Genomic DNA, 115,343 nt, shown 5'->3' on the forward strand with positions numbered 1-115,343 from the left:
TCGCTGTCCAGCCGGTTCGATGGCGCCAGGTAGTCGAAGTCCCGCAGCGCCACATTGTTCGACCTGATGCGCCGCGTGCGCTGCAAGCGCTGCACGCCTTCCCGGCCCCGGATCGCGCGCGACTCCTCGGCGTCCGGCAGGTAGGCGAGCGTGCCCTGCGGCACCGGCAGATCCTCGAAGCGCTGCGTGTCCGACATCACCACCACGTGAGACTCCTGGCCGTGTTCCACCCAGAAATAGATCCCCTCGCTCTCCAGCAGCCGCTTCACGAAGTTCAGGTCCGTCTCCTGGAACTGCACGCAGTAGTCGCGCGCCGCGTAGCTGCCCTCCAGCTCGAACCGGTAGCCGCTGCGCTGATGGCCGTCGAACACCTGGGCGACGATCTGCGGCACGCTCAGGTTCTGGAAAATCCGGCTGTTGCGGTTCTCCGCCAGAAACGACAGCCAGCTCGCCAGCTCCAGCGTGTACGTGTACTGCCCGCTCATCTGTCCGGTGTCGGCGCCGCCGAACACGAACGCGCTGAACGTGCGCACCGCGCCGTCATCCAGATCGATGTCCACCGACAGCGCCGAGCCCAGCAGCGCATCGAAATCCAGATCGGCGTCCCGGCTCAGCAGCTCCAGCCGATACGACGGCTCGCGCGACAGCGTCTCGTGCGCCACGAAGCTCAATGCCACCGCGTCCGGGTCCGGCAGCGAACCGCGCAATTCGATCAGGCGCATGACGGTTCTCGCGTTGTGCCGGCATCCGCCGAATGGATGTCGTCCGGCCGCCCAGCGGCCTGCTGCGCGTCGAGGGTCGGCGCGTCGGTTGCACTCAATTCCCACGCGTCCTCGTCGAACACGAGCGCCAGCTTGTCGCGCGCGGAGAGACGCACCGTCTTCAGCGCGCGTCCTTCCGCTCGCGCGGCGAGTACGCCGCGCGCGACGGCAGGCGTCACGTGCTGACGCAGCAGATCGCGCACCGCGCGACCATTCGCCGGATGCCGCGACAGCGCGCGGGCAATCCACGCGGCGACCTCGTCGTCGACGCGCCATTGCAGGTCGTTGTCCGCGAGGCGCTCGCCGAGCTCGTCGAGCGCCTGGGTCGCGATGCCGGTCAACGCGTCGACATCGAGCGGGCGGAACGCGACGAGCTGAATCCGCGCGAGCAGCGCCGGCGAGAAACGCCCTTGCAGCCGCTCGCCGACGAGCTTGTCGAGCTGCGCCTGCGAGCTCAGAGGATCGGTCTTGCACGCCGCTTCGATTTCGACGTCGCCAAGATTGCTCGTCAGCAGGATCAGGCAATGACGGAAGCTGATCCGGCGGCCCTCGCCGTCCTCCATCCAGCCCTGATCGAAGACCTGGTAGAACACTTCGTGGATGTCCGGATGCGCGCGGTCGAATTCATCGAGAAGCAGCACGCTGTACGGCTTCTTGCGCACCGCCTCGGTCAGGCGGCCACCCTTGCCGTAGCCGACGTAGCCGGGCGGCGCACCCTTCAGCGTCGACACCGTGTGCGCCTCCTGGAATTCGTTCATGTTGAACTGGATCAGATTGCGCTCGCCGCCGAAGAGGATCTCGGCGAGCTTTGCCGCGGCCTGACTCTTGCCGGTGCCGGTCGGGCCGGCGAGCAGCATCACGCCGAGCGGCCGGCGCGGATCGTTGAGCCCCGAATGCGACACCTGCAGCGCCTGCGCGATCGAGCGCATCGCGCCTACCTGCCCGTGGATCGCCGCATTCAGCGCACGCTCCAACTCGACGACGCGCTGCGCGTCGTCCTGCCCGAGCTGCGCCACGGGCACGCCCGTCCACTCGGCGAGCACTTCCGCCACGACGTGTTCGTCGACCCACGGACGCACCCAGCGATTTGCACCCATGCGCGCGGCGAGCGCGGCGCTGTCGTTGTCGTCGTTGTCGTCGTCGTTGTTGTCGCAGCCTCCATCGCCGTCGGCCGGCGCGGGGACTTCGTCGTTCAGATTCGCAAGCCATCCGCGCACCTCGTCCCGCTGCGCCGCGACGACCGTTTCGAGCGTCGCCGCCTGCTCGGCAAGGCTCGCCTTGCGCTCTGCGAGTTCGGCCTCGTCGCCCGGCGTGCGCACGCCCAGCCGGCGATCGCTGGCGCGCCAGTCGAGCGCCTGCCCCACCGCGAGCGCTTCGTGCCGCAGCCGTTCGAGCTCGGCGGGCGCACAGCTCTGGCTCATCGCGACGCGCGCGCACGCGGTGTCGAGCAGGCTGATCGCCTTGTCCGGCAACTGCCGCGCCGGCAGATAGCGCCGCGACAGTTCGACCGCGCCGCGCAGCGCCGAATCGACGATGCGTACCCGGTGATGCCGCGCGAAGCGCGGCGCGATCGTGCGCAGCATGTCCACGGCTGCGTCGTCGCCGGGCTCGTCAACGGGCACCGCCTGGAAGCGCCGCACCAGCGCCGCGTCCGGCTCGATGTACTGCTTGTATTCCGACCAGGTGGTCGCGGCGACCATCCGCAGTTGACCGCGCGCGAGCATCGGCTTGATCAGGTTCGCCGCGTCGCCGGTGCCAGCCGCGCCGCCCGCGCCGATCAGCGTGTGCGTCTCGTCGCAGAACAGAATGATCGGGTCTGGCGCGGCGATCACCGCATCGATCAGCGACTTGAGCCGTTGCTCGAATTCGCCGCGCACGCCCGCGCCGGCCTGCATCCGCGCAAGGTCGAGCGTCCACACCTGCGCGCCGATCAGTCCGGGTGGCACCGCGCCCGCATCGATCCGTTGCGCCAGCGCCTCGACCACGGCAGTCTTGCCGACGCCCGCCTCACCAACGAGAATCGGATTGTTCTGGCGCCGGCGCGACAGGATGTCGATCACCGTGCGCAGCTCGTCGTCGCGGCCGACGACCGGATCGAGCTCGCCGCGCGCGGCCTGCCCGGTCAGACACGTCGCCCACTTCGCGAGCGCGTCGAGCGTGGACCCCGCTTCGGCTTCGCCGAGCCCGTCACCGCCGCCCGCGGCGGCAGGCGCGTCGCCCGCTTCCGGCCATCCCGCCGCCAGTGCCTCGTAGCGCGTGACCACTTCGTCGAGCGCAACCGATGCAATGGCGTTCGGCGCGCGCTGCTGCAGCCAGCGGCGCGTCAGATCGTCATCGAGCCACGCGAGCAACAGGTGCCCGGAGCGAACCTTGCCCGCACTCGCCGCGATCTGACTCCACACGACGGCCGGCCCGACGCTGCGCTCCAGCGCGCCCGAGATGTCACGCAGCGAATCGCCACCGATGTCGAAACCGTCGAGCGCCTTCTCCATCCGGCGCTTGACTTCACCGACATCGGAGCCGAACTGCTCGAAGAGCCGCGCAACATCGCTCTGCTCGCGCTGCAACAGACACAGCGCCCAGTGATCGAGGTCGACGAAGGTGTGCCGGCACGATCGGCCAAGCGCCGTGGCGTCGACGAGGGCCGCATAGGTGGTGCGGCCGAGGCAGTTGAATATGCGTTCGCGATTCACGTCTAGTCCCGAAAAGATTCATAGACAGTCAGGGTGCGCAGCGCGCAATCCGGCCGCGACCACGCGTCGACCCCGACACGCATGCGCCCGATGCGGCCTGCGAGTTCAGGTCGTGTCCGCACCTGAACCTTGATGACCGGATCGATGCGTCCGTCGACGAAATCCGTCACCACGGCGGACATCGCCAGAACGGCCGCCGCGCGGCGTTGCCACCGCTGAAATCCGTCCGCCTCGAGCGGCCCGATCACGATCTCGGCCGAGTACTGCACATCCCAGATCCGCGCGCCGAGCCGCCATCCGCCGAGCCGCCGCGCCTCGCTCGCCGCGGCTGCCACTGGAATCCAGCGGCCATGCCGCGGCACGACCCGCAGCGGCACACCGAAGTACGCGGCGAGCATCCGCTGCAGATCGGCGAGCGAGCGGCGCGGCGCGCAATACAGGCCGGGAAACGCTCGCCGGCACGCGAGCGCGTGGTCCGCGAACGGCTCGGCGTCGGCCGTCGAAGCCCGGCGCGCGTCGGCAAGCGCGGTCACGCGCTCGACGAACGGATGGCGTACGCGCTCGTAGCCGAGCACCGGATGCATCGACGACCACGCCGTGTAGTGCAGCCACGCGAGTTCGCCGCACGCGACGTTGATGAAGCGCTCGAACGCCGCGTTGCGCTCGAAGCGCTTTTCCTGCATCGCGTGCTCGGTCACGTGCAAAGGCAGCGGCCCATACGGCGCGAACAGCCCGAAGTGGCGTTGAATCACCGTGACCTGCGCACCGTCGCCGTCTTCGGCGAACTGCGGCAGTTCGGCATGCACGCGCTCGACCTCGGTGCCTGCGAAATGCATTGCCGCCGGCTGCTCGATGCGCAGCCACTTCGGCACGCGTCGCTTGCGGGTCGCACGCGTGCCGTGGCGGCGCTGCAGCGCCTCGACACGCCGCATCAATTCGAAGAACGTGCAGCGCGCGCTCAACGTCCTCGTCACGAGTTCGAGCGTCTTCATTGCAGTCTCCCGTCGCTCGAGGCCGTGTTGACGTGCGTGCTGACGGCTTCGCCGTCGAGACGCACGACGATCTCAACGCCGTCGTTAAGCGTTGCCGACTCCGCCAATGCCTGCGCGAGCAGCCGCCCGAACAGCCAGCCGCCGCGATCCGCGTGCAGCGCTTGCGCAATGTCGATTTCGACGTGTGTCGCACGCACCAGCGCGGTCGGCACCGTACGTCCGGCGGCGACGAAGCCCGAGCGCAGCTCGACCGAGCGCAGGCTATCGAGCCGCTGGCGGTCGAGCGTTCCGTGCGCATCGCTCGCGAGCAGCAGCAGCTCGACGATGCGCGCCGTCACGTCCTGCCGCTGCGGGGCGCGCAGCGCGAGCGGATTGCGGCCGATATGCGACACCGCCTCCCAGCAGGCTTCGATGCCCGGCCGCGCGCGCGGCGCGCTCGCGGGCCACAGGCACTCCACGCGTCTCACGGCGGCCGGATCGAGCAGCTGAAGCTGCGCATCGAGCAGCGCGCCCGGACGCCAGTCGCGATCCGCGACGAGCGAGCGGCCTGTGATCGTCGCGATATCGTCCGGCTCCAGCGCGTCGTCGGCCATCGAGATCGCGATGAGATCGTGGCTCGCGAGCGGATCGGGGCGATCAGGGCGCGCACCGCCGCCGGATAGCGTTTCCTCGCGTCGCATCCCGTAGCGGATCGCGCTTGCCTGCCCGTCGCAGCCGGCCGTCTCCAGCACCGAGCGCGCGCGGTGCGCGCGGCCGCTGCGCTCGCACACCGAGACCTCGCTCAGCGCCCACAGATGGTGCGCGGCGGGCCGCATCCGGTCGACCGGAATCCATTGCTCAGGCTGATTCGCGTCGTAAGGCACGGGATCGAACCGTTTGGGATACAGATTGATCGCCGGTGTCGCGAACAACCTGAACTGGCTCGCGTCGACGTCGCCGATCAGATCGCCGGGCGCGCCACGCAACGCAAAAAACAGTTCGAACGCGCGCGCTGTGGGCGCCTTGGCCGCGATTGCCGCCAACGCATCGATGTAGACACCGAGCAGATGGGTCGGCTGCGCGAAATACTCGCGCAGCAGACGCAGGCCCGGCAGTCCACCGAATGTTTCGGGCAACAACGCGTCCGCGGCGTCGACGCCGGATAGCCGGATGCCAGACATCGGCAGCGTCAGCACTTCGTCGCCGCGATTCGTGGATACCAGCGCGAACCACGCGGTGGTGTCCGCAAGTAGTGCGCGATGCAGCGCATAGGCGCGCGGCAAGTCGCCCGCGAGACTCAGATGCAGCGGCGCGAATTCCTCGCCTTCACGCGACAGATCGGCCACCGATGTGCCGCCCTCGAGCTCGAACCTGAAACGCAACACCGCCGCCGACGACGCAAGCCGCTGCGACAGCAACAACGGCACGCCGGCGATGCCGCGGCTGCATTCGACCGAGCCGAGACGCAGTGGCAGCAGCGTGACGCTGCGTGCCGTCGAGAACATCACGGGCTGCTTGCGCCCCGGCAAATACGCGGCAACGAGCGAGCCGCGCGGCAGCGTGTTGCCGCGAAACGCGTCAGGCGAGCTCGCGTCCGGATGAAACGCGAACGTCGAAATCGCGGGTGTCGACGCCGTATAGAGCGGGCAGATCCGTTCCAGCGCCTGCTGGGCGAACTCGGCGCATTCGCGATCGAGGCGCCTATGCACGCGCGCCGACAGATACGCGACGCCTTCGAGCAGCCGCTCGACGAACGGATCGGTGACGGCGTCCGGGTGCAGCCCGAGCGCCGACGCAACCTGCGGGTGCTCCCTCGCGAAACGGGAACCCGAGTCGCGCAACTGGCGTAGCTCGTCGTTGTAGTGGTCGAGGAAGTTCATGGCCGTGCGCTGTTCATTGCTGGTCCGCGAGGCTGAAATAGCCGCTCAGATAGTCGAGCGCCAGGCTCGCGTTGAGCGCCGCACCGTCGGCTCGCGCCTTCATCGACACGTCGAAGCAGATCGTCTGCGGCAGCCGCCGACGATTCTCCGTTCGGGCGCTGACCGTCGTGCTGCCGGGCGCGACGCGTGGCTCGAAGCGGCGGATCACCTCGCAGATGTGGGCGGCCACATGGGATGGATCGATCTTCGTCACACCCGCCTCCCGCATCGGCGGACAGCCGAAGTTCAGCACCGAGTGCGCGGCCGGACTGTCGTGCGCGACGGGCATTCGCGCGCCGCGGATCGCATGATTCATCAGGTCGACGAGATGGTCGGCAACGACCTCCTCGAGCGAATGACGACGAATCCGTCTGGACAGCCGGTTATAGAGTTGAAGATCGCTCACGTGCGTATTCCCCGAGTGTTGTGGCGCGAGGCCACAACACTGTCCAAGTAGCCAGAAACTGGAACCTGCCGCCCGATCAGATCGGCGCGTTCAGCTTCAGGTCGTATCCAGCCTTGATCACCGCGCCCATCGCGCCGTCGTTGCGCTGCTCGCGGTACTCGAACTCGATCCGGGCGAAGTTAATCCGGATCTCGTCTGTCGGCAGCACGCCGTCAATTTCGCCGCTGCCATGACCGAGCTGCGAAATCGGCATGTTGCCGAGCGTGCGGAACGACGACACCAGACCGCTGCCGAACGAGATGGTCAGGAAATCCTGCTGACCCTTGCCGGACTTGCGGCAAATCAGCTTCGCGCTCGAAATGTGCTCGCCCGTCGCGCACATCAGGAACAGCTTCGGCGAGGCCTTGTTCGACACCATGCGAAACTCGAAGTCCTTCATCTCGACCTTGCCGGCGCCGCCACCGCTGCCGAAACCCCAGCGACCCGAGTTCTCTTCCGCCCACTGCCAGCTCTGGATCTGGATCAGACCCGGGTATTGCTGATCGGTCGACTCGCCCTCGACACCATCGATCTGCAAGAAGTAATCAACCAACGCATTTGCCATGACACGAACTCCTTACTCATAACAGGACCACATCTAAAAGACCGCTATGGATTCCGTCGCGGAACGGGTCGACTCCAACCCACGACGCTTCGAGCCCCCTACTTCAGGCGGCGCCGCAACCGGCCCGGCAGTCACGGCTCAGGTCGCCGCCTCTTGCCTCGTCGACGGAAGCTTCGAAACCAATCGGAGAGAAACGGTCAAACCCTCCAGTTGAAAGTGAGGGCGCAGGAAAAACTGCGCGCGGTAGTAGCCGGGGTTTTCCGCGATCTCGTCGACGACGACCTCCGCGGCCGACAGTGGACGCTGCGACTTCGTGACTTCGCTCGATATGCTCGGATCGCCGTCCACGTAATTCATCAGCCAGTCGTTGAGCCAGCGCTGCGTGTCTTCGGCCGACTTGAACGAACCGATCTTGTCGCGCACGATGCACTTCAGGTAATGCGCGAAACGACAGGTCGCGAAGATATAAGGCAGACGCGACGACAGATTTGCGTTCGCCGTTGCATCGTCGTCCTCGTAAACCGCTGGACGATGCACGGTCTTCGCGCCGATGAACGCCGCGGTATCAGAGTTCTTGCGGTACACGAGCGGCATCAGGCCGGATTCGGACAACTCGTGCTCGCGCCGGTCCGAGATGGCGATTTCCGTCGGGCAGTGCAAGTCGACCTCGCGGTCCTGCGACGGCAGCATGAACTTCGGCAGCACCTCGACCGCCCCCCCCGACTCGACACCGCGAATTTTGGTGCACCAGCCGTAGGTCTTGAACGCGCGGGTAATGTTGACGCCCATCGCATAGGCCGAATTGGCCCAACAAAAATCTTCCGATCGCGTCGAATCGACTTTTTCCTCGAAGCCGAATTCTTCAACCGGCTGGGTCGCGGCGCCGTACGGAACGCGTGCCAGAAAGCGCGGCAGCGTGAGCGCCAGATAGCGTGAGTCGTTGCTTTCGCGCAGACGCCGCCACGATGCATATTCCGTCGACGTGAAGATCTTCGACACATCGCGCGGATTCGACAGCTCGCTCCAGTCGTCCATCTGCAGCAGGCCCGGCGCGGCGGCCGCGATAAATGGCGCATGCGCGGCCGCGGCGATCTTCGATATCTCGGTCAGGATCGACACGTCCTGCATGCTGTGATCGAACTGGTAGTCGCCGATCAGGCAGGCGAACGGCTCGCCGCCGAACTGGCCGTACTCCTGTTCGTAGATCATTTTGAAAATGGGACTTTGATCCCACACGACGCCTTTGAAGCGCCGCAACGTCTTGCCGAGATCCGCTTTCGAAACGTTGAGGTAGCGAATTTTCAGGTTCTCGCTCGTGTCGGTATTCGACACGAGATAGTGCAACCCGCGCCACGCGCCTTCGAGACTCTGAAAACGCTTGTTGTGCAGCACCAGCGTCAGTTGGCCGGAAATTTTTCTGTCCAGCTCGGCGACGAGTTGCTCGATGGTCTGCGCGACGTCTTCATGAATGACGACCTTGTTGCGTCGCGCATGCGTCAGCAAGGTGCCGACGGCATTCTGCACGGCCTCGGCGGCTTCATTGGTCCGCGGTCGGAACGAACGGTGCAGGATTTCCTTCAGATCGTCGTCGACGTTTTGCCGTTCGACGACCGCTTTCGCGGCCGAAGCGTCAAACTGCTGCATGGTCATTTCGTCTCCGCGTCCGTTTGTTGTCCAAGACTCTCGCCTTGATCGCCGGACCGCGCCTCAGTGCCGGGGACGTCCGTCCATTGCGGATTCGTCAGCAGTTCATGAATGAGATCTTCCGCCGCGGCCTTGCCGTCCATGTAGGTGAGCAGTTCCTTGAGCCGGTTGCGTGCCTCCAGCAGCGTCGACAGTTCGGGGATACGCTTGACTACCGCCGCGGGCTCGAATGACTCCATCGACGCGAACGTGAGGTCGATCGGGATCAGCGTGCCGTCGTTGGTCAGCACGTTCTTGACGTGGTAGCTCAGGGACGGCGCGATCTGCGCCATGCGCTCGTCGAAATTCTCAACGCCGATTTCCTGGAAGCGCCGATCCTCGACAGCGCCGAGCGGCTCGACGTTATCGCCGGACAGATCCGCCATCACGCCAGCGACGAACGGCAGCTCGACCTTCTTCTGCGATCCGTAAACCTCGACGTCGTATTCGATCTGTACGCGGGGCGCGCGACTTTCCCCGATGAATTTCTGTCCATCCTTTTGCCGTACCATGATGAGCAAGCCCTCTATACGAAGTTGTTCACGTTATTTGATGGAACTCTGCGGCCGGTTCAACTGGGCCACGAGCGAGGCCGCCTCGGGATAGAGCTCCGCCATTACCTCCTCGAAACCCGAGCCCAGCATTCTCTGAATCCGCGACAGGAAGATCGGCGCCGGATGACTCGGCTCATGCACGCGAAAGTATTCGACGATCCGCTCGAGCGCCGCGCCGACCTCCCGGCGCGTTTTCAGCGCACCACCGGGGCAGGCCGGCTCCGGCTGCGGCGCATCGGCCCGCGGCTGCGCGATCGATTCGTGTGCCGGGTTCGCCGCCGGTGCGCCCGTCTGCGCAAGACGCGACGCGGCAACGTCCAGCAAATCGAGCGCACGGGACACGTCGAGGTCCTGGCCGATCGCGACAGCCGATTTCATGACGTCAGACAGCGACTCGTGGATGTCCTGCACAAGAGCCATGGTTTTCGCGTCGTCACGATCCTCCGCGCTCGACGCAGTTCGTCCACTGACGAGGTCGTTGAGCGTCTCTTCGCGGTTCGCGAGCCGGGCACTACCCAGTTGATGCAGGAACTGCGGGCCGGCGATCCAGCCGAGATGAATCAGCAGCGCTTGCCCGTGTGACTCGCCGGCCAGCGCGCGCGGGTGCAATTCATCGACGGGCGCGCGCATCAGATCCGCCAGCAACCTGACGCCGTCGGCCAAACCGGCCAGGCCACGCCGCGCGATGCATGCGCGTAGATACCAGATCGCAACCCGCACGTCTTTCGCTTTTTCCAGCAGCGCCGCGCAAGCGGTTTCGACGGAAGCCCATTGAAATGCGCTTTCACCTTTACGCTGAGGCACCAGACCGACGGCGTCGTATTCGCAAATGGCGGCGTCGATTTTTATAAAATCCTCGTCGAAATCGAGCGAATCCGGAAAATACTCCGATACCAATTGATGCTGCGTCATATTGCGGCTGCCGTCCATGTGGTATTCGAGTCCGTGACATCAGGCGAGCGTCGGTCCAATGCATTCGCCTCATAGCGCATGGCACCGCGGGGAATATCGTTCGGGAAGAGTCTGGAATCGAATCGAGAAAATCGAATTCGATTCGACTCTCCATTTGGATTCATTCCATTTATCTCGCGCATGTCTCCGTTGAATATGCTCGTTAGATGAAAGCAATTTATCAACGCGAAAAACGCGAGTTGTGAAGAATTGAAAAATTAACGATATTTGGCATTGCGCCGGCCGCGTACGCGACGGCCGAACCTGGTGCGCGCGCCGCGCGCTACGCCTCGTCGTCGGTGCTGCCCGTCAGCGCGCGCCGCGCGGCCTCGCCCTGCCCGTGCGACGCCGAGTAAAACACGCGCGCCCTGCCGATCACGATTTTCAGCGTCGCGATGACGGGCACCGCGAGAAAAATCCCCGCGACGCCGCCCAGCTGATCGCCCGCGAGCAGTCCGACGATCACCAGAAACGGACTGACCTCGACGCCTTCGCTCATCAGATACGGATTGAGCACGTAGTCCTGGAACAGCCGGTACAGCCCGATAAAAATCACGAGCCACAACAGGTGCGGATAGCCGCTGAACACGGCGACCACGAGCGTGATCGCGACCGCGGCAAGCGGCCCCGCGAACGGCACGAATTCGAGCAGCCCGGCGCTGACCGCGAGCAGAAACGCGTACGGCACGCCGAGCAGCGAGAACACGACGCCGTAGCTAAACAGCGTGGCGAGCGACAGAAACAGCAGCGCGCGCACGTACTTCGACAGCAGCACGTTCAGATCGTCGACGATCTCGTTCCACAGCACGCGATGCCGGCTGTTCAGCAACGCCAGAAACGCGTCGCGCATCCGTTCGCCGTCCTTGATCAGCAGGAAGCTCAGGATCGGAATCAGCACCAGGTAGATCAGGTTGCTCGCCGCGTGGACGACGCCGAGCCCGAGGCTGCGCGCCAACGGCACGGCGTTGTCCGAGCCGGTCTCGATCTGGCTGCGCACGAAATCGACGATCCGCTCGCGCAGCGGTTCGAGAAAATGCGGAAGCGGAAAACGGTTCGGCACATCGGTGCGCAGCAGCGCGGGCAGTTGCGTGAAGAGGCGCGTCGCCTGATCCTGCAATTCCACGCCGAACAGTGAGCCAACCACCGCGAGCAGCGCGACCACGACGATGAACACGACCGCGATCGACACGACGCGCGGCATGCGGCGCGGCCTCACGCGTTCGACCAGCACCACCATCGGGTAGATCAGATAGCTGAAAAACACCGCGAACACGACGACGAGCACCGTCGTCGACGCGATATAGATGAGGAAAAATAGCAGCGCGAGCAGAGACGCGGTCCAGACTTTCCTGGCCGCGCCGACGTCGAATCCCAGCATGAAGCGTCCTCGAATGGGCGATGCGGCGCCGGCGCGACGAGTGCGCCGGCTGACTCTGGACCGTAACAGAAATTTACACGTTCCGTGTGTCGAACGCCGCGCCGCGAGGGCGCGACGCGGCGAGCACCGGCAGCGTGCGAGGCGCTACGCACGCGGTGCGTCATTGCACGGCTTGCGTGCCTGACCTGATGCGCCCGAAACCGGGGGCGGGATAAATGAAGCTGCGGGTACGTGAAGTTTCGGCTCGCTAACTCTTCACACGCTCTGGTACCTGTTCGGTTTCTTCGCCGATTCTCGCCTGTATCCTGCCGGCTATTTTTTCGGCCGCTCCTTCGGCCTGTTTCGCGCGATTGCCGGTGACCTTGCCAATCGCTTCCTTGACCGAGCCCTTGAGCTCCTTCGCTGTACCTTCTACACGATTCCTGTCCATGGTGCCTTCCTGCTAGGTTTGACTGTGGAGTTGCCTGCTGGTGTTGCAACGAAACAGCCAACGTACGGCGCGACGCGCCTCGTTATGGCGCGGATCGCTTCGCCAGAGGCGATCCGCGTCGGAGCAACCATAAAATTCCTAGCATCCGGCGTTCCCGATACCCAGTGCGCCGCGCATCGTCACCTCACCGTGACGGTGTCCTTCGCGGCGTCGTTGGCGGCATCCTTGCCGTGAGCCGGATCAGGATGATCATCTTTCGCGCCATGAAAGATATGCTTGAAAAGTTCCTTGTTCTTTGCGCCATTCAAGAGGTTTCGCAGCGCGGCTTCGTCATCAGCCGGCTTGAACGAAAGCACTCTCTTGCGGTAGCGCTCCCTGCGTTCATCGAGCATGTAACTCGCTGGTAGCGGCAGTTCGCGGCTGCCCACGTCGAGATCGATGCCTTCGAAGGTCAGCAGCCCCGCATCGTGATTGATGAAGCACGCGGGAGGCTTGGTCCGGTCGATCACGTAGACGCACTGCTTCTGCAGATTGCCGGCGTCGGGCAGCTTGCCGCGGAAGATCTTGTCACGCAGGAACGTGCACATTTCTTCCCAGCACTCCTCGGTGGATTTTCCCGCCGCGCAGGACCGCAAAATTTCGGTCTTCAGAATGGCCTGTGGCACGGCATAGTAAATCGGATAACCGGCCCTCAGGTAAAGTTGCAGTTGCAACACTTCGTAACAGCGGCCCAACGCATGGATCGACGGCACGAGCAAAGACCGTTCATCCGACTCGTCGCCTTCGGTGGGTCCGGTCGCCGTCTGACTGCGGATCGACGGATGTTCTGGCAGCCCGGAATTCTCCGGTTCCGGCTGTCCGCCGCCCCACAGGATCAGATCGCGAAACAGGATCATCGGCAGGAACGAATGGACGATCAGATCCGTCGACGCCCTGCGTTTGGCACGCTCGTTCGCGTCGGCTTCCACCGGCAGCGTGGGATGCCACTTGCGCGACGAGCGCACGATATCGCCGATCGCCTTCGCCACGCAGATGCCGTTCGGTAGTCCGCCGCCCTCCTCGTCGGCCCAGGTCTGCACCAGGTCCCACGGCTCGCCAATCGGCACGCCGAGAAAGTAAAGACCGAGCGACACCGCCGTCAGCAACTCGACGTAGAACTGATTCGCCTGATATGGCGCCGCAGGAATGCCCCGCATCAACTGCGAATCGGCGAGCAGCTTCTTGCCCGATCCGACCTTGCACAGCGCGCCGGCGCAGTGCTTGAGCCGGTCGACGAGACCGCGCACGTCGCGACCGGCAAGCGGCGACTGCCCGCCGACCAGATGGTGTCTGACGATCAGCGAGATCGGTGTCGTGAAGTTCGACCGGTCCGTGTTTTTCGTCGGCACCACGATGGACATCACCAGGTCGCTGATGATCTCCAGGTCGGCCAGCATCGCATCGATGGAAGTAGTCATCACTCGACCTCCGCTGCTATCTCTTCGATCGACGGATCGTATTGGCCGTCGATGGTCGCCGTCTGCCTCGGCTCGGACGTGGCGATGATCGCCACGGCATCCCGGATCAATCCCTTGCAGCGCGCGGCCAACACTCGCTTGCGAATTCCCGATGGCGCGTCTCCTTCGTTCGCCCATTCCTTGAATCCGAGTCTTTCGAGTACGTGATCCTCGTTCTGTCCGAAGGTGGCCGCGCCGTCCGCGGGTATGGCCTGATGGGCATCGGTCAGGCAGGTGCAGATGTACTCCTCGACGGTCGGGCCACGCGCCGCCAGCGTTTGAATTTCACGCTTGGCCCAGCGGGCGAGCGATACCGAGATCTCATCCATGTCGTGCGTCAGGTTGCGCACCTTGACGTCCTTGCCGCGATCGTCGCCGAGAATCTGATAGACGGTCCGGTCGACCACATGCAGCCACAGCGAAGTCTGCGCAATGCGGATCTTGTGTTCGCACACGACGTCTTTCGAGTCGGCCTCGAGCGCGCGCCGTACGTGCCACAGCACGACGTAATGCCATACGAGTCCAATGAACTTGCCGAAGAAGAGTGCCTTGTCCTGCATCGAGCCGTCGTCGAACTCGGGATATTCGAGAGGCGTCACCAGCGTCATCTTCGTGCGCGCGCCTTCCTTCAAGGTCCGATAGAGCGTCGCCGCGGGGCTGCTGCGATAGCCGTCCCAGGACTCGCGCGCCCACCATTGCTTGTCGATATCGAAGAAACGATAGATCGAAAAAATGCCTTTTTCAGACTCCTGAACGTTCGCCGCGCCGCCGTGAGCCTGGTGCGCCGCGCCCGGCTGCAAGCGCTTCCTCTCCTCTGCGCGGGACTGGTCGTGGTTCGGGTCGCGATAGGCGTCGTAAATCACGCGAAGACCATAGCGGGTTCCCATCGCGTTATCGATGCTGGCCACCTTGTCGCTGAGCTCCTTGCGGATGGTCTCGAGCACCGCTTCCTGCTCGTCGACGAGCTTGCGTTGCTGCTCGAGCGCGCAATAGTGTTCCGCGGCCACGTAAATGGCGGCGAGCGCCAATGCGAGTACGACCGCATCGGTATAGCCCTCCCATATCTCTCCGCCGAACAGCAATACCGCGGGGACGTAGCAGAACACCGGAATGCACCAGCGCGACGCGAACCAGCTTCGCAGGATGCCGACTCCCCCCTTCGAGCGGGAGTCGACGTCGGGAGCGGCCTCGCCTTCCTCTTCCGCGATACGCTTCTTCTGCTCGAACTCGCGTTCCGCGATGGTCCGCGCCCGTTCTTCTTCTCCACGGCAAATGTGGACATAGAACACGAGGAACGTGAAGGCCGTGACCAGCAACGCAAGCAGCCAGCTCTCGCCCATGCTGGTTGCGCGATCCGCGTCGCTGACTTCCTTCATCACCGCGGCGATCTTTTTAACGCACTCGATGCCGGGAGGAAAGCAATCCGCATCCGGCACGCGATGCGAAAAGGTCACCACCCAGTAGATACCGCTGCCCACCAGAACCGCAATGCCGCCTAGCGCGGTGAGGGCGAGCTTTTTTGCATGAGGGCCCTGCTCGAGGTGGGAAGCGGGTTTGTCGCCGAAGGGTTTGGAGCGGCGATTCTCATCTGACGGCTTTTCCATACGCATTGCCTCCTGATCGATCAAGAGCACGGGAATGCGGGAAGCGGTGACGTATAAACGCACCGTAGGTCGGACGAGCGCCGTGATGAGGGCTGCGAGCAGGCTTTGCCGGTCGGGACGGGGCTGAACTATCTATCTAAGATCGGGCCCGGAAAGATGTCAATTGGCGCGCGTAGTCTGTGTCCGCCAGACCACAATTGGCACCGGCGGCTGATGGGCGGGACATGCCAAGCAGACCTAAGGGCGGGCGCGGGTGCGCCGGGCCGCGCGCCCCGCGCGGCATGCGATACGCCGCGCAAGTCAGTCGCCATGCTCCGCGCCCAGCGCCGCCAGTGGATGCGCGTCGCCATGCCACGGCGAACTCAGGAAATGCCGCACGCGCTCGGGTTGCACATCGGCGAGCGTCGCCGGTGACCAGCGCGGCCGACGGTCCTTGTCGATCAGTTGCGCACGCACGCCCTCGCGGAAATCGCCTTCCTCGATCGAGCGCTTCACGATGCCGAGCTCCATCCGGAAGCAATCGGCAAGCGTCATCTGCCGGCCGCGCAGCAGCGCTTCGCGCGTCACCTGCAGCATCGTCGGCGAATGGGCGGTCAGTGCGTCGTAGGTCGCTTGCAGCCATTGCCGCACCTCGCGCGGCGGTTCGCGTTCGAGATCCTGACGCAGTGTCGCGACGATGCGCTCGACGCCCGAACGCCGGTCGAAGTGGCGCAGGATCAGTTGCGTCAGCGCGCCGAGCGGTGCGTGCGGCACGATATTGCACGGCGGCTCGAACACGGCGCGCAGCGCGTCGATGCGCTCGCCGTCGTGCGACATGCGCTGCAAACGTTCCTCGAAGCTCGCGAGCCAGTCGGCCGGCACGCACAGGTCGGCCAGTTGCAGGCGCATCGCGTCGGCGCCCGCTAGCGTCGCGCCGGTCAGCCCGACATACAGCGCAAGCTCGGCCGGCATCACGCTCAGAAAACGGCTCGCGCCGACGTCGGGCACGAAGCCGATGCGAGTCTCCGGCATCGCGATGCGGCTGCGTTCGGTCACGATGCGCAGCCGCGCCGCCTGGCCGAGGCCCATGCCGCCGCCCATCGCGATGCCGTCGAGCAGCGCGACCACCGGCTTCGGAAACGTGTGCAACGCGTAATCGAGCCGGTATTCGTCGACGAAGAACGCGAGCCAGCGTGGGTCGCCCTGCGTCGCGAGCCGATGTACCTCGCGCACGTCGCCGCCCGCGCAAAAGCCCTTGTCGCCAGCGCCCTTCAGCACCAGCGCGACGATCCCGGCATCGGTGCGGCAATGCTCGACCAGCACCGCGAGTTCGCGCACCATCGCGTGCGACAGCGCGTTGAGCGCGGCAGGCCGGTTCAGCGTGATGATCGCCGCGCGGTTGACGACGCGAAACAGCACGTCGGGTTCGGCTTGCGGGTTCGTCGCGGCGCGCATTTCGACCGCAAAACCGCGCAAAGTGCTCATCGCTGCGTCTCCCGCGATGCACGGCTCGTCTGCCAGCGCGGCGCGCGTTTTTCGAGGAACGCGTTGACGCCCTCGCGCTGATCGGCGCCATCGAACAGATCGACGAAGCGCTCGCGTTCTAGCGCGAGCGCGGCGGCGCGCGGCACGCCATGCCGCGCCTGATGGATCAGCTCCTTGCTGAAGCTGACCGCCTGCGGGCTCAAACCGGTGACGCGCTGCGCCATGTTCAATGCGGCTTCACGCGCGGCGCCGCGCTCCACCACTTCTTCGACGAGACCGATGCCGAGCGCGGTCGCCGCATCGACGCGCTCGCCGGTCAGCATCATCCGCTTGGCCCAGCCTTCGCCGACGAGCCACGGCAGCGTCTGCGTGCCGCAGCCGCATGGCAGCAGACCGACCGCCGTCTCGGGGAGCGCCAGCACCGCATGCTGCTCGGCGATGCGGATATCGCAGGCGAGCGCGCATTCGAGACCGCCGCCCATCGCAAAGCCGTTGAGCGCCGCGACGACGACGGGCCGCGCGTTCTGCAGCGATTCGAAGGCTGCGCCGAAACGCGCGGCCGCGGTGCGCGCGACTTCGCGATCGCCGTCGGCGAACGTGTTCAGATCGGCGCCCGCGCTGAAAAACTTCGGACCGTCGCCGGTGATCACGAGCGCGCGCACGCGCGCATCGGCGTTCAACTGCTCGACGGTGCGTTGCAATTGCAGCAGACCGTCGGGCGTGAAAGCGTTCGCGGGCGGCCGTTTCAACGTGATCAAAGCAACGGCGCCGTCATGTGCGTAATCGAGCTCGATCATTGCGTGCCTCCCTGGCCGTTACCGCCGCGCTCACACGAGCGATACAGCTTGATCACCGCCGAAAAGTCCAGGCGCCCCGCGCCGTTCGCGCTCATCGTTTGATAAAGCTGCTGCGCGAGCGCGCCGAGATAGACCGGTTGACGCACGCCGCGCGCGGCATCGGTGGCGAGGCCGAGGTCTTTCAGCATCAGGTCGGTGCCGAAGCCGCCGGTATAGCCGCGCGAGGACGGCGCGGTCTCGATCACGCCCGGCATCGGGTTATACGTGTCCGAACTCCAGCAGCGCCCGGTCGACGTATTGATGATGCTACCGAGCACCTTCGTGTCGATACCGAGCGCCTCGCCGAGCGACATCGCCTCGGCGACGCCCGCCATCGAGATGCCGAGCACGAGGTTGTTGCAGATCTTCGCGACCTGGCCCGTGCCGGTGTCGCCGCAATGCACGATGTTTTTTCCCATCGCCGACAGCACCGGCTTGACCTGCTCGTACGCGCTCGCACTGCCGCCGACCATGAAGGTCAGCGTGCCCGCCGCCGCGCCGCCCGTGCCGCCCGAGACCGGTGCATCGACGAAGCTGTTGCCATGAGCCGCGGCGAGTTCGGCAAACGCTTTCACGCTGGCGGGATCGATCGTGCTCGAATCGATGATCGGCACGCCCGGCGCGATGCCGGCGAGGATGCCATCGTCCGCGACGAGCACGCCGCGCACGTGAGCCGCGGCGGGCAGCATCGTGATCACGCATTCGACGTCGCTCGCGGCGGCTTGCGGTGAGCGGGCCGGCTGCGCGCCCGCGTCGACGAGCGTGCGCAGAGCTTGCGCGCTGAGGTCGAACACGTTGAGCGCGTGGCCCGCCTTCAGCAGGTTCAGCGCCATCGGCGCGCCCATATTGCCGAGTCCGATAAAGCCGATCTTCATGATGTCGTCTCCGGGTGTGCCCTCAGTGCCTTCAACGCAGGCGGATCGTCGTGTTGACGCCATCGTTGACGGTGTCGTCGTCGAACCAGCGCGCGGTGACCGTCTTGGTCTGCGTGTAAAACTGCACGACCTGCTTGCCGTAGGGACCGAGATCGCCAAGCTTCGAGCCGCGCGAACCGGTGAAGCTGAAAAACGGCACCGGCACCGGGATCGGAATGTTGATGCCGACCTGGCCGATATCGATCTCGCTCTGGAACTTGCGCGCCGCCGCGCCGCTTTGCGTGAAGAGGCCGACGCCGTTGCCGAACGGGTTGGCATTGACGAGCGCGATCGCATCGTCGAGCGTCGCGACGTTCAGCACCGCGAGCACCGGCCCGAAGATTTCGGTGCGGTAGATTTCCATGTCGGCCGTCACGTCGGTGAACACCGTCGGGCCGATGAAGTTGCCCTGCTCGTAGCCGTGCACGTTCACATCGCGGCCGTCGAGCACGAGCGTCGCGCCCTCTTTCACGCCAGCGTCGATCAGACCGAGAATGCGCTGCTTCGCGGCGCGCGACACGACCGGCCCGACATCGGTGCCCGGCTCGTGACCCGCGTTGACCTTCAGCGTCTTCGCCTTCGCGACGAGATCGGGCAGCCACTCGCGCGCGGCACCGACCAGCACCGCCACCGAACTCGCCATGCAGCGCTGACCGGCCGCGCCGAACGCGGCGCCGGCGAGCGCGTTGAGGGTCTGTTCGCGATTCGCGTCGGGCAGCACGACCGCGTGGTTCTTCGCGCCCATCATCGACTGCACTCGCTTGCCGTGTTCGCTGCCGAGGCGATACACGTGCGTGCCGACCGCCGTCGAGCCGACGAACGAAATCGCCTTCACCAGTTCATGCGTGCACAGCGCATCGACGACTTCCTTGCCGCCGTGCACGACGTTCAGCACGCCCTTCGGCACGCCGGCTTCGAGCGCGAGTTCGACGAGCTGCATCGTCGACAGCGGGTCCTGCTCGGATGGCTTCAGCACGAAGGTATTGCCGCACACGAGCGCCATCGGGAACATCCACAGCGGGATCATCGCGGGGAAATTGAACGGCGTGATGCCGACGCATACGCCGAGCGGCTGGCGCAGCGTGTAAGTGTCCACACCACCGGCGACGTTCTCGGCGAACTCCCCCTGCTGCAACGTGCCGATCGAACACGCGTGCTCGACGACTTCCAGACCGCGGAAGATGTCGCCCTCGGCATCGGGAATCGTCTTGCCCTGCTCGGCCGACAGCGTCTTCGCGATGCGCGGCATATGCTCGCGAATCAGCGCCTGGTACTTCAGCATGATGCGCATGCGCGCGCCGATCGGCGTGTCCTTCCACGTTTTGAACGCGGCGTGCGCGCTGCGCACCGCCGCGTCGACTTCCGCGACGGTCGCGAACGGCACGCGCGCGAGGACCGCCTGCGTGGCCGGGTTCACGATGTCGCGCCACTCGGTCGTCTTCGATTCGACGAACTCGCCGTTGATCAGCAGTTTGACGGCGGCCACGGCGCCGGCAACGTCGCGGCCGGTCTCGTTCGAAGCAAGGGTGCTCATGCTGAAACTCCTGTGATTTAGAAAACAGTGCCCCGACGCGTCGAATCCGAAGCTCGAATTCAACGCGTGCGATTCAAACCGGGGCGGCAAACCAGCAATGGCGAGGAATAAAGACAGTCACCGCAAGTCGGGAAAATCCTCTTCCCAATACTCGTCCGGCAGACGCGCGGGCTCGGCCGCGCGCTCCATTTCGCGGCGCCGCAATTCGACGCGGCGAATCTTGCCGGAGATCGTCTTCGGCAGTTCGCTGAATTGCAGACGGCGAATCCGCTTGTACGGCGCTAGTTTTTCACGCGAGAACGCGAACACCGCGCGCGCGAGTTCGGGACCGGCTTCGTAGCCGTGACGCACGGTGACGAACGCCTTCGGCACCGCCAGACGCAACGCGTCCGCGCTCGGCACGACGGCCGCCTCGCCGATCGCCTCGTGTTCGATCAGCACGCTTTCGAGTTCGAACGGACTCAGGCGATAGTCGGACGACTTGAACACGTCGTCCGAGCGGCCGACGTACACGTAGTAGCCGTCGTCGCGACGCAGCGCGACATCCGAGGTGCGATAGAGGCCGTTGCGCATCGACTGCGCGGTCGCGTTGGCGTTGTTTGCGTAACCCGTCATCAGGCCGAGCGGCCGTTCTGCGAGCGGCAGCGCGATTTCGCCTTCGCCGACCGGTTGGTCGTCGGCGTCGAGCAGCTCGACCCGGTAGCCCGGCAGCGGACGCCCCATCGAGCCGGCCACGACCGGCTGGCCCGGCGAATTGCCGATCTGGCAGGTCGTTTCGGTCTGGCCGTAGCCATCGCGAATCGTAATGCCCCACGCGTGCCTGACGCGCTCGATGACCTCCGGATTCAGCGGCTCGCCGGCGCCGACGATTTCGCGCAGCTTCACCGGATAGTCGCCGAGCGGCTCCTGCACGAGCATGCGCCAGACGGTCGGCGGCGCGCACAGCGTGGTGACGTTGAAGCGCACGAGCGCGGCGAGTGTGTCTTTCGGCACGAAGCGCGGGACGTTGAACACGAACACGCAGGCCTGCGCGTTCCACGGCGCGAAGAAGCAGCTCCACGCATGCTTGGCCCAGCCCGGCGAGCTGATGTTCCAATGGATGTCGCCGGGTTGCAGGCCGATCCAGTACATCGTCGACAGATGCCCGACCGGATAGCTCTGGTGCGTATGCTCGACCAGCTTCGGCTTCGAGGTGGTGCCGGACGTGAAGTACAGCAACAGCGGATCGCTGGCGTGGGTGACACCGTCCGGCGTGAAATGCGGCGAAGCCTCGTACGCGGCGGCAACATCGATCCAGCCGTCGCGCGGCGCACCGACCGACAAGCGGGTGAGCGGCACGTCGAGCGCATCGAATTTGCCCAGCTCCGCGCTGTCGACCACGACGAACTTCGCGCCGCCAATCTGCACGCGCTCGCGCACGTCCTCGGCGGATAGCTGCGTGGTGGCGGGCAGCACGATCGCGCCGAGCTTCATCGCGGCGAGCATGACGTCCCATAGCTCGACGCGGTTCGGCAGCATCAGCAGCACACGGTCGCCGCGGCCGACGCCCGCGCCGCGCAGAAAGTTCGCCATCCGCGACGAGCGCTCCGACATCTGCGCGTACGACAGACGCAGGCCGTCGCTGGAAGGATCGTCGACGATCCACAGCGCGGGGTTGTCGTTGCCATGCGCGATCGCGTCGAAGTAGTCGAGCGCCCAGTTGAACTCGCCGAGCGCGGGCCACGCGAATTCGCGGTACGCGCGCTCGTAGTCGGTGCGATGGCGCACTAGCAGATCGCGCGCTTCGAGAAAGGCTTTCGCTGCTGTCATCGTCGTCTCCTGTCGACCAGAGTTAGCGCTTTAGCGCTTACTCCGGTCCCATGCAACGTAGTTGCGAGTGGCGCGGGGCGCGCTCGGTTTTTTTTCGCCGCGGTGATCCAGGCGAGCATCCACGGCCAGGCTATTGTGCGCTCAAACGCCGCCCTCAAACATGGCGCGCGATCACCATCCGCTGCACTTCGCTCGTCCCTTCGTAAATCTGCGTGATCCGTGCATCCCGGTAGTGGCGCTCGACCGCATAGTCCTCCAGATAGCCGTAGCCGCCATGAATCTGGATCGCGTTCGAACAGATCTCCTCCGCAAGCTCCGACGCAAAAAGCTTCGCCTGCGACGCCTCCGACAGACACGGCCGCCCCGCCGAGCGCAGCCGTGCCGCGTGATGCACGAGCAGGCGCGCGGCATTCAGGCGGGTCGCCATGTCGGCAAGCATGTTCGCGATCGTCTGGTGGTCTTTCAACGGCTTGCCGAACTGTTCGCGCTCGTTCGCGTAGCGGCGCGCGGCGTCGAACGCGGCGCGCGCAATGCCGACTGCCTGCGCGGCGATGCCGATGCGTCCGCCTTCGAGATTCGACAGCGCGATGCGCAGACCCTCGCCCGGCTCGCCGAGCAGATTGGCCTCGGGCACCGCGCACTGATCGAGCGAGATCGGACAGGTGTCGGACGCGCGAATGCCGAGCTTGTGCTCCGGCCGGCCGACGTCGAAACCCGGCGTCGAGGTCGGCACGATGAAGGCGGACAGGCCGCGCTTACCGCGCTCGGGATCGGTGACCGCGAATACGATCGCGAGACCGGCGCGCGCACCGTTGGTCACGAACTGCTTGCTGCCGTTCAGAATCCACTGCCCGTCGCGCCGCTGCGCGCGGGTGCGCAGATTGTTCGCCTCGGAGCCCGCCTGCGGCTCGGTCAGGCAGAACGCGCCGATCGTCCGACCGATGGCGAGTTCGCGCAGATAGCGGTCTTTCTGCGCGGCGCTGCCGAAGTTCAGGATCGGCGCGCAGCCGACCGAGTTGTGCACGCTCATCAGCGTCGCGCAGGCGGCGCAACCGGCCGCGATCTCTTCCAGCGCGAGCGCATAGGCGACGTAATCGGTGTAGGAGCCGCCCCACTCGGCCGGCACCATCATGCCCAGAAAGCCGAGTTCGCCCAGCTGCGCGACGACCCCGGCCGGCAGTTGCGCGTCGCGATCCCATTGCGCCGCGTGCGGCGCGAGACATTCGGTCGCGAAGTCGCGCGCGGCGTCGCGGATCATCCGTTGTTCGTCGGTGTAGAAGCTGTCCATGACTGCGTCCTCGTTGGTGCTGACGGCCGTGCTGGCGATCGCGGTGATGCGGCAAGTGTAGGCAAGCGGCCCGCGCCGTTCGATGCTCGCTCCGCTCATTCTTGCTGAGCGCTTTTGCCATACTGCTACCATTGCACGTGCATTGAGCCTCCGCCATTTCAGGGGCTTCATGAACCACGACCCAGCCCATGCTGAGCGCTTTTGCCAGAAAAGCCGAATCCCGATGAAAAGCGACAAAGGCACGATCTCCGTCAGTCTCGTCGAGGAAACGCTCGCGCTCGCGACGGCGCACGGCCTCGACGCGCGAGCGCTCGCCGAAGCGGCCGGCATTGCCAAGGCGATGCTCGCGTCGCCGAAAAGCCGCGTATCGTCGGCGCAATACGGCGCGCTGTGGGCCGGCATCGCACGCGCGCTCGACGACGAATTCTTCGGCCAGGACTCGCATCCGATGAAAAGCGGCAGCTTCATCGCGATGACGCAGACGGCGCTGGGCGCGCGCAACGGCGCGCAGGCGCTTGCGCGCGCGGTCGGCTTCATGCGGCTCGTGCTCGACGATCTCGGCGCGACGATCGACACCGACGCGCAGCGCGTGCGCCTGAAGTTCGTCGAGCGCGCGGGCACGCGCAAGCCGGCGATGTTCGCTTACGCGACGTATTTCATCCTCGTGTACGGGCTCGTGTGCTGGCTCGTCGGCCGGCGCATTCCGTTGCTCGAAGCGCGCTTTCGCTGCGCCGCGCCGCCGGCCGCGCACGAATACCGGCTGATGTTCTGCGAAGAGATGTATTTCGACGAGCCGGAGTCGTCCGTCGATCTCGACCCTGCGTTTCTGGAACTGCCGGTGATCCAGACTTCGCGCTCGGCGCGGCCGTTTCTGCGCGATGCGCCGGGCAGCTTCATCGTCAAGTACCGCAATCCGGGTTCGCTCGCCGCGCGCGTGCGCAAGACGCTGCGCGCGCTGCCGATGTCGGGCTGGCCCGCGGCCGATCAGATGGCCGCGCGCCTGCACGTCGCCGAGGCGACGATGCGGCGGCATCTGAAGCAGGAGGGCCACACGTATCAGTCGATCAAGGACGCGCTGCGGCGCGACATCGCGATCGCCGAACTGCAGCGCACGCAGCGCACCATCGCCGATATCGCCAACGCCGTCGGCTTCGCGGAGCCGAGCGCGTTTCATCGCGCGTTCCGCAAATGGACCGGCATGCGCCCGACCGACTACCGGCCGGCCCGGGCCGCGGGGCTCGATCTCACGCGACGCGCCGAATCGGACTAAGCTTTAAGCGGCAACAGGCCAGCCTTGATCGAGGGTAGGGGCCCGCGCCGCCGGTTCGCACCGGCTGGCGCGACGGCCGTCAGCGATGAACACGACTCCGCGTCTCCCGCTCCGGCAGTTCGGTCCGCGCAGGCCGCTTATCCGCGGCGGCATCGTGGGCCGTTTGATGCGCGGCATCGCCGTGCTCGGCGTGCTATGCGCGTTTGGCTTCGCGACGCGCGAAGCGCTGGCGCCGCTGCAAGCGGCCAATGCGGCGAGCGCGGCGAACGTCGCCACCGCGACCGCCAACAGCGTCGTCGTGATTCCGGTGAATGGCGCGATCGGACCTGCCACCGCCGATTTCATCGTGCGTGGTTTGCAGCGCGCGGCCAGCCAGCGCGCACAGCTCGCGGTCCTGCAACTCGATACGCCCGGCGGCCTCGATACGTCGATGCGGCAGATCATCAAGGCGATCCTCGCCTCGCCGGTGCCGGTCGCGACCTTCATCGCGCCGAGCGGCGCGCGCGCGGCCAGCGCCGGCACCTACATCGTCTATGCGAGCCACATCGCGGCGATGGCGCCGGGCACCAATCTCGGCGCCGCGACGCCGATCCAGATGGGCATCGGCGGCAACGAGCCGCCCGCCGGCGGACCGCCGGTAACGCCAGCCACCCCAGGCACGCCGGGGCTGCCGGACATGCGCACGCCGCCTGGCGGCGCGTCCGCGCCTGCGCCTGCGTCACCCGGCGCATCATCCGAAGCCGCCAACGCACTGCCGCTCGACACCCAATCGACCGAACTGCGCAAGCAGGTACACGATGCCGCCGCCTACATCCGCGGCCTCGCGCAGATGCGCGGCCGCAACGCCGAGTGGGCCGAGCGCGCCGTCCGCGAAGCGGTGAGCCTGTCCGATGAGGAAGCGCTCGCGCAGCACGTCGTCGATATCGTCGCGCGCGACGTGCCGGACCTGCTGCGCCAGCTGGACGGCCGCACGTACGTCACGAGCGCGGGCAGCGTCACGCTGCACACCGCGCATGCGCCGCTGATCACGCTCGAACCCGACTGGCGCAGCCGCTTTCTCGCCGTGATCACCGATCCGAGCGTCGCGCTGATTCTGCTGATGCTCGGCATGTATGGCCTGTTCTTCGAATTCGCCAATCCGGGCTTCGTGCTGCCCGGCGTAGTCGGCGCGATCAGCCTGCTGCTCGGCCTGTTCGCGATGCAGATGCTGCCCATCAGCTACGTCGGCCTCGGGCTGATCTTTCTCGGCATCGCCTTCCTGATCGGCGAAGCGTTCCTGCCGACCTTCGGCTCGCTCGGCTTCGGCGGCGTGGTCGCGTTCGTGGTCGGCGCAACGATGCTGATGGATACCGACGTGCCCGGCTACGGCATCCCGCTGCCGCTGATCGCCGCGGTCGTCGTGTTCAGCGTCGCGTTCGTGCTCGGCGTGTCGCGGCTCGCGCTGCGCGCGCGGCGGCGGCCGGTCGTGACGGGCTCGGAGGCGCTGATCGGCTGCGTCGGCGTGGTGCTGGACGGCGGCTTGCTGCCCGAACCCGAACACGCGGCGGGCGGCCCGCTGGCCGGCTGGGCGCGCGTGCACGGCGAGCGCTGGCGCGTCTCGAGCACCACGCCGGCCGCGCCTGGTCAGAGCGTGCGCGTGACGGCGCGCAACGGCCTCACACTGACCGTGGTGCCCGTTACGTCGGTCGACGCCTTACAAGGAGAACGCTCATGATCGGCTTCACATTCGGCTTCGGCAGCATCCTGATCCTGCTCGTGGTCGCGCTGATTGCGTCGTCGGTGCGGATTTTTCGCGAGTACGAACGCGGCGTCGTGTTCATGCTCGGCCGCTTCTGGAAGGTCAAGGGGCCAGGGCTCGTATTGATCATTCCGATCGTGCAGCAGGCGGTGCGCATGGATTTGCGCACCATCGTGTTCGACGTGCCGACGCAAGACGTGATCACGCGCGACAACGTGTCGGTCAAGGTCAACGCGGTCGTGTATTTCCGCGTCGTCGATCCGGAGAAGGCGGTGATCCAGGTCGCGCGCTACTTCGAGGCGACCAGCCAGCTGGCGCAGACGACGCTGCGCGCGGTGCTCGGCAAGCACGACCTCGACCAGCTGCTGTCGGAGCGCGAGCAGCTGAACACCGACATCCAGAAAGTGCTCGACTCGCAAACCGACGCGTGGGGCATCAAGGTATCGATCGTCGAGATCAAGCACGTCGATATCAATGAAACGATGATCCGCGCGATTGCGCGTCAGGCCGAAGCCGAGCGCGAACGGCGCGCGAAGGTGATTCACGCGGAAGGCGAGTTGCAGGCATCGAAGCAGTTGCTGGAGGCGGCCCAGACGCTCGCGCGGCAACCGCAGGCGATGCAGTTGCGCTATCTGCAGACGCTGGTGACGATCGCCGCCGACAAGAACTCGACGATCGTGTTTCCCCTGCCGATCGACCTCGTGAGTGCGGGGCTGGAACGCTTCAACAAGCCATCGGCGTGATAGGACGATATTTGTCAGGACATCCATTCGGCGCGGATTAGCGTCGACGTTTCGGCATACCCGCCCGCTTGCGCGTTGCTTGCGCTGAGGTGGCGAACGAGGCTCGCGGCGGGTTCGATTTGCCGGCAGAAGTGGTGCGTTGCTTGTACTGCCTTACCCGGCGCGCCGAAAAACCACCAGGTCCGGCTGTTTTTCCGCTCCGCAGGAGCCCGCCATGAAACTGTCTTCCCGCATTGGACTCGGCGCGCTGTTGGCCGCCGTGGGTATCAGCACCGTCTACGCGCAAGCGGTGACGCAGCCCGCCGACCCGTCGGCGCCGAAAACGCGCGCCCAGGTCCGCGCTGACCTCGCGGAATGGCTCGCCGCCGGCTACGACCCGTTGGACTGGATCGACTATCCGGAGAACGCGCAGCGCGCGGGCCGCATCGTCGCGCAACACCGCGAGCAGCAGCAAGGCAACGCCCCGACGGCCGTGCAGTAAGCGGTCGCGGCTTGCGTAATCGCAGCCTGCATGCCGCTCGCCGCGAGCGGCATGGCACGGCTTGCGTCGCGCCAAGGTATCATCCGGTCCCGCCATCCCCCACGCAGCAAACCAGCCGCACACAGCCGGAACCCGCACCATGCCAATCTGGGTCGATGCCGACGCCTGCCCGGCCGTCGTCAAGGACATGCTGTATCGCGCGGCGCGCCGGACCGGCATGCCGCTGACGCTGGTCGCCAATTCGTTCCTGCGCGTGCCGCCGTCGCCGCTGATCCGCGCGATTCAGGTGCCGGCCGGCTTCGACGCCGCCGATCAGTTGATCGTCGAGCGCGTCGTCGCGGGCGACCTCGTGATCACCGCCGACATCCCGCTCGCCGCCGCCGTGCTGGCAAAAAATGCCCACGCGCTCGATCCGCGCGGCAACTGGTACACGCCCGGCACGATCGAAGAACGGCTGCGCGTGCGCTCGATGCTCGACCAGTTGCGCTCGAGCGGCGTCGACACGGGCGGGCCGGCCGCCTTCAGCGCGCGCGATGGCAAGGCGTTTGCTGGCGAACTCGATCGCTGGCTCGCGCGTCAGGCGCCTCGCGGTGATGCGCAGGCGCCACAGTCGCACGGCAAACCGCCCGCCTGACGGGCCCGGGCGGCCTGCTGGCGCCGCCGCAGGCGCCGGGGCGCTGCCATTCGTGATTACAATTCCGCCGTAACGCCGCCGCGCGGCCTGCCTTGCCGCGCCGCGCTGTCACCGCCTCGATGACAAAAACACTGTCTGAACGACGAAAGAGAGGAAACCCGCCACATGGACTCGATCAAACGCTACTTCGGCTTCGACGCCGTCGACACCAACCTGCGCACCGAAGTGCTAGCCGGCGTGACCACTTTCCTGACGATGGCCTACATCATCTTCGTGAACCCGGCGATTCTCGGCGACGCCGGCATGCCGAAGAGCGCGGTGTTCGTCGCGACCTGCCTCGTGGCCGCGCTCGCGTCGCTGATCATGGGCCTGTACGCGAACTACCCGATCGCGCTCGCGCCCGGCATGGGCCTGAACGCGTACTTCGCATACACGGTCGTCAAGGGCATGGGCTACACGTGGCAGGCCGCGCTCGGCGCGGTGTTCATCTCCGGGTGCCTGTTCCTGATCGTCACGCTGTTCCGCGTGCGCGAGGTGATCGTCAAGGGCATTCCGCATTCGATCCGCATCGCGATCACCGGCGGCATCGGTCTCTTTCTCGCGATCATTTCGCTGAAGTCGGCCGGCGTGGTGGTCGGCAATCCGGCCACGCTCGTCACGCTCGGCAATCTGCATGACCCGCACGTCGTGCTCGCGGCGGTCGGCTTCTTCGGCATCGTCACGCTGGATCATATGCGTGTGCGCGGTTCGATCCTGATCGGTATCGTCGGCGTGACGATCCTGAGCTTTTTCTTTGGCGGCAACCAGTTTCACGGCATCGTGTCCGCGCCGCCCTCGATCGCGCCGACGCTGTTCCAGCTCGATATCCGCAGCGCGCTGTCGAGCGGCGTGCTGAACGTGGTGCTGGTGTTCTTCCTCGTCGAGCTGTTCGATGCGACCGGCACGCTGATGGGCGTCGCGAACCGCGCGGGGCTGCTGGTGGAAGGCAAGATGCATCGGCTGAACCGCGCGCTGCTCGCGGACAGCACCGCGATTCTCGCCGGCTCGATGCTCGGTACTTCGTCGACGACGGCGTATATCGAAAGCGCATCGGGCGTGCAGGCCGGCGGCCGTACCGGCATGACCGCGATCACGGTCGCCGTGCTGTTCGTCGCGGCGCTGTTTTTCGCGCCGCTCGCCGAAGTGGTGCCGCCGTATGCGACCGCGCCCGCGCTGCTGTACGTGTCGTGCCTGATGCTGCGCGAACTGGTCGACCTGCCGTGGGACGACGCGACCGAAGTCGTGCCGGCCGCGCTGACCGCGCTGCTGATGCCGTTCACCTACTCGATCGCGAACGGCGTCGCGTTCGGCTTCATCTCGTACGCGGGACTCAAGCTGCTGACGGGCCAGGCGCGCCAGGTGAAGCTGGTCGTGTGGATCATCGCGGCGATTTTCCTGTTCCGGTATTTCTATCTCGGCAGCGAATGAGGAGGTCGCGCTCGCGCGGCCGGGGGGTCGAATGTGTCGTCGGGTTCGGGGACCGTTTATCATCCGATGTTTCGAATGATGATCGACCCGGTCGCGATCGACCGGGTCGCGACCGACCGGGTCGCGACCGACCCGGTCGCAGCGGCACGGGTCGCCACCCCAGGAGCCTCGATGTCCTCATATAACCGCACGACGGACCGCTACACGAAACCCGCGATTTTCTTCCACTGGATGATTTTTCTGCTGGTCGCGCTGGCCTATCTGGCCATCGAAATCCGCGGTCCGCGCGGCTCCGACAGCCGCGCGTTCTGGACCGGCGTGCATTTTTGGGCCGGCACGCTGGTGCTCGGGCTGGCCGTGTTGCGGCTGCTGTGGAGATTGTGGGCCGGCGCGCCGGAGGAGCTCGAAAGCAATCGGCTGCTCGCTTTTCTCGGGCGCTCCGCGCACCTCGCGCTCTATGTGTTCATCTTCGCCCAGCCGCTGCTCGGCATGCTGATGGTCAATGCGGGCGGGCGGCCGGTGTCGCTCGCATGGACGGACATCAGCTTCACGCTGGTGCGTGCGGATGCGATCGCGCGGCCGCTGTTGAAGGACGCGCACGAGTGGCTCGGCAACGTGTTCTATTGGGTGATCGGACTGCACGCGCTTGCGGCGATCGCGCACCATGTGGTGTTCAAGGATCGGGCGCTGCGGCGGATCATTTGAAAGTAATGGAGTTGGCTGCGTGCCGCCGATGCATTGCACGCGGTCGCGGCTTGCGCGCAGGCCAGCCAGCGGCAGCGGCACGGGTGAATCCGAACTTCGCGCTTCGGCAGCAGTCGCGCTTGCCGAAGCTTCGGTACCGGTAGCCAGCCGATAGTTTCAGATCGGTCAGTTACGCCAGTTCGCCTCGTAAAACCGCACGTAACCGCTTCTGAGCACGAGACACTGCGCGCGCGTTTCCGACAACAGCCGGCGCGTGGCGGCCTCGATGCGCGGCCGGTGCGCGTCGAACGCGACGATCATGTCCTCCAGCCGGGGGGACGCGGCGCCGAAGTGATCTTCGAGCGCTTCCGCGGTGATCATGCACTCCACCCTCTGCCCATCGACCATTGCCGGAAACGCCAAAGTAAGTTCGCGACCTGAATATTCAGGGGCTTCGTTCGGGAATTGGATCTGCATGGGAGTCACCTGGAAGAGTGCGCGCACGATGCGCTCGGGTAATGCACGCGCTGATTGCTTGCTATCGCGTCCGCCGCTCGTTCCTCCTTGTCCCATGCAGCCGGCGCGGGCCGTCGCCTCGACGCGGCATCGTCAGTTCGCGCCACGCGGAGGTGAATTGATTCACTTTAGACGAGTTCGGGCCAGGTGCAAGATTTCCCCGATTTTTTCTTGAAGGCGCGGCTGACGCGCCGATGTTGCGGCGCGGCATAAAGCGCTGTCCGATCCCGTGTAAAGTGTCGCGCACCTAGTCTTTGACCTGCACGATGTCCGCCCCCACCCGCCCGCCTGTGGTTCGCGTCGAACCGCTCGGCCAGAGCTTCGAAGCGCCCGATTCGCTGACGATTCTCGAAGCCGCCGCTTTCGCCAATCTGCGTTTGCCGCGTTCGTGCCGCAACGGCACGTGCCGAACATGCTTGTGCCGGATGACGTCTGGGCGTGTGCGCTACTCGATTGACTGGCCCGGCGTGAGCCGCGAGGAAAAGGCGGACGGCTATATCCTGCCGTGCGTGGCGGTCGCGGAAACCGACTTGGTGATCGAAGTGCCGGATGCGGTCGCGATACCGGCACGGTGAGCGGGAGCGTAGGGGCCTGGCGCCCCGCTAGCCGACGCTTTCACGCGCTGTGTCTTACCGCCCGTTGCCCATTGCGCGGGCGATTTTCTTGTCCGTGTTGTACTGGCTCAGCGAATACACCGACCAGATGGCCGCCGGCACCCAGCCGATCAGCGTGATTTGCAGAATCAGGCAGATGATGCCCGCAAACGGACGGCCGATCGTGAAAAACTGCAGCCACGGCAGAATGATGGCAAGCAACAGACGCATTCGGTTTTCCTGTTCCTGTGATTACGGCAGCATGGGTGAGTCCGCGGGGGACGCATCTGCCTCGTTGTTGAACTCATCGAGCGGCGCAAAACGCGGCACCTCGACGCCTTCCTGCTCTACCAGCTCGAAAAACACCGTCGCTGGACGGGTCCAGATCGTACCATTGGCCGCCTTGTAGACGATCATCGTGACCGTCGGATCCGATTCGAGCGTGGCCTCGCAGACCAGCTCGTAAATGCCGCCTTTGTAGTGTCGGTAGCGCATGGTGTGTGACCTTATTTTGGGCGTCGTCGAAGCATTTTCGAGCACGGCGCGCCTGAGCTCAGCCGCCCTCTTTCATCTGCTTCAGGATCTTGTAGACGGTCGCGCGGCCCATCGTCAGCACCGCGGCCACGTAATTCGCCGAGCTGCGGCCGCGAAACGCGCCCTGCGCGTGCAGCGCCTCGACGATTTCACGCTTGTGCTCGCGCGTCAGCGCATTGATGCCGATTTGCCGGTCGCGCAGCCACGTGTGCAGATACGTGTTGATGCGGTCCTGCCAGTCGTCGCGGAACAGATCGTCGGCAGGCGCGTCCGTCATCGCGCCGCCCTTGATGAACAGATCGAGCGTCGAGCGCACATCCTCGAACACCGCGATGTTGAAGTTCACGCACAGGATGCCGGCGGGCTTGCCGTCGTCGTCGAACAGGATGTTGCTCACGCAGCGCATGCGGCGGCCGTCCCAGTTCAGTTTCTCGTAGGGGCCGATGGTCTGGCCGCGCGCCGCGAAGTGCGCGTCGTCGAGCACCGACGGCGCGCCCACCTCGAGCCGCGACAGATTGTTCACCAGATACGCGATGGTCTGATCGCGCAGATCGTGAATCACCACCTCGGCGCACGGATAGAGCAGCGCGGCGATGCCGTCGGCGATCGGCGCGTAGCGCTTCAGCAGCAGGTCTTTGACAGGAGACACGTTCGGGTTGCGCATGGAAAAAACGCGAGGTTCGAAGGAGGCGGCGCGCAATAGCGGATGAAGACGAAGCCAGACGCCCGCAGTGGACGCCGGCGCGCCCGCTCGGTCCGCAATTCAGGAAGTCGCCATTGTAGCGGCCTCGCGCTGGCGCCGCGACTCGACGCCGGACGGCAATTTTGTCCACCTCGCGAGCGCATTTTTTTCGTGCGATAAACACTGATCCGCCGACACCCAACCGAACGGAGCCAACCGATGGCCACACTCGAAGCGCTTCGCGCCGTGCTCGACGACAAGCGCACGCCGGAGATCATTCGCAACCACATCATCGATTCGCTGCAGTACGCGCTGCGCAACCATGGTCAGGTCTTCACAGCCAAGGAAGTCGAATGGTTGACCGGCTGGGACGATGCGCGCCTGCCGCTGGCGGCCGCGCGCGAATTGCAGAAGCGCGTCGCCGAGACGTCGCGCTGACGCACGCGTTCGAATAGGAGCCTCGCGCGCGCCACTCGCGCAATTCGCGCGTCCGTCGCCCGTCCCGCCTCCGACACGACTTCGCCAACCGCCCGCGAAGCCCTGCCAGTCGGGCGTTCCGGTCGTGCGCTGAAGTTTGCACTATCCAATCAGCCCTATTTCAGGCATCATGTTGCAATTGTTGTACCTCGCACCCATATAGCACTGGCAGCACCAGGCAGTCTCAACCCGGCATCTCCGCACCACCCCCGACTGTTCGACCGCCCTTATCTGCGATCCCGTCACTCCGGCAATGCGCCGCCCGCATTCGCCGTCGCGAGAAGTACACCGAGCGGTTCAGCATCATGCGTCCGGCGCCCGAATTGACGCGCCGCTTCAGCGTTTTTTCGGTCGAATCCGCGTTTTTGCGCGACCGCTCGGGCCATTGTCATTGAGCCCGCCGGGTCTAGCAGGTCTGTGCCAACCATTTTTATCGCCGGCGCGCCCATCGGTGCTGCGCCGCCGGTCCGCGCCGTGACGCGTCAAAGGAGCGTTGCCGGAAGCAGCGCCCCGCACGCGGCGCGTGGACCACGCAATACAGGACATGTTTCTCATGAATTCAGCTGTCAGGACCTACAAGGGTTACGAAATTCACCCGCTCGTTTATCCGCGCCGCCCCGCGGGCGCGCAAGCGACCCGCAATCCGGGCGCCGGTTACGACGCTTCGGTGCGCATCTGCCGCGTCGGCGCCAATGCGGCGGCCGACGGCCGGGTATTTCGCCTGCAGTATCTGTTTCCGTTCGACGGCATGGGCAAGGCGCGCATCGCGTGCATGGCGCATGCGGAACGGCTGATCGACGGCCAGGTGAGCGGTCAGTCGGTCACCGATCTTTGAGCGGCGTCATCGGCGCGTCACTCATGTCGCGCAGCGTGCTTTCGGGCGCCGCTGCTTTTCAAACGAATCCACAGTCGCGCCGCTCGCAATGCCTGCGGCCGGTTTCCCCTTTATCCCATCGACCAGGAGTTATGCATGGCGAAAGAAGAACTGCTTGAACTTGACGGTATCGTCGACGAAGTGCTTCCGGATAGCCGCTACCGCGTGACGCTCGACAACGGCGTCGTGGTCGGCGCCTACGCGTCCGGGCGCATGCGCAAGAACCATATCCGTATTCTCGCGGGCGATCGCGTAACGCTCGAATTGTCGGTCTACGACCTGACCAAGGGGCGGATCAATTTCCGCCACAAGGACGAGCGTGCGAGTGGCGGCGGTGCGCCACGGCACGCGGCGCGGCGGAGGTAAGCAGGGGTCACGGCGCCGCCCTGCGTACCTGTGATGTTGTGCAGGCGATGCGGGCAGCCCGCCCGAACCCATGCGAAAGCGCGAGGCCCGACAGACTCGCGCCATACCTTCCGACTCCGCGTTCTGCTTGAACGCGCTACGTCAGCCTCGCCGCCCAAGCGCGTGAAATAGACGTCTTCCCTGACATTCGGGATGCTCTCCAGCGCATGCGCGAACGTCGTACGCCGCAACACGCGCGGCGTCTTGATTGGAATCTGGCGGCACGCCGCTTCGGCGACCACGCACGTCGCAGCACGTCTCGCTAAACTCCAAACACCGCCCCCAAATCCTCCCCACCCGCGCTTTTGCGCACCTGCTCGACCACCCGCTCCTCTAGCTCCATCTGCGCCCGCTGCTGACCTCGATCAGCCCGTTGATGACGGCGATTCGCGACGCGACCGGCTTGAGCTTCTACGGCGCGTCATTGCTGACCAGTCTGCCGGTGGCCGCGACGAACGCGATGCGCCGCTTCGGTGCATCGGGCGTCCGCTGTCCTGCATGCCCCTCGCCGGTGCAGCGCGACCGGCGTGGCCGCGTCACCTCTTTCGCGGACGATTCGCAGCGATCGCCCGCAAAAAACCCAATCGATCCCCGCCATTCGCGCGAATGCGCTCACACACCTCGCCAAGTCCCGTCGCGCGAAGGCTGGCATATCCATTGCTTTACTGATAGTCAGATGTCTCTTCCCCCGACTCCATGCTGCGTGTTCTCCTTGTCACCGACACCGACAAACCCATCGGCGATCTGCGCGACGCGCTCGCCTGTCTCGGCTGCGAAATGCTCTCCGGCACCGCGACGCCGCAGGCGCTGCATCGCGCGGTTCAGGACGAGCGGCCCGACGTCATCATCATCGATACGGAGTCGCCGTCGCGCGATACGCTCGAACAGCTCGCCGTGATGCATGCGACCGCGCCGCGCCCCGTGCTGATGTTCAGCCACGACGCGAACCAGCAACTGATCCGCCAAGCAGTCAACGCGGGCGTCACCGCGTATCTGGTCGAAGGCCTCGCGACCGAGCGGCTCGCGCCGATTCTCGAAGTCGCGCTCGCGCGTTTCGCGCAGGAGTCGCAATTGCGCGAGCGGCTCGCGCAGGCCGAAAACGAACTGGCCGAGCGCAAGCTGATCGATCGCGCGAAACGCCTGCTCATGGATCAGCAGAAACTCACCGAACCGGCCGCCTACGCGAGTCTGCGCAAACGCGCGATGAACCAGGGCGTCAAACTCGCCGAGGTGGCGCGCGAGGTCGTCGCGTCGGCCGGCTCGCTCAAATGATGCGCTCATGAATCCAGCCACTTCCGTCACCGCCGCGGCCTTTGCGGAGCCGCCTGAAAAGACCCATCTGCGGCTCGGCTTCGTCGCGTTGTCCGACGCGGCGCCGCTGATCGCGGCGAAGCTGCTCGAGTTCGGCCATGCGCACGGGCTCACGCTCGAACTGTGCCGCCAGCCGTCGTGGGCCGCCGTGCGCGACAAGCTGCTAGCCGGCGATCTCGACGCCGCGCACGCGCTTTACGGGCTCGTGTATGGCGTGCAGCTCGGCCTCGGCGGCCCGCGCACCGACATGGCCGTGCTGATGGTGCTGAACCGCAACGGCCAGGCGATCACGCTGTCGAATCGGCTCGCCGATGCGCTCGCGAAGCATGGGACATTGCGCGAGGCGCTCGCGACGCTCGGTCGCAAGCCGGTGTTCGCGCACACCTTCCCGACCGGCACGCATGCGATGTGGCTGTACTACTGGCTCGCGGCGCAAGGCGTCGATCCGTTGCGCGACATCGACAGTGTCGCGATTCCGCCGCCGCAAATGGTCGCCGCGCTTGCCGAAGACCGGCTCGACGGTCTGTGCGTCGGTGAGCCGTGGAATGAAATGGCCGAGGCGCACGGCGTCGGCAAAACGATCGCTTATTCGAGCGAGGTGTGGCCCGAGCATCCCGAGAAAGTGCTCGCCTGCCGACGCGATTTCGTCGATGCGCATCCGCGCACGACCCGCGCGCTCGTGCAGACCGTGCTCGAAGCGTGCCGCTGGCTCGACGGCGCCGGGCATCGCGACGAGATCGCCCGCTGGCTCGCGCGGCCCGATTACATCGGTATCGACGAGACGCTGATTGCGGCGCGGCTCGGCGACCACCTCGACACGGCGAACCCGCGCCGCCTGCCGATGCGTTTCTTCGACGACGGCGCGGTCAACTATCCGCATCCATTCGAAGGCGCGTGGTTCCTCACGCAGTTCGAGCGCTGGGGGATCATCGATGCGCACAACGACTACGACGCGGTCGCCGCGCGCATCAACCAGACGCAGTTGTATCGCGAGGCCGCCGCACGCGTGAACGTGCCGGTGCCCGGCGAGGACGTCACAAGGGAACTGATCGATGGCGCGGTGTGGGGAAGCGGCACACCATCCGCCGCTTATGCGCGGCGTTTTGCGATCCGCCGCTGAGCGGACCGCACGCGAAAGCCCCGAGATCCGCTGCGCCGACTGCCCACGAACCGCCAACGGCGATCAGGTGGACAGTCGGCGTTGCCGAAGCTCAGAAGTTGTACTTGTCGATGTTGCTCGCATCGAACGTGGTCGGCGGCCCGAGAATGATTTCGCCGTGCGCGCCAATCGTGCGCTTGCCGAGCTTGCCGGCGTCGAACGTTTCGCCCTCCTTACCCGTGATCGTGCCCGACGCGAGCGACGCCGCCGCGTACGCGGCCAGATAGCCGAGCTCGCTCGGATCCCACAACTGGAACGCGGTCACGGTGCCGTTCTTCACGAACGCGCGCATCTGGTTCGGCGTGCCGAGGCCCGTCACCGCCACCTTGCCCTTGCTCGACGACGACGAGATATAGCGCGCCGCCGCCGCGATGCCGACCGTCGTCGGCGCGACGATCGCCTTCAGGTTCGGATACGCCTGCAGCAAGCCCTGCGTTTCGACGAAGGACTTCTGATCGTCGTCGTTGCCGTACGCGATCTTGACGAGCTTGATCTTCGAGTACTCCGGTTTCTTCAACTCCTCCTGCATCCACTTGATCCAGGTGTTCTGGTTCGTCGCGTTCGGCGTCGCCGACAGAATCGCGAACTCGCCCTCGCCGCCCATCAGCTTCGCGACCAGTTGCACCTGGCCGCGGCCGATGCCTTCGGCGTTCGCCTGATTGACGAACAGCTGGCGGCCCTCGGGCGCGGTATCGGAGTCGAACGTGACGACCTTGATGCCCTGACCCATCGCCTTCTTCAGATACGGCACGACCGCGTTCGCATCGTTGGCGGCAATCACGATCGCATCCTGGTGCTGCGTGATCAGCGTGTTGATGTACGACACCTGCGACGACGCGCCCGCATCCGACGGCCCGACCGCCTTGCCCACGCCGCCGAATTCCTTGATCGCGGCGAGGCCGCCGTCGTCGGCGATCACTTCGTACGGGTTGTTGATCTGCTTCGGCACGAACGCGATCTTCAGCCCGCTTTTCAGTTCCGCGGCGAACGCGCCGCCGCAGCTGATCGCGAGCAACGCGGCGCAGAGCGCGGCCATGCCGGTGTGACGTAGAGGTTTGAACATGAAGTGTCTCCTGCGTTGTTGTTGGACAGAGAGGGGAAGCTAGGTTGCGGATGAAGAAGACGTGGCGGCGGACTTCGCGATGAAACGCCGGTCGCGTGCCGCCCGCCAGCGCGCGACGAGGTTCGGAATCAGCACCGACGCGAGCAGCAGCACGCCGGTCACGATGGTCAGCGTTTCGCTCGATACGTCGTCGAGTGTCAGCGCGTTCTTGAGCACGCCGATGATCAGCAGCGACAGCAGCACGCCGACCATCGAGCCGCGTCCGCCGAAAATGCTGACGCCACCGAACAGCACCGCGGCGATCACCGACAGCTCGAAGCCCTCGCCGTTATCGCCGCGCGCACTCGTGAAGCGCAGCGTATAGACGATGCCCGCGAGCGCGCTGACGAGACCCGACAGCACGAACAGACGCAAACGGATCTTCGCGACCTCGATGCCGGAGAACGCGGCGGCGGTCGGATTCGCGCCGATCGCATAGAGACTGCGGCCGAACGCGGTGGCTTGCAGCAGAACCGTGAACAGCACGGCGGCGACGATCACGATCACGAACGGCAACGGAATGAACGTGGGGCCAAGCGTGTTCATGCCGAACGCCGTATACGCGGCCGGAAAATCCGCGACCGCCTGATCGCCGAGCAGCACATACGCGAGACCGCGAAACAGCGCGAGCGTACCGATCGTGACCGCGAGCGACGGCAGGTTCAGCTTGACGATCACGAGGCCGTTCAGCAGGCCCGCCAGCGCGCCGGCGATCAGCACCACGACGATCACGACCGGCATCGGCAGCCCCATGTGCCACAGCACGCCCATCAGCGCGCTCGACGCGCCCAGCACCGACGCGACCGACAGATCGATTTCGGCGGCGACGATGATCAGCGTCATCGGCAGCGCCATCAGCGCGATCTCGGTCAGATCGGCGAGCACGTTGCTCAGGTTCGCGCCGGTCAGAAACACCGGCGACAGCCAGCGGCCCAACACCAGCGACACGATCAGCACGATCACCAGCAACACTTCCCATTGCAGCGGCGTTTCGCGCTTGCGCGTGAGCAGCGCGGAATCGGGTTTAGCCATGATCGCGTTTCCTCATCATGCGTTTGGCGACGGAGCGGGCCAGCAGCGTATCGGCGGCGATCGCGGCGACGATCAGCGCGCCCTGGATCGCCTGCTCCCAGAATGGCGACACGTGCAGCACGACGAGCGCGATGCTGATCACGCCGAGCACGAGCGCACCTAGCGTCGCGCCGAGGATCGTGCCGACGCCGCCCGTAATCGCGACACTGCCGACCACCGCCGCCGCGACGACCTGCAATTCGATGCCCTTCGCGGTGCTGGCATCGACGGTGCCGAAGCGCGCGAGCCACAACGCGCCCGCAAAGCCCGCAATCGCCCCGGACAACAAAAAGCCCGACATCACGCGACGCTCGACGTTCACGCCCGCAAGCCGCGCGGCTTCCGGATTCGAGCCGATCGCATAGTGCTCGCGACCGCCGCGAAACTGCTTCAGATACACCGACAGGCCGGCGAGTACGACGATCGCGATCAGCGCGAGCGTCGGGACGCCGAGCAGCGTGCCGGTCGCGAGCCGCGAGTACGCGTCGGGCAGACTGGTCGCGTTGATCTGGCCGCCGTGCACCCATGCGTAATCGGCGCCGCGAAAGATGTACAGCGTCGACAGCGTCGCCACGAGCGAAGGCACGCGCCCCACCGCGACGAGCAGCGCATTGATGCCGCCCGCGACGAGCCCGATCGCGAGCCCCGCGGCCAGCGCGACCAGCACCGGCATATGCGGGAACCCAACGTACAGGCTGCCCACCGCGTACGCGCTGATACCCACCGTCGAGCCGACCGACAGATCGATATGCCGCATCAGGATCACGACGGTCATGCCGGCCGTCAGCAGACCGATGATCGACACGTTCAGCAGCACGTCGCGCAGGTTTTGCAGATTCAGGAACTGCGGCTTCGCGAGCCCGGTCCCCGCGATCAGCAGGATCAGCACGACGAACAACGTGGTTTCGCGGCTCTTCGCGACGCTCGCGACGAGGCCGCCCGATGAAGCCGCGGAACGCTTCGGCAGCGACTGCCGCACCGGCGCGGGATGGGTCGAATGGCGCATCATGCTGCACGTCCCAATGGTGAAAGTCCCTGACCGAGCGCGGCGCCCATGATGCGCTCCTCGTTCGCGTCGGCGCGCGCGAGCTCCGCGCTGATGCGGCCTTCGTGCATCACGAGCACGCGATCGGCCATACCGAGCACCTCGGGCAACTCGCTCGAAATCATTAGCACGGCCATGCCATCGCGCACGAGTTCGGCGAGCGCGCCATACACCTCGGCTTTCGCGCCAACGTCGATGCCGCGCGTCGGTTCGTCGATGATCAGCACTTTCGGGCCGGTCGCGAGCCACTTGCCGAGCACGACCTTCTGCTGGTTGCCGCCCGACAGCGTACCGACCGGCGCCCCCGGGTCGCTCGCCTTCAGGCGCAGACGCGTGCCCCACTGGTTGGCGAGCTGCGTTTCGCTGCGCGTCGACATGAGCCCATGCCGAACGAGCCGTCCGAGCACCGTCATCGACGCATTGCGCGCGATGCTCAGTTCGAGCGCGAGCCCTTGCTGGCGGCGATCCTCCGGCACGAGCGCGAGCCCGGCGCGCACCGCGGCCGCGGGCTTGCCGGTGTCGAGCCGCTTGCCGGTCAGCCACACTTCGCCCGAATCGAGCGGATCGATACCGAAGATCGCCCGCGCGACCTCGCTGCGTCCCGCGCCGACGAGGCCCGCGAGCGCGACGATCTCGCCGGCGCGCACGTCGAACGAGACATCCTTGAACACGCCGATGCGCGTCAAGCCGCGCACCGACAGACGCACGTCGCCCGGTGTGCAATCGGCCTTCGGATAGAACGTTTGCAGATCGCGGCCGACCATCCTGGCGACGATCGCGTCGGTGCTCAGATCGGCGGTCAGCGCGTCGAAGACTTTCGCGCCGTCGCGCATGATCGTCACGCGCTGCGTCAGCGCGAATACTTCGTCGAGCCGGTGCGTGATGAACAGAATCGCGACGTCGCGTTCGCGCAGCTTGCGCACGATCGCGAAGAGCCGCTCGACTTCGGGCTGCGACAATGCGGCCGTCGGTTCATCCATGATCAGCACGCTCGCGTTCAGCGACAACGCCTTCGCGATTTCGATCACCTGCTGATCCGCGATCGACAGACCACGCACCAGTTGATCCGCGCGCAACTCGACGCCGAGCGACGCGAGCAGTCCGTCCACTTCGCGATGCATCGCGTCGTACTGGATGCGGCCGAAGCGGTCGACCGGCTGCCGGCCCATGAAGATGTTCTCCGCAATCGACAGATCGAAGAACAACGTCGGCTCCTGATAGATGACCGCGAGCCCGGCGTCGCGCGCTTCGGCCGGCGTCGCGAAGCGACGTGGCTCGCCGTTCACCAGAAGCTCGCCGGCGTCGGGTTGATGCACCCCGGCGAGAATTTTCACGAGCGTCGATTTGCCCGCGCCGTTCTCGCCGAGCAGCGCATGCACCTCGCCGGGCCACAGCACGAGGTCGCCGTCGGACAGCGCGCGCACCCGGCCGAAGGATTTGCTCGCGTGCCGCAATTCGAGTCGCGGCACCGTGGAAGGGGATGGCTGCACTGCGTGTCTCCTTTTTTGCGGCTGTCTTCTCTTCGACGCGCGGCGCGTCAAATCCGGTAGTACTGTTCCGCGTTGCGCCGAAACAGCGCGTCCTTCTCAGCGTCGCTCGCATCGCCAACGATCGCCGCATACGCACGCCACAAATCCGTATACGAACCAAACAGCCGGTCGACCGGAAAATTCGACGCGAACATCGCACGTTCGACGCCGAACGTATCGATCGTTTCGAGCACATAAGGCCGCAGGCTTTCGACGGTCCAGTGATGATCGAACATCGCGAGCCCGCTGATCTTCACCGCGACGTTCGGACACGCCGCGAGCAGGCGCATGCCTTCGCGCCACGCGCGGTAACCGGCCACGCTATTACGATCGACGAACATGCCCGCATGATTGACGACCAGAAGCGTGTCCGCATGCGCACGCGCCAAGGCGGCCGCCTCTTCCATTTGCGACGGATACAGTTGCAGATCGAACGACAGGTCGTAACGGCGCAGCAACGCGAAATGCTCGCGCCACCGCGGCTCGCGCATGTAGTGACGGCCGACGTAATCGAACAGTTTGTTGTCGTGCACGTTGAGAATCTGCCGGATGCCGCGCGTATTCGCGAACGACGCATGCGCTTCGAGCAACGCCGGCGCATTTTGCGCGGACAGGTCCACGGCGGCGACGATCGCATTCGGCATGCCGCGCGAGGCGTCGCGATCCGCAATCGACTGCAACCAGCGCGTTTCCTCGACGGGATCGGCCGGATCGTGATTCGCTTCGACGTGCACGAGCTTCAGCACGTCGACGTCGCCCGCTTCACCGAGCAGATCGTCGAGCAGATAGTCGTGCTTCAGATCGCGCGCATCGCCGACGAACGACACGCCCGGGTTCTCCAGCCACGGATAGCGATGCGTCTTCAGATCCCACAGATGGATATGCGAATCGACAACCTGCATGCGGCACCTTCGTCCGGTGAAAAGCGTTTCGAGGTTCGTGCGTCGTTGCGGGGTTCAGCTGCGTTCAGCTCGACTCAATGACTGAGATGAAAGACCGGTTCGAGCGTCTGCGACAGCGGCGTGTGATCGGGCGCGGTCTGCATGATGTCGGCCATGTAATCCCACCATTTGCGCATCACGTCGAGTTGCGGCAACTGGTTCATCGTGTGATCGCTGGTGCGCGAGAGCACCGCGAAAAGATGATGCGTGTCGGGATCGAAGAAAATCCGGTAGTCGCGCACACCGGCGTTGTGCAGCGCGTCAACGAGCTCGGGCCAGATCTGCGTATGACGCCGTTCGTATTCTTCGCGCATGCCGGGGTTCAGCACCATCCGAAAAGCGATTGTCTCCATGGCGGCCTGTCTCCTGTCGACCTCTTCGAACGACTATAATTCCTGCATCGATAGCCTCTCAATCCGTTGTTGGGATTGGTCGATCCACAAACCGAATCGCACGGGCACTCCTACTGGCACCATGAGCCAACATTCAGCCGCCGTCGCACTCGTCAATCGTCTCAAGTTCAAGCATCTCGCCCTGCTCGTCGCACTCGACGACACCCGCAACCTGCATCAGGCCGCCGAGGCCGTCAACGTCGCGCAACCGAGCGCGAGCCGCATGCTCGGCGACATCGAGGAAGCGTTCGGCTTCCTGCTGTTCGAGCGCAACGCGCGCGGCATGACGCCGACGCCGCTCGGCGTCGTCACGCTCGCTTACGCGCGCCGTGCGCTCGCCGAGCTCACACGCTTCGCCGAAGACCTCGATGTCAAACGCCGCGGCGGTCACGGCCAGTTGACCGTCGGCGCGATCATGGGCGCCGCGCCCGATCTGCTGGCGATGTCGGTCGCCGCGCTGAAGACCGAAAGCCCGCTGCTCAGCGTGCGCATCCTCGGTGAAACAAGCGATCAGGTCGTGCAATTGCTGCATCGGCGCGAGGTCGATCTCGCGCTGGGGCGCCTGACCAACCCTCTGCAGCACAACGACTTCAGCTTCGAGCCGCTCGCGCGCGAAACGCTGCTGCTCGTCGTGCGCGCCGTGCATCCGCTCGCGCGGCGCACGCGCATCACGTTGCGCGAACTGGTCGCGTGGCCGTGGGTTGCGCAACCCGTCACGAGTCCGGCGCGCGTGCTGTTCGAGGAAGAACTCGCGCGTGCCGGGCTCGCCACGCCAGTCAATCTGACCGAATGCGCGTCGATCTTCGCGACGCTGCAATTGCTCGAGAATTACGATGCGGTCGCGATGCTGCCGGAGTCGGTCGTGCGCGATCATGTGCGCGGCGGGCTGCTGGTCGCGCTGCCACTCGAAATCGGCAAGAGTCTCGCGGGTTTCGGCATTCTCACGCGCAAGGAAGAGCAGCTCGCCGAGCCGGCGCTGCGCTTCATCGAACTGCTGCGCGGCTTCTCGCGCGACCTCGCGCGCGACGATCCGGCCGCCGCACCCGGCACGCCGACTACGCCCGTCACGGTCAATTGACGCCCGCATCGCGCGTCGCTTATTGCAGGTTCACGAACAGGCCGCCGTCGACGAGCAGCGCGGCGCCCGTCACATAGCGCGCGCGGTCCGAGGCGAGAAACACGACGCAATCGGCGACGTCGTCGGGACGCCCGAGGCGGCCGAGCGGAATGCGCTTTTCGAAGTAGGCCTTCTTCGCTTCGTCGGCGAGATCTTCGGCGTTCAGATCGGTCGCGATCGTGCCCGGCATGACAGAGTTGCAGCGGATGCCGAACGGCCCCAACGCGATCGCGCACGACTGCATCAGCGAATGCACACCGGCCTTGGTCGGCGTGTAATGCGTTTGCATGCCGCCGCCCACCAACGCGCTGATCGAACTCGTCGCGACGATCGCGCCGCCGGTGCCCTGCTTTTTCATCTGCTGCGCGGCAGCCTGCGTGACGAAGAACGCGCCGTTCAGATTGACCGCGACCGTCGATTCGAGCACGTCCGCCGGCATGTCGAGAAAAGCGTGAAACGGGCAGATGCCGGCATTGCTCGCGAGCACGTCGAGCTTGCCGAACGCGTCGAGCGTCCGTCGCACCAGCTCCTGGCCGGTGTCGCGCGCCGCGACGTTGCCTTCCACCGCGATCGCGCGCCGCCCCAACGCCTCGATTTCGCCGACGACTTCCTCGACCGCCGAGCGCCGGCCATACGATGCGTCGTTGTCGCCCCAGTAGTTGATCGCCACGTCCGCGCCTTCGCGCGCGCAGGCCACCGCGATCGCGCGTCCGATGCCGCGCGAGCCGCCGGTGACGATCACGACTTTGTCCTTGAGCAGCACCCTAATCTCCTTTGCGGCGGTTCGCCGTTCGGCACAGGTTCAAAACGTTCGACACGTTCAATGCTGATAAGGCCGAACCAGCGCGCATTCCGGATTGAGCCGCACGCCAAAGCCCGGCGTGTCCGGCACCTTCATACGCCCGTTCACCGGCACCGGCTCGTCGAGCAGCAGCGGATTGAACATCGGCACGACCTCGTCGGCTTTCGGCGCCATCATCAGAAACTCGGAGAACGGCGAGTTATGGCGCGTGACGACGAAGTGATAGCTATACACCGACGACCCATGCGGCACCACCATCACGTTGTGCGCATCGGCGAGCGCGGAAATCTTGATCAGCTCGGTGATGCCGCCGCACCAGCCGACGTCGGGCTGGATCAGATCGCAGCACTGCATCTCCAGCAGCATCCGGAAGCCCCAGCGCGTCGCCTCGTGCTCGCCGGTCGACACCATCATGCCGCGTGGCACGTTGCGGCGCAGTTCGGCGTAACCCCAGTAATCGTCGGGAGGAAGACATTCCTCGACCCATTTGAGGCCGTATTCGTGCGCGCCTTGCGCGAGCCGCGTCGCGTAGCGCAGGTCGAGGCTCATCCAGCAGTCGTACATCAGCCAGAAGTCGTCGCCGACGCGCGAGCGCATGTCGGCGAGCTTGTCGAGGTTTTGCCTGAGTCCGTCTTCGCCTTCCGCGGGACCATGCTGCAACGGCAGCTTGCCGCCGATGAAGCCCATCTCCTTCGCGAGATCGGGCCGCGCGCCGGTCGCATAGAACACCAGCTCGTCGCGCACCGGGCCGCCCAAGAGCTGATACACGGGCTCCTTGCGAACCTTCGCGAGCAGATCCCACAGCGCGAGATCGACACCGGAAATCGTGTTCAGCACGACGCCCTTGCGCCCGTAGTACAGCGTCGCGAAGTACATCTGATCCCACATCTTCTCGATGTCGGTCACCAGCTGCCCTTCGAGAAAACGCGCGAGATGCTTTTCGACGATGAACGCGCCGATCTCGCCGCCGGTCGTCACCGCGAAGCCCACGGTGCCGTCGCTCGCTTCGATCTCGACGACCAGCGTGCCGAGCACATTGATGCCGAACGACTGACGGCTCTGGCGGTACTCGGGATAACGCGCCATCGGCGTCGCGATGTGATCGTCGATCCAGTGTCCGCCGGCCTGGTCGTGATAGTCCGCGCCGCCGCCTCGAACGATGAAGGCACGCACGTGCCGGATGGTAGGCATGGCCATGAAAGGGCTCCGTGAGAGAGGCGTCGAAGCGGCTCGACAACGCGCGTTCGACGCGTGTGCAATACGCTGCGGGACGTGAGCACTGCGTGAGCAATGCGCGAGCAGCGCGCTCAATAGGTGGCGCGGCCGCCCGACAGGTCGAATACCGAGCCGGTGCTGAACGCGCAGTCTTCGGAAGACAGCCACAGGATCAGCGACGCCGCTTCTTCCGGCAGCAGGAAACGGTTCATCGGAATCTTCGACAGCATGTAGTCGATGTGCTGCTGCGACATCGAATCGAAGATTTCGGTCTTGGCCGCGGCCGGCGTGACCGCATTGACGAGGATGTTTCTGGTCGCGAGTTCCTTGCCGAGCGACTTGGTGAGCCCGATCAACCCCGCTTTCGATGCGCTGTAGTGCGAAGCATTCGGATTGCCCTCCTTGCCCGCCACCGACGCGATATTGACGATGCGGCCGTAGCCCTGCTTCAGCATCTGCGGCACGACCGCGCGGCAGGTCAGGTACGGACCGATCAGATTCACGTCGATCACGCGGCGCCACATGTCGGGCGCAAGCTCCCAGGTCGTGCCGTTGCCGCCGGTGATGCCCGCGCAGTTGATCAGCACGTCGATCGAGCCGTGCCCGGCGACCGTTTGCGCGGTGGCCTGCTGGACCGCGGCGTCGTCGGTCAGCTCGACCGTGATGGCGCTGACCTTGCCGAGTTCGCTCAGCTCGCGCTGACTGCGCGCGAGCCGTTCGCTATCGACGTCCCACAACGCGACCGACGCGCCCGAGCGCAACGCCCGCTGCGCGACCGCGTAGCCGATGCCACGCGCGCCGCCGGTGATGACGACCGTGCGCCCCTCCAGATCGATCCGATTCATTGCTGTGCTCCTGTAGGCCGCCGTGCGGCGTGCCATCGAGTTGTTGTATATCGCTGCAGTCAATATACGGGCGGCGCGATGCGCCAACAATTCGACTATTCGCGGGGGCGATAGCAAAAGTGGATCGGCAGCGGGAGCGGGCGCTAAAGGGAAGCGAAGCGGCTAATCATCGGCAGCGACGAAAAGCATCGAGACATACAGAATGGTCGACACGACGATGATGCCGACGCCGAGCAGCACCTTGGTCTGGTCGAAGTTGATCCCGCCGATGATCGCAATGCCGATCCCGAACACCGACGATAACGTGCCGAGCGCCGCGAGGCCCACGTGTATCTTGCTGCGGACCAGCCGTTTGCGCTCCGATTCGGCAGTGGTTTCCGTTTCGCTCTGTTCCATTCCCCGCTCCTTCGCGCGCGACGCGATGACCATCGTGAAACCTGAGCCGCAATGGCCGGCGCGACGTCGAACCGCCGGTTGCGGTTCTACGCCGTGCACCTCGATACGCTTCAGCGTAGTTTATTTAAGCCTTCTCGATCGCCGTTATTTGACGTCCGCGCCATTGCGCGACACCGACGCCGCGATGGCCGAGACGAATACCGCGCGCACCGAATCGCCGACCTTCAGTTTCTCGAGCGCAATGTCCGGCGCCACGTCGAGCGTTTCCGTGCGCGACGGCCCGCGCAGCGTGATCGTGCGCTTCTTGCGATCGATCTTGCGCACCGTCGCGACGACCTCGATGCGCCGCGCCGATGCAACGACACCGTTGGCCGCAGGCTGTGTGACTTCGGTATCGATGCGCTGGCGGATTCCGTTCGGCGCGAGCTTGTCGACGCCGACCAGCACCGCCTTCTTGTACGCAATCGTCACGACGTCGCCGACATGCAGCTTGCTGACGTCGGCGGCTTGCGGATTCACGTCGAAAGTTTCCTCGCCGCCTTGCGGGCCGCGCAGCGTCACGCTGTTCGTCGCGGGATCGATCGCGACGACGCGCGCCTGCACGTGCAGCAGCGCGGCGGCGCCAATTGCCCGCTGTTCCGGCGCGGACGCGGCCGCGTTGTCCTGTGCCAGCGCCGGACCCGCCGCGGCGACGCAAACCACCAACGCAACCGCGATCGCCTTCACCCGCATGAGCCCGGAGTCCGTTGAATTACAAGCCATGAAATGCTCCTTTTGATTGCGTCGATGTTACGGCAAATGTTTTGTCGCGGATCGCGTACTACGCTTAGCACCGGCAGGTGCACTCGCTTCGAATAAAAAGAAAAACGGACTATTAATCGCTTTTAGCGGACGGGGTTACGCTTTTTGAAACCAATGGCGGTTCCTTTCTAATGCGTCGATTTGTCCTGGAGAGCCAATCGCGAAAAGCGCGTGCTTCTCCATGCGATGCAATCGGTATGCGGAGTCGTGGCGGATGAGCTTGCGCAAGGAGCCGCGCGGCTTTGCGCATGCGTTCCCGCGAGCGTCAGCGGAGGGGTAGAGAGCTAGCCATAACATATTCCTCGCAACGAGAAGGACTACCGGGCGACCCAACGTGAGCGGGTCCGGAAATTGCCGAACGTTATGACTATTTCAAACGGTTTCGGGGATGCTAGCAAACGCGCAAAGGAATGGCAAGACAAGTGGCTGCGCATCGCCATTCCCGATTAATCGGGTTTGCCGCGTCAAATCTTTTATGACGGTGGGCAATTCATTTGCCATAAAAATATGATCGCTGCAATTCGCTGAGCTCAGAGGCCCGGCGACGCCGTCCTCGCTCTGACTCTGTCCGGTTGCCTGACAACAGTCGAATCGGCGCATTCGATATGCATTGAAAAGCGGTGGGCGCGCGGCAGATTGGCAATCGCCGAACGACTCCGCACAAACCCTTAATGGATGATACTGAAGCGATTACGCATCGCTGCGCGACGAATACAAAAAATTGTCGTCAATCATTGGAATACTGCGAACACGGCTGTATTGATGGAGCGAATTTTGCCGTCAAGGCAACGAAAAAGGACGCCTGAGCCGATGGCCACAGTCATGTGGGCATCATAGGCACAGCGTTTGCTCAAGCTCGCGTCACCGTCTAACGCACACATTTGTTTATCGAAAGGACACCACACATGGTCACGACTCGCCCCTGCACCGCCGCTTGCGTCATCGACGGCCTCCTCGTCACGCTGACGTTCTATCCGGACAACGGCGTGTTGCGTATTGCCGATTCGTCCGGCGCCTGTCTAAGAGAAACGCGCTGGCATGGGTCATGGCGCGCTCTGCTCGAGGAGTTCCGCGGCTACTACGAAGCGGCGGAGAACGACGCGGCGCGCGGCGTCGACGATATCGTCGCTCGCCTCGGCGAGCGCTGCGCTGAGGCCCAGCGGGAATCGGCATTCGCGTGAAATGGCATGCGCTTGCGATCAAGCGCGTGAAAGGCGGCGGCGGCAGCGCTCGGCACCTGTTCGTTGCCTCGCGATCCGGGGTCGTTCCTGGCGCCCCGCTGCCGCTCGCGAACTCTGGTCATTGACCGAAATAAGTCTTGCACTCCGTGCTGAACGAGCATGACTGGCTGCGCCGGCCTCCCGCTTGCGACTCGCCCGCCGGAACACCACCATACGACGCGTTGCGTATGCCCTGCTCACGCGGGTCCCAGTTCTGACCGAACGACATGTCGGTCGTCGCCTGCGCCGATTCGTCCGCGTCGTGCTCCATCATCGCGCGACCCGACACGGCGTGCTCCGCCTGGCCGCTCAACTCCTCGGCGATGGCCGTTCTCGGCGCGAGAAACAGAACGGCGGTCGCGGCAATCATCAATATACGTACTCTCATTTCCGGACTCCTCGAATCCGGCGCAGCAGCGTTCGTCCTCCACAAGAATTGATCCGCGAACAGCCAACCTGCCCAATCGGGCCGAGGAACGGGTCGATGCCAATGCGCTACTGCTGCGACGGGTCACCGAACTAAACAGATGAAGAATTACCGCGCTTGCAACCGATACTCGACGCGTTCCCGAGCGTCGGCGGAATCGGCGCGCACAAGGCGGCTGTAAGTCTGCATTCGCAGCTTGTCGTCCTTCTTTTATAGTTCGCGCACCCCGGAATTCAATCCAGGAGCTTCCAGCAGTGTCGCCAATCGTCCACACCGTTCGATAAACCGCATTCACCGACAAATTCAACGTGAACTAAGCGTGCTTTGCTCGCGCATTGCGCTATCATGTTGCTACAACGCACAAAAAGCGAACCCGCACGTCGACGAAAGTCCGGTGAAAGACGGACAGCGTGGAATGACTCCATCCATTCGCAATCATTGCATCGAGACACAGAGTTTTTCATAGCGAACGTCAGGCTTACCGGCCTCGTTCGTCGCGTTGCGACATGCTGAAATATTTGCTGATCGAGACTCTCGGTTCGAGGGTCGGTTGTTCCAGCGGCCGTCTTTGTCCGAGGCCGTATTGCAATTCAGGGAGCAACGTTTTTTAACCCGGCACATGGCATTTCCGTCAATCGACAACCCCACCGCGGGGCGGCCCCATTCAGTCGGGCTCGATGCTTCGCAGCTTTTCCCCGCAATCTGTCTTCGACAGCACGCTGCACGTTTTAGAAGGACGAATATCCTATGGACGAAAGGAAGCGAGATAGCATGATTGCCTATCTCCGCCATCGTATGGAAGAGTTTGGTATCAGACCAGAAGACCTTGCCGCAGCGCTGGCGACCGAGTCATTGGCCAAAAAGGCTGAGCGCTATCGCAATGCGACCGGAGACAGCTGGGACGGCAATGGCGAAATGCCGCAATGGTTGAAGCAGGCTATTAGTGCCGGCCAGAGCATTGAGCATTTCGAATTGGCCGCAAAACCGGCGCCCCCGCCCCAACCGAAAAAACAGGTGGACTGGTCGAACGACCCGTTCGCCGGCACGCGGCTCGGGCGCCCGAATAACCGCTAGGTGCAGGCCGCCGCGCTCGAAGGCGCGGGCACAATGGCTGCGGCTTCGAAACGAACCGCCGTGCCACGCACCGGTTTTGCGCCACCGCTTGCCACATTGACGGCATTCACCGTATTCCCCGCATTGACGGCATTCGCCGCATCGACGAGATTCGCGTGATTCGAGGCAGGCTGCGCATATTGCGGCAGCTCGATAAGCGCGCTGACCTGCCGGACGATCTGCCAGAAGGTCTTGTCGAAAAGACAGGCCTGCTCGTCAGCGGACCCGTGGCCGCCCGCGAGCGGATCGGTAATGGTCCAATAGACGAACGCCGGTGCGCCGGGAAATACCGGCGCGTGCAGTCCGCCGACGAATTCGTCGAGCGCGATCACGATATCCATGCGCGGCGCCCATTCGCCGGTGAATTCGAGCCAGCTTTTAGGGCTCAGCACCGCGCGCCCGGAAATGCCGGGCCGCAATTGAGCGACCGCGAGTGGATGAAGGCGCGCGGCCGGTTCAGGGCCCGCGCTGAACGCGTCGAACCGGTGCCCCGCCAGTTCGCGCAGTAAAGCTTCGGCAATGATGCTGCGGATCGAATTATCGCGGCAGAGAAACAACACCTTATATTTTCTGGACACGCTTACCCCGTACCGATGTTTTTTATTGGCCTCTGGGCGGAATTGTGCCGCTCCAGTCTTGCGCCCCCGTGACACTACGGCGTCTTTATTATTTGCGCCTCGGGATTCGCACCAGGTATCTCGACTCACGGGCACAGAGCACAACTTTGCGAACGATGGGCAGTGTACCAGTGTCCGGCCCACTGTTTCAGCACCCTGTCAATATTTGCCAGATCAACCGACGCTGCCGTCGGCCCGCCGGTCCGGCATGATGGGCCTGGCCCGGTCGCCGTCGGCGGCGGGTCAGAACTTCAGGCTGTTGAGGAACTGAAACCACAGGTTGCCGAGCGCGCCGGCCGGATGCATGTCGCTGACGGTTTCGTCGCGCTTCGCATGGTTCTCGCGTCTGGAAGGCTGCGTGTCGTGAGGGGCGGTTTGCGAGGCCGCGCCGGTGTCTTGCGCGCGGTCCGCCAGTTCGGGCTCGGACGCCTCGGCTTGCGCCGCTTGCGCGCTGTTCGCGGTCTTTCCCGCGCGCTGGGCGTTTTGCGCGGCGTCCGCCTCGTCGCGGCGCGCGGCCTGCAACGCCGCGACGCTGTCGGCGATCTGCGCGGCGCGCTGCGGTTCGCATTGCCGCCCGAGCAGCACGCCGAACAGCACGTCGCGATTGTGGCCCTGGTCGGCGAAGCGGATCGCGATCGACACCATCTCGGCATACGCGGCTTCGTCGGCCGCGCGCGCCGCTGCCTCGCGCTTCGCCTGCGCGCGTTGCCGACGCGTGTGCTGCGCCTCCCACTCGCGCATCTGCTCGGTGTAGACCGCGTCGTAGACATTGCGCTGCTCGGCATCGGACAGGATCGCGTACGCGTCCTTGATTTCCTGGAACGCCGCGCGCGCCACGTCCTCCGCACCGTGGTTGCGGTCCGGATGCCACTTCATCGCGGCTTTCCGGTAGGCCCGCTTGATTTCGTCGTCGGTGGCGTGCGCGGGCACGCCGAGCGTCTCATACAGGGTTGCCATGCTGGACTCGATCTCGCGAAAAATCACTGCGGGCATCGTAGCATGCTAAAAGCGGCGTCATCGTGACCCGGCCTCCACGCAAGCACGCGCATGCCGGCATTGCCGCGATGGCACGGCGGCAGATCGTCCTCCAACGGCCCACGAAAAAAAGGCCCCACCACTTGCGTAGCGAGACCGAGTCCCATGTCTAAGGAGATGTCATGGAGGAGACGAGCCCATCTTATCGTCAGACCCGCACGCGCCCAACCAACGGTTCGCCATATGCTTATCGGCCGCGCGCTCACGTGCATTGCAAAGCGCCCGCCGCGTCGAGCCATGCGACTGCGAGCCTGGCCTGCGCACCGAGCCCCGCCACCTCCATCGCCGCTGACGGTCGTCCCGCGCGCGTCCTGCACGCGGTCTGAATACTCCCCGGCACCGTGACGCCGCCGCAATCGCGCGCGGCGCCACGCTTTGCGCCGAGCGACCGTGCGCCACATAACAGACACCGCGCCTCCACGCGAATAGAGTCACCGGAAACAGCGACTTCGATCCAATCCGGGCTTCTGATTACCACAGCGGCCCCGCGCTGATTTGCTTTCGACGAAAGATTGGTTCAACCGCTGCGCAGCGCGCCCTACGCTTGACCTGCCCGCCGCTTCACTCACCTATGGCAACGACAGGGCCGCGCCGCACGCATTGGTATTCCGCACGACATTCGCGGGCACACAGACAAGTCAAGATCATGAACTCACACATCCGCTACAAGGGCTACGAGGTCGAAGCGGCAACGCAACTGCTCCCCAACGGATTATTCGCCGCCAATCTGACGATCGAGCAGCGCGACGAGAATACCCGCAAGGCTTATTCGTTCGACGCGCTCGACTACTTCTTCGACGAAGAGCATGCGCTCGCCTACGCGTCGGACTGGGGGCGTATGTGGATCGATAATCACCAATAAGGCGATCCCGGAGCGCATCGATATCGATGACAGCGAGCGCGACACGCGTTGTGCATCGCCCGGCATCGGGTTTGAGGCGGATGTGCCAGAATAGGCGAACCCTTGCGTTCGCTGTCTGCCCGCGTGACCTGTCCGCTACTTCGACGGATGCAGTCGAAACTCGCGCCGCCCGCGACGCACCCATCGATACGGAGACGCCGGTCATGACATGGACCGTCGACGCACAGCTCGCGCTCAGCGCGACACAGGCGGTCGAGGCGCTGCAATCGGGCCGCCTCAAAGCCGCCGACTACGTCGCCACCCTGCTCGCGCGCGCCGCCGCGCTCACGCACCTGAATGCGCTCACCACGCTCGACTTCCACGGCGCGCTCGCCGCGGCGCAGCGCATCGACGCATTGCCGCCGGCTGAGCGGGCACGTCTGCCGCTCGCCGGTTTGCCGATCGTCGTCAAGGACAACATCAACACCGCAGGTCTACCGACGACGGCCGGCACGCCCGCGCTCGCGGGCTTCGTGCCGAACACCAACGCCCCATCGGTGCAACGCCTCGTCGACGCGGGCGCGATCGTGCTCGGCAAGGCCAACATGCACGAACTCGCGTTCGGCATCACGAGTACCAACCTGTCCGCGCACGCGGGGCCGGTGCGCAATCCATACGATCCGTCGCTGATACCGGGCGGCTCGTCGGGCGGCACCGCGGTGGCGATCGCCGCGCGCATCGCGCCCGCCGGACTCGGCACCGACACCGGCGGCTCGACCCGCATCCCGGCCGCGCTGACCGGCACCGCGGGCTTGCGTCCATCAGTCGGCAATGGCGGTGCCGAGCGGCGCTATCACGACCCCAACGCGGTGGTGCCGATCAGCCATACGCGCGACACCGTTGGGCCGATGGCACGCAGCGTCGCCGACCTGGCGCTGCTCGACGGCGTGATCACCGGCGACGGCGCGTTGCCTGCGATTGCGCTCGATGGCTTGCGCATCGGCTTGCCCGCGCCGCTGTGGGATGCTCTCGAGCGACAGGTCGAGGACGTCGCGCGCGCCGCACTGCAAAAGCTCGAAGCGGCGGGCGTCACGTTCGTGCCGGTCGCGATGCATGAGTTGGAGTATCTGAACGGGATGGTCGGCGGTCCGCTCGCCATTCACGAAGCGCGCGACGACGTGCTCGCGTGGTTGATCGCGAATCGGGCGCCGGTGCAAACCGTCGCCGCACTGGCCGTGCGCATCGCGAGCCCGGATGTGCGCGCGATCTACGACGACGTGCTCGCCGACGTGCTCGGCTCGCACTACTCGGCGGCGCTCAACTACTGGCGACCGCGGCTGCGGAACTACGTCGCCGCGACGTTCGCGAATGCCGGTCTCGACGCGTTGCTGTTTCCGACGACGCGGCTCGTCGCGGTACCGATCGACGATCTGAACGGCTCGTCGACGGTCACGATCGACGGCGGTCCACCAATCGATACGATGGAAGCGTTCCTGCGTAATACCGACCCGGCCAGCACATCCGGCATTCCGGGGCTGTCGCTGCCGGCGGGTATCAGCGCGAGCGGGCTGCCGGTCGGCCTCGAACTCGATGGACCGCTCGGCTCGGACAGGCGCCTGCTGGCCATCGGTGTCGCGTTCGAAGAGGTACTGGGAACGTTGCCCGCGCCGGTGCTTTAAAGCCCGTGTTTCACGTGCGCGCCATCAGGTTTGTGCTTTAATGCCTGCGCGTTGCAGCCCGCATTCCGACGCTTTGCCCGCCCGAACCTCCCCCTAAGCGACGATGACGAACCCCGCCACCGCCCTCTCATCTCGCGGCCTCGTACGCCGCGTCGTTCACTTGAGCGCCGTGCTCGCGGTCGCTTTCGCCGCCAGCGCCTGCGCGCGCCTCGCGACGGTCGATTCCAACGCGCTGTGGAAGATCGTCGACATCCGCTGCGTGCCGTCGCAGCAGGCCACGGGCACACCGGGTCAATGCACGGTCGTCGATCTCGACAAACGCTACGTCGTCCTGAAGGACATTCTCGGCCGCTCGCAGTTTCTGCTGATGCCGACCGATCGCATCACCGGCATCGAAAGTCCGCTGATCCTCGCGCCCGATGCGAAGGACTACTGGCGTGACGCGTGGGATTCGCGTCATTACGTGCAGCAAGCGGTCAAACGCGAGTTGCCCGACGATCAGCTCGGCCTCGAAATCAACTCCGAATCTCGTCGCTCACAAAACCAGCTGCATATCCACATCGACTGCATGCGGCGTGAAGTCAGCGCCGCGCTCGCCGATCACGCTCACGACACGCCCGGCGAGTGGCGTTGGCAGACGCTCGATGGCGAGCGCTACAGGATCATGCGGGTGAACTCGCTGAGCGGCGCCGACAACCCGTTCCGGATCGTCGCCCGCGACAATCCCGATCCGGCGACGATGGCCACCCAAACCATCCTGGTTACCGGCGCGGGACCGTCCGCGGCTCGGGATGGCTGGCTGATCGTCAACAGCGGCATCGACATCGAAGGCGGCAGCGGCACGGCCGAAGGGCTGCTCGATCACGCGTGCCGCGTCGCGGACGATCATTGAGCGTTTGCCGAACACGCAGAATTGGCCCGCACCAGCATGCGAGCAACGGTGTCATTGCCGGCCCGCGCCGTGCAAAACCAGCAAGGTTACGGTTTTCGGCGGCAGAGTAAGGTGCAATTGGCCGCTCGCATAGTCGGTGTCGTGCAGACGGGATATGGCATTGTCCATGAGTTGCCAGGTCTGGGCTTTGCCTTGAATCACATCAAAGTTGTTGATCGCAATGGTGGCGTCAGCCGGTTGATCAAGCTGCTTGTTGATCACCACGATGGTCATGACGCGGTCGTGATCACGCACGGCGGCAAAAGACGAGACCCGATCCGGGTCGGGCTGCGTGTCGGCGATGCTGGTGGTGCCAAAGCCCGAGCCCTGGCCATCGTAGTTGCGATAGAGCTTGATCGCCTTGTAGACCGGCATGTCCCGATTCAATGTGCCCCAGCGCGTGGCAATGTCCAACCCTTCCCGGCCAAAGATGCCCAGCACGTCGGCCTGGGCCGTGGCGCCGTTCATGGTCGTATCGCCGCCCCAACTGTATTCCGTCAGCGCGATCGGCGTACCGGCGTAGTAATAGCTGTCGACCCACCGCCGCATCAACGGAATCAGGGCCACCACGCTATTGATCCAGGTCGGATCCTTGTAGCTCGTATCCCACAGGTCGCGCGTGGAGCGGTTACGGGCGAGTTCAATGGCAGGCGTTTCAGCCGTGGCCGCATTCTGGTTTTCCTTGAATTCTCCGCCCTGCGGGTAAAAGTGCAGGCTGAAAACGTCGACAGGGCGGCCGGCCTGCTTCCATTGCGTGAGCAGCCATGGGACGTAGTCCATGCCTCGCGTTTCGTTTTCCCTGTCCGGCGGATTGCCCTGACCGTGCGCGGCGAAGTACTGCTGATCGAAGCCGCTAAAGCGATACCCGGTCCAACCCCACTCTTCCGGCGCCACGACCCGCGCGCCCGGGTCTGCCGCCTTCACGGCGTGCGAATAGGCGATCACCTTGTTCGCTACCTCGCTGGCATGGGCGCCGATGGGATGCATGTCGCGATGGTTGAGTTGCCACAGACTCGGCTCATTGTCCATCAGGTAGTAATGCACACCGTCCGAGCCGGCACTACCGGATCCACGCATGAGTTGCCTGACGCGCTCCTGCTGGCTCTGCGGATCGTCCAGCAACGAAGCATCGTCCGGGTCGTTCCTGATAGGCGTGCCGTCGGGTGCGATGCCGTTGCCCGCGTCAGACAAACCGTGAGCGTCGACACTCTGCTGCTTGCCGTACCTGTTGACCGAAAAACTGACGAGCGGCTTACCGTCCTTATCGAGTCGCGCTACCCTGCCGATCATCGGGATGGTCAGCATCGGTAAAGCGTGTCCGTCACGGGTAAGCGCCGCAAAACGGTCGTTGTATTGGTAGATGTCTTTTGGATCGGTCGGCAGGCTTTCGAAAAACCAGTCCTGGCCCGTGTTGTGAGCGTCGAGCCGCCAGTTGTAAGCCGAAGCGGTGTTGCCGCCCGAGCGGTTGATCGGCACGCGCAGATCCCGCAGGATTTCCGCCGTCCCGAAGTTCAAGCCATAGATGAGCGGACTGATTGGATGCCGGTTGGCCGCGGCATCCACCGTAATGATCACCGGCAGCGGCGCAGCCATGGGCAGATCGGCGTAGAGCAGCGCGCCCGCCCCTAGCATCATCGCCATCAAGCTATGGCAGTTAAAGTGTGCTGGCTTCGACATGCGGAGTCCGTGAGTCTATGGCGCTGGATTTCGGCACGACGACCGTATCTTCCGCTTCGAGCGGCGACTGCAGATCCCGTTCGTCCAATTCCCAAACGACGAGCCTGGGCGGTGTCTGAGCATAAGCCAGACTTGCGAAATAGGCGCGCGCCGAGCCGCCGAACTTGCCGCCCTCGCGTGCGAAATTACCCACGCCTGTTCCGAGTGCCAAAGCGAGCTGAGGCACGAAATCGGACGTCGTCGAATAAGAAGTGCCGATCACGGCGATGCCAGGCAGATCGGCATCGCCGAACAGATCGTCGGCTGACGCGGCCGCCTGAGCCTGAGGAATGTAGTCACGGCTGGCCGCAATCTCGGGCCTCGGCTGCCAGGACGGCGGCAAATCATCCAGGCCGGCCAGACGCACAAGATCGCCGGGCCGCCGGCCGGGAGGCTTGTCTGTGACGCGATAGTCGGGCTTACTCGAACCCAGCGGGACCCCCATCGCACGGATGCGCTGCGCCACGGCCTGCGCCGCGGCACCCGCGCCGTCCTCGGTCCAGTGCGTGTCAGTCCGAAAAAAAGCGCCGCCCGGCGCGCCACGCAGCGCCGCACTGAGATCCAGCACCTGCACGCCGTCAGCGGTCAGACGCGAGGTCCAGTCAGCGAGACGCGCACCCAACGAAACCGGACGATACAGACTGCACAGATGTTGCGGCTCGATACGCGACTTGTCGGGCACCACGACGACCAGCAACGCGATACCGTGCCTCGCCAGCTCGCGCTGCACGGCGGCCACCGTGTCCGCGCGCGTGGCGAGATGACTGTCGCTATCGGCGTACACGCTGAGTTCGTCGCGCAGGAACAACCAGCCCGGGCAGCCCTGCCGCACGCGCGGCCCCAGATCGTGCAGCGTCAGCCAGCCCAGCGCACGCTGCGCGCGCGCCGCGTCGGCGGCGATCGGCGTATCGGCCATGCGATTGGCGAGTTCTTTCGATACCGCACCGTCCAGAATGCCGGCCCGGGTCACGGCATGAGGCAACACCGATTCGGTCGTCGACGCTAACCTGAGATTGGAAAGCAGGCCCGCGAACAGGAAGATCATCAGGATGACGGCAGCGATCTTGCTGGCGCGCGAGGCGGGTAATTGAGGTAGCGGCTTGGGATCTTCCATGGCGTCAGAACTGGAAGTAGAGGAAAGGCACCGCGCCGCGCGCGACGATCAGACCGAACGACAACAGAAAACCCGCTAGCGGCCACCCCGCCTGCCATATCTGCCGTAGCGCCGTGTCGGGAAGGCTATCCCAACGCTGTTGCCAGAGCGGCAGCAGCACGCACACGATGCCCAACCCGGCAGCCAGAGCGTGCACGGGCCGCAGCAGCACGAGCGTCGCGTCGCTCAAGCCGATGCCATTCAAACCGAACTGGCCGCGATACATGGCGAGCGCGGCAGGGAAACCCGCCGCGCGAAACAGTGTCCACGCGAGCATGACGAAAACCAGCGTCAGCACGTGCGATAACCAGGACGGCATGGTCGGCATATCGAACCGGCGCCAGAGGCGCGCGACCATCAGGGCGATGCCATGAGCGAGGCCCCACAGCAGGAAGTTCCAGCTATCGCCGCCGTGCCACAGGCCGGCGATCGCCATGGTCAGCAACAGATTGCGGCAGGCTTGCCACTCACCGTGGCGGTTGCCGCCTAGCGGGATGTACAGGTAATCGCGTATCCAGCTCGACAACGACAGGTGCCAACGGCGCCAGAAATCCTGAATGCTGCTGGCAAGGTACGGATGGTTGAAGTTCTCGGGAAAGCGAAAGCCCAGCATCTGCCCCAACCCGATGGCCATGGCGCTGTAGCCCGCGAAATCGAAGAACAACTGCAGCGTGTAGAAACCGCAGCCCAGCCAGGCGTCGGCCAGCGTGGGCGCGTGCAACGAGAAGATCGCGTCGACCATCGGCGAGAGTGTGTCGGCCACCAGCACCTTCATGCTCATGCCCACCATGAGCCGCCTTGCGCCGGCTGCAAAACCGTCCCAGTCGATCTCGCGCGACACCAGCTCGCGCCTCACCCACGCATAGCGAATGATCGGCCCCGCGATCAGATGCACGAACATCCCCTGATAGGCGCCGTAACGGATCATGCTGCGATCGGCCGCCACCGTGCCGCGCTGCACGTCGATCAGATAGGAGATGGATTGCAGCACGATGAACGAAAGCCCGATGGGCAGCACGACGTGTCGCCAGGGGATGGACCCTGCATGGCCTGCCCCCAGCACACTGTCGAGACTATCGACCACGATGTTGGCGTACTTGTACCAGCCCAATATCAGGACGTTGACGACGATGAACACGGCCAGCCAGCCACCGCGTGCACGCTGGCTCGGCGCCCTGTCTATGACCATGCCGCCGAACCAGCCCCAGAAGGTCAGCGCGATGAACAGCAGCAGAAAGACCGGGCTCCACCAGCCGTAGAAAAGCCAGCTGCAAAACAGCAGCACGCCATTGCGCCAACGCGCGGGCAACGCGACGTAGATCGCCAGAAAGGCCGGCAGAAACAGCGTCAGGAATTCGAGGGACGCGAAAACCATGCATCGTTCTCAATCGAAAAAGATATCTGGACCGACGCGCCATCGCGAAACACACCGAACCCCGCTCTGCCCGTCGTAACCAGATGACAAACGGGGAACAGCCGGAAATCGGCGATGAGCGGCGTCGCCTTCAAGGAGGAGGCGCAAATGCGATCAGTGGCTCACCGCGTCGTTCGCCATGAAGATGCGCGAATGCGCTCCGCCCGGCACGAGCAACACCGTATAACGCTGCCCCGCCGCGAGCGTACCCAGGCTGAGCGGCTGCCCCACAGGCTGGCCGCCGCAGACCAGCTGCACCGAGAGGGCGACCGGGTTGACCTGGCGCCGCCTGGCTTGTCCCACAGCCACGCCGTCGAGCAGCACGATGTCGCGGCCCGGCACTTTCAGCGTGGGTGTCGCGCAGCCAGCGTCGAGGTTGTAGAAAGCCACCGAAGCTTTGAGCGCATTGAAGTCGTCGGGTTTTTCGCGGACCGTCACCGTATGCAGGCCACCCGCTTTATCCGCGCCATCGAGCGCAACGATGCTGACGAACTCGCCAGGCTGCACCGTCGCCGATACGTCCTGGTGCGCGCTACCGGCTCTCAGTGTGCCGGCCACCGGTTTGCCGGCGGCGATCGGAAGGAAGTGAGTGGCCGGGTTCGCGGCGTCGAGCGTCAGACGCGCTTTCGACCCCACCGCGCTCACGTCGACCGGACCCGAACCGCCATCGACAAAACGCACGAACGACGAGTCCTCTGCGGGACCGGTCGGGTATAGCGGAATTTCTGCGGCCATGGCCGGCTGCACGGACAAACCGAGACCGGACAGAGCGAAGCCGGACAACAACAGGGAGGAGAGGAAATTTTTCATTCTTTTCTCAAATGGGAAACCTGGGCAGGCGCAGCTCGAAGCCCGGCGTGTCATTTCTGCGGAACGACAGGCAGCTTGACCAGTGCCTTCATGATGTCCGTGCCCCAGTACTTGTAGCCGGTCGTCGTCAAATGCTGACCATCGACCGTCGCCCATTCGCCCGGCCTGGAAAACGTGAGCGAGTCGATGTACTGACACGGCGCGACATTGGCGGCGAGGAAAGACGACAGCTGCTTCACACGGGCGAAGCTCTTCTGATACTTGCCGCCCTCGGTGCCCCAGACCGGCCCTACCCAGACGCAAGCCGTCTTGTTGGCGGCCAGGTCTTGCGTCAGCGCCGTGACCTGCTGCCAGGCCCAGGCCTTCGGGAAATCGTCCTTGCTGTATCCGCCGATCGTGTCGCCCTGGACGATGATGACGAGCTTGGCCTTGTTCGCGGCGATCAATTGATCGACGGGTTGGGTCTTCGCGTTGTGGTCGATGACCAGGGGCGCCTTGCCGTTACGCTCGGCGCCACCGCATGTGCCGGGCACGGACTTCACCCAATCGCCGGGAATACTGCCGCAGACGCTGTAGGTATGCACCTGCGCGCCAGCGGCGATCAACTGATCCTGCAACGTATCGATGAGATAACCGGGTTCGCTCAGATGGCTATCGCCGACTATGAGAATGCTGAGACCAGCAAGTACGGAAGCAAGCATGACTCTTCGACTCCTGAAAAATAATCAATGTCCGATCGATCAGTGCGGCGGGCTACTGATCGCTGTAATGCGACTGGTAAGGGATGACCGGCATATCCAGTGCCTTCGTCTGTGGCGCAAGGGTATAGCGCAAATACAGGCCCGCCGCCCACTGCCGGTAGCTGGACGCGTTGTTGGCGCCCACCGAGGCTCCGCCAGTCAGATGATTGGTGAAGCGGTATTCGGCCGTGGCCAGCAGGTTGTAGCCGAAGCCGGTCGAGGACTGGTCGGGATGGATCGCGCCGTCGGCGAGGCCAATGGTCGAAGCCGCTGAGACTGCTGCGGCCTGCAACCCGCTGTCGGTCGGGAAATACGCCGAGCCGGCCTGGTGGTAGTACTGCACACCGATGGCCGCTTGCAGCTTGTAGGTCCAGCGCTCCGAACGCTGCGCCCACGTGAGCGGCAGGTTGAACGCATAGAACCGCTGCGGGCTGAAGTAGCCGCCGTTGCCGTAGGTGAAGTTGTTTTCGTTGTGGTCGTAGATCATGCCGCTCAGGTTCACGCCCGCGCTCAGCATGCTGTTCTCCGTGCGCAGCAGGTACCAGTACGTCCCGGCGCCGACCTCGGCACCGACGTTGGACTGGACGTTATGACCGTCCAGGTATTTCGCGGAACCGTAGCCGTAGACGCCGTAGTCCTGATTGTCGAGGCCGATCGCACCATGCACGCCGCTGGCAGTCACGCCACCCCAGCTCAAGCCGGATCGCGAATCGGTCGAGCCAGCAAAAGACGTGATGCTGTCCGTCACGGCGCGGCGCGATACGCCCACGTTGAACCAACTGCCCTGCCCGGCATCGATGGAGTTCCTGAACATCACGCCGCCAACGACATTGGTGTACTTGAAACCCAAAGGCGTGGTGCCGATGTCGGCCATCCAGTTTCCAGTCTCGTAGCCGAGACCCAGACCGACGCCGTAGGCGGTCTGTTTGCCCGGTGCGGCGACCTTGCCGGCCTGCTGCGCCCGGGTGGCGGCCGGGCCGCCGCCGAACTGACTGGCGCTGAAGACGTCGGTACCCAACGTGCCGCCCTCGAGTTCAACCGGCGTCACGCGAATGGAAAGCTTGCCGTTGTCGACCGGCAGCACCCCTTCCAGAGCTTGCTGCACGCTCGTCAACTGACCCGTACCGGGTGCTGCGTTGTTCGACGAGACGAACAGCCCACCCCTGACTTCCGGTGAACGCTGCGCACGGAGGTCGCTGAGTTCATTACGCATTTCCTCGAGCGACGGCGAACCGTCCTGAGGCTCGCTCACCGCGACCGTGTCTTGCGGCGCCAGGCCGCCGACCGGCGTGCCCGCCACGGTTGGCAGAGCGGATGGAGCAGAGGACGAGCGCTCGCGCACAGCCGTGGATGTCACGGTCGAGGCAGTCGCGCTCGCCGCGGTAGCAGCCGGAGCAGCAGCGGGCCCGAAACCAGGCTTCTGGTTCGCCAGCACGCTGTCCGGCGCCGCGGGTTGCGGGGCGAACGTTTCGGCGGCGGGCTGGCGACTGTGGCGGACCTGACGACGGTGAGCGTCGTCGTGGTGGACAAAGGGATTGCCCGCCACGTGGACGTCTTGCGCCTGCACGCCGAGCCGCTTTTCCTTGGCGGCAATGGCGGATTCCAGCAGCGACTGCGCTTCGCGGGTCTTGCCCTGCATGACGTAAATGCGCGCGGCGCCGGCCAGCACGTCGGGATCGTTGGGCGCCTTCGCAACGGCCTCTTTCAATGCCGCATCGGCAACGCTGTTCTTGCCGGCCTGCACTGCCGCCATCGCGACGCCCAGTTGCAAACCCGGATTGTTGGGGTCGTTGACGAGCGCCTTCTGGTAAAGCGACAGTGCCTGGTCATACTTGTCATCGGCGGCGTACATGCGCGCGAGCGCGGCCGTGGCGAGGCTGTCGTTGGGCCGCTTCGCGAGGATCGGCGCCAGCGTGTCGTAGGCCTGCGCGAGGTCACCTTGCTGACGTTGCTGGTCAGCCAGTCGCACCGTGTAGAGGTAGTTCAGTTCGTCCAGTTGCCGGCGCTGGTCCGCGGTCAGCGTCTGGCCCTGCAACTCGCGCATCGCGAGCCCGGCCTGGACATACTGGCCGGTCTTGAGCAACAGGCCCAGATAAGCCAGTTGCACATCCGGGCCGCTGCCCTTCAGACCGTTAGGCATCAGCCCGTGCATCAGGCTCATGGCGCGCGGCGTGTTGCCCGCGTCGATATACGCCTGCGCCAACGCGCCCACCTTGGCCGGGTCTTGACCCGCCGCGGGTTCGAGCCGCGCCAGCATACTGCGCGCATCCTCCAGATTGCCTTCGAGCGCCGTTTGCGAGGCTTGCGCCACGACCATCTGAAAATCGATCTGCTGCGCCGTCGCAACCATGTTCGGCGTGCGCGAGGCGGTGGAGATGCGCGTCATCGTGTCCTGCGCGCGCGTCCAGTCGCCCATCTGCATGGCCAGCAGCGCGCTCGCATAGAGCGCTTCGGGATTGTCCGGGTTCGTGACGAGCAGGCCGTCGACGAGTTGCTTCGCTTCGTCGGCATGACCCTGTTCGAGATCGTAGCGCGCCAGTTCCAGGCGAATCCACGGGTTGTCGGGCGCGCTGCGCTGGGCGTCTTCCAGAATGTGCCGGGCCGCGCTCAGATCGCCACGCTGCGCGGCGGCATCGGCCCGAGCGGCGGCGACGGCGGCGCGCAGCCGATCGAGCCCGCCGATGCCGGCCTTCTGTTCGGGCGACATGCCGTCGATCAACTTCTGGGCCTCATCGGCGCGTCCCGTCTGCGCCAGGATATCGATGAGGCCGCTCGCCGCCTCGCGGTTATCGGGGCTTGTCGCCAGCACGTCACGGTAGCCCTTTTCAGCACGCGTCAGGTCGCCCTGCGCCGCATCCAACCGGGCCGACGCATTGCGCCCGCCCGGCTCGGCTGGATCCAGACGCAGCGCCTGATCGAGTTCGCGTCGCGCGGCGGCGAAGTCGCCCACGTTTTGCGCGCCCTCGGCCTGGTTCACCAGCAGCCAGTAGCGCGCGGAATTGAGGGCCTTGGCCCAGTTCGCGCCCGCGCCCGGACGCGACACCGCCCGCGACAGCAGCGTCTGCGCCTGCGCCAGGTCGCCTTGCTGCATGCGCACGAGGCCCAGTCCCCCCAGCGCATCCGTGCTGTCGGGTTTGTCACGCAGCACAGCGGAAAAGGACTGCTCGGCCGTGGTGATGTCGCCTGACTTGAACGCGGCGAAACCGCGTGTCAGTCGTGCATCCACGACCGGACCGGCCGGTGCGAGCGGATGCGGCGCCAGCATCTGATGGCGTATTTCGTCGTCGTCCGGATGCAGCTTCAGATAGTCTTCAAACCACGATCTGTTTTTCGGCGTGGGCGTGACCCAAGTCAGCACGGAGCGCCAGACTTCCGTCGCTTCGCCGCCGATGTCCGGACGAGCGGCAAGCTTTTCCAGAAGGGCGACACCCGCCGCGCGATCCTGTTCGTCGCGCACCATATGCTGGGCCAGCGGCAACATGGTGTTCGGATCGTTCGGCGTCTCGGCATTCAGGCGCTCGAGGCCCTGGATGGCCTGATCCACACCGCCATCCGTATAGCCCAGATAGCTGTAATACTCTCGCGCCACACTGCCCTGCGGCGCTTTACCGCCCAAGGCCTTGTTATATTCGGCGAGGGCCGCCAACAACGCGGCCTGATCCTTCTGGTTGACGGCGTCTTGCGCCATCTGGCGCGCCTTGGCGAAGGTGGACTTACCCGGTTCGACCGCGAGGCGCAAGCTCTGCTCGAGCAGCGGCACGAAGCGGCTGCCCGGCGCGGCCGCACGAAGTCTGGCCAGATACCCGTTCGCCGCCGCGAACTGGTGCTTGCCGACGGCGATCGTGCCCATCCCATACAGCGCCTCGGGCTGCTTCGGGTCGCTCAGCAGCAGTTTCGACCAGGACTGCGCGGCCAGATCGGGCTTGTCATGCGTTTGCCAGTAGCGGCCCTGTTCCAGCAGCATGTTGGACGTAGCATCCTGCGCCCAGCCCGGGTGGCCGACCGAGGCGACCATCAGTCCGAGAATCCAGGCCCGGTTGCGGCTGCGTCTGACTACCATGACTTTCCTTGATTATGATTGTTGCTGCCGCGACGCCCGCAGCCGCTCACGGGCTTCAGCGTCGCGCCGGGCCTGGCGGCGCCGCAAGAACGAAAACAGACCAACCGCGATCAGCACGAGCGCGATGATGCCCAGCGCCTTCAGCACCCACGCGAGCGACAGGCCGAATGAAGCCAGCCACCAGTCGAGGCCGCGCCAGATGCCGAGATGCCCGACGTAGTAGGTATGCTCGCTCACGAGCGAATCGACTTCCGTGCCGCGGATGGACACGAGGCTTCCCTGGATGGGCTGCTTGCCCGAGTTCGGCGCATCCAGCAACGCGGAGACCGCATCCGTCAGGCCGTCGGGCTGATTGCTGGCCAGCATGACCACGCTGCGGCCCGGTTGCTTCGGCGATTCGAAGCCTGCGAGCACGGCGCTCACGCCCGGCCCCGACCAGGCCAGCGACAGGCGGCGGGGTTCGGCGTCGAGGCGCGGGTTGGCATGGAACCAGCCCAGCACGCGACCCGGCAGATCCGATACGGCGAACTGCGCGCTGTGGTCATACGCCGCGGGCATGGTCCGCGCCCAGTCCTTGAGCCAGGCTTGATCCGCACCCGAGGCGATCACGAGCAGATCCTTGTCGGACGGCATCGCGTCGATGCGCTGACCGCGCAGCACGGTGACGCCGCGCGCCGGATAGCCGGTCGAATCGCCCATGCGGCCCATCACCGCCAGATACGTGCTGTATTCGGGTGTGCCCGCGTTGGGGCCCAATACGACGTCCGTTCCGGACAGGTCGGCCATGCGCGTGAACGGGAAGCCCGCCTGGGCGAACGAGGCCAGGTTCGGCATGGCGATGTAGTGCGGATACTGCGACAGATCGATCGTCGATTCGGGATCGACCGCGCCGCGCACGTTGTCGATGATGATGTCCCGGCACTCGCCCTGCTTGATGTAGTCGTACATGTAGCGGAACTGCAACTGGGTATTCGGCTGCAACAGCGCCTCCAGCGGCACTTCCAGTTTCGCCTGGCGCGGCAGGCTGCTGTCGGGCAAAACTTCACCCCGCAGCTTGCTGCCGCCCTCGAGCCGTTCGAGCGAGAGCAGCGGAATCGACTTCATGAACTGGTCACTGACGCTGAACAGCAGCGACGAATTGACCATATAAGGCTGCGGCGTATAGCGGTAATGCAGGTCGATCGGCACGTTGGGTGCATGCCAGCCGAACAGGTCGGGCGGCACGCGCATATTGATGCGGATCAGATCGGGGCTGTAGCCCGACACCTGCAATTGTTTGGTATCGACGAGTTCGCCCAACGACATCGGACGGTCGGTGCGCAGCCAGCGCGGCGCATCGTACGGCTTGCGCGGCGCGAGCTCGGCGAACCGCGTGATGAGCGCGCTCGAACCCGACAGCGTCTGGGTGCCCGTGACCAGCGCGTCGGCGGCCTGCTTGAGTTCCTTGCCGTCACGGCCCATCACCAGCAACAGCTTGCCGTTGGGATCGTTGGGGTTGGTCACGACGGCGAGAGTCGGACCTTGCAGCGGCGAGTCCGCCAGGCTCGCTTGCGCCGCGCTGTCGACGATGACGACCGCGTTGCCCCTGGCAGGCACGGTAGAGATCGATACCGGAAATTGCGCGCCGCGATATTTCGCCAATGCGCCGAACCACGACGACACGGCGCCGGCCGCTTCCAGCGCGGCCGTATCAGGATTGCCGGCGAACACGAACGGCAGGTCCAACCGGCGAATATCGTGCTCGTCGAAGAAGGGTCGCGGAAGGCGAGCCAGATCGCCGGCCTGCGCCAGCGGCTGGGTGTCGATGCTCAGCGTACTGTCGTTGCTGATGTTGGCCCACAGGCTCGAGTGCAGCGGGTCTTCGCACTGGTTGGTGTAGTGGCCGATCAGTTGCAGACGCAGCTTGCTGTTCGCGGTGAACAGATACGGCGGCAGCGTGATAGTGCGCTGCAGGTTGGTGCCGGACGTGTTTTTGGGCACGTCGATCGATGCCGCCACCTGATCGTTGACCAGCACATTGATGTGCGACAGATCGGGCAGCAGCGCCGGCGAATAGGCATAGCGCAGGTTCAGTCGCGCACCTGTGACGACCCGATCGTCGCGCACGCCGACCGGCAGCGTATTGCTGCCGTCGACGCCGCGCAGGTTGAGCGCGTATTGCGCGCCGAGTTGCTGCAGCGAATAGGTCACCGTCGAAGAAGCCGCGGTAGCGGCTCCGGCGTCCGGCACGGACTGCAACGGCGCCGCGTTGCTATCTGCCGTTGCCGGCCGCGCGGACGGGTTGGCCGCGCCGCCGGCCGAAGCCGACGCGTCCTGCCGCGCAGCGGCGGCAGCCGCCGCTGGTTGCGCCGCCTGGGTTACCGTCGATGTGACAAACACACAACCGAGCAACAGTGCCGGCCATACTGGTTGCGCAGTCATGCAACGCGCAAGGCGTGCCCGGGAGATGTCAGGCCGTCTTCTAAACATGAGAACCTCTTCGTCCTTCTTCACGTTGCGATGTCTGGGGAATATCCAGGTCTAATCGATTCAGGGCACGCCGGTGCAGAAACACGCCGCCGAGCAAACCTATGAGCACGACGCTGGCGAGCGTCGCCACGAGCAGCAGCAGGATGTGGCTCGCGAAGAACCATTCGAGCGCGAGCCCAGGCGGCAAGGACCCGATGAAATAGCTTTGATCGTTGCTCAGCGTGGTGAGCGTGCCGTCATGCACGACCACGAGGCTGCCGCTGATCTTGTCGTCCGGACGCTTGCTGATGAGGTAGCGGTTGGCTTGCAGCACGTCCACGACAGCGTCGAGACCGTCCGGCGTATTGCCCGATACGACCACCGCGCTGCGGCCGCGAGCCAGCGGCGACTCGAGTCCCGCCAACATGCCGTCATGGTCGTCGCTGCCATACAGTGCGGCGATGGCGGCCTCTCGTTCAGCCTGCGCATGCCCACCCGTCAGCTTTTCCCACCACGCGGCGATCCAGCGGTCCGATGAAGCAACCGGAGCGAAGAAGCCGCGCGGCAGATCATCACGCCATGCTTTGAGCAAGGGCTGGTTATCACCCGACGCCAGCACGAGCAGGTCCTTGCGACGCAGCGCGTCAACCTGCGCTGGATCGCCCACCGTCACGCCGAGCACCGGATAACCCGTGGTTTGACCCATGCTGCCCATCAGCGTCAGGTAAGCGGAATAGTCGCCAGCGACCGGCTGTGCGGGCAGGATCACCGCCGTCTCGGACAGATCGGCCATCCGCGTGAACGGAAAGCCTGCGTCTGCGAAGACGCGCAGATCCGGCATGGCTGCGTAACGCGGCAGGTGGGAAATGTCGATCGTCGAAGTCGGATCGATGGCGCTCAGGAGCGGGCCGCCGGGCACATCCTCGACGTGGTCTTTCGGCGCCACTGACTCGTAGCGATAGTCGAATTGCAGCGTCGTCAACGACGGCAGCAGATAGGTCGGAACGCGTATCACCGCATCACCGTCCGACGCGTCGCCTGTCAGCGGCAAGGTCTGCAGGGGCGTGTTGCCGGCCAGCACACCGAGCTCCGAGCGCGTTGACTCCGGACGGGCCGTATAACGGTAATGCAGGTTCAGCACCGCGCCGCTGTTGTCAAAACCGAACAGACCCGGCGGCAGACGCAGGTCCACATTGATCGCGCCAGGGCGAAAGCCCTGCACCGTCAAGCGGTCCGCCGCTAGCATCTCGCCCAACTGCACCGGGCGGTCACCCGGCAGCCAGTTGGGTGCGTCGTAAGGCTTGCGCGGCACAACGGAAACCGGGGCGTCGATCTCGACCCGAGAGCCCGACAGCGTCTTCGCGCCAAGCACCAGCGCGGTCGCGGCCTCGCGGATCTGCGCGTCGTTGCGGCCCATGACCAGCAGCAGCTTGCCGTTAGCGTCATTGGGGTTGGGCACGATGGCCAGCATCGGCCCTTCCACCGCAGGCAGGGTCAAGCCCGGCACCTCGCCCGGCAGCGCGAGCACCACCGCATGTCCATGCGCGGGTATCGTACCCAGGCTCGCGGAGAAGTGCGCACCGCGATAGCCCGCCTGCGCACCCAGCCACGAGGTCACGATACCGGCCGATTCGAGGCGCTGCGCGCGAGGCGCTTGCGGCAGCACGACGGGCAGGTCCACCCTGCGCACATCGCGCACGTCGAGGAACGGCGCGGGCAGTTGCGACAGGTCACTGGACAGGGTCGCCGGAACCACGGTCAGTTCCAGCGCACTGTCCGGCCCGGGCTTCAGCCACAGGTCGGAACTCAGCGGATTGTTGCCCTGATCGCTCGCCTTGCTATGCGCGATCAACTCGAGGGTGAGCTGGTTGAACCCGGACAGCAGCGACACCGGCAGATCCACACTGATATGCGCCGGCGTCCGCGGTGCCGGTTCGGGCAACGCTACGGTCGCCCCCACGACGCTGTTGAGCAACACCTTGAGATGCGAGAGCGTAGGCAGCAATGTGGACGAGTAACTGTAGTCCAGCACGAGCCGCGCGCTGACTACGCGCTCGTCGCGGCGCAAACCGAAGTCCATGCCCGCATAGGCATCCTCGCCGAGCAAGGTCAACCCCTGCTCCGCGTTTTGCCGCAGCAGCGGGATCCGGTAGGTATACGCGTCGGCCGGCGCCGCCGCGCTGAGTTCCGGGTGCGGACTTTGCCGCACGGCATCGACCGGGACAGCCGACGCGGGCATCGCCGGCGTAGACGCCTGCGATGCGAACGACGCTGCCGACGCAGCGGGCACCGTCGCGGCCAGCACGTCGCCCGCTCCGAGCAACAGGACCGAACACAACACCGCGCCCAACCGGCGCGCGCTCGTCAAGGAGCGCAAAAGCGACAGGTAGCCGACACTCACGATTGCTTTGTTCCCAAGTCGCTTGCCGGGTCTGCGGACGAACGGCCAAGGCGCTCACGCCCACCCAGGAACAGATGCCGGAACAACTCCCCGAAGCCGCGCATGCCGACGCCGAGCACCTCAAACAGGCTTCGCAGCGGCCTGTCGGGACGATAGCGGCCCCATGAGGCGATCCAGCTGTCGGCGCGCGAAAACGTCGCCCCTATCCAGGCGCGCTCCTGAGCGATCGTCAGGGTCGGAAAACTCACGCCGATGGTGCGTCCGCGGCACACCTGCACTTCGGCCGGGAAAACGTCCTCGTAGTCGTCGCGCAACACCGCCACCGTGATGCGATCGCCGTGCTCCGGCAACGGTGCGCCCTCAGGCAGCACCAGCCCCAGACCACCGTGCGAATAGTCGCTGGTCTGACAGTCGATGCGAGTTCCGTCGGCGTGAATCACGGCGGCCGGCAGTTCGATCTGGACCCGCGGAGCGAGACGCAACTGTCTCGATTCGCTCGCTACGCCCGCGGCCGCGCTGAGGTTCATGATGTTGTAGGTTACCCATACCAGGTTGAACAGAATGCTCGTCGCTTCGGGCCAGCCCGGACTGCGGATCAGACCTGCGACACCCACCATGAATCCGGTCAGATTGATGAGCAGCAGAACGATGTAGGGCCGGGCCATCGCCCAGTCCAGGAAGGACTGACGGATCACCCCGCCCTTGGACGTCACGTTGAAGCCTTTGCTGCCTGGAAAGAGTACGGCTTGCAACGCGGGCAGAATCACGTACCAGGCCAGTACCGTTTCGTAGACTTCGCTCCAGAACGAATGTCGGAAACGCCCTTGAATGCGCGAGGCGCCGAGGCTCGAAATGACGAGGTGCGGCACGACATAGGCCAGCACCATCAGCGCGGAAGCATGAAAGACGTGCGCGCCAAAGAACAGATACGCCATCGGTGTGATCAGAAACACGATGCGCGGCAAGCCGAAGAAAAAGTGCATCATCGCGCTCAGGTAACACAGACGCTGAGGCAGTGTTAGCCCTGCGATCAACAGCGGGTTGAAGCGACGGAATATTTCCGCCATGCCTCGTGCCCAGCGTATGCGCTGACCGACGTGACGCCCCAGACTCTCGGTGGCGAGACCCGCTGCCTGAGGGATGGCGAGATAGGCCGTGTTGTAGCCCCTCGTGCTCATCTTGAGCGCGGTGAGCGCATCTTCCGTGACACTTTCCGTCGCCACGCCGCCTACATCCTCCAGTGCCGAACGCCGCAGCACCGCGCAGGAACCGCAGAAAAAAGCGGCATTCCACAAGTCGTTGCCGTTTTGCAGCACGCCGTAAAACAGGTCACCCTCGTTGGGCACCTTGCGGAAGGTTTCGAGGTTGCGCTCGAACGGATCGGGCGAGTAGAAGACGTGCGGCGTCTGCACCATGGCCATCTTCGGATCTTTCAGGAACCAACCCATGCAGACCTGCAGGAACGAGCGCGTGGTGACGTGATCGCAGTCGAACACTGCGATGTACTCGCCGCTCGTCCTGGAGAGTGCCGCGTTGAGATTGCCTGCTTTGGCATGCGCGTTGTCCGGCCGGGTCAGATAATCCACGCCAGCCTGCTCGCAGAATTGCCGGAATTCGTCACGACGGCCGTCGTCCAGCACATACACGCGCAGCTTGTCGGCCGGCCAGTCGAGCAGCGTGGCGGCCAGCACCGACTGCCGCACGACCTGCAGCGGCTCATTGAACGTGGGAATGTACACATCCACCGTCGGCCATGCCGAGCTATCGGCCGGCAAGCGCGCAGGCCGGCGATGCAGAGGCCAGAGCGTCTGAAAGTAGCTGCACAACAGCATGAGCACCGCGTACCCTTCGGCCAGCAGCAGCAGGCAGCCAAAGGTCATGTCGAGCGAGGTGGTAAAGGACAGCGTCTGCGTCAGGCGCCAGTACAGGTAGCGCAAGGACATAAACACCGACAATGCCACCAGGGACACCGTGATGATCCTGCCGCGAATGCGGTTCAGCAGAACCGCGACGACCATGCAAAGGATGCCAAACGTCCATTGCTTCGACACGGCCAGATTGACCGTCATGGCAGAAGTGAACAACAGCGCGGCCAATAGCGTCACTGCCAGCCGCAGCCAGTTCGACGCCCATAGCGGTGTCCCCGCTTCCAGAAGTTTGTCGTCCCAACTTCCCGCATCGTCACTCTGGTCCGTGTTGCGCGTTTGCCGCCGCTGCTCCGTCTTGCTCAGCCTGCGTTTGATCTGTGCCATGGAAAGGTCTTCTAGCGCGTGCGCCGGTTCGGCACGACGCGCAGGTTCGCGGCCACCGTGGTTTTAACCAGGCCGTCATTGACGGAAAAGACTGTGACGAAGTTCATGACGTCTGGCGTTGCGGAACACCTTCTTGAGGCTCACTCCGTTCCCGCAGGCGCGCAAACACGGCGCTCAGAGAGTCCGGCTGCTGAGGAGCGGTGACAGGTTCGGGATTGAACTGAAGGACCGGCTGTTCGGGGGCGGCTTGCAATACCGGAAGAGATCCGGACACGGCAGCGGGGACGGCTGGCGCAATCAGCTGCGGCGGCGCGGCGGGGGCCACTTCAGTCACATCGGTGGGAAGAACGGCTTCAGCCTCGCGAGCCGAGTCGTCCCGGGTCGTGTCCCCTGGCGACGAGGTGGTCTGCATGGACCAACGCCCACGCGAACCTTGCCCCTGCTCTATTCTTTCTATTTCTTGATAATGCGACGGGCTCACGCCCAACATCTGGAAGAGATTCGAAATGTCTGATGCACTGCTCATACGCCATCCCCGTCGAACTGGCCATATTGTTTGTTGCAGACTGCACCGCGTACCGGTCGGGCAATTTGCTGTAATTTTTACTTAGGAATAAGGATAACCATTATTTCCGTTACATCATCGCGTCCGCCATAATAATTCCCAAATCGTGAGGCGGCACCGTTGATACACTCGCCCTTTAGAGACCTCTTCAGGAGAGCCGCGCGCAAGCCTTATTTTTCAGCCAAGGCAACCGAGGGCCCCGCCGCTGCGGTACGAGCGTGTAACTCATGAGATACCCTTGCGCTCAGGATGAGCGGCGCGTATTGTACAGCGGAACTTAATGCGTGGACCCAAATAATTCCTATCTATATATCGGCTATTCCAGAGCAAAGTTAAGCGTTTTAATTGTTAAATATGGTCAGTCAAACGTTTGCTTTTTATTGGGCGTCCGATTATTCCCGAATTTGCGCTGGGAATCGGTTTTGAAAAGCGCGCCGTGGTGTTACGGACTGTCGTCGCGCCCGAGCATCCACACCCAATGCGGGTCGACGTCGAGCAGCAGCCGTGTCGTCACACCGAGCGTGCCCGACAGATGAGCCACCGACGTGCATACGGTAACGACCAGATCGAGATTGCCGACGAGCGCCGCCGACTCGTCGAACGACTTCAGCTCTTTCGTGCAGTCGACAACATCCAGTCCGTCGGACGCCGCGTTACGAGGGCCGACGCCGGAAATGTAACGCGGGACCGGTCGATAATCGCGTCGTACGTCTATCAGGACGTGAAGAACGTCAAGGCAAACGACATGCGACGCGCTCCAGCATCGCTCGTATTCGCAGCGGTCCAGGCTTCACGCCGAGTTTGTCGGCAAGTTGCACGAGCGGCAGAAAACGCCGCTGCAATTTTTCTGTGTGATTCTGCGCGATGTCCGCTATCCGGTGCTCAAGAAACGGATTGAGTAGGCGCTCGCGTAACTCGACGAGATAGGCGAGAGCCTGCTCGCGCTGACCGAGGACCGCAAATGTCGGGAGCACATCTTCCGCCCAGACAGTTTCCAGGCTGGCGCGTAGTATCGGGTCGTTCATTGCCTGACATACGGTCTCGTCAACCGGTCTGCGGTCCTCTAGCCACCGCTCCGCCAGATAGCTGTGACCGAGATTGAGCAGGAACAACTTCAGGCGCTCGAAGTGCTGCAGATCGTCAGTCAAAACGATGTTTTCATGAGTGCAGGGTAGAACCAGCCCCGGCTGCTGCTCAATCGCCCAGAGCGCATACGGTTCGGCAACGGCGCCCACCGGTTCGATCGCCTGCGAAACGATGCGGTCGACGAGCGAATTGGCCCATATGCAATGCGTTCGAAGGTAGGTAGTGAACGGCTCCGGCAGCCCCCACTTTACCGCGAGAGTCACGACAAGTTCGCGCAACGTATCGCCGTTATTGACCACGAGTTCGCATGGAAAAAGGGAGAGCGGCGCATCAGGGTTTCGTTCCCAACGGGCATGAAGCAACACCAGCAGCTTGGCCGGAAAGCTCTGTGGCACGCGCTCCGGATGATTCACGAGCGTCGCGGTATCTCGGTCATCAAGCCGGAACCCCCTGTCTCCCGTATTGGAAACAATCACTTCGACGTGCTCTGCCACGGCGTCTCGCACTTGTGCCCAATGAGACTCGGCGTGCCATGCTGCCCGCACCGCGTTGCCGCTCAGCATCTCGTCCACCAGCACGCCGTGACGCATACCTCGAACCCGTACCGGATATCGCCCGCCCTCTGCCAGCGCTGCAATACGCTTCTGACTGGACTGGCTGCTGGTGGTCTGCACGACTGTAATGCCACCGAGCGCGGCACCCCGCGTCATGGCTTCCGAAACAAACAGGTCGACATGCGCCTGAAGAAAGCGGCTAGTGCCGAACTGGAGAATTGGCTGGCTCATGGCAAATATCCGATATGCGTCAGAGTCAGCATTCGATGATGGCTTTCACTACACCTGCGGACGGTTCGAGCAGTTTCGAAAATTCGGCAGGAACATCGGCAAGCTTCATCCGGTGTGTGTTGAGTGCCGCATCGGGCACCTGACCGGCACGCATGGCCCTGAGCACAGTTTCGAAATCTTCCGCAGTCGCATTGCGGCTTCCGATCAAGGTGGCTTCGCGCTTGTGGAACTCCGGATCGGAGAAAGTGATCTTGTCTCTCACCACGGAAATCAACACGTATTTCGCGCCGTGCGCAATAAACTCAAAGCCGCGCTCCATGGCAGCCGGATTACCCGTCGCATCGAAGACCACATCGAAGAATTCGCCGTCGGTGAGTTTCGCCAGCTCGTCGACGTCGGTATCACCGATTTGCACAGTAGCCGCCACTTCAATTTTCTCAGCGCAGAAGTTGAGACGATCGAGCCGTGTATCGAGCGCCGTCACCGTGGCCCCGCGCAGACGTGAAAAGATCATTGCGGCCATACCGATCGGACCTGCACCGACCACCAGCACGCGCTGTCCCGCCTGAACGTCCGCGCGACGAACCGCGTGCGCGCCAATGGCGAGAAACTCGATCATTGCCGCCTGATCGAGCGTGATTCCTTCAGCCTTGTGAACGAACTGACGCGGCAAACTTAGATACTCCGTCAATGCGCCATCACGATGCACGCCCAATACCTGAATGTTCACGCAGCAGTTCGTTTTTCCGTTCCTGCAGGCAATGCACTGACCGCATGACAGGTAGGGCATCACGTAGACCGGGTCGCCGGCGTCCAGGCCGGAATCCGTGTCGGCTTCTTCGACCGTGCCCGACAGTTCGTGTCCCATCACGCGGGGGTAGGCGAGAAATGGCTGATTGCCGGTAAAGATGTGCAGGTCGGTGCCGCATACGCCGACGCGTCGCACGCGTAGCAACACTTCGCCGCGATCGCGCGGTGGCCGTGAGCGCGTCTCAGCGCGTAGTACGCCGGGAGTTTCACAAATAATAGTGAGCATGAGGTTTCCTTTTTCAGCTACAGAACCCGCGAAGCCATAGTGCGGTTTCGATGCGAGCCCGGTTAATTTGTTTCTTCATGGCGAGGTCAAACGAGTGCCGTGTCGAGACAACGCTATTCGAGGTAAAAGACCTCTTCCATCTGTGCCCAGTGTTCCGACGGCGCACGACTCACCAACGGTTTCTGGCACGGGCTGCACAGGCTCCACCAACGTTGTGTTTCCGGGTCGCTCGCAATCTCGGCCATATCGCTTTCATAGTCGGTTCCGACGTATTCCCAGTAAGCAAACAACAGGTTCTCGGGCTCCCGCAGAAAAATCGAATAGCGGGTGACATTCGAGCGTTTCAGGCGATCGAGCACCGTCGGCCACACCTGCGCATGCAAGCGTTTGTATTCGTCGATGTGCTGCGGATCGATACCGATGACCATTCCCATTCGTTGCACTACGTTCTCCCTATTAATGGTGATGTGCGTCGATACACAGGCTCACTCGACCACCTCGGGCACAGGTGCGGTGTCCGCAATCAGACCGTCCGACTTCAGCTCCTGCCACAATCCGGCTGGCAGCGCCTGCTCAAACCACGCGACGTTCTGCTGGAGTTGTTCGACACTGCGCGCGCCCACCACGCACGACACAACCGCAGGATGCGCAAGCGGAAACTGCAGTGCCGCAGCAGGTAGCGGAACCTCGAATTCACGGCAAACCTCAGCCAGCCGGTTGACGCGCGACACGACACCGGCGGGGGCGTCCCCGTAATTGAACTTGCCGTTACCTGCCAGCACGCCAGAATTGAACACACCGCCGACCACGATCGAATGCCCATACCGTACGCAATTGTCGAGAAACGGCGCGAGACAATCCTGCTCGAGGAGGGTATAGCGGCCCGCCAGTAACGTCACGTCGAGCTGTAATTCCTGCATGGCTTCATGCGCGACCTGCCACTCGTTCACGCCGAGGCCGATGGCTTTGACCGCCCCCGCGTTGCGCAGCGTGTCGAGCGCGCGGAAACCGCCCCCTTCTGTAAGCTGCTTCCAGAATTCGACGTTTGCATCCCCATGTGTCATTCGACCGATGTCATGCACATACAGCAGATCGATCTGCGCAATACCGAGACGCTGCTGGCTGTCTTCGAAAGACCGCATGACGCCGTCGAAGCTGTAGTCGTAGTGCGGCCGGAAAGGAAGCGGCTCAGCCCAGCCGTCGTCGCCGCATTGAACGGTCGGATCCGGCCGAAGAAGTCTGCCGACTTTCGTACTCAGCACGAACTCGTCGCGTGGCCGCGCTGACAACGCGTTGCCCACGCGGCGTTCCGAAAGCGTGTAGCCGTAGAACGGCGCAGTGTCGAAATAGCGCAGACCGAGCGACCATGCTTCGTCCATCAGCGCGCGCGCCTGTTCCGTGGGCATCGTGCGATACAAGCCGCCAAGTTGCGAACAGCCCATACCCAGTGCGCTCAGTTGCACCCCGGCACGCGACACCTCACGCAGATCACTTGCTTTCATCAGGAATTCCGTTCCCAGGGATTCATTGCTGGATGTTCAACGCTTCACCGCGCGTCTTGAGTAGCGCTGGGCTCAAGGGCGGACGACGCCGTCTGGCGTCGTCCGCATCGCGCTTCAATACAAGACATTCTTCGCGGCGGGCTGATCGATGTTGTCCTTCTCGACCATCACGACGCCGGTATCCAGTTGCTTCGTAACCGGCTTGTGTTCGATGACATCCACCGCCGTTTTGACACCCTTGTAGCCCATCTGATACGAGCCCTGGACAGCGATGGCCTGGATGGTTCCGTCCTTGATGAAGCCCTGGAGGTCCTGGTTGCCGTCAAAGCCGATCGCGACGACCTTGCCGGCTTTCCCGGACTGCGCCAACGCGCGCCCCATCCCCACAGCAGTCGGTTCATTTGCACCGAAGATGCCCTTCAGATCCGGATTGGCCGACAGCACGTCGGTCGTCTGATTGAGCGCGGTTGCCATCTGCGACTGCGAGTAGAACGGTCCGACTACCTGCAGCTTCGAGTGCTGCGCGAGATACTTCCGGAACCCACCCACGCGGCCAATCTCGGAACCGGCGCCGGCGACGTACGACATCACAGCGACTTTCCCCGTCTGTCCGACACGGTCGATCATCGCTTTCGCGCACAACTCACCGGCCTTGGCGTTATCGGTCGAGAGAAACGACTGGTAATACTGCTTGCCGGAATCGGACACGAGCGAATCGATCAGGACGACCGGAATTTTTGCCTCCCAGGCCTTCTTCATTGCCGGGATCAGCGCGTCGGGATCGGACGGCGCGAGCACGATCGCCGCGACATGCCGGTTCACCGCGTTCTCGACCATATTGACTTCGTCCGCCACGGCTGACTCGGTCGCCGGTCCCTGAAACGTCATCGTGTAGCCGTTCAGCCCTTTCATGCCCTCCGTTGCACCCTTTTGCACGTTCTGCCAATAATTCGAGTTGGCCGTCTTGACGATCACGGCGATCTCTCCGCTCGCCGCATTCGCGTGGGCCGTCGCTGCGGTCAAAAGTGCGGCGGCCAATGCCAGATACATCTTTCTCATGTCTCACTCCTTGGGTTGGTGATTGCACTGCTTTGTTGGACTTCTCGAATGGCTTCATTCGATGTGCTTCATCGACGGTTTCTGACCTGGTCGATCCAGACCGTGCCGAGAATGACCAGTCCGATGATGATTTGCTGGATGAAACTCGATACGCCGTTCATGTTCAGGCCATTGCGCAGCACGCCGATCACAAACGCACCGATGGCCGTACCGGAGATCGTGCCGACACCGCCCATCAGGGACGTCCCGCCAATCACGGCGCTGGCGATCGCATCGAGCTCGTACATGACGCCTTCGTTCGGTTGCGCCGTGACGAGGCGCGACATCAGCACACAACCCGTCAGACCGGCGAGCACGCCGGACAGCACATAGGTAAACAAGGTGACGCGGCGGACATTGACGCCGGAGAGCCGCGCAGCTTCGGCATTCGATCCGACTGCGTAGATGTGGCGGCCAAGCGAGGTGCGCGTCAGCATGATCGACACGGCCACCGCCAGCACGACCATGATGATCACGGGATACGGGATCCCCGGAAATACCGTATCGGGGAACCCGTCTGCCCCGATATGCGAGATGCGGAACAACGCGCCATTTCCGAGTTCGCCGAACGCGTCGCCGAGTCCCGAAACCGGGCGCGCGCCAGTGATCTGAAGCGCGAGACCACGCGCGACCAGCATCATGCCGAGCGTGGCGATAAAAGGCGGCAGACCCATACGCGTGACGCACAGGCCATTAACGAATCCGCACAGGCCGCCCACCACGACGCCGCCGAGCATGCCGAGAGGGATCGGCACGCCGGCCTTGACGAGCAACGCGGCGACCACACCAGACAGCGCGAGTACGGAACCCACGGACAGGTCGATTCCGCCCGTAATGATCACGCAGGTTGCCGCCACGCCGAGATAGGCAATCGACGTCACCTGCAAGGCCACCGTCATGCCATTGTCGACCGAGAAGAAAGCCGAACTGGTCAATGAAAAGACGGCCACCAGCATGATCAGACTGCCGAGCGCGGCAAATTTCTGAATCAGGTCGCGACGCCGGAGCTTCGCGCTGGTGTCGACAGTAGTGGTCTGTTCGGATGTTATTTCAAGCATGATTTCGTCCCGATGCGAAGTGCATGATTTCTTCCTGATTGGTGTGGCGCGTCTCCAGGATCGTGGCGATCTGGCCTTCGTGGAATACCGCGACGCGATCGGACATGCCGAGAATTTCAGGCAATTCCGAACTGATCAGCACAACGCCGATGCCCTGCGCGGCGAGCTGGTCCATCAGCGTGTAGATCGCGTATTTCGCGCCGACATCGATCCCGCGTGTGGGCTCGTCGAAAAACAGAATCTTCGATTTGCGAAACAGCCATTTGCCGATGACAACCTTCTGCTGATTGCCGCCGGACAGGTTGCGCGTGAGTTGATGGACCGTTGGCGTGCGGATCCCGAGCGTTTCGACGTAACGCTGTGCGATGGCCGCTTCTTCGGCGAAACGAATGAAGCCGGCGCGACCCGACACCGCCTCGATATTGGCCAGCGTGATGTTGGTCGCGACCGGCATCTTCAGCGCGAGACCGTCGCTCTTGCGGTCTTCCGACAGATACGCGATACCGTGGCGAATCGCATCGATAGGCGAGCGGATCGAGACGCGCTCGCTCCCGATATGAATCTCGCCGCCGTCCGGTTGGTCAGCGCCGAAAATCGCCCGTGCCACTTCGGTCCGGCCTGCGCCCATCAAACCGGCGAAGCCGAGAATCTCGCCTCGCCTCAGTTCGAACGAAACCGGCCCAAATGCCGGTGCGCGCGACAGATTGTCGACGCGCAGCAGCACGTCCTGCGACGGGACCGAGCGGCGCGGCGGGTACGCATCGTTCAGCGCCCGGCCGACCATTCGCGCAACGATTTCATCCATGCTGGTCGCCGCGAAATCGTCGGTTGAAATGTGGTGCCCGTCGCGCAGCACCGTCACGCGGTCGACAATCTGCTTCATTTCGTCGAGACGATGAGAGATGTAGACAATGCCGACCCCGCTCTCGCGCAACTCCTTGATGATCCGGAACAGGTGCATGGTTTCGGATTCCGTGAGCGACGAAGTGGGTTCGTCCATGATCAGCACCTGGGCGTCGAGCGAGAGCGCCTTGGCGATTTCGACCATCTGTTGCTGGGCGATCGACAGCGTCCCCACCAGCCTCGTGGGCGGCAACGACAATCCAATGCGGGCGAGCGCGCGCTGGGCGTTCCCATTCAGTCGTGCGCGATCGATGAACGGCCCGCGTTTGGGCTCGCGTGCCAGGTAGATGTTTTCCGCAATCGACAGGTGCGGCACCAGGTTCAGTTCCTGGTGAATGATCGCAATGCCTGCTTCCTGTGCCTCGAGTGAGGACGCGAACCGCCTTTGCATGCCGCGAAAAACGATCGTGCCGGCATCCGGCTGGTATTGCCCGCTGACGATTTTCATCAGGGTTGACTTGCCAGCGCCGTTTTCGCCACAAATCGCGTGTACTTCGCCGCGGCGCAATTCGAAGTGCACGTCCTCCAGTGCAACGACACCGGGAAACCGCTTGCCCAGTCCGCTCAGTTTCAAGAGCTCCGGGGGTTCCTTTAACGCGAAGCCGTCCACCACGCGCGGGGCCAGGTCAGTGCTCAGATCTGTCACACGTGTCTCCTTCTTTTGTGTAGAGGCGCTGCCGTCGGTCAGGCCAATCTGATGCAGATTAAAGAATAAACTGCGATTTTGGTCAAGCCAATTTGCAAGATACTTCTTCTGGCCTTACCAAGGGCAAACCCGAACTGTTCCTGCGAAATGCGCTGAAAACCTTGTCAGGCTTGCGTGGTAGACTTTGATCGCTGGTCGACAGACGACCCGGGCCATTTATCCTTCCGGCAGCAAAATGAAACAGACCGAGCCAAAGCGGCTTTACCAATTGGTCGCCGACCAGATTCGCGGCCTCATCCACGGAGGGGATTTCCCGCCGGGGTCGAGACTGCCGCCGGAGCGCGAGTTGTCGCAGCAACTGGGTGTTTCGCGCCCGTCTCTGCGCGAGGCGTTGATCGCACTGGAAATCGGCGGCAGCGTCGAGACCCGCATGGGTTCGGGCGTCTATGTGCTCGAAACCGCAAACGAACGTGAAGGGTCACTGGCTGTATTAGGCGAAAGTCCGACGGAAATCATGCAGGCCCGGGCCGTCATCGAAGGCAGCCTCGTCGTGCTCGCCAGCACGCGGCTTACGACCGGCTCTCTGGACCGGTTGCGGCGCAGCGTGGATGCGATGCATCGCCTCGCCTCTGCTGGCAAATCTCCTGTGGAACCGGACCGGCAATTCCACCTGATCATCGCGGAAACGGCCGGCAATACGGTGTTGAGCCGGTATGTGGCCGATCTGTTTGACGCGAGGCGCGATCCGATCGGGGCGAGGATTAGCGAACTCGTCGAAAATACGGCCACATGGATGGCTGCGGTCGAGGAGCACGAAAATGTCCTGCATGCACTGCAAGCAGGAGACCCTATTGCTGCAGAAGCGGCGATGCGATCGCATCTGAAATCTTCTGAAGAGCGTTGGGTCGGAAGTGACATCAAGAAAGTTGCACCCAACGATGCCGACGGTAAAGCTGGCCGCGTGCGACTGGGTTGAGTTGCGAAGTCGACCGGTGTTCCTTCAGCTCGGCCAGTTCCCTGCGCAATCCTGAACATCGCCGTGAGGCCCACCATGAAAGCAGCACTTGTCGCCACAACGTAACGGCGTTCGACGATATTGATAACCGTTGAACATCAATGCTTCAGAAAATTGCACTTCTCGTTCGGGGCGTCTTGAGCAAATATCGATGCTCAAGAACTTCATAAACGCGTCGACAGAGAACGCATCGGAGACAGGCGCGAAACGCACAACAGCGTTTCGCCGCATTCCAGTGCAACCCGGTCACGGGTGCCGCCAACGGTAGCCGATGCCGATCTCGCATGACCCACCTCGCGTTGTGAATCCTGCCGCCGCTTTCAAGCGAGTCCACGGCAGACGAGCATTTCGCGCCTTGCGCAGCGAGCTACGCGAACTCAGTACCTGCTTCAATCGTCATTGCCTTGAATTTCAGGAGACACTCATATGCAGATCACCGGAATGTTGCACGGCGCGCGCCTATTGCAATTCGTCGGATTCCCGGCCAGCGAAGTGCTGGGGCCGAGCGCCAGCGAAGAGGAGATAAAGTCGCTGATCGACCGCCACGGGCAGGTCTTTATCAAGCCGGTATTCAAGGGCGGCGTGGGCAAGAAGGGCAAGGCCGGGTTGCTCGGGCGCGCGACAGATCTCAAGACGGCGCTCGCCGAGAAAGAGCGGCTGTACTTCGCCGAGCACGTCGTGGGTCATGTGAGGGCCAAGGCGAACGGCGTCACGTTCGAAGCAGGCGTACCGGCCAAACATGAAGTTTACTTCTCGATCACCGATTCCACCCGCTTTCGCGCTCCCACCATGACGCTGTCGCACGCGGGTGGCATGGACATCGAAGAGGTCGATCCAAAGCACGTTGCAATGGTGCCCTTTGATGCATTGACCGGCCTGAAGGCGTTCGTCGTCGCGAATGCGTTAAGCGAGATCGGCGCGCCGCGCGAAATCATTTCCCCGCTCGTGCAGCAATTGCCGAAGCTCTGGGAGCTCTTTCACGACTTCGGCATGACGACGCTCGAGCTGAATCCGATCCGCATGCGCGAGGACAAGAACGGTCGGCTCACACCCGTGGCCTGCGACTTCAAGTGCGGGTTCGATCGTGACGACCCGCGCTTCTCGCGCCTCGGCCTGCCTGCTCACCTGTTCGCTGCCGACTACTCGGACTTCGAGCAGGAGATCAACCAGCTTCGCACGCACCAGGGTCAAAGCGATGTCTATGTGATCAATGACAAGGGAACGATCCTCGCGCCCACGTTCGGCGGCGGGGCCAACTCGCTCGTCACGGAGATGTTGGGCGACGCAGCCATCATCTCTTCGGATTTCGGCGGCAATCCTCCCTACGAAAAAATGAAGGAAGTGGCGCGCATCTGCTTCCGGCATTGGCTGAAGCAGTCCAACGTACTGTTCATCATTGGCGGCAAGTCCAACAACACCGATATCTACGAAACACTGCGCGCGATGGCCGATGCGCTACGCGAGCACTTCAGCGAGCACGGTCCCACCCCGCTTTATGTCGTCCTTGGGCGCGGCGGTCCAAACCTTGTTCGTGGCATGTCGGCACTGCGCGACACCTGTGATTCGCTCGGCCTTCCCTATCGCCTGTTCGGCTTTGACTCCGACATCAGCGAAGTGATCCAGTACGCACGGAAGGCCGATGCGTGGATGCAATCGGGAGGACGCGCGCAGGTCGCAGCGCGCATCGGCGCGCGTCAGACGCAACCGCAGGCGGATACGGCAAAGGCGTAAGGAGATCGACATGGTCAAGCAAGGCAATAATCATTTCAGGTATTTCGTCGGTATCCAGTCGCTTGCACAAATAGTCACGCGCGAGGACCGCGTTTGTGTGCTCAACATTCTGGGAGGCGAGTCGTCGGACGTGACGCCGGTGAGCCACGCGTTTTCCGGTGGGAATATCGTATTCGGCACTGCGCCTGGCAAGCGCGGGCAGGTGCTCGTGACGCCTGCCGGCGACATCCCCGTCTATAACAACGTGCGCGAAGGCCTCGAAGCCGGGCATCGTTTCAATTGCGGCGTCGTCTATCTGCCGCCGTCGGCCGCGCGCGATGGGGTGGCCGAACTGATCCGCGTCAATCCCGATCTGCGCAAGATTTTTATCATTACGGAGAAGATCTCCGTGCACGACGCCCGGGAAATTCGCGCGATGGGCCAGCAAGCAGGCATCGACATTTTTGGCGCGAACGGGCTGGGCGTCGCGGACTCCTGGCAGCGGGTGCGCATCGGGGGTGCGCTCGGCGGCGATGATCCCGGCGCAACCTTGCGGCGGGGCTCGATCGCGATCTTTTCCAACTCGGGCGGGTTTAGCACCACCATTGCGCAATATCTGCGCATGAGCGGCTGGGGTACAACGACCGTCGTATCCAGCGGCAAGGACGTCTACATCCACTATGCGGCGCCGGAGTTCGCCTTTGCCCTCGCCAACGACGCGCGCAGCAAGGCTGCCGTACTGTACTGCGAGCCGGGCGGCTACTACGAGGCCGACGCCACATTTACGAAACCCGTCATTGCCTGCGTGGTAGGCCGCTGGAAGAGTCGTCTGACGCGCGCGGTGGGGCATGCGGGCGCAATGGCGGGCGGCGCCGACGATGCTCTTGCCAAGGAGCGTTGGTTCATGGAGAAGTTCGGCGTCGAGCGTCTTTTTACGCCGGACGATCCATGCTGCTCGGCGAAGGGCGCCGTTGTGACAAACATCGCGCACATTCCCGCCGCGCTCACCGCAGTGATGCGCGCGAACGCGACGATGCCCGACTTTGAGCCGGAAGGCAGCCTCTCGCTCAAACCGTGGTTTGGCTCCGATCAGGGGATCGAACTGCCAGACGACCTCGCCCTGCCGGTCGTGGAAGCGGTCGCGCCGTACAACGAACAGATTACGCGGGCGAACAGCCAGATCGGCGCAATCCCGCCGCGCCAACCCTTGAAGGACGCTTCGGGCGCCTCGCAGATGGACGCAAAAACGCAGGTGAGCAGCCTGCACGGGGTATCCATGCTCGAAGCAGCGACGCGCTCGCTCGAGGAGAACATGTGCCTCGCGCTGTTGCGGGAGTTCGGCGGGGCAAACGACACAAAGCTCATCGACGTGGCTGTTGGCGCTGCAGTGAATCTGCACGGGACACCAGAACTGGCGGCCGCGCAGGCTTCGCGCGAGGCGGGCAATGCGCCCAATGCCGTGCTCGCGGCCGCGGCGGCGATCGTCGGGCCGAATCGCCAGCGTGCTGCGCGCGAGGCGGCAGCACTGATGATCGACGGCTTCGCGACAGCCAGGCTCACGGACGCGTTCGACGAGACCTTTGATGTCAATGCAGTCCACACCGCGGACACTGCAGCGCTGTTCTGCGATGAACCCGATCCAGAGGCGCAAGCCATGCTGGGCGGGCTCGCCTCGCGCGGCGTAAGTTCCGCAATCATCCGATGGCTGTCGTGTGGCCCGGGCCATCCGCGCCCGGAAGCAGTACTCGCGGCGATCACGACGACACTCGCCTGGGGCCCGCTCATGCGCAAGCGGATCTCCCGCCTGACCGCAGAAAGCTTGCCGTGGTGGACAAAGCTCTTCGGCACCATGATCGGCGCCTCAGCGGACGCCTCGCAGCACGGCCCGGACGGATTTTGCGGCTTCGCCACCGAAGAATTACTCGGCGAACGCACTCTGACGGAAATCGCCTTCGCAGCGCTGCTAAACCTGAAACCGACTGTCGACGACCTTTTCGCGTTCAAGACCCTTGTCGGTTTGCTGCTCACGAACGGACCCGGCGCCATTTCGGCGCAAGGCGCAAAGGGCGCAGTATCTGCCGATGGCCCGGAAAGTCCCGAACGGGTGCAGCTAAACAAGGCTCTGGCGGGGTTCCTCACGCACACTGGATATACGCATGGCGGCAATGGCTACGAAGGCATTGCGTTCCTCAACGAGGCGTTCCGCAGCAGCGGCCTTGAAGATCCGACCGATGCTCGTCATACCGTGGACCTCGAAGCGCTCGCCCGGCGCTCCGTCGAGCGATACGCGCAGTACAAGACGCGCCAGAAGCAGTTGGGGAGCCTCGATATTGCGAAACTTCCGGGTATTAATCATCCGGTCTTCAAAGACAAGCCGGTGAACCACGACCCGCGGGAAGTCTTCATCGCCAACCTTTATGAAGCCCGCGGCGAGTACAACGCGTTTCATGCGTTTTACCGTGTGCTGGTGCAGGCTTTGTTCGACGCAGGTGTCTCGCGCAATGTCTATTGCGTCAATGTCGATGCCGTGATTGCCGCGTTGCTGTTGAAGATGCTGTGGCAGCCGCTCAAGCGCGGGGAGTTCAGCGAGGCGGACCTTGAAACGGCCGCGTTCACGATCTTCCTCTATCCGCGCATGCTGGGCTGCGCTGCGGAGATTGACGATCATTTGAACCGCGGACGCAATATGGACACGCGTACGGCCGCTTCCCAGTGTCGTTTCGTGGCCTGACCGCTGGCCTCTGATGGTCGCCGCCACGCGCTGGCGCACAGCTAACGCGCGGCGGCGAAAAAGAGGCGCCGATTGATAACCATTCGACATCAATCGTTCGGAAGATTGCACTTATCGTTTGATTGGCCACGGGCCAAAATTCCCGAACAGACAAAGAGCGGAACCACCGCATATCTCGGGATTTCAGGAGACACATTGATGCACCCCTCGCCCTCTACCCTTTCGCTGGGACATTCAAAGGCCGCGGCGGTTTTCCGCGTGACGGCCGGAAATTTTCTGGAGCAGTTCGACTTCTTTCTGTTTGGCTTCTATGCGACGCAGATCGCCAACGTCTTCTTTCCGGCCGGGAGCGAATTTGCCTCGTTGATGATGACGTTCGCGGTCTTCGGTGCCGGTTTTCTGATGCGCCCGCTCGGCGCGATCGTGCTCGGTGCGTACATCGACGACGTCGGCCGCCGCAAGGGGCTCATCGTCACGCTCTCCATCATGGCGAGCGGCACCATCCTCATTGCGTTCGTGCCGGGCTACGCGACCATTGGCCTTGTGGCGCCCGCGCTTGTGCTGCTCGGGCGGCTGTTGCAGGGCTTCTCCGCGGGTGCGGAGCTGGGCGGCGTGTCGGTGTATCTCGCCGAGATGGCCACGCCCGGCCGCAAGGGCTTCTTCACGAGCTGGCAGTCCGCGAGCCAGCAGGTGGCGATCGTCGTGGCCGCGGGCCTCGGCTTCGCGCTCAACCAATCGCTGAACGCCGCTACCATCGCGGCGTGGGGATGGCGCGTGCCGTTCTTCGTCGGCTGCATGATCGTGCCGTTCCTCTTCGTGCTGCGTCGTAATCTGCAGGAAACCGAGGAGTTCAAGGCTCGCCAGCATCGCCCGAGCATGAAGGAGGTATTCACGACGCTGGTCCAGAACTGGACCGTCGTGATTGCAGGCATGATGCTGGTGGCGATGACCACCGCGAGCTTCTATCTCATCACGGTCTACGCGCCGACTTTCGGCAAGACGGTCCTGCACCTCAGCACCGCCGATAGTTTGCTTGTGACGCTGTGTGTGGCCGTGTCGAACTTCGTTTGGCTGCCGATCGGCGGAGCCCTCTCCGACAGGATCGGCCGCCGGCCGCTCCTCATCGCCATGACGGTGCTCGCCATCGCGACCGCGCACCCGGCCCTGTCGCTGCTCGCTCACGCGCCCAGCTTCCTCAACATGCTGCTCGCCCTCCTTTGGCTCTCGTTCATGTACGGCATCTATAACGGCGCGATGATCGTCGCACTGACGGAAGTGATGCCGGCGCAGGTACGCGTCGCGGGCTTCTCGCTCGCCTATAGCCTCGCGACCGCCGTATTCGGCGGTTTCACACCGGCGATCTCCACGGCGCTCATTCACATGACTGGCGACAAGGCCGCACCCGGCTACTGGATGAGCTTCGCGGCAGCGTGCGCCCTGATGGCGACGTTTGCACTCTATCGCCGCCGCGCAGCGACACTGACTCCGGCGCACTGATTCGTGTCTCGCTCCGCATGCGGCTAAACACACAACCTGACACGACTCCGATCATGAGAAATCTGTTTCTGAAACTATGCGCCGCAGCACTGGTCGCAACCTCGGCTGTTGCGGCGAACGTGCAAGCCGCCGACCTGCACGTCATGAGCTCGGGTGGCTTTACCGCAGCGTACAAGGTGCTCGGACCGAAGTTCGCATCCGAAACGGGCAACACGCTCGACACCGCGCTTGGTCCGTCGATGGGCAAATCGCCCGAAGCGATCCCCAACAGGCTTGAGCGTGGGGAGCCCGCCGACGCCGTTATCATGGTCGGATATGCGCTTGACGAACTGATCCAGAAAGGCAAGGTCATCCCCGGATCGCGGGTCGAGCTGGCCGATTCGCGCATCGGCATGGTCGTGCGCGAAGGAGCGGTGAAACCCGATATCAGTTCGGCAGAAGGCCTTCGGCAGACCCTGCTGCATGCGAAGTCGATCGCGTACTCGGACAGCGCAAGCGGTGTCTACATTGAGCGGGAGTTGTTCAGGAAGCTCGGCATCGAGGATCAGGTCAAGGCGAAGGCGAAGATGATCCCGCGGATTCCAGTAGCCTCGGTGGTGGCGAACGGCGACTACGAAATCGGCTTCCAGCAGGTGAGCGAGTTGCTGCCCGTCAAGGGGGCGACCTTCGTCGGAAAGATTCCTGAGTCCCTGCAGTCGGTCACGCGTTTCGCCGCCGGCATTCCCGTCAGCGCACAGCATCCGAAGGAAGCTAAAGCCCTGCTCGACTACCTCGCTTCACCTGGCGTCCAGGCAGACGTCAAATCGACAGGGCTGGATACCGTCTCCGCTCATTGACCCAAACCTGAATGAAGGCTTGCCTCAGGCGGCCTTCCTGTCACATCCCCGAGGTATCTCTCGAGGTATCTCTCGCGGGATCCCCCGCACCGTCCGCGCCGCCTGGCGCTGCCGCCCCGAGCATTCGCGCAAGACGCGTACGATCGCAAGCACCCTCCCACATCGAAACGAAGATCACCGCGCAAGCGTTGCTGATCACGCTCGTCAGGGCGCGCGCCTCGGACATGAAGCGGTCGATGCCCACCAGTAGCGCCACCCCGGCGACGGGCAGATCGGGAATCACCGTCAGCGTCGCGACGAGCGCCACTAATCCGCTGCCCGACACACCCGCCGCCCCCTTGGACGTGAGCAACATAACGGCGAGCATCATCGCGATCTGCGGCGCGGAAAGCGGCACGTCGCACGCCTGCGCGATGAACATCGAGGCGAGCGTCAGATAGATCGCGGTGCCGTCGAGATTGAACGAGTAGCCTGCGGGCAGCACAAGCCCCACCACGCCCTTGTCGCAGCCGAGCGCCTCAAGCTTCGCGATCAGGCGCGGCAGTACCGGCTCCGTCGACGATGTCGCGAGAACGATGAGCAACTCCTCGCGCATGTAGCGCAAGAGCCGCCAAAGTGCGAAGCCGTGCAGCCGCGCGAGCGGAGCGAGCACCAGCGCAATGAACAGCAGGCATGCCACGAAGAAGGACACCATCAACATCCCGAGCGAGCCGACCGAGCGGATGCCGAAGCGGCCCACCGTGAAAGCCATCGCGCCGAATGCCCCGAGCGGAGCGAGTCGCATGATCATCGCGAGGATGCGGAACAGGGCCTGGGCAATGCCGTCGATGAGCGCGAGCACCGGCCTGCCCGCCTCCGGACAGGAATTTAGCGCAAAGCCGAAGAGCAGCGAGAGCAGCAGCACTGGCAGGACCTCGCCCTTGTCGAAGGCGCCAAGCATCGTCTCGGGGATGACGCTCAACGCGAATGCGACAAGGCCGCCCGGCTGCGCGTGCTTCGCATATTGCGCGAGGATGCTCGCGTCCAGATGGTTAGCGTCGATGTGCATGCCCGCGCCGGGTCGCAGCACGAAGGCCGTGACGAGTCCAAGCGCAAGCGCCACGGCTGTCAAAAAATAGAAGAGTCCCAGCGCCTGAAAAATTGTGCGCCCGATGGCCTTCCCGCTAGCAAGCGACATGATCCCCGAGACGATCGTGCAGAAAACGATCGGCGCAATCATCATCCTCACGAGGCCGATGAACCCGTCGCTCAAGGGCTTGAGCAGCGGGCTCGCTTGCGGCAAGAAGTGACCGAGCGCCATGCCGAGCATCATGCCCAGCAAAACCTGCAGATAGAGCGAACGAAGCGGTCTTGCCAACCTCATGATGCGGTTTTCCTGCCTGGCCGCTCTTTTGGAGACGTGTTATTGCCCACGGCATCGCTGCATGCGACGCCGCCGCGCTTCATCTCGACAATCGTTCTGTGAAACTCCTGCGCAGCCGGTGTAAGTGGACGTCCACGGCGTCTCACGATTCCCACGCGCCGCTTCACCACCGGTTCGACGAGCGGCACGCTCGTGAGGATGGGGTGATCGCGCCCGGGCATGGCCATCGACGGCACTGCGGCGACACCGAGCCCCGCTTCGATTAAACCGAGCATGGTCGTTACGTGACGCGTCTCGCAGACGCTCGGCGCATGCGGCGCCACGGCCGACAGCGCCTGATCGAGCAGCAGTCGGTTGCCGGAAGTTTTGTCCACCGAGACGTACTCGTGCTCGTAAAGCTCGTTCCAGGTCACGCGTTTTTTGCGCGCGAGCGGGTGATCACGGCGGCAGGCGGCCACGAAGCGCTCCTGCAGCAGAACCTTGAACTCGACCTCGGACTCCTGGCTGCCCAGAAAGCTCACGCCGAAATCCGCCTCTCCGCTGATGACGGCGCCAAGCACCTCATTCGCGCTCATATCCAGCATCTTGACCCTGATGCGCGGGAAGCGGCGATGATAGCTCGCGACGGCGCTCGGCAGGAAGTAGTAGGCCACCGAAGGCACGCAGGCGATGGTGACATGTCCCAGTCGGCTCGAAGAAACATCGCGGATGCCGAGCAACGCGACGTCGAGATCATCAAGCAGCTGCTCGGCGCTCGGCGCGAATACCCGGCCGACGGTGGTGAGCGTGACGCTGCGCGTGGTGCGCTCGAATAGACGCACGCCGAGTGCTTCCTCGAGCTTGTCGATCCGGCGGCTCAAGGCCGGCTGCGAAATGCTCACCGCCTCGGCGGCCTTGCGGAAGCTTCCCAGTTCCACTACTGCTCGAAACGCCTGCAAGTCGTTCAAGTCGAAGTTGATACCCACGAGTCATCCTCCACATCCTGGATGCGGCTATTTTGCATGAAGCAGCTCAAAGCGCCCATTGCGAACTACGCCCGTTCGCTCGGCCCTCCGGCGGTACTGCGGACGTGAGGCGCGACGGGCCGGTTTCACGGACTCAGCCGTCATTCATATGAGAGACGCGGGCATCGCCCTCTGGCCGACAACGGGCGAAAGCACGGCGCGCCAAAGTCGTGTGAGACAGCAGCAGGGCGCTAGAACAGCGAGGCCTCTCGATGACAGTGTCGGTCGGGCAGCGGCGCTCGCAACAGGTCGCCGGGCTATTTGCCAAAATATGAACGTCGTTTATAATAGCGAATGAACGGCCGCAACCTGGCGGCGATCTAACGCTAGTCGTATGCGGGTGCTCTGTCATCGCGCAGGTATCCGGCACGGCTTCAACCTTTACGCCGAAAGTTGTGGGTGGTTACGAGGTGTGGGCCACACTACACGAGGAGCTCGCCGTGCCACGCGAAGCCGTCACCGCCTGCCGCATCTGCGCCGGCAACTGTTCACTGCGCTTGACCCTGGACGACGCCGGACGCGTCGTTGCCGCGCGCGGCGACCGCGACAATCCGCTCACGCGCGGCTACGCCTGCATCAAGGGTGCGTATCTGCATGAGGCGCATAACAGCGCCGAGCGGCTCCTGCACCCGCTGAAACGGCAGCCCGATGGCAGTTTCGTGCAGATGCCACTTGACGTGATGCTGGCCGAGATCGCGGCGCAACTCCAGGCACTGATCGAGCGCCACGGCGCCGATGCGGTCGCAGCCTTTCGCGGCACCATGAACTACTCTAACCTCGCCGCCAATCATATGTTGCCCGCCTTCCTCGCGGCGCTGGGTTCGAATTCGTTTTTCTCTACAATGACCATCGACCAGTCGGCCAAATGGGTGGCATTTGAGCGACTGGGCGGCTGGGCTGCCGGCAAAGATCCGTATGCGCTCGCCGACGCGCTATTGTTCGTCGGCACCAATCCGCTGGTGTCGCTATCCACGTTCAACTTTGCATTGCAGAATCCGGTCAAGCAGCTCCACGAAGCGAAGGAGCGCGGCCTTAAGCTGGTGGTGATCGATCCACGAGAGACCGAGACCGCCCGCCATGCCGATGTCTTCCTGCAGGTGCTGCCGGGCGAGGACCCGACCGTCCTGGCTGGCCTGCTGCGCATCATTCTGTGTCGCGGCTGGCACGATGCCGAATTCTGCGCGCGCTACGTCAAGGACCTGCGACGACTGGCGCACGCGGTCGAGCCGTTCACGCCCGAATACGTCGCCCAGCGCGCCGGCGTAAGCGTCGAAGGGCTCGAAGCCGCCGCTGCGGCCTTCGCGGAACCCGTGCGGGAGGCCGGCGGCCTGCGCCGCAAGCGTGGCTCGGCCGCGTCGGGAACCGGGCCCAACATGGCGCCGCACTCCAATCTGGCCGAGCATCTGGTCGAATGCCTCAACGTCGTGTGTGGCCGCTTCGCTCGCCCCGGCGACCCTGTACCGAACCCCGGCGTAGTCGCCCCACGCTACCAGCGCCGGGCCGAAGTGATTGCGCCACGCCGTTCCTGGGAATCCGGCTGGAAGAGCCGTGTCGGCGGCTATGGCATGCTGTTCGGCCAGAAGATGAGCGGCACGCTGGCCCAGGAAATCACTACGCCTGGCGCCGGCCAGATCCGCGCGCTGTTGGTCGACGGCGGCAATCCAGTCGATGCCGTGCCCGACCAGCGCCGCATCGCCGATGCGCTGCGCCAACTGCAACTGCTGGTATGCATCGAGCCTTTCATGACCAACACTGCGCGGCTCGCGCACTATGTGATTCCACCGAAGCTGATGTTCGAGCGCGCCGACCTGCATTCGCGCGACTACGAGTCCTACATCATGTTTCAGCCTTACGCACAATACTCGGCCGCCGTGGCGACGCCGCCGGAGGGATCCGAAGTCGTGGACGACTGGTTCGTATTCTGGGATCTGGCGCGGCGCCTGGGCAAGACCATCAATTTCGACGACGTTCCGCTCGATATGCGCGCAGCGCCGACCACCGAAGAGCTGCTTGCGATCCTGGTTCGCCACGGCTCGATCTCATTTGACGAACTGAAGCTGTACCCACAAGGGAAAGTCTACGAGATCGAACCGATGATCGTGCAGTCCGGCGAGCCAGAGAACGCCGCGCGCTTCGACGTGATGCCGGACGACGTCGAGTGCGAACTGGCGGGCGTACTGAACGAAGCGGGGGCGCCGCCGGGGTTCACGCATCGCCTGGCGGTGCGGCGCGTGCGCGACGTGCAGAACACCATGTACCACCACCTGCCCGCGGTCCGCCGACGCATGCCGTTCAATCCGGCCTTTGTGCATCCCGATGACCTGGCTGCTCAAGGACTGACCGAAGGCCAGTGCGTGGCCATTGTTTCACCGCATGGCCGCATTCGAGCCATCGTCAAAGCGGACGCCGCACTGCGCCGAGGCGTCGTGTCCATCCCGCACGGCTGGGGACCGATGCCCGACGAGGAGCCCGAGACCTACGCCGGCGCCAATCCAAACCAGTTGCTCAGCACTACAGTTGGTCTTGATCCGATCAACGCCATGCCGGTAATGAGCGCAATGCCGGTACGCATCGAAGCGGTAGTCTGAATCGCAAGAGAGAACCCCGTTCGAATCGAACGATTTGTTTCCGAGCGCGACGATGCAGCTACCCGGCCGTCCTGCCTTGCCCGAAATCTGGTGAGCGAACGAAAGACTCGACGTCAACACAACGTCCAGCAGCTCTCGCAACTTCGCGACATTGGCCCCCCCGCGTCGGCGGCAGGCAGACCGTTGTGGCGGATGCGATAGAAGGCGCCGGGCAGCCGCTGTCGACGCGCTGCGTCACTTCATTGGCAATGAGTCAACGTGGGCGGGAACCTCGCGGCGCGGGTCGACAACGCGCGCGATCGGCTGAATCCGCCGCTCACGACCGGACGCTCGCGCCGCTGCTGTAAGTGGCCGCAGCGGGTCGAGATGGAATGGACACCGCCCTCCCTCCGGGGAGGACCGTGCGCGTTTTCCAGCCGCACGATGGATATTCTTCGAGCCCGAACTGCGAGAACATGGCCGTGCCCCGCTCTAGCAATGATGCGCAGCGCCGGCGACACGTGGCGCGCCGCTTGCTTCGTTCACAGATGCAGGCGAGAGGGGGTGGTTTTCCCCCAATGGGGCCGCAGATGGACGGTCGAGCTTCGGAGTCGTGCGATCCGCAAGATCGCGAACAGGCAATGAGACTGAGCTGGGAAAAGTCGGCATCCCGCTTGCGGCACCGAGCGGGATACGAATGAGGGTGACAATGGATAGCGTGCAGTGGGAGTACGGCGATTGCGCGGTGCTGATCCGCGCACTGCGCAACTGGGTTGACCGCTACTGCCCCGCCGACTGCGCGCGGGTCAAGGCCGAGATCAGGCAGCTCATCGACATGGTGGAACGGGCCGGACCGCGCGACGCGATGTTTCACGGTCGTCTCGATGCGGCCCGCTCGCTGATCGTGCTCGGGCGACTGTCGGACGCGCTGGACTGTGTCGATACGCTACTGCGGGTCGTGCAACAAACTGAGCGCAGCCCAACGCGTCGGCCGATTACCGCCCGCGGCTGGCGCCCGTAGAACACGCTAAGGCTTGACGAATCTCAGCGTCATGCGATCCGATTCACCGATTGCGGCGTAGCGCGAGCGGTCGACGTCACCGCCCGCGTAGCCCGGCGGCAGCGACCATACGCCATGCGGATAATCTTTCGTATCTCGCGCGTTCGCGTTGATTTCGCTGCGTTGCGCGAGCACGAAGCCGGCCGCCTGTGCCCGGTCAATCACGAAAGCTTCAGTCACATATCCGGTTTCGATCATCTGCTGTACCGTCGAGCCGGGCCGGGCGCGATGTTCTTCCACACCAAGTTCGCCCCCGTGCTTCAGCGCGTCATGGAACGCACGCAGATTGGCATCGAGCTGCCCATCCTTGATCCAGTTGTGAATGTTGCGAAAAGTAAGCACGCGATCGAACCGCTCGTGTGCATCGAAGCCGAAAAACTGGCCCGCGTGCAATGTGCCGACCACGACGTTCCCGTAGATTGCGGGGGCGCCCGCGAGCTTGCGCAAATACTCTGCATCGATTGACCGGTCTTCCGAGGCCAGGTCCGCGGACGTGCTCAGATATTGCGCTTCGTACAGATGACCCGCGTCGTGCAGATAGGGCGCCAGAATGTCCGTGTACCACCCGCCGCCCGGCGCGATCTCCAGCACGGTTTGCGTCGGACTCAGATCGAAGAAGCGCAACGTCTGCGCCGGGTGACGATAGACGTCGCGCGCCCGGGCGGTCTGACTGCGTTGCGGATTGGCGACCGCCAGGTCGAGCGCCTTCGCCTCGGAAGCTTGCGAAGGTGTGACAGGACCGCTCAGCTGTGAGGAGGAAACGCATCCGGCCATGATCGTCGCGATCACCGTCATCGCGAAACGGGCAGCACGACGCTTCGAAGATTCCACCAGGGTCGAGCGCACGAGAATCGGCTTCATAGGCACCACGCGGAGTTGACATGGCACACACGATACCCGCTCCTTCGAAGTTCGTGTTTGCCGCACTGCTGGCCGGTGCATCGATGTCCGCGCATGCCGTCGCGCCGGGAAGGACCCCAGTCCTCGAGCCCGCGTGTCAGGGAGCGGGCGGTGCCTTGTAGGTGTCTTCTATTGCCGTCAGCATATCGAACGCGAGGTCCAGGCCCTGTTTGAAAGTATCGAGCACCTTTCGTTCGCGGGTGGGGCGCGTTCATTTCATTCTCACGCAATGACTTAGACCGGAAAACCTACCGGGACCAAATAGACGACGGTCTGGGCGTGAGGCAGGCCGAGCTTGCGCGCCGCCGGAGCTCCGTCGACGGCGCCCACGGTCACCGCGACGAGCCCAAGCGTGACGACCTGGAGCAGCATGTTCTGGGTCGCGTGCCCGACCTCGAGATCGGCATACAGATTCGCTCTCCCGCCATACCTCGCGCTCAGCCGACTGGGGTCGGCGGCCACCACGAGCAAGGCCGGGGCCGCCTCGACGGACGCCTGGTTGACCGCCAGTGCTCTCAGCTCGGGGCGCAGGTCGTGGGTCGCCCGCGTCTCGGCCCGGTGGCCATCAGGCAGATAGTGCATCACCTCCGTGGCGGTCACCACGTAAAGTTCGAGCGCGTACAAAGCGCCGGCCGCCGGAGCCGCGCGCTTGCCGTCCGAGCTGGTGATGCCCTGCCCGGCCCACAGCAGTTGGCCAATGGCCTCGACCGGCAGCGGCTTTGGCGCGAATCTGCGCACGGACCTGCGCTTCTCGATGGCTTCTTCGAGGGACATCGTGCCTTTGAGGTTGGGCTTGGGCAGATCGATCTGACCGGTGAATTTCGCCTGGCTTGCCTGCGCGAGGCCGGTAGAACCCTCGGCGAGCGCGCCTGCGGCCAGCGCAACCAACAGTTCACGGCGTTTCATCGGCACCTCCATCAGCAAGAAAGCAGGCTGGCTGGCAGAGCCTGCAGCCTGCGCGAATCTCAGTGCTGCACATTTGCCGCCTCGTCTTTTGCGGGGGAGGTCCGTCGAGCGGCAACGGCGCAGTCGACCACTCGCGCGGAGCAAACACGAACACGGCTAAGCGACGGAACCCACGACCGCTGTGCGCCGCACTTCCGACAGGTAGATCAGGATCAGCGAAACCCAGACGATCTCGGTGACGACGCCCATGGAGCGAACTATCTTGTCGTGCTGCCAGCGCTGCGGTAAGCATCCTCCCATTGCCGGTCTTCATCTGTGACAGCACCATGACCATCCGAGAACTGGGGACGGGGGGCCGTGAAGTAACGTAACCTGTCCAGAAAGTGGCTCATGCGCGTCCTGCCTCTGTCAGATCAGGCCGGTGCAAGCTCAAAGCGATGCCCGGCACGCAAGCACCTAAACGCCATCTGGCATAGTGACAGGTAAGGTGTCTGCCTCAATCGGACTTTGGTCCTACAATCGCCGCCCGCGGGTGGTGTAGGGTTGTCACGCGCAACCGACAGGAGAGCAATCATGTGCCGCTGGCTCGCTTATACCGGCAATCCGCTTCAGCTCGAAACCGTGCTGTTCAACGCCCGGCATTCGCTGATCGATCAGAGCATGCATTCCCGGCTCGGCGCCACCACCACCAATGGCGACGGTTTCGGGATCGGCTGGTATGGACATCCCACTGACATTCCGTTTCGCTACCGCTGCATCCAGCCCGCGTGGAGCGACCGCAATCTACGCGAGGCCGCGCGGGCAATCCACTCGCCGCTGTTCGTCGCGCACGTGCGCGCGGCGACCGACACGCCGTCGCAGGAAACCAACTGTCATCCGTTCCGCCACGGCCGCTGGCTGTTCGCGCACAACGGCCTGGTGCGCAACTATCCGGCGGTGCGCCGCGACCTGATGGTGAAGATCGACCCCGATCTGTTCCCGTCCATCGAAGGCTCGACCGACTCCGAGGTGCTGTTTTTTCTCGCGCTGACCTTCGGGCTGGAGCTCGCGCCCGTCACCGCGCTCGAACGGATGGTCGGCTTCGTCGAAGCCACCGGCCGCCGGCATGGCGTGGATGAACCGCTGAACATGACCGTCTGCGCGACCGACGGCGAGCAGATCATCGCGGTCCGCTATTCGAGCGAAGGACAGTCGCGCTCGCTGTTTCACAGCACGTCGTTCCGTCATCTGCGCGAGTTGTATCCCGACGACGAGCGCATCAAGACGGCCGGCGAGAATGCGTTCCTCGTGTTGTCCGAACCGCTCGCGGACTTGCCGGGCTTTTGGGAGGAAATTCCCGAGAGCACGGCGGTGGTCGCGCGCGGCGGCGAGATTGGGCAGTATGCGTTCAAGCCGCGACTGGACTGAGCCGCGCCAAGCCAATCGTGCTCGAAGACTTGCCTGACGCGATCGACGAGATCCACTTGCGGACGAAGCCTCTTGCACACCATGCGTGACGGTGTCCGCCGGCACGGCCCAAAGTTCGTTACTCCCGTTTAGAAACTCGCATTTCCGCGCACTGTCAGCGGAGGCGCCTTGCGCATCTTCGCCGGTGCGCTCGTCGAGCGCGTCCGTGATGTGCAGCCGATTCCTATGCCCGCCTCCCGAAGCCGCGCGACGCTGGCACGAACGCCCGGGCCCGCGACTTGCTAAACGTTGCCGCGAGGTGACACATATATGAACGACGAAAAATTGATCGAGCCGGAATCCGCCGTACGCGATTCCGTGGAGCGATCCTGGATCAGACGCCTGGGCCCTGGCCTGATCACGGGCGCCGCGGACGACGATCCGTCAGGAATCGGCACCTATTCGCAGGCCGGCGCGCAGTTCGGATTCAACCTTCTGTGGGTGATCCTGATCACGTATCCATTGATGACCGCAATACAACTGGTGAGCGCGCAGATTGGCCGGGTAACCGGCAAGGGCCTCGCATCCAACATACGCGCGCATTATCCGGCATGGCTGCTGTACGGCGCGGTCGCCCTGCTCGTCATGGCGAACGTGATCAACATCGCCGCCGATCTGTCGGCGATGGGCGCCGCGGCCGGATTGCTGCTGCCAGGTCCGCAGCACCTTTATGTCGTCGGCCTCGGGACGCTCTGCGTCGTTCTGCAGATTTTTGTCCCCTACGACAGTTATGCGCGCGTTCTGAAGTGGACCGCCCTCTCGCTTCTCGCGTACGTCGCGGTCGCATTCATCGTTCCGATCCCCTGGGGTGAAGTCGCGCGCGCCGTTGTGTTGCCGCGCATCTCGCTGACGTCGGACTATCTGACCATGGTCGTCGCGGTGCTGGGCACGACGATCAGTCCGTACCTGTTCTTCTGGCAGGCGTCGCAGGAAGTCGAAGAAATGCGCTCGGCACCGGAACAGGCGCCGTTGCGCCGCGTACCGCACCAGGCGCCCGCGCAGTTGCGAAGGATACGTTTCGATACGTGGGTTGGCATGGGGGTGTCCAACTTCATTGCATTCTTCATCATATTGACGGCGGCGGCTACGCTGCATCTGCATCACATCGACGTGAAAACCTCGGCCGATGCCGCGCGCGCGCTCGAGCCGTTTGCCGGGCGCTTCGCTTACGTCCTGTTTGCGCTCGGCATCATCGGAACCGGCCTGCTCGCGCTGCCGGTCCTCGCCGGCTCGGCCGCCTACGCCGCCGCGGGCAGCTTTCGCTGGCGCAGCAGTCTCGCGTTGCATCTGACGCTCGCGCGTGAATTCTATGCGGTGATCGCACTGGCCATCCTGGGCGGTGTGGCCATCACCTTCATGCATTTCGACCCGATCCGCGCGCTGTACTGGAGCGCGGTGATCAATGGCGTTACCGCGGTGCCGATCATGGTCATCATGATGCTGATGGCGCGAAGCCGGCGGGTCATGGGACAGTTCGCCGTCAAGGGCGTGCTGGCCTGGGGAGGATGGCTCGCAACGCTCGCGATGGCGCTGGCGGCTGTGGGCGTGTTCGTGCCGTCGTAACAGACGCGTGCCACCGCGAACCCGGCTTTCGCACGGAACAGCGGTGCGCCGCAATTCGGGCCGCACGGGTTGCGCAACGGCAAGCGGATCTGAACTTCCCCGTTTCGGGTTCGTCTGAACGGTGCATCCGGCCGGCGCCAGCGCCGTCACATGCTGACGGTTTGCCGACAACAGCGTGGCCGCTCCCGTTCGCCGATCAAGGAGGATTGCAAATGCCGAAAAAGCGTTCAGATGAATCGTCAGCCGCACGCGGCAACCGCAGCGACAGGATTCTCGCCGCGCCCGTTTTCTCGCAGCCACAACCCACGCCGGACCCGCAAACTTTCGTGGTCAGGCACGCATCCGATGCCGCAGCCTACAAGGTCATCGACGAACTGAACCGCGAGCACAAGCTGAAGGCGCTGCCGTTTCCGCCACCGCGCGGCGGCGCCGAGCCCCGGCTGACGTTTGCGGAGGTGGTGGACAACAACCAGAAGCTCCTCGATACGATCAGCGCGAACGGACAGATCGTCTTTCACGCCACCGGCGATTGCGGCAGTACGAAAGGTCCGGTCACCCAGAATGAAGTTTCGGACAAGATGGTCAGCGACTTCGACGAAGCCGATCCCGCCGAGGTGCCGCAATTCAACTTCCTGCTGGGCGACATCGTCTACAGCTTTGGCGAAGCGCAGTACTACTACGATCAGTTCTATGAGCCGTACCGCAACTATCATGCGCCGATTCTCGCCGCTGCCGGCAATCACGACGGAATGGTTTCGCCGTTGCAGCACGAGAAGAGCCTGCAGGCGTTTCTGAGGAACTTCTGCTCCGACTGCTTCCAGGTCTCTCCCGATGCGGGCAACCTTTCACGGACGGCGCAAATTCAGCCAGGCGTTTTCTTCACGTTCGAGGCGCCGTTCGTGCGCATCATTGCGTTGTACAGCAATACGCTCGAGGACCCAGGCGTGATCGCGGACCGTCACATCGGCAACAGCCAGCTGAAGTTCCTGAAAGCGGCGTTATTGCGAGTGAAGAAAGAGAACTATCGAGGCGCCCTGCTTTTCGCGCATCACCATCCGCCCTATGTGGCGCGCGGCCGTCATGGCTGGAGCGTCGCAATGCAACAGCAGATCGATACGGTTTGCAATGAGGTCGGTATCTGGCCGCATGCCGACCTCGCGGGACACGCGCACAACTATCAGCGCTTTACGCGAACCCGCTCCGATGGCACCCACATCCCTTACATCGTTTGCGGGAACGGCGGTCACGCCGTACAGCGACTCACCACCAACGGACAGCCGCCCCTTCGCGCGCCGCAGCTGATCCAGGCTGCGTCGAAAGACACGGATGCCGTGGTCCTCGAAAGCTACGACGACCGCAACTTCGGCTATTTACGGCTCGTCGCCAACGCGAGGCAACTGCGTATCGAATACCATCCCGCCGTTGACGGACCCAACACGAAGACCCCCGACGATCAGGTGACCATCGATCTGGCCACCCGGCAGGTCGCTCACTACGTGGCTCGCGACTCGGGAATACCCGCTCTTGCGGAGCGCATTCGTCAGTTCGCGCAGGTCAAGCCCCACCAAGGCTGATGGGCGCGCAATCCGCCCCCGATCTCATGCGAACCGCGGTTCCCGCGCGTTTCCCCGCATTAAAGATTTGTGACTTCCTACCGTAATAATAAAAGTGAGGCCGGCTCGCAGCGTTCGAGCCGTCGCTCAACCCGGTAGTCGGAGAACAGCGTGAGATTCAAAGCGACTTCGTGCCCTAAAGAAACCAAACCGATTGAGTCCCGGGTCGATAGCGACGCACATGCCAATGGCTGGTCAGCCCGCAACCAGCAGTTTCTTTACTATTTCCTGTCGCGGTACGGTCAACGCAGGACCATACCGATGTCGAGTCTCTGCATTGCCGTCGTTGCCGGCGTTGGCATCGGTGCTCTTGTGCATCAGGCGGCCGGTGAAGCGGCGATTACCCTACGTGTCGCATTGTCGATGGTGTCGGGCGTTGCCGGCCTCGCGATCGTTCGTCGCAAGCTCGGCCTGGATTACGCGCGGCAAAGCGCCGCCACCGCACTGGCGAGCGGGCTTCTGCACGCGAATCGCGACTGCCTGAAGGTGCTGGCTACCGACGGAAAAATGCTGCGGGTGTCGGAGCATGGCGCGATGTTGATGGAAGCGGAGTCACCGGAGCAACTGTCCGGCGCGGACTGGCTCGCATTCTGGACCGGCGAGGACCGCACGGCGGCCGAGAAGGCTTTGGCGGGCGCCGTTTCCGGCAAGAGCACATCGTTCACTGGAAGCTGCGCGACGACGAGGGGGCGTACCAGGTGGTGGAACTCCACGCTCACGCCAGTGACGGGCGACGACGGTGCGGTGAGCGCGCTGCTTTGTGCTTCCGAGGACGTCACCCAGCAATCCGAGCTGTTGAAGACACTGCGCGAACGCGATGAATTGATGCATGAGATGGAGTTGCATGTCCGGCTCGTGTTCTATTCGTGTAGCTCGCATTTTGAACACTGTCATCATGTCAGCGCAGGTGTCGAAAGCGTGTTCGGCATTACGCCTCAAGAGCTTGGCAACAGGCCTTCCGCGTGGCTCGATCTCGTGGTGCCGGAGGATCTGGAGCCATTGCTCGCCGAGATGAACCGCGTCGCGTCCGAGGTGGCGGAAGGTCGCGTCGAATACCGCATCCGCCGTCCGGATGGTTGCCTGCGCTGGATCAGAAGCACGGCCTATCCCGTGTGCGACGGCTCCGCGAACGTGGTGCGCATCGTCGGTGTCAGCGAGGACATCACGCTGGAACAGGAACGCCTCGCGGCGCTCGACCATCTGGCCTACACCGATGGCCTGACAGGTTTGGCTAACCGGGGCGCGCTGATCCGCCAGATGAAGACGCTTTGCAGGCAGAACGTCGCCTTCAGTCTGATGTTCGTCGATCTCGACCGATTCAAGGTCCTGAACGATACGCTGGGCCATACGGCCGCTGACCGTCTGTTGCAGGACATCGCCAAAGTCATTCAGGGAGCGCTTGCGCCGGATGCCTGTGTAGCGCGCCTCGGCGGAGACGAGTTCGCGGTGATCGTCAGGGGCGAGAGCGACAAGGCCACGTTGGCGAGCCTGGCGCAGTCTCTGCTGAACCTGTTTTCAAGCGACGTTCGAAAAGACCACGCCGCGCCATTCGTCACGGCGTCGATCGGCATATCGATCTTTCCCGAGCACGGCCGCGATCACGAGGCGCTGCTGACGAGCGCGGATATCGCGATGTATGCGGCGAAAAAAGGCGGTCGCAACGGCTTCCGGTTCGCCGACGAAGCATCCAGCGATGTGCTCGGCGATTTCGAACTCGAGTGCAATCTGCCCACGGCGCTGGCGTCGAACCAATTCGTGCTGCATTTCCAGGGTATTCATGAGCCAGCCTCTCTGGCGGTGAAAGGCGTCGAAGCACTGGTTCGATGGAATCATCCGGCACGAGGCCTGGTGGGTCCGGGCAGCTTCATTCCGATCCTCGAAGAAAGCGGGTTCATCGTCGAAGTCGGGGCATGGGTCGTGGACGCGGCCCTCGCTCAACTGGCCGTCTGGCATGCCGCCGGAAGAAAAGAGCTGTCCATGTCGGTGAACGTGTCCGCGCGTCAGCTCAGGGATGACTCGCTTGTCGCCATAGTCGACCAGGCGCTGCGAAAACACCGGGTGCCGCCGCGCTGCCTCCAGATCGAACTGACCGAAAGCGCGTTGATGGAAAACCCCTCGCTCGCGCAGGCGACGCTGATGGCGCTCAAGCGGCTTGGCGTGCGCATCGCCATCGACGACTTCGGAACGGGATACTCGAGCCTGCGCTATCTGGCCGATTTTTCGCCGGACATCGTCAAGATCGACCGCTCGTTTACGGCCCGGCTGGGCTGCGACGCGGCGGCCGCCTCGATCGTTCGGGGCATCATTCAGATGTCGCACGAACTCGGCATCAAAGTGACGGCCGAAGGTGTCGAAACGAATCAACAGTTGCATACGCTGCGCGACGCAGGTTGCGACTACGTGCAAGGGTTCTTTTTGACGAAGCCGATGAATGCGGAGAATCTGGTTCAGTGCGAAAGCTTCGTGCCTTTGTCCGCAGCGGGAGCAACGAGCTACTGCTCCCACTGACGAACAGCTCCGCGACGACCGGGCGCAATTAGCGATTGCCGGCCTCGACCTACATACGATGACGCAGCCAACCCGGTTCCGTTCCGGTTCTCGCCTTTGCCCTCAATGCGTGCGCACCGGTTGCCCGCTCTGTCCCGCACTCATCGCCGCGCCTCTTTCCGCTCGATGCATGGCCGCGACCTTCGCTTCGGCAGCTTGAATGTCGGCGGGATACAAACCATCGTCGCCGACCGACGGGTTATATCCTGCCGCTTCCAGCTCCTCGAGTTCGTGCATGACTTCCGCGCGGGTGACTTGATGAGGTTCGGGCTCCGACGCAGTTTGCGCATACAGGCTCGCCGAATTGGCCATCAACATCGCACCGGCTTCGCAGTGTCGAGCGAGTACGACACTCTGGCGTGCCCGCGATGACGATTCGGCGCGCGTTGCGTGAGTTAGCGACTATGATTGATTGGTTGATTTTGGCCGACCGGAACCACATCGACAGGCCGATGAAAGACTTCTACCAGATCGAATGCAAGTGCGGATATGCGGTGTCGGGCGGTATTGCGCGCAAGACGCGACGTGGCGTCGCGCACGCGGTGGCCGCGCCGTTGGCAAAAACAACAAAGGTCAAAGGTCATGGGTACGTCATGGCATAGGGGGCTGATGCCGCGACGTCCGGTGCCGTCTCCAGGCCTCATTGGAAGGAGACACGGCGATGAACTTGAGCAGAGAGTCGTGGCGCGCGCGTGGGCGCGTGCCGTCGTGGGTGGGGGCGTGCTGTGTGCTGGCGCTGTGCGCCATGTGGAGCCACGGCGCGTACGCGGGTTCGTCAGCAGGACAATGCCAGGGCGAGGCATGCAAAAGGCACGAGCCACCACCCCGATCGAAACTCAGCTGTCCGAATCTGAATGGATTGACCATCCGCGCCCGTGAGATCGGTCTGCCGACGACAGGCGCCGTCGTCACCTCGACGACCCAGGTGGCGGCGAGCGGCAGCGGCGCGACGGCTACCGGATCGTACTGCCTCGTGGCCGGCGCGATTCATCCGGTCGATCCATCCGCGCCGGACATCCTGTTCAACGTCGCGTTGCCGGACCAGTGGAACGGCAAGATCCTGATGCTCGGCGGCGGGGGTTTCGACGGCTCGATTCCCGCCATCACAGGTAACGTGCCGAGCGCGCCGGCGGCTCTGCCGGGACCGTTGTCGCGCGGCTACGCGGTGTTCGCGAGCGATTCCGGGCACGAGGCGAGCAACGGTTCGGTGAACGGCGCGTTCTCCGTCAACGCCGAGGCCTACGACAACTTCATGGGCGAAGCGCTGAAGAAAACGCATGACGCCTCGCTCGTGATCATCGACGCGCATTACGGCACGCATCCGTCCAGGGCGTATTTCGCGGGCGGCTCAACTGGCGGGCGCGAGGCGCTGACCGTCGCGCAGCGCTGGCCGCGTGACTGGGACGGCATCATCGCGTTCTATCCCGCGTACGACTTTACGACGCTGAGCCTTCAGCAATTGCGCGTGACCGAAGGCTTCGCGGCGCCGGGCGCGTATCTCGACACAGCGCAGCGCGCGCTGCTGCTCAACGCGGTCATGCAGGCTTGCGACGGACTCGACGGCGTGGTCGACGGTCTCATCAGCAACGTGCAGGCGTGCAATGCGACGTTCAACCCGGCGACGGCCAGCGTCGACGGCAAGCCTTTGCGTTGCGCCGGCGGTATCGCGCGCGGCGACACGTGCCTGTCGGACCGGCAGATCGCGGCGCTGAACACGATGAACACGCCGCTCGTGTTTGCGTACCCGCTCGAAAGCGGCGAAACGCTGTATCCCGGCTATAACGTGTATGGCGCCGATCTCGGGGTGGGCAGCAGTTCACCGCTCGAAGGCATCGTCACGACGCTCGCGCTCGGCACGACGCAGCCGTCGTATCCGCTGCAAAGCACTGCGATGTTCGACGGCCAGATCGCCGACGACTTCGTCCGCTACACGGTGATGGACGACCCGGACGCAGACTCGCTGAAGTACAACCCCGCGATTGCCGGTCGATGGTCCGGCCGCGTCAGCATGCTGTCGGGGCTTGACGCGACCGATGCGAACCTGACGCCCTTCATGCGGCACGGCGGCAAGTTGCTGATGGCGCACGGCACCGTCGATCAGACCGTCAGCACGCGGGCAACCGAAATCTACTATCAGCGCATGCTGGTGACGATGGGCTTTGGCGCGGTCGGCTCGTTCGCGCGCTTCTATGAGATTCCGGGGCTGCAGCACGCGGTCGGCACCGAGTTCAATGCGTCGTGGGACTCGCTGACGACGCTGGAGAACTGGGTCGAGCACGGCACACCGCCGGCGCATCAGGTGGTCACCGACACGGAGGGTGTGCCGGGACGCACGCGGCCGCTATGCCAGTATCCGGCGTGGCCCAGCTATAACGGCGCGGGCGACGTGAATAGCGCGAGCTCGTTTACCTGCGTGCAGTGAAGCCGGTCATGGAGAGGCTTGCCGGTCGCGGCGCTAACTGGATGAATCGACATCGTGCCGGAAGCGACGGCGTTGCGCGGGGTCGGTGATGCAGTCCTCGAGCCGCTGGACGAACTCGTCGAAATTCGCGGCATGCCGCGCCTCGCGACTGGCGATCATCTTCGCGATCGGGCCCAGATAGACGGCCAGTTTAACGGCGACGGCATCGATGCTGGCCTGATCGATCGCACTGTCTGGTGACGTGCCCGCGGCGCTCGCGGGCGATACAGCCGATACCTTTGCGGCAGCCGTCGCGACGCGTGAGCCCGGCGATGACGAGGTCATCATCGACATATCGGGCAAGCCAGCCGTCAGCCGCGCGAAGGCCTGCTCGAATTCGAGCCGCGCCGTGTCCGGCAACGCCGCCGCCAGCTGCGCGCCGAGGGTCGGCAGGTCGTTCGCCTGGGTGGCCGCGCGTCGCACCAGAAGGCTCGCGAGCGGGCCCATCTGGGTCGCGAGTTGGCGTTCGATGCGCGCGAGCATCTCAGGCGGCCAACTCGGCGGCGCCGAAGGCACGGGCATAGGTGCGGGGCCGACGCCCATCGCATGCGCTGGCAAGGAAGCGGACGCGGACCAATACGCGGACGGCGTCACGATAGTCCGGTCATCGTCGGCCGCCGCCGGTGAGACGGCCAACGACCTCAAGCTCGCGAGCCATTGCGCGGCCGAACCGAAGCGGTCGTCCGGCCGCCTCGCGAGTGCTTTCGCCACCATCGCGTCGAGCGCCGGCGGCAACGCGGAGACGATTTCCGATGGCCGGGCCGGCGCATCTTTGATGATCTTCTGCCTGATCGTGGCCGGCGAGCCGACGAACGGCTGGCGGCCGGTCAGCATCCGGTACAGCACGACGCCGGCCGAGAACAGGTCCGCGCGGGCATCGACCGATTCGCCCTCGAACTGCTCGGGCGACATGTAGCTCGGCGTGCCGATCATCCACCCGGACGAGGTTGCGGACGAGCCGATGCGCGCGACGCCAAAATCGGCGACCTTCAGAAGCCCCGGCGCCGTGACGAGCAGATTCGCGGGCTTGATATCGCGGTGCACGACGCCGGCCTCATGCGCATACGCGAGCGCGGCGAGCAGTTGCGCCAGCCAGTGGAAAGCGTCCGACAGCGGCAACGCGTGGCCCGGCACCAGCAATGTATCGAGGCCATGCCCGGCGACGTATTCCATCACGATATAAGCCCTATCGCCGTCTTCGCCGAAATCGTGGACCGTGACGATGTTCGGATGCGCGAGCCGACCGGCCGCGCGTGCCTCGTTGCGAAAACGCAGCAGCATGTCGCCACTCGTGTCCTCGCCGGCGAGCAGTTCGCGACGCACGGTTTTCAGCGCCACCGGTCTTTCGAGGTGCGGGTCGAACGCGAGATAGACGACGCCCATGGCGCCCGTCCCCAGCACGCGGTCGATGCGGTACTTGCCAATGCGCGTAGGCGTTGCTTCGTTGCTCATTCGGGTTCCGGTCGAGGGGCGCCTGGCCGATCACGCCAGCTTACGCCCCCAGCATCCGCAGCGCTTCGACGAGACTCGTTTTCATGCGGTTGAACGAGACCGCGAGCGAGGCGATTTCGTCGCCGCCGCGCGTCGAAAACGATGCGGTGTCGAGCTTGCCGAGGCTGACTTCGTCGGCCGCGCGCGACAAAGCCTTGAGCCGCTTCGTCACGAGGAAATGCACCATCAGGTTCAGCGCGATCAGCACGCATCCGAACACCGCGGCGAACGACAGCATGAACGTGCGCCAGACGCTGTGCGCCTGTCCCAGCGGCAGCGACATCGGCACGGACACGACCTGCGCGCCGATCGTTTCATGCAGGGGCCAGTTGAAGCCGTTCGCCGGCCCGTATTTGTCGATCATCGTGCGCGGCGCCGCGCTGGGCGTGCTGTGGCATTCGAGGCACGCGGCCGAGTCGATGCGGGTGGGCCGCGCGATGTACAGGCTGGGGCCCGACGGCGTCGCGCGTTCGCCAATCAGTTCGGGCAATTCGGGGTGGTCATGCAGGCGCCGGATCACATCGGTCTCCCAGTCCGTGGCGCGGTCGCGCGGGTTGGTCGGATCGAGCATCGCGCTCTTGTACGAGAAGCCCGGAAACTTCTTCTGGATCGCGAGCAGGCTCTCGACGGCGGAATACGCGGGAATCGACTGCGGGACGAACGCGTATTTGATCTGCGTGGAAAGCAGCGGCGTCACCTGATCGGACGTGTAGTTCTGCGCTGCGGTAGCGGCTTCGATCATCAGGCTCGCTTCGCGCACGGTTGTCTGCACCGCGTTTTCCTGCAACACCCGGTCGGCCACGAAACCCGCCGCGGCGAATCCGGCGGCGAACACGACGAGGAAGGCGAGATTGAATTTCAGAGTCAACGACAGGTTCATGGCTGCTCCACGCGAATGGTGTGCAAGGGCGTCAACGCCTGGTGGTGCATGGTACGTCAATGCGCGTCGGCGTCGTCCGGCGTAGGTTAGTTCCGGTATAGCCAACTGGGGACGGATTCGGGACGCACCGCCGGCGGCGCTTGCGCGGGCCTTTTGTGTGGCTCGCTCGCCGGGCGTGGCGGCGGCGGATGCAAAATCGGCCGCCATTCCGGCAAAACGTCCAGATGGGCGTCGACCTGCGCGCGAAAGGCCGCTGTTTTCAGGCGCGGCACGAAGCGTTTGACGAAGGTGCCGCGCTCGCTGACGCTGCTCGTGAGCCAGTCGGAGACGTCGGCGTAGTCGACGGCGCGAAGTGGCGCGGCAAGTTCGTGCCTGCTCGCGAGCCGTCCCGCCATCCCGACCAGCGCGTCCCGAAAGCCTGGCGGCATCGTGCCGATGAACTCCGCGGATGGCCGGGCTTGCGCGCGCAGGGGCCCGTCGGCAAGTCGCTCGAGGTACTGGCCCGCGTGCAGGATCTGCCTGGGCGGCTTCGCAGGGGCGCGAACGACGACGATCGCGTCATCCCCGGACTCCGCGAAGATTGCGGCGCGCTCGCCGGTGGTCATCGCGACGACCGACCACGGACCATTGCCTGAAGGTTTGATGTCGAGGCCGTGAAGTTCGATCGACAGCGGCGGTTGCGCGCCTGCGCTCACCTTGCAGCCAACCTTGAGCCAGCCGCTCAGCATCGTGATTCGCAGCGGTCTCGCCGCGGCGTTTTGCGACGTCGACGGCGTTTTGAGCAGTATTTGCGTTTGCGGCCCGAGCGCGATCAGCGTCCCCGCGCCGTCTTCGAGTTGCGCGGATTTGCCGGCGTCGGTTTCGATGATGTCGTCGTCGCGCAGCCTGGCGCCCTCGCCCGTCCGATACAGCGAGGCGCCGCGAATCACCGACACGGGACTCTCGGCGAACGAGACGACGACGTCCGCGTGGACGAGCGGCACCGCCGACGCAAACAGCGCCAGCGCGCCGCCCGCGCGTGCGCGCAGGAAGGCTGACGCCAGCATGACGAGGAAACGGTGAGCGGATGGCATCATCGGGGTCCGTTACGTCGGTGTCTGCGGTACTGTTTATCGTAGACGGTCCGATTCGTCGAGGGGTTCACCGACGAAGGCCGACACACGGCGTATTTCCCCAATCGCGGCGCGCGGCTTTCAAAAAGACGCGCATAGCGTCGTTTATTGCGGACCGCCGCGCTTGCCTCAATTCCCAAACGTCGCCAGCTTGAACGTGCACGCAGTCGCCCCCGGCATCAGAAGCCCCTGCTCCACGCCAACGGGCACCTGACTATTGCCCGGCCCGTACAGCCAGTAGGTGAAGTAAAGCGCTCCCGCATGGCTGACCGCCAGTCGTTCCAACGCCTGGAACGGCCCCGAATTGATCTTGCCCAGCTGCGGCACGAGGTTGATATCGGTCGAACCGCCGAGCGTGTGCGCAATGGCGTGCCCCCGGTGATAGGTCCCGCCGTTGGCGAGCGGATGTCCGCGCATCCGCGTCGCGATTTCCTTGCGCGCCACCGTACTCTTTCCCTGACTGATTCCCCACGCTGCAATGAGGCGCTCGGTCGTCATATCAAACAGATATGAAAACTGGCCGACGGAACTTTCGAGCAATTCGCACGATGCCACGCGCCGAACATAATCATCAGCCCACAGGGCGACCAGCAGCGGGGCCACCTCGTCGCTAAACGCAGCGGTCGCATGCGCGTGCGACAGGCGCGGCAAAATGCGGTTGAGTTCTGCGTAATCCGTCATGCGTCACCTCGACAGCGTGTGTCGCGCGATTCGCGCGGCTCGCTTCGTCCTTGCTATCCGCTCGCTCTCGCGACCGCCTCCTGCAAGCGCCGCCGCACCTTGCCGACATCGACGCCGCCAGGTCCCGGCGTGTCGCTGATCGGCATATAGCGCGCAGGCGTATGCAGCAAATAGGCCTGCATCTCATCGATCACGATCCGGTCGCTCGGGTCGTAGCCGAGATTCTCCAGTTGCCGGGTCAACTCCGCGCGTTCCTCGAAGCTCAATACCTGCCACCAGAACGCGCGGCACGCATGTGCGTATGCGCCGTCCGAAAAGTACCGCCAATGGCCTAATTCGTGACTGAGGATCGCGGCCCTGACGGTGGCGTCGATCATCTCGCCGCCTGGCGCGCGACCCAGCCCGGGAATGGTGATCAGAAAATCGTGTGCGCTCGCCGCTTTCCAGATCCCCTGCTCCTCGCGAATCAAACGCCATCGCACGAGAATCGTCTGCAACGTGCGCTCGCCCTGGTTCAGCACCACGCCCTGCTCGCGCGCGAGTTCGAAAAAATGCGCCAACTCCTCCGTGCTGAAGTTGTTGCCCGCCGTCAGCCCGGCGGGGTCGGTGCCAAAGCGCCGCGCGTGAGCCGCGATGGCCGCCGCCGACACCACGCGGTCGCGCGGCATATCGCGGCGTTCGAGCAATGCCACCACGCGCGCGAACATCGCACCCTGTTGCTCGAGGCTGGCCGCCTGCATCACATGGAGGCCGGGTTGGTCCGTCACGGTGAACAGTTGCAGGCGCGCATCGGGGGCCAACGCGGCGGCGAGCCGGGCAAGCGGCAAGCGCACCGCTCCGGTATCGTCGCCGACGGCCGCGGGTCTGTCGGCGGCGTTGTTCGAGTCCTGCGGACCCGCGGCCAGCGCGATCGTGGTGACGCACGCGAACAGCAGCGCCGCGCCCGTCGCCACGTTGCAATACACGCGATAACGTGTCATCGGCTGCAACCTCGAAAGCGCCTAATCCGTGACCGTGACGATCGTCACCCGACGGTTCTCGGGCGCCGTCGGATTGCGCTTGTTCAACGGATCGGAAGAACCTTTGCCGAGCGACGATAGCCGCTCCGCCGAGATACCGTCTTTCTGCGTCAGATATTCGACCACCGCGGCCGCACGGTCTTCGGAGAGCTTCATGTTGGCATCGGGCGACCCGCGAGGATCGGCATGCCCTTCGACGCGAAACCGGTACGCCGCGAGTTTCTCCGACTGCAATGCACCGGCGACCTTGTCGAGCGCGGCCTTCGCGCTGTCGGTGAGCGTGGCCGAATTGGTGGCGAACGTGATCAGGATTTGCGCGGCGGGTTTTCTCGCGGGCGCGGGGCGCGGCGCGGCGGACGGCGGCTTGTTCGACAGCACGAAGCCGCGCGTCACGACGTTCTCGCCCGACTCGCTCGACTGGTCGGGCTCGAGCGCGCGCGTCACCGACTGCTCGTTGATGTCCTGCTCGTTCAGGACCGGTTCGGCTGCGCGCGAGGCCGTGCACAGCAATGCGAGCAAGCACAGCGTGGCGGACAGAACGCCGCCCGGAATGCGTCGTGCGGAAGACGGATGGGTCAGGCGTGACATACGGCGATCTCCGCAGAATGGAGTTGCGGTGAGGCCGCCAGCGCCCCTTTACGGACCGTCGGCGAACACCGGCGGGAACCGGCGTATGACAGCCTCATCCTTTAAAGACGAATGATGGGAAGTCAATTTGAAACGCTTACCCTTACCCGCGGCGGCGACCTCAGTGATGCCGTTGCTGTGCGCCCGGGTTCGAAATCACGTCGATCACCGAATCCCACTCTTGCGTGCCGACGTCGAGCAGACTCGCGAACTGCAAGCCGGTCGTCGTGCCCGCGGAAACTCTCGCCGAAGCCGGCACGGCCGGTGATCCGTCGCTCCACCAGAGCGCGTGTCCCATGGCGACGGTCTGTTCGAGCAAGGCGGCGAATCCGCCGTCGGCTGCATCAGGGATGGCGAGCCGCCACGGCATCGATGCGCGATCCCGATTGAACAGGCTCTCGGCTCGCAATGCCGCGTCGAAAGCATCGAGGGCGAATTCCTGCGTCAGTGTTGACAATGCGAGCGCCACCAAGCGGTCATACCATCCTTGCGCATCGGCCAGTCGCCGTGCGAGTTCGGCGCCTTCGATCGCCTCAGCGATCGTGAACGGAAAATAGCGTCCCACACGGTCCACGCCCGGCGTCAGAACGCCCGCCCACGCGCTCGGGCCATACAGACCCGCGCCCAGCGCGAAACACCACACCGGGGCATTCAGATACAGTTCCAGCCACTGCGCGCCAAAGCGCTGCCGAGAGAGCAACATACCTTCCTGCAAGCGCTCATCCCAACGCGTGACGAACTCGACTGGCAAGCGCCGTCCCACGAAGTCGCCATGCGTGCGCACCTTGCCGAAGAAGCCGGGCCCGGATGTCGGCTCCTGCGCAAGCTCGCCGCTCATAGCCGATCCGGACAGCGGAACTGCTCGAGCATGGCACGGCGAAACGGATTCACGATGCTGCTGGCTGCCAGTTCGAACTCCGCGCGCCGGCCATCCGAGTCGAAGCTCAGGCGAAAGCGGTCGGGTTGCGCGGTGGGTTGCAGACGCGCATCGTCCATCAGATGCAGCAGTGCCCACGGTCCGTCGGCACGCGCCGCCGGTGTGCTGCCCGGCGGCGTGAACTCGACGTGCGCCTGGCCGGTGCCCTTGCCGCTCGGCCACTGGAACACCATCGATTGCGGCGTGTCGGGTTTGACGACCATTTGCTGCCCATCGATGTCGAGCGTGAACTGGGTAATCGATGGATCGATGCTGAGCGGCTTCACCGTGAAGCGCACCGACACGTCTCGGCCGCCGGCCCGGAAGAACGCGTCGCGGATCTGCGCGGCGCGCTGGAACTGGCCGAGCACGTCGACCGGGATGCCGAGCGTATCGACGCCGCTGCGCCATTTCCACTGCGGTCCCGACATGTCGACCATCGTTGCCAGATTCTTCTGGAAGAAATCGTCGATCAGGCCGCCTGGGCTCAGCAGCCTGCCGAAATCGTCGGGCGCGACGTCGCGCGTCGAGCCGCGCACGAGAGGATAGCGACCGTCGAGCGCCTGCCGGCACAGTTGCGCCACGTTCGCCTGCCACAACGCGTTCAGGCGCGCCCGCTCGCCGCCCACCATCAGCGACCCCGCCCCGCTCGCGACGCTGGTGGCCACCGTCGCGAGCGGCGGCGGCGCCCCCTGGGCCACCAGCTTGAGCTTGTTCAACGCATCGCCGGGCGGCGGCGGCAAGCCCTGACGGCGCGCCGAGTCCGCGGCCTCCAGATAGGTCGCGGCGTCCTTCAGCGCGGCGAGTTGCGCGTCCAGCGGAGCCGGGCCCGGTGCGCCGGGTTTGCCGGCCAGTTCGTGCAGCGCCTGGAAATGCGCGTCGACCGGATTGAGTTCGGCCGGCGCGGGCGGTGCCGCGTCTTCCGGCTGGTTGCCGAGCGCGCTCTCGAGGCGCTTTTTGGCCGCATCGAGCTTGTTGGTCAACGCGGCAACGCCCTGCTCCGTCAGCGAACCGCCCGTTCTGGTGCTGCCCAGCGTGGTTTCCTGCGCCGCGGCCAGCATCAGCGAGCGCAGCGGCGAGTCGGGCGCCGCGAGCACATTCGCCACGCGTGCCCCCTGCTGCACGCCGTCGAACGGCACCACGTCGATATCGTTGAGCAACGCGTCCCACTGGCGGATGTACTCGTCGTAGTAAAGCCGGGTGATGCCCGCCTTCAGATCCTCGATACCGTTCGGCGTCAATACCGATTCCTGACGGCCGAGCACCCAATCGTCCTTCGCGATATCGATCACCGCCGCGTCGCGCAACTGGCCGAACTTCTGATAGCCGGCCCGCGTGTACGCGCCTGAAACACCGCGCGTCAACGGCGCGCCGCTCTTGCGCACGAGCACCAGCGCGGCATTGCGCCCCGCCGCGTTGGCGACGCTGAACTCCGGCAGTCTGCTCTGTTCGAGATCGCGTTTGACGCGGTTGAACAGACGCTGCGTCAGCGGCATTTTGGCGAGCGTCGCGCGCGCCTGCGCGATCAGATCCTTGTCGAGCGGCAGCGACGCATCGAAGCGCGCCGGCTGGAACAGCGCGGCGAGATGGCCGTCGAGATCGTTGCGCTGATCGTCGCTGGCATCGCGCAACGGCCCGCGGCGCCAATCGACATCGGCCCACAAGCGCACCGAGTCGGCGTCGAAGTGCAGTGAATCGCCCAGCATCAGATAGGCGCGCAAGACTTCATACTGGAAGTCGGGA

General features: G+C 64.2%; 99 protein-coding genes and 3 pseudogenes (1 of these 102 running past the window's edge). 33 read left to right on the top strand and 69 right to left on the bottom strand.

Annotated elements, in window-relative coordinates; all coding sequences use genetic code 11:
• The 19 genes from HDG34_RS31930 to HDG34_RS32020 all read right to left on the bottom strand — a co-directional run.
• Positions 1-722: type VI secretion system Vgr family protein (locus HDG34_RS31930; RefSeq protein WP_184066064.1), on the bottom strand; the 722-nt coding region annotated here is incomplete at its 3' end.
• Positions 713-3,454, bottom strand: a complete 2,742-nt coding sequence (gene tssH, locus HDG34_RS31935) for a type VI secretion system ATPase TssH (protein WP_184066067.1) — start codon at positions 3,452-3,454, stop codon at positions 713-715. The genes tssH and HDG34_RS31930, both read right to left, overlap by 10 nt.
• Positions 3,455-3,456: 2 nt before the next feature.
• On the bottom strand, positions 3,457-4,446 hold the full coding sequence (gene tssG, locus HDG34_RS31940) for a type VI secretion system baseplate subunit TssG (protein ID WP_184066070.1): 990 nt from the start codon (positions 4,444-4,446) through the stop codon (positions 3,457-3,459).
• A complete protein-coding gene (gene tssF, locus HDG34_RS31945; RefSeq protein ID WP_184066085.1) occupies positions 4,443-6,305 on the bottom strand; it encodes a type VI secretion system baseplate subunit TssF in 1,863 nt (620 codons plus the stop codon). Before tssF ends, tssG begins: the two co-directional genes overlap by 4 nt.
• Positions 6,306-6,318: 13 nt before the next feature.
• The gene (locus HDG34_RS31950; RefSeq protein ID WP_184066087.1) at positions 6,319-6,750 is read right to left on the bottom strand and encodes a GPW/gp25 family protein; all 432 of its coding nucleotides are present in this window, start codon (positions 6,748-6,750) and stop codon (positions 6,319-6,321) included.
• Between the two features lie 76 nt (positions 6,751-6,826).
• Positions 6,827-7,354, bottom strand: a complete 528-nt coding sequence (locus tag HDG34_RS31955; protein ID WP_184066090.1) for a type VI secretion system tube protein Hcp — start codon at positions 7,352-7,354, stop codon at positions 6,827-6,829.
• A 138-nt stretch (positions 7,355-7,492) separates the two neighbouring features.
• Positions 7,493-8,998 (bottom strand): type VI secretion system contractile sheath large subunit, encoded by a 1,506-nt coding sequence (tssC, locus tag HDG34_RS31960; RefSeq protein ID WP_184066108.1) that lies wholly within the window; start codon positions 8,996-8,998, stop codon positions 7,493-7,495.
• A 2-nt stretch (positions 8,999-9,000) separates the two neighbouring features.
• On the bottom strand, positions 9,001-9,549 hold the full coding sequence (gene tssB / locus HDG34_RS31965) for a type VI secretion system contractile sheath small subunit (RefSeq protein WP_311734900.1): 549 nt from the start codon (positions 9,547-9,549) through the stop codon (positions 9,001-9,003).
• Between the two features lie 33 nt (positions 9,550-9,582).
• On the bottom strand, positions 9,583-10,503 hold the full coding sequence (locus HDG34_RS31970; RefSeq protein WP_184066387.1) for an ImpA family type VI secretion system protein: 921 nt from the start codon (positions 10,501-10,503) through the stop codon (positions 9,583-9,585).
• A gap of 322 nt (positions 10,504-10,825) precedes the next feature.
• A complete protein-coding gene (locus tag HDG34_RS31975; protein ID WP_184066111.1) occupies positions 10,826-11,920 on the bottom strand; it encodes an AI-2E family transporter in 1,095 nt (364 codons plus the stop codon).
• Between the two features lie 247 nt (positions 11,921-12,167).
• Complete coding sequence (locus HDG34_RS31980; protein WP_184066114.1) at positions 12,168-12,350, bottom strand: CsbD family protein; 183 nt, start codon at positions 12,348-12,350, stop codon at positions 12,168-12,170.
• Positions 12,351-12,529: 179 nt separating this feature from the next.
• Positions 12,530-13,807: a hypothetical protein gene (locus HDG34_RS31985; protein WP_221309319.1), complete on the bottom strand. Its 1,278-nt coding sequence runs from the start codon at positions 13,805-13,807 to the stop codon at positions 12,530-12,532.
• On the bottom strand, positions 13,807-15,450 hold the full coding sequence (locus HDG34_RS31990; protein WP_184066120.1) for a hypothetical protein: 1,644 nt from the start codon (positions 15,448-15,450) through the stop codon (positions 13,807-13,809). The genes HDG34_RS31985 and HDG34_RS31990 overlap by 1 nt, the downstream gene beginning before the upstream one ends.
• A gap of 300 nt (positions 15,451-15,750) precedes the next feature.
• Entirely contained in the window at positions 15,751-16,914 is a 1,164-nt protein-coding gene (locus HDG34_RS31995; RefSeq protein ID WP_184066123.1) for an enoyl-CoA hydratase/isomerase family protein, read from the bottom strand.
• A complete protein-coding gene (locus tag HDG34_RS32000; protein ID WP_184066126.1) occupies positions 16,911-17,711 on the bottom strand; it encodes an enoyl-CoA hydratase in 801 nt (266 codons plus the stop codon). Before HDG34_RS32000 ends, HDG34_RS31995 begins: the two co-directional genes overlap by 4 nt.
• On the bottom strand, positions 17,708-18,625 hold the full coding sequence (gene mmsB, locus HDG34_RS32005; RefSeq protein ID WP_184066129.1) for a 3-hydroxyisobutyrate dehydrogenase: 918 nt from the start codon (positions 18,623-18,625) through the stop codon (positions 17,708-17,710). The genes HDG34_RS32000 and mmsB overlap by 4 nt, the downstream gene beginning before the upstream one ends.
• A gap of 31 nt (positions 18,626-18,656) precedes the next feature.
• Complete coding sequence (locus HDG34_RS32010) at positions 18,657-20,198, bottom strand: CoA-acylating methylmalonate-semialdehyde dehydrogenase (protein WP_184066132.1); 1,542 nt, start codon at positions 20,196-20,198, stop codon at positions 18,657-18,659.
• Positions 20,199-20,315: 117 nt separating this feature from the next.
• Positions 20,316-22,007: an AMP-binding protein gene (locus tag HDG34_RS32015; RefSeq protein WP_184066135.1), complete on the bottom strand. Its 1,692-nt coding sequence runs from the start codon at positions 22,005-22,007 to the stop codon at positions 20,316-20,318.
• Between the two features lie 154 nt (positions 22,008-22,161).
• Complete coding sequence (locus tag HDG34_RS32020) at positions 22,162-23,295, bottom strand: acyl-CoA dehydrogenase family protein (RefSeq protein ID WP_184066390.1); 1,134 nt, start codon at positions 23,293-23,295, stop codon at positions 22,162-22,164.
• Positions 23,296-23,518: 223 nt separating this feature from the next.
• Between HDG34_RS32020 and HDG34_RS32025 the strand changes: the two genes are divergently transcribed.
• The 7 genes from HDG34_RS32025 to HDG34_RS32055 all read left to right on the top strand — a co-directional run bounded on the left by HDG34_RS32025 (position 23,519) and on the right by HDG34_RS32055 (position 30,333).
• Entirely contained in the window at positions 23,519-24,565 is a 1,047-nt protein-coding gene (locus HDG34_RS32025) for an AraC family transcriptional regulator (RefSeq protein ID WP_184066137.1), read from the top strand.
• 85 nt (positions 24,566-24,650) lie between these two features.
• Positions 24,651-26,279 carry a nodulation protein NfeD gene (locus tag HDG34_RS32030; RefSeq protein ID WP_184066141.1) on the top strand — a complete coding sequence of 543 codons (1,629 nt, stop codon included), beginning with the start codon at positions 24,651-24,653 and terminating at the stop codon, positions 26,277-26,279.
• Positions 26,276-27,046, top strand: a complete 771-nt coding sequence (locus tag HDG34_RS32035; protein ID WP_184031463.1) for a slipin family protein — start codon at positions 26,276-26,278, stop codon at positions 27,044-27,046. The genes HDG34_RS32030 and HDG34_RS32035 overlap by 4 nt, the downstream gene beginning before the upstream one ends.
• 214 nt (positions 27,047-27,260) lie before the next feature.
• Positions 27,261-27,527: a DUF4148 domain-containing protein gene (locus HDG34_RS32040; RefSeq protein WP_184054530.1), complete on the top strand. Its 267-nt coding sequence runs from the start codon at positions 27,261-27,263 to the stop codon at positions 27,525-27,527.
• 139 nt (positions 27,528-27,666) lie between these two features.
• A complete protein-coding gene (locus HDG34_RS32045; RefSeq protein WP_184066144.1) occupies positions 27,667-28,161 on the top strand; it encodes a YaiI/YqxD family protein in 495 nt (164 codons plus the stop codon).
• Between the two features lie 165 nt (positions 28,162-28,326).
• Positions 28,327-29,628 (top strand): NCS2 family permease, encoded by a 1,302-nt coding sequence (locus HDG34_RS32050; RefSeq protein ID WP_090806536.1) that lies wholly within the window; start codon positions 28,327-28,329, stop codon positions 29,626-29,628.
• A 171-nt stretch (positions 29,629-29,799) separates the two neighbouring features.
• Positions 29,800-30,333 carry a cytochrome b gene (locus HDG34_RS32055; RefSeq protein WP_090810140.1) on the top strand — a complete coding sequence of 178 codons (534 nt, stop codon included), beginning with the start codon at positions 29,800-29,802 and terminating at the stop codon, positions 30,331-30,333.
• 165 nt (positions 30,334-30,498) lie between these two features.
• Here the strand turns inward: HDG34_RS32055 and HDG34_RS32060 are convergent, their stop codons facing one another.
• Positions 30,499-30,789 carry a DUF1488 domain-containing protein gene (locus HDG34_RS32060; RefSeq protein WP_026226687.1) on the bottom strand — a complete coding sequence of 97 codons (291 nt, stop codon included), beginning with the start codon at positions 30,787-30,789 and terminating at the stop codon, positions 30,499-30,501.
• 305 nt (positions 30,790-31,094) lie between these two features.
• On the opposite strand from HDG34_RS32060, the gene HDG34_RS32065 reads away from it, so the two are divergent.
• A complete protein-coding gene (locus tag HDG34_RS32065) occupies positions 31,095-31,403 on the top strand; it encodes a 2Fe-2S iron-sulfur cluster-binding protein (protein ID WP_184066147.1) in 309 nt (102 codons plus the stop codon).
• 54 nt (positions 31,404-31,457) lie between these two features.
• Here the strand turns inward: HDG34_RS32065 and HDG34_RS32070 are convergent, their stop codons facing one another.
• From HDG34_RS32070 to HDG34_RS32080, 3 genes are read right to left on the bottom strand one after another with little or no spacing between them, the layout of a single operon-like run.
• Positions 31,458-31,652, bottom strand: coding sequence for a YqaE/Pmp3 family membrane protein (locus HDG34_RS32070; protein ID WP_090806541.1), 195 nt, complete (start codon positions 31,650-31,652; stop codon positions 31,458-31,460).
• 21 nt (positions 31,653-31,673) lie between these two features.
• On the bottom strand, positions 31,674-31,916 hold the full coding sequence (locus HDG34_RS32075; protein WP_184066150.1) for a DUF1653 domain-containing protein: 243 nt from the start codon (positions 31,914-31,916) through the stop codon (positions 31,674-31,676).
• A 58-nt stretch (positions 31,917-31,974) separates the two neighbouring features.
• Positions 31,975-32,619 (bottom strand): transcriptional regulator, encoded by a 645-nt coding sequence (locus tag HDG34_RS32080; RefSeq protein ID WP_018425410.1) that lies wholly within the window; start codon positions 32,617-32,619, stop codon positions 31,975-31,977.
• Between the two features lie 237 nt (positions 32,620-32,856).
• Here HDG34_RS32080 and HDG34_RS32085 point away from each other — a divergent pair, with 237 nt between their 5' ends.
• The 6 genes and pseudogenes from HDG34_RS32085 to HDG34_RS32105 all read left to right on the top strand — a co-directional run bounded on the left by HDG34_RS32085 (position 32,857) and on the right by HDG34_RS32105 (position 36,824).
• Positions 32,857-33,075 (top strand): hypothetical protein, encoded by a 219-nt coding sequence (locus HDG34_RS32085; RefSeq protein WP_184054544.1) that lies wholly within the window; start codon positions 32,857-32,859, stop codon positions 33,073-33,075.
• Positions 33,076-33,667: 592 nt separating this feature from the next.
• The gene (locus tag HDG34_RS32090) at positions 33,668-33,949 is read left to right on the top strand and encodes a hypothetical protein (RefSeq protein WP_090810142.1); all 282 of its coding nucleotides are present in this window, start codon (positions 33,668-33,670) and stop codon (positions 33,947-33,949) included.
• A 135-nt stretch (positions 33,950-34,084) separates the two neighbouring features.
• On the top strand, positions 34,085-34,354 hold the full coding sequence (gene infA / locus HDG34_RS32095; protein WP_090806547.1) for a translation initiation factor IF-1: 270 nt from the start codon (positions 34,085-34,087) through the stop codon (positions 34,352-34,354).
• 382 nt (positions 34,355-34,736) lie between these two features.
• A pseudogene (locus tag HDG34_RS40280) lies at positions 34,737-34,880 on the top strand (MFS transporter); the annotation flags it as partial.
• Between the two features lie 209 nt (positions 34,881-35,089).
• Positions 35,090-35,665 carry an ANTAR domain-containing response regulator gene (locus HDG34_RS32100; protein WP_090806551.1) on the top strand — a complete coding sequence of 192 codons (576 nt, stop codon included), beginning with the start codon at positions 35,090-35,092 and terminating at the stop codon, positions 35,663-35,665.
• Positions 35,666-35,672: 7 nt separating this feature from the next.
• Positions 35,673-36,824 carry a CmpA/NrtA family ABC transporter substrate-binding protein gene (locus HDG34_RS32105; RefSeq protein ID WP_184066152.1) on the top strand — a complete coding sequence of 384 codons (1,152 nt, stop codon included), beginning with the start codon at positions 35,673-35,675 and terminating at the stop codon, positions 36,822-36,824.
• Between the two features lie 91 nt (positions 36,825-36,915).
• Here the strand turns inward: HDG34_RS32105 and rhaS are convergent, their stop codons facing one another.
• From rhaS to rhaM, 6 genes are all read right to left on the bottom strand, one after another.
• Positions 36,916-37,926 carry a rhamnose ABC transporter substrate-binding protein gene (gene rhaS / locus HDG34_RS32110; RefSeq protein WP_184066155.1) on the bottom strand — a complete coding sequence of 337 codons (1,011 nt, stop codon included), beginning with the start codon at positions 37,924-37,926 and terminating at the stop codon, positions 36,916-36,918.
• Positions 37,927-37,965: 39 nt separating this feature from the next.
• Positions 37,966-38,997, bottom strand: a complete 1,032-nt coding sequence (locus HDG34_RS32115) for an ABC transporter permease (RefSeq protein ID WP_184066158.1) — start codon at positions 38,995-38,997, stop codon at positions 37,966-37,968.
• A complete protein-coding gene (locus tag HDG34_RS32120) occupies positions 38,990-40,045 on the bottom strand; it encodes an ABC transporter permease (protein WP_184066161.1) in 1,056 nt (351 codons plus the stop codon). Before HDG34_RS32120 ends, HDG34_RS32115 begins: the two co-directional genes overlap by 8 nt.
• A complete protein-coding gene (locus tag HDG34_RS32125; RefSeq protein WP_184066164.1) occupies positions 40,042-41,571 on the bottom strand; it encodes a sugar ABC transporter ATP-binding protein in 1,530 nt (509 codons plus the stop codon). Before HDG34_RS32125 ends, HDG34_RS32120 begins: the two co-directional genes overlap by 4 nt.
• Positions 41,572-41,618: 47 nt before the next feature.
• The gene (locus tag HDG34_RS32130; protein WP_184066167.1) at positions 41,619-42,512 is read right to left on the bottom strand and encodes an amidohydrolase; all 894 of its coding nucleotides are present in this window, start codon (positions 42,510-42,512) and stop codon (positions 41,619-41,621) included.
• A gap of 74 nt (positions 42,513-42,586) precedes the next feature.
• The gene (gene rhaM / locus HDG34_RS32135; protein WP_184066170.1) at positions 42,587-42,904 is read right to left on the bottom strand and encodes an L-rhamnose mutarotase; all 318 of its coding nucleotides are present in this window, start codon (positions 42,902-42,904) and stop codon (positions 42,587-42,589) included.
• Positions 42,905-43,025: 121 nt separating this feature from the next.
• Between rhaM and HDG34_RS32140 the strand changes: the two genes are divergently transcribed.
• On the top strand, positions 43,026-44,021 hold the full coding sequence (locus HDG34_RS32140) for a LysR family transcriptional regulator (protein WP_184054564.1): 996 nt from the start codon (positions 43,026-43,028) through the stop codon (positions 44,019-44,021).
• 19 nt (positions 44,022-44,040) lie between these two features.
• On the opposite strand, the gene HDG34_RS32145 is transcribed toward HDG34_RS32140, so the two are convergent.
• The 5 genes from HDG34_RS32145 to HDG34_RS32165 all read right to left on the bottom strand — a co-directional run bounded on the left by HDG34_RS32145 (position 44,041) and on the right by HDG34_RS32165 (position 48,080).
• Entirely contained in the window at positions 44,041-44,823 is a 783-nt protein-coding gene (locus HDG34_RS32145) for an SDR family NAD(P)-dependent oxidoreductase (protein ID WP_184011280.1), read from the bottom strand.
• 57 nt (positions 44,824-44,880) lie between these two features.
• Positions 44,881-46,059, bottom strand: coding sequence for an L-rhamnonate dehydratase (gene rhmD, locus HDG34_RS32150; protein ID WP_184066173.1), 1,179 nt, complete (start codon positions 46,057-46,059; stop codon positions 44,881-44,883).
• 110 nt (positions 46,060-46,169) lie between these two features.
• Positions 46,170-46,922 (bottom strand): SDR family NAD(P)-dependent oxidoreductase, encoded by a 753-nt coding sequence (locus tag HDG34_RS32155; protein WP_090810144.1) that lies wholly within the window; start codon positions 46,920-46,922, stop codon positions 46,170-46,172.
• A gap of 162 nt (positions 46,923-47,084) precedes the next feature.
• On the bottom strand, positions 47,085-47,318 hold the full coding sequence (locus HDG34_RS32160; protein WP_184066177.1) for a hypothetical protein: 234 nt from the start codon (positions 47,316-47,318) through the stop codon (positions 47,085-47,087).
• Between the two features lie 144 nt (positions 47,319-47,462).
• On the bottom strand, positions 47,463-48,080 hold the full coding sequence (locus HDG34_RS32165) for a copper-binding protein (protein WP_184066180.1): 618 nt from the start codon (positions 48,078-48,080) through the stop codon (positions 47,463-47,465).
• 944 nt (positions 48,081-49,024) lie between these two features.
• Between HDG34_RS32165 and HDG34_RS32170 the strand changes: the two genes are divergently transcribed.
• Positions 49,025-49,300, top strand: a complete 276-nt coding sequence (locus tag HDG34_RS32170; protein WP_184066183.1) for a hypothetical protein — start codon at positions 49,025-49,027, stop codon at positions 49,298-49,300.
• Positions 49,301-49,418: 118 nt separating this feature from the next.
• Here the strand turns inward: HDG34_RS32170 and HDG34_RS32175 are convergent, their stop codons facing one another.
• Positions 49,419-49,727, bottom strand: a complete 309-nt coding sequence (locus HDG34_RS32175; RefSeq protein WP_167368698.1) for a hypothetical protein — start codon at positions 49,725-49,727, stop codon at positions 49,419-49,421.
• Positions 49,728-50,513: 786 nt separating this feature from the next.
• Here HDG34_RS32175 and HDG34_RS32180 point away from each other — a divergent pair.
• A complete protein-coding gene (locus HDG34_RS32180; RefSeq protein WP_184066186.1) occupies positions 50,514-50,840 on the top strand; it encodes an H-NS family nucleoid-associated regulatory protein in 327 nt (108 codons plus the stop codon).
• On the opposite strand, the gene HDG34_RS32185 is transcribed toward HDG34_RS32180, so the two are convergent.
• Positions 50,837-51,586 (bottom strand): arsenate reductase ArsC, encoded by a 750-nt coding sequence (locus tag HDG34_RS32185; protein WP_311734899.1) that lies wholly within the window; start codon positions 51,584-51,586, stop codon positions 50,837-50,839. The genes HDG34_RS32180 and HDG34_RS32185 overlap by 4 nt on opposite strands.
• 153 nt (positions 51,587-51,739) lie before the next feature.
• The gene (locus tag HDG34_RS32190) at positions 51,740-52,453 is read right to left on the bottom strand and encodes a J domain-containing protein (RefSeq protein WP_184066189.1); all 714 of its coding nucleotides are present in this window, start codon (positions 52,451-52,453) and stop codon (positions 51,740-51,742) included.
• A gap of 724 nt (positions 52,454-53,177) precedes the next feature.
• On the opposite strand from HDG34_RS32190, the gene HDG34_RS32195 reads away from it, so the two are divergent.
• The 3 genes from HDG34_RS32195 (at position 53,178) to HDG34_RS32205 (ending at position 55,943) form a co-directional block, all read left to right on the top strand.
• Positions 53,178-53,393, top strand: coding sequence for a hypothetical protein (locus HDG34_RS32195; RefSeq protein WP_008917353.1), 216 nt, complete (start codon positions 53,178-53,180; stop codon positions 53,391-53,393).
• A gap of 203 nt (positions 53,394-53,596) precedes the next feature.
• Positions 53,597-55,051, top strand: a complete 1,455-nt coding sequence (gene iaaH, locus HDG34_RS32200) for an indoleacetamide hydrolase (protein ID WP_184066192.1) — start codon at positions 53,597-53,599, stop codon at positions 55,049-55,051.
• Positions 55,052-55,154: 103 nt separating this feature from the next.
• Positions 55,155-55,943: a CDP-diacylglycerol diphosphatase gene (locus HDG34_RS32205; protein WP_184066195.1), complete on the top strand. Its 789-nt coding sequence runs from the start codon at positions 55,155-55,157 to the stop codon at positions 55,941-55,943.
• Between the two features lie 51 nt (positions 55,944-55,994).
• On the opposite strand, the gene HDG34_RS32210 is transcribed toward HDG34_RS32205, so the two are convergent.
• From HDG34_RS32210 to HDG34_RS32290, 18 genes and pseudogenes are all read right to left on the bottom strand, one after another.
• Positions 55,995-57,659 carry a glycoside hydrolase family 44 protein gene (locus HDG34_RS32210; protein WP_184066199.1) on the bottom strand — a complete coding sequence of 555 codons (1,665 nt, stop codon included), beginning with the start codon at positions 57,657-57,659 and terminating at the stop codon, positions 55,995-55,997.
• The gene (locus HDG34_RS32215) at positions 57,637-58,812 is read right to left on the bottom strand and encodes an alginate O-acetyltransferase AlgX-related protein (protein WP_184066202.1); all 1,176 of its coding nucleotides are present in this window, start codon (positions 58,810-58,812) and stop codon (positions 57,637-57,639) included. Before HDG34_RS32215 ends, HDG34_RS32210 begins: the two co-directional genes overlap by 23 nt.
• A gap of 4 nt (positions 58,813-58,816) precedes the next feature.
• Positions 58,817-60,226: an MBOAT family protein gene (locus tag HDG34_RS32220; RefSeq protein WP_184066205.1), complete on the bottom strand. Its 1,410-nt coding sequence runs from the start codon at positions 60,224-60,226 to the stop codon at positions 58,817-58,819.
• Between the two features lie 153 nt (positions 60,227-60,379).
• The gene (locus HDG34_RS32225) at positions 60,380-61,075 is read right to left on the bottom strand and encodes an alginate O-acetyltransferase AlgF (RefSeq protein WP_184066208.1); all 696 of its coding nucleotides are present in this window, start codon (positions 61,073-61,075) and stop codon (positions 60,380-60,382) included.
• A gap of 50 nt (positions 61,076-61,125) precedes the next feature.
• Entirely contained in the window at positions 61,126-61,776 is a 651-nt protein-coding gene (locus HDG34_RS32230; protein WP_184066211.1) for an SGNH/GDSL hydrolase family protein, read from the bottom strand.
• Positions 61,777-61,828: 52 nt separating this feature from the next.
• Positions 61,829-65,665 (bottom strand): cellulose biosynthesis protein BcsC, encoded by a 3,837-nt coding sequence (locus tag HDG34_RS32235; RefSeq protein ID WP_184066214.1) that lies wholly within the window; start codon positions 65,663-65,665, stop codon positions 61,829-61,831.
• A gap of 222 nt (positions 65,666-65,887) precedes the next feature.
• Positions 65,888-68,296, bottom strand: a complete 2,409-nt coding sequence (gene bcsB, locus HDG34_RS32240; protein WP_184066217.1) for a cellulose biosynthesis cyclic di-GMP-binding regulatory protein BcsB — start codon at positions 68,294-68,296, stop codon at positions 65,888-65,890.
• Between the two features lie 40 nt (positions 68,297-68,336).
• Positions 68,337-70,724 carry a cellulose biosynthesis cyclic di-GMP-binding regulatory protein BcsB gene (gene bcsB / locus HDG34_RS32245; protein ID WP_311734898.1) on the bottom strand — a complete coding sequence of 796 codons (2,388 nt, stop codon included), beginning with the start codon at positions 70,722-70,724 and terminating at the stop codon, positions 68,337-68,339.
• Positions 70,721-72,976 carry a UDP-forming cellulose synthase catalytic subunit gene (gene bcsA, locus HDG34_RS32250; protein ID WP_184066220.1) on the bottom strand — a complete coding sequence of 752 codons (2,256 nt, stop codon included), beginning with the start codon at positions 72,974-72,976 and terminating at the stop codon, positions 70,721-70,723. Before bcsA ends, bcsB (HDG34_RS32245) begins: the two co-directional genes overlap by 4 nt.
• Positions 72,977-73,079: 103 nt before the next feature.
• Complete coding sequence (gene bcsR, locus HDG34_RS40285) at positions 73,080-73,502, bottom strand: BcsR/BcsP family cellulose biosynthesis protein (RefSeq protein ID WP_090806611.1); 423 nt, start codon at positions 73,500-73,502, stop codon at positions 73,080-73,082.
• A 484-nt stretch (positions 73,503-73,986) separates the two neighbouring features.
• Positions 73,987-74,181 (bottom strand): annotated as a pseudogene (locus tag HDG34_RS32255) (hypothetical protein); the annotation flags it as partial.
• 91 nt (positions 74,182-74,272) lie between these two features.
• Entirely contained in the window at positions 74,273-75,412 is a 1,140-nt protein-coding gene (locus HDG34_RS32260; protein WP_184066223.1) for a mannitol dehydrogenase family protein, read from the bottom strand.
• 25 nt (positions 75,413-75,437) lie between these two features.
• Positions 75,438-76,448 (bottom strand): zinc-binding alcohol dehydrogenase family protein, encoded by a 1,011-nt coding sequence (locus HDG34_RS32265; RefSeq protein ID WP_184066226.1) that lies wholly within the window; start codon positions 76,446-76,448, stop codon positions 75,438-75,440.
• Between the two features lie 113 nt (positions 76,449-76,561).
• Complete coding sequence (locus HDG34_RS32270; protein ID WP_221309320.1) at positions 76,562-76,876, bottom strand: L-rhamnose mutarotase; 315 nt, start codon at positions 76,874-76,876, stop codon at positions 76,562-76,564.
• 57 nt (positions 76,877-76,933) lie between these two features.
• Positions 76,934-77,950: an aldo/keto reductase gene (locus tag HDG34_RS32275; RefSeq protein ID WP_184066232.1), complete on the bottom strand. Its 1,017-nt coding sequence runs from the start codon at positions 77,948-77,950 to the stop codon at positions 76,934-76,936.
• A 114-nt stretch (positions 77,951-78,064) separates the two neighbouring features.
• Positions 78,065-79,009 carry an ABC transporter substrate-binding protein gene (locus tag HDG34_RS32280; protein WP_184066235.1) on the bottom strand — a complete coding sequence of 315 codons (945 nt, stop codon included), beginning with the start codon at positions 79,007-79,009 and terminating at the stop codon, positions 78,065-78,067.
• 68 nt (positions 79,010-79,077) lie between these two features.
• On the bottom strand, positions 79,078-80,106 hold the full coding sequence (locus tag HDG34_RS32285) for an ABC transporter permease (protein ID WP_184031637.1): 1,029 nt from the start codon (positions 80,104-80,106) through the stop codon (positions 79,078-79,080).
• Positions 80,099-81,646, bottom strand: coding sequence for a sugar ABC transporter ATP-binding protein (locus HDG34_RS32290; protein WP_260321408.1), 1,548 nt, complete (start codon positions 81,644-81,646; stop codon positions 80,099-80,101). The genes HDG34_RS32285 and HDG34_RS32290 overlap by 8 nt, the downstream gene beginning before the upstream one ends.
• 244 nt (positions 81,647-81,890) lie before the next feature.
• Between HDG34_RS32290 and HDG34_RS32295 the strand changes: the two genes are divergently transcribed.
• The 5 genes from HDG34_RS32295 to HDG34_RS32315 all read left to right on the top strand — a co-directional run bounded on the left by HDG34_RS32295 (position 81,891) and on the right by HDG34_RS32315 (position 89,444).
• A complete protein-coding gene (locus tag HDG34_RS32295; RefSeq protein ID WP_090806625.1) occupies positions 81,891-82,631 on the top strand; it encodes a FadR/GntR family transcriptional regulator in 741 nt (246 codons plus the stop codon).
• 465 nt (positions 82,632-83,096) lie between these two features.
• A complete protein-coding gene (locus HDG34_RS32300) occupies positions 83,097-84,401 on the top strand; it encodes an ATP-grasp domain-containing protein (RefSeq protein WP_090806627.1) in 1,305 nt (434 codons plus the stop codon).
• 10 nt (positions 84,402-84,411) lie between these two features.
• Positions 84,412-87,111 carry a CoA-binding protein gene (locus HDG34_RS32305; protein WP_184066237.1) on the top strand — a complete coding sequence of 900 codons (2,700 nt, stop codon included), beginning with the start codon at positions 84,412-84,414 and terminating at the stop codon, positions 87,109-87,111.
• A 198-nt stretch (positions 87,112-87,309) separates the two neighbouring features.
• Positions 87,310-88,608: an MFS transporter gene (locus tag HDG34_RS32310; RefSeq protein WP_184066240.1), complete on the top strand. Its 1,299-nt coding sequence runs from the start codon at positions 87,310-87,312 to the stop codon at positions 88,606-88,608.
• Positions 88,609-88,661: 53 nt separating this feature from the next.
• Positions 88,662-89,444, top strand: a complete 783-nt coding sequence (locus HDG34_RS32315) for a substrate-binding domain-containing protein (RefSeq protein ID WP_184066243.1) — start codon at positions 88,662-88,664, stop codon at positions 89,442-89,444.
• A 40-nt stretch (positions 89,445-89,484) separates the two neighbouring features.
• Here HDG34_RS32315 and dctA read toward each other — a convergent pair whose 3' ends face one another.
• Positions 89,485-90,807 (bottom strand): C4-dicarboxylate transporter DctA, encoded by a 1,323-nt coding sequence (gene dctA, locus HDG34_RS32320; RefSeq protein ID WP_184066247.1) that lies wholly within the window; start codon positions 90,805-90,807, stop codon positions 89,485-89,487.
• Entirely contained in the window at positions 90,804-91,772 is a 969-nt protein-coding gene (locus tag HDG34_RS32325; protein WP_184066250.1) for a LysR family transcriptional regulator, read from the bottom strand. The genes dctA and HDG34_RS32325 overlap by 4 nt, the downstream gene beginning before the upstream one ends.
• A gap of 479 nt (positions 91,773-92,251) precedes the next feature.
• Here HDG34_RS32325 and HDG34_RS39955 point away from each other — a divergent pair, with 479 nt between their 5' ends.
• Positions 92,252-94,399 carry a molybdopterin-dependent oxidoreductase gene (locus tag HDG34_RS39955; protein WP_184066253.1) on the top strand — a complete coding sequence of 716 codons (2,148 nt, stop codon included), beginning with the start codon at positions 92,252-92,254 and terminating at the stop codon, positions 94,397-94,399.
• A 688-nt stretch (positions 94,400-95,087) separates the two neighbouring features.
• Entirely contained in the window at positions 95,088-95,399 is a 312-nt protein-coding gene (locus tag HDG34_RS32335; RefSeq protein ID WP_184066256.1) for a hypothetical protein, read from the top strand.
• Between the two features lie 6 nt (positions 95,400-95,405).
• On the opposite strand, the gene HDG34_RS32340 is transcribed toward HDG34_RS32335, so the two are convergent.
• The 3 genes and pseudogenes from HDG34_RS32340 to HDG34_RS40290 all read right to left on the bottom strand — a co-directional run.
• Positions 95,406-96,299 (bottom strand): methyltransferase, encoded by an 894-nt coding sequence (locus HDG34_RS32340; protein WP_221309321.1) that lies wholly within the window; start codon positions 96,297-96,299, stop codon positions 95,406-95,408.
• Positions 96,300-96,572: 273 nt separating this feature from the next.
• Positions 96,573-97,244 (bottom strand): SagB/ThcOx family dehydrogenase, encoded by a 672-nt coding sequence (locus tag HDG34_RS32345; protein WP_184066259.1) that lies wholly within the window; start codon positions 97,242-97,244, stop codon positions 96,573-96,575.
• Between the two features lie 249 nt (positions 97,245-97,493).
• Positions 97,494-97,636, bottom strand: a pseudogene (locus HDG34_RS40290) (nitrate reductase); the annotation flags it as partial.
• 181 nt (positions 97,637-97,817) lie between these two features.
• Here HDG34_RS40290 and HDG34_RS32355 point away from each other — a divergent pair.
• The 4 genes from HDG34_RS32355 to HDG34_RS32370 all read left to right on the top strand — a co-directional run bounded on the left by HDG34_RS32355 (position 97,818) and on the right by HDG34_RS32370 (position 104,374).
• Complete coding sequence (locus HDG34_RS32355) at positions 97,818-98,651, top strand: class II glutamine amidotransferase (RefSeq protein ID WP_018422973.1); 834 nt, start codon at positions 97,818-97,820, stop codon at positions 98,649-98,651.
• A gap of 309 nt (positions 98,652-98,960) precedes the next feature.
• Positions 98,961-100,253 (top strand): NRAMP family divalent metal transporter, encoded by a 1,293-nt coding sequence (locus HDG34_RS32360; RefSeq protein ID WP_184066265.1) that lies wholly within the window; start codon positions 98,961-98,963, stop codon positions 100,251-100,253.
• A 212-nt stretch (positions 100,254-100,465) separates the two neighbouring features.
• Positions 100,466-101,827 carry a metallophosphoesterase gene (locus tag HDG34_RS32365; protein WP_184066268.1) on the top strand — a complete coding sequence of 454 codons (1,362 nt, stop codon included), beginning with the start codon at positions 100,466-100,468 and terminating at the stop codon, positions 101,825-101,827.
• 300 nt (positions 101,828-102,127) lie between these two features.
• The gene (locus HDG34_RS32370; RefSeq protein ID WP_260321405.1) at positions 102,128-104,374 is read left to right on the top strand and encodes an EAL domain-containing protein; all 2,247 of its coding nucleotides are present in this window, start codon (positions 102,128-102,130) and stop codon (positions 104,372-104,374) included.
• Between the two features lie 102 nt (positions 104,375-104,476).
• Here HDG34_RS32370 and HDG34_RS32375 read toward each other — a convergent pair whose 3' ends face one another.
• Positions 104,477-104,731, bottom strand: a complete 255-nt coding sequence (locus HDG34_RS32375) for a DUF4148 domain-containing protein (RefSeq protein ID WP_184066274.1) — start codon at positions 104,729-104,731, stop codon at positions 104,477-104,479.
• 50 nt (positions 104,732-104,781) lie between these two features.
• On the opposite strand from HDG34_RS32375, the gene HDG34_RS32380 reads away from it, so the two are divergent.
• Positions 104,782-105,015, top strand: coding sequence for a hypothetical protein (locus HDG34_RS32380; protein WP_184066277.1), 234 nt, complete (start codon positions 104,782-104,784; stop codon positions 105,013-105,015).
• 59 nt (positions 105,016-105,074) lie between these two features.
• Positions 105,075-106,835 (top strand): tannase/feruloyl esterase family alpha/beta hydrolase, encoded by a 1,761-nt coding sequence (locus HDG34_RS32385; RefSeq protein WP_260321406.1) that lies wholly within the window; start codon positions 105,075-105,077, stop codon positions 106,833-106,835.
• A gap of 33 nt (positions 106,836-106,868) precedes the next feature.
• Here HDG34_RS32385 and HDG34_RS32390 read toward each other — a convergent pair whose 3' ends face one another.
• The 8 genes from HDG34_RS32390 to tssM form a co-directional block, all read right to left on the bottom strand.
• On the bottom strand, positions 106,869-108,326 hold the full coding sequence (locus HDG34_RS32390) for a serine/threonine-protein kinase (protein WP_184066280.1): 1,458 nt from the start codon (positions 108,324-108,326) through the stop codon (positions 106,869-106,871).
• A gap of 40 nt (positions 108,327-108,366) precedes the next feature.
• On the bottom strand, positions 108,367-109,245 hold the full coding sequence (locus HDG34_RS32395) for a DUF3365 domain-containing protein (RefSeq protein ID WP_184066283.1): 879 nt from the start codon (positions 109,243-109,245) through the stop codon (positions 108,367-108,369).
• Between the two features lie 86 nt (positions 109,246-109,331).
• Positions 109,332-110,318 carry a hypothetical protein gene (locus HDG34_RS32400; protein WP_184146165.1) on the bottom strand — a complete coding sequence of 329 codons (987 nt, stop codon included), beginning with the start codon at positions 110,316-110,318 and terminating at the stop codon, positions 109,332-109,334.
• A gap of 168 nt (positions 110,319-110,486) precedes the next feature.
• Complete coding sequence (locus tag HDG34_RS32405; RefSeq protein WP_184066289.1) at positions 110,487-111,038, bottom strand: DNA/RNA non-specific endonuclease; 552 nt, start codon at positions 111,036-111,038, stop codon at positions 110,487-110,489.
• A 53-nt stretch (positions 111,039-111,091) separates the two neighbouring features.
• A complete protein-coding gene (locus tag HDG34_RS32410) occupies positions 111,092-112,018 on the bottom strand; it encodes a hypothetical protein (RefSeq protein ID WP_184066292.1) in 927 nt (308 codons plus the stop codon).
• A 21-nt stretch (positions 112,019-112,039) separates the two neighbouring features.
• The gene (locus tag HDG34_RS32415) at positions 112,040-112,645 is read right to left on the bottom strand and encodes an OmpA family protein (RefSeq protein ID WP_184066294.1); all 606 of its coding nucleotides are present in this window, start codon (positions 112,643-112,645) and stop codon (positions 112,040-112,042) included.
• Between the two features lie 160 nt (positions 112,646-112,805).
• Positions 112,806-113,522: a type VI secretion system-associated protein TagF gene (gene tagF / locus HDG34_RS32420; RefSeq protein WP_184066297.1), complete on the bottom strand. Its 717-nt coding sequence runs from the start codon at positions 113,520-113,522 to the stop codon at positions 112,806-112,808.
• A protein-coding gene (tssM, locus tag HDG34_RS32425) for a type VI secretion system membrane subunit TssM (RefSeq protein WP_184066315.1) crosses the window boundary here: on the bottom strand, positions 113,519-115,343 show its 3' portion. The gene runs 1,721 nt beyond the window's last position; 1,825 of the gene's 3,546 nt are visible here — the last part of the coding sequence; its start codon lies beyond the right edge, outside the window; the stop codon is at positions 113,519-113,521. The genes tagF and tssM overlap by 4 nt, the downstream gene beginning before the upstream one ends.

This window comes from Paraburkholderia sp. HC6.4b (genome assembly GCF_014200875.1).
GTDB classification, from domain to species: Bacteria; Pseudomonadota; Gammaproteobacteria; order Burkholderiales; family Burkholderiaceae; genus Paraburkholderia; species Paraburkholderia tuberum.

Coding starts and splice junctions, on each gene's coding strand:
- HDG34_RS32070 (WP_090806541.1), bottom strand. CDS start 31,652: ATGCGTCTGTTGCTTGCCATCATTCTGCCGTGGCTGCAGTTTTTCACG.
- HDG34_RS32410 (WP_184066292.1), bottom strand. CDS start 112,018: ATGACACGTTATCGCGTGTATTGCAACGTGGCGACGGGCGCGGCGCTG.
- HDG34_RS32300 (WP_090806627.1), top strand. CDS start 83,097: ATGCAGATCACCGGAATGTTGCACGGCGCGCGCCTATTGCAATTCGTC.
- iaaH (WP_184066192.1), top strand. CDS start 53,597: ATGACATGGACCGTCGACGCACAGCTCGCGCTCAGCGCGACACAGGCG.
- HDG34_RS32220 (WP_184066205.1), bottom strand. CDS start 60,226: ATGGTTTTCGCGTCCCTCGAATTCCTGACGCTGTTTCTGCCGGCCTTT.
- HDG34_RS32180 (WP_184066186.1), top strand. CDS start 50,514: ATGGACGAAAGGAAGCGAGATAGCATGATTGCCTATCTCCGCCATCGT.
- HDG34_RS32235 (WP_184066214.1), bottom strand. CDS start 65,665: ATGGGCACGATCGCCGTCGGCAAGCACCAGTTCGCGGCGGCGAACGGG.
- HDG34_RS32345 (WP_184066259.1), bottom strand. CDS start 97,244: ATGAAACGCCGTGAACTGTTGGTTGCGCTGGCCGCAGGCGCGCTCGCC.
- HDG34_RS32155 (WP_090810144.1), bottom strand. CDS start 46,922: ATGAATCGGATCGATCTGGAGGGGCGCACGGTCGTCATCACCGGCGGC.
- tssB (WP_311734900.1), bottom strand. CDS start 9,549: ATGGTACGGCAAAAGGATGGACAGAAATTCATCGGGGAAAGTCGCGCG.
- HDG34_RS32380 (WP_184066277.1), top strand. CDS start 104,782: ATGACGATTCGGCGCGCGTTGCGTGAGTTAGCGACTATGATTGATTGG.
- HDG34_RS32115 (WP_184066158.1), bottom strand. CDS start 38,997: ATGGCTAAACCCGATTCCGCGCTGCTCACGCGCAAGCGCGAAACGCCG.
- HDG34_RS32275 (WP_184066232.1), bottom strand. CDS start 77,950: ATGAAAGCAAGTGATCTGCGTGAGGTGTCGCGTGCCGGGGTGCAACTG.
- HDG34_RS32000 (WP_184066126.1), bottom strand. CDS start 17,711: ATGATCGAGCTCGATTACGCACATGACGGCGCCGTTGCTTTGATCACG.
- HDG34_RS32120 (WP_184066161.1), bottom strand. CDS start 40,045: ATGATGCGCCATTCGACCCATCCCGCGCCGGTGCGGCAGTCGCTGCCG.
- HDG34_RS32100 (WP_090806551.1), top strand. CDS start 35,090: ATGCTGCGTGTTCTCCTTGTCACCGACACCGACAAACCCATCGGCGAT.
- HDG34_RS32170 (WP_184066183.1), top strand. CDS start 49,025: ATGGTCACGACTCGCCCCTGCACCGCCGCTTGCGTCATCGACGGCCTC.
- HDG34_RS32265 (WP_184066226.1), bottom strand. CDS start 76,448: ATGCTCACTATTATTTGTGAAACTCCCGGCGTACTACGCGCTGAGACG.
- HDG34_RS32295 (WP_090806625.1), top strand. CDS start 81,891: ATGAAACAGACCGAGCCAAAGCGGCTTTACCAATTGGTCGCCGACCAG.
- HDG34_RS31970 (WP_184066387.1), bottom strand. CDS start 10,503: ATGACGCAGCATCAATTGGTATCGGAGTATTTTCCGGATTCGCTCGAT.
- HDG34_RS31980 (WP_184066114.1), bottom strand. CDS start 12,350: ATGGACAGGAATCGTGTAGAAGGTACAGCGAAGGAGCTCAAGGGCTCG.
- HDG34_RS32065 (WP_184066147.1), top strand. CDS start 31,095: ATGTCCGCCCCCACCCGCCCGCCTGTGGTTCGCGTCGAACCGCTCGGC.
- HDG34_RS32230 (WP_184066211.1), bottom strand. CDS start 61,776: ATGCTTGCTTCCGTACTTGCTGGTCTCAGCATTCTCATAGTCGGCGAT.
- tssF (WP_184066085.1), bottom strand. CDS start 6,305: ATGAACTTCCTCGACCACTACAACGACGAGCTACGCCAGTTGCGCGAC.
- HDG34_RS32285 (WP_184031637.1), bottom strand. CDS start 80,106: ATGCTTGAAATAACATCCGAACAGACCACTACTGTCGACACCAGCGCG.
- HDG34_RS32055 (WP_090810140.1), top strand. CDS start 29,800: ATGTCCTCATATAACCGCACGACGGACCGCTACACGAAACCCGCGATT.
- HDG34_RS32020 (WP_184066390.1), bottom strand. CDS start 23,295: ATGGACAGCTTCTACACCGACGAACAACGGATGATCCGCGACGCCGCG.
- HDG34_RS32175 (WP_167368698.1), bottom strand. CDS start 49,727: ATGAGAGTACGTATATTGATGATTGCCGCGACCGCCGTTCTGTTTCTC.
- HDG34_RS32270 (WP_221309320.1), bottom strand. CDS start 76,876: ATGGTCATCGGTATCGATCCGCAGCACATCGACGAATACAAACGCTTG.
- HDG34_RS32415 (WP_184066294.1), bottom strand. CDS start 112,645: ATGTCACGCCTGACCCATCCGTCTTCCGCACGACGCATTCCGGGCGGC.
- HDG34_RS32375 (WP_184066274.1), bottom strand. CDS start 104,731: ATGTTGATGGCCAATTCGGCGAGCCTGTATGCGCAAACTGCGTCGGAG.
- HDG34_RS32260 (WP_184066223.1), bottom strand. CDS start 75,412: ATGAGCCAGCCAATTCTCCAGTTCGGCACTAGCCGCTTTCTTCAGGCG.
- HDG34_RS32400 (WP_184146165.1), bottom strand. CDS start 110,318: ATGCCATCCGCTCACCGTTTCCTCGTCATGCTGGCGTCAGCCTTCCTG.
- HDG34_RS32210 (WP_184066199.1), bottom strand. CDS start 57,659: ATGTCGAAGCCAGCACACTTTAACTGCCATAGCTTGATGGCGATGATG.
- dctA (WP_184066247.1), bottom strand. CDS start 90,807: ATGAGGTTGGCAAGACCGCTTCGTTCGCTCTATCTGCAGGTTTTGCTG.
- HDG34_RS32035 (WP_184031463.1), top strand. CDS start 26,276: ATGATCGGCTTCACATTCGGCTTCGGCAGCATCCTGATCCTGCTCGTG.
- HDG34_RS32310 (WP_184066240.1), top strand. CDS start 87,310: ATGCACCCCTCGCCCTCTACCCTTTCGCTGGGACATTCAAAGGCCGCG.
- HDG34_RS32335 (WP_184066256.1), top strand. CDS start 95,088: ATGGATAGCGTGCAGTGGGAGTACGGCGATTGCGCGGTGCTGATCCGC.
- bcsB (WP_184066217.1), bottom strand. CDS start 68,296: ATGACTGCGCAACCAGTATGGCCGGCACTGTTGCTCGGTTGTGTGTTT.
- HDG34_RS32205 (WP_184066195.1), top strand. CDS start 55,155: ATGACGAACCCCGCCACCGCCCTCTCATCTCGCGGCCTCGTACGCCGC.
- mmsB (WP_184066129.1), bottom strand. CDS start 18,625: ATGAAGATCGGCTTTATCGGACTCGGCAATATGGGCGCGCCGATGGCG.
- HDG34_RS32075 (WP_184066150.1), bottom strand. CDS start 31,916: ATGCGCTACCGACACTACAAAGGCGGCATTTACGAGCTGGTCTGCGAG.
- HDG34_RS32045 (WP_184066144.1), top strand. CDS start 27,667: ATGCCAATCTGGGTCGATGCCGACGCCTGCCCGGCCGTCGTCAAGGAC.
- HDG34_RS32080 (WP_018425410.1), bottom strand. CDS start 32,619: ATGCGCAACCCGAACGTGTCTCCTGTCAAAGACCTGCTGCTGAAGCGC.
- HDG34_RS31990 (WP_184066120.1), bottom strand. CDS start 15,450: ATGGAAAAGCCGTCAGATGAGAATCGCCGCTCCAAACCCTTCGGCGAC.
- HDG34_RS32040 (WP_184054530.1), top strand. CDS start 27,261: ATGAAACTGTCTTCCCGCATTGGACTCGGCGCGCTGTTGGCCGCCGTG.
- rhaM (WP_184066170.1), bottom strand. CDS start 42,904: ATGGAGACAATCGCTTTTCGGATGGTGCTGAACCCCGGCATGCGCGAA.
- HDG34_RS32370 (WP_260321405.1), top strand. CDS start 102,128: ATGTCGAGTCTCTGCATTGCCGTCGTTGCCGGCGTTGGCATCGGTGCT.
- bcsA (WP_184066220.1), bottom strand. CDS start 72,976: ATGGCACAGATCAAACGCAGGCTGAGCAAGACGGAGCAGCGGCGGCAA.
- HDG34_RS32030 (WP_184066141.1), top strand. CDS start 24,651: ATGAACACGACTCCGCGTCTCCCGCTCCGGCAGTTCGGTCCGCGCAGG.
- bcsR (WP_090806611.1), bottom strand. CDS start 73,502: ATGAGCAGTGCATCAGACATTTCGAATCTCTTCCAGATGTTGGGCGTG.
- infA (WP_090806547.1), top strand. CDS start 34,085: ATGGCGAAAGAAGAACTGCTTGAACTTGACGGTATCGTCGACGAAGTG.
- HDG34_RS32340 (WP_221309321.1), bottom strand. CDS start 96,299: ATGAAGCCGATTCTCGTGCGCTCGACCCTGGTGGAATCTTCGAAGCGT.
- HDG34_RS32390 (WP_184066280.1), bottom strand. CDS start 108,326: ATGAGCAACGAAGCAACGCCTACGCGCATTGGCAAGTACCGCATCGAC.
- HDG34_RS31985 (WP_221309319.1), bottom strand. CDS start 13,807: ATGACTACTTCCATCGATGCGATGCTGGCCGACCTGGAGATCATCAGC.
- HDG34_RS32395 (WP_184066283.1), bottom strand. CDS start 109,245: ATGAACCTGTCGTTGACTCTGAAATTCAATCTCGCCTTCCTCGTCGTG.
- rhaS (WP_184066155.1), bottom strand. CDS start 37,926: ATGTTCAAACCTCTACGTCACACCGGCATGGCCGCGCTCTGCGCCGCG.
- HDG34_RS32360 (WP_184066265.1), top strand. CDS start 98,961: ATGAACGACGAAAAATTGATCGAGCCGGAATCCGCCGTACGCGATTCC.
- HDG34_RS32385 (WP_260321406.1), top strand. CDS start 105,075: ATGAACTTGAGCAGAGAGTCGTGGCGCGCGCGTGGGCGCGTGCCGTCG.
- rhmD (WP_184066173.1), bottom strand. CDS start 46,059: ATGGCCATGCCTACCATCCGGCACGTGCGTGCCTTCATCGTTCGAGGC.
- tagF (WP_184066297.1), bottom strand. CDS start 113,522: ATGAGCGGCGAGCTTGCGCAGGAGCCGACATCCGGGCCCGGCTTCTTC.
- HDG34_RS32105 (WP_184066152.1), top strand. CDS start 35,673: ATGAATCCAGCCACTTCCGTCACCGCCGCGGCCTTTGCGGAGCCGCCT.
- HDG34_RS32225 (WP_184066208.1), bottom strand. CDS start 61,075: ATGAAAAATTTCCTCTCCTCCCTGTTGTTGTCCGGCTTCGCTCTGTCC.
- HDG34_RS32060 (WP_026226687.1), bottom strand. CDS start 30,789: ATGCAGATCCAATTCCCGAACGAAGCCCCTGAATATTCAGGTCGCGAA.
- tssC (WP_184066108.1), bottom strand. CDS start 8,998: ATGCAGCAGTTTGACGCTTCGGCCGCGAAAGCGGTCGTCGAACGGCAA.
- HDG34_RS32025 (WP_184066137.1), top strand. CDS start 23,519: ATGAAAAGCGACAAAGGCACGATCTCCGTCAGTCTCGTCGAGGAAACG.
- HDG34_RS31955 (WP_184066090.1), bottom strand. CDS start 7,354: ATGGCAAATGCGTTGGTTGATTACTTCTTGCAGATCGATGGTGTCGAG.
- HDG34_RS32160 (WP_184066177.1), bottom strand. CDS start 47,318: ATGGAACAGAGCGAAACGGAAACCACTGCCGAATCGGAGCGCAAACGG.
- HDG34_RS31975 (WP_184066111.1), bottom strand. CDS start 11,920: ATGCTGGGATTCGACGTCGGCGCGGCCAGGAAAGTCTGGACCGCGTCT.
- tssG (WP_184066070.1), bottom strand. CDS start 4,446: ATGAAGACGCTCGAACTCGTGACGAGGACGTTGAGCGCGCGCTGCACG.
- HDG34_RS32090 (WP_090810142.1), top strand. CDS start 33,668: ATGAATTCAGCTGTCAGGACCTACAAGGGTTACGAAATTCACCCGCTC.
- HDG34_RS32050 (WP_090806536.1), top strand. CDS start 28,327: ATGGACTCGATCAAACGCTACTTCGGCTTCGACGCCGTCGACACCAAC.
- HDG34_RS32355 (WP_018422973.1), top strand. CDS start 97,818: ATGTGCCGCTGGCTCGCTTATACCGGCAATCCGCTTCAGCTCGAAACC.
- HDG34_RS32405 (WP_184066289.1), bottom strand. CDS start 111,038: ATGACGGATTACGCAGAACTCAACCGCATTTTGCCGCGCCTGTCGCAC.
- HDG34_RS32165 (WP_184066180.1), bottom strand. CDS start 48,080: ATGGCTTGTAATTCAACGGACTCCGGGCTCATGCGGGTGAAGGCGATC.
- HDG34_RS32365 (WP_184066268.1), top strand. CDS start 100,466: ATGCCGAAAAAGCGTTCAGATGAATCGTCAGCCGCACGCGGCAACCGC.
- HDG34_RS32195 (WP_008917353.1), top strand. CDS start 53,178: ATGAACTCACACATCCGCTACAAGGGCTACGAGGTCGAAGCGGCAACG.
- HDG34_RS32130 (WP_184066167.1), bottom strand. CDS start 42,512: ATGCAGGTTGTCGATTCGCATATCCATCTGTGGGATCTGAAGACGCAT.
- HDG34_RS32015 (WP_184066135.1), bottom strand. CDS start 22,007: ATGACAGCAGCGAAAGCCTTTCTCGAAGCGCGCGATCTGCTAGTGCGC.
- HDG34_RS32190 (WP_184066189.1), bottom strand. CDS start 52,453: ATGGCAACCCTGTATGAGACGCTCGGCGTGCCCGCGCACGCCACCGAC.
- HDG34_RS32085 (WP_184054544.1), top strand. CDS start 32,857: ATGGCCACACTCGAAGCGCTTCGCGCCGTGCTCGACGACAAGCGCACG.
- HDG34_RS32305 (WP_184066237.1), top strand. CDS start 84,412: ATGGTCAAGCAAGGCAATAATCATTTCAGGTATTTCGTCGGTATCCAG.
- HDG34_RS32215 (WP_184066202.1), bottom strand. CDS start 58,812: ATGGAAGATCCCAAGCCGCTACCTCAATTACCCGCCTCGCGCGCCAGC.
- HDG34_RS32280 (WP_184066235.1), bottom strand. CDS start 79,009: ATGAGAAAGATGTATCTGGCATTGGCCGCCGCACTTTTGACCGCAGCG.
- HDG34_RS32010 (WP_184066132.1), bottom strand. CDS start 20,198: ATGAGCACCCTTGCTTCGAACGAGACCGGCCGCGACGTTGCCGGCGCC.
- HDG34_RS31995 (WP_184066123.1), bottom strand. CDS start 16,914: ATGAGCACTTTGCGCGGTTTTGCGGTCGAAATGCGCGCCGCGACGAAC.
- HDG34_RS32140 (WP_184054564.1), top strand. CDS start 43,026: ATGAGCCAACATTCAGCCGCCGTCGCACTCGTCAATCGTCTCAAGTTC.
- HDG34_RS32315 (WP_184066243.1), top strand. CDS start 88,662: ATGAGAAATCTGTTTCTGAAACTATGCGCCGCAGCACTGGTCGCAACC.